Origin of the sequence: Rhodococcus opacus B4 (assembly GCF_000010805.1) — a bacterium.
Taxonomy (GTDB): Bacteria; Actinomycetota; Actinomycetes; order Mycobacteriales; family Mycobacteriaceae; genus Rhodococcus_F; species Rhodococcus_F opacus_C.
Genome location: NC_012522.1, coordinates 4,576,570 through 4,691,912, shown reverse-complemented (window position 1 = coordinate 4,691,912; position 115,343 = coordinate 4,576,570). Strand labels below are relative to the sequence as shown.

Genomic DNA, 115,343 nt, shown 5'->3' with positions numbered 1-115,343 from the left:
GACACCGAACCCTCCGGGGTCGAGATCGTCACATCATCCTGACCAGCGAGAACATACTTCAACGTGGCGAGAACATCCCGATCGTCGGCGCCCGGCGGCAACACCGTGCGGTTCATCAGAGCGGCCATACCTCAACCATAAAACGAAAAAAACGAACACACAACGACGGGCATGCGGACGCTCTCAGCCGAGCCCGTCCAGGAACTCCTCGACCACTTTCCGGTACTGCTCCGGCCGGTCGTCGTGGACGAGGTGCCCGGCCCGCGCGATGCGGACGTATTCGGCGCCGGGATGCCGCTCCGCCATGGTCCGCATCTGACCGTCGGGGGTGATGGTGAACTCCCCCTCGATCAGCAGGGCCGGAACCCTGATCGACGCCCACTGGTCCCAGAAGTGCCTGTCTCCCCACTCCGCCGAGATGTCGCGGAACGTGTCGACGTCCCCATGCAGATACCAGCCGTCGGCGCGCTTCTCGAACGAGTCCAGGAAGTACTGTCCGGCAACCGGACCGAAGAACTCGAACAGATCCTCCCGGGTCGCGAACGGCTGCGGCCAGTTCGAGATCATCGCCGCCCAGTCGTCGGCGGTGCGGCCGCGGAAGTCGGGGGCCATGTCTTCGAGGACGAGCGCCGATACCTTCTCGGGGTGCTCGGCCGCCAGGCACCACGCGTGCAGGGCACCCATCGAATGGCCGATCACCACCCACGGCTCGGTGAAGGGGTCGAGCGCCGCGGACAGGTCGGCGACGAACGCTTCCGTCGTCAACCGCGACGGCGCGGGCCTGCCGTGGCCCGCGGCGTCGAACGTGAAGACGTGGCCGTGCTCGCGCAGCCACGGCAGGTGCCGCCCCCACGTCCGGGCACTGCCCATCAGTCCGTGCAGCAGCAGAATCGGCTGTCCCGTCCCACCCTCGTCGTGCAACGCACTCTCACCCGCCACCACTCCGACGCTAGCGGAGTAACCTCGCCCGCATGGCAGTGGTGAAGATCAACGCAATCGAAATCCCCGAGGGTGCGGGCCCCGAACTCGAGAAGCGCTTCGCGGCGCGCGCGCACGCCGTGGAGAACTCTCCCGGCTTCCTCGGTTTCCAGCTCCTGCGTCCGGTGCAGGGCGAGAACCGCTACTTCGTCGTCACGCAGTGGGAGAGCGAAGAGGCCTTCGCGGCGTGGCGCGACGGTCCGGCCCGGGAGGCCCATGCGGGCGAGCGGAAGAAGCCGGTGGCGTCCGGGGCCTCGCTGCTGGAGTTCGAGGTCGTGCTCGACGTCGCGGCGGCGAACAAGAGCTGAGCGCGGGGCCGGGCGGAAGGATTGACACGACGGCCCGCCGGGTGCAAAAGTTCGCAGGACAATGCGATGGTTCGGCAGGAATCCGGTGCAATCCCGGAGCGGTCGCGCCACTGTAAATCGGAGTAGTCCTTCACGGGAACCACCTCGACAGCCAGATACTGCGGCCATCGCCTGGACCTAGGGGACGCGAAATCCCAGGAGGAACTGTGGCACTCGCCTACGCACCCGGCTCGTCGGTCGACACGACCCGTCTCGCCGTCATCTCTTTCGCGATCGTTCTGTTCGCGATGCTCGCTCTCTACCTCGTGGGATTCGACCAGGGCGCGATCTCGCGCAGTGGCATGTACATGCATGAATTGATGCACGACGGCCGCCACCTCCTGGGTCTGCCATGCCACTGACCGATTCCTTCACGAAACTCCTGATCCGCGGTCTGCTGGCCGGCCTGATCGCAGGCATCCTGGCCGGTGGCGTCGCGTTCGTTCTCGGTGAGTCGCACATCGACGCGGCCATCGCGATCGAGGAGTCGCACAGCGCCGCCGAACCCGAAGGCCACTCGCATGACGCCGCGCAGGCGGACGAGCCTGCCGGGCACTCGCACGACGAGGAAGAGGCCCTGGTCAGCCGCGACGGGCAGCGCTTCGGACTGTTCCTCGCCACGTCCCTCGCGGGGCTGGCACTGGGAGCGATCTTCGCCGTCGTCGCGAATTACGCACGTCGGGTGACGACGCTGTCGGGGCCGTTGCTCGGTCTGACCCTGGCCGCGTTCGGCTGGCTGGCAATCGAGGCGGTGCCGTTCTTCAAGTACCCGGCCAACCCGCCCGCTGTCGGAGACCCCGAGACGATCAACCAGCGCACCTGGCTGTGGCTTGCCGCGGTCGCGCTGGGCCTGCTCGCCGTGGTCGCGTCCGTCTTCGCGGCGAAGGCCGTGGCCGCACAGGAGTTCCTGTCGGTGCGGATCGCCGCGCCGGTTGCCGTGTTCCTCGTGGTGACGACCGTCGGATACCTCGTGCTGCCCACCATCAACGAAGTGGGCGACGACTTCCCCGCAGTGCTGCTGTGGCAGTTCCGACTGTCGTCGCTCGCGACGCAGGCCACGCTGTGGCTGGTTCTCGGACTCGTGTTCGCGTTCCTCACCGAGCGTGCCACCCGGGCCACGGCGCCCGCGGCGGCGAACGCAGCCTGACCTGCACGGGTCAGCGGGACTTGTCCCAACGGGCCGGGTCCGCCTCCAGGGCGGCCCGGTCCCAGCCACCACGCTCGGCGGCCGCGTCGTACGTGCTGTGCAGAAACCTCAGCAGAGCCGCGTCGGGATCCTCCGCGGTGCGGACGGCCTCGTACGGCAGCAGGAATTGCCGGAACTCCGCGCTGTAGAACGCTCCGTCCGGCCCGATCGGGTAGTCGGCGAAACCGTCCGGCTCCGGGTAGGCGTACGCGTAGAACGCACCTTCGACGCCCCCGCCGGGCCAGAATCCGCAGCTGCTCAGCTCGTGTGAGTAGCCCTCGACCATCACCCAGTCTCCGCAGTTCGGTGCTCCCCCGGGGTGAGTCGGCGCGCTTCGACCGGAGAACCGGGTGCAGGCCAGGTCGAGCGCACCCCAGAAGAAGTGCACGGGACTGACCTTCCCGATGAAATGGGCACGGAACTCGTGCAGCACACGGTCCGCCTGCACCAACTGCCGCCAGAACCGGTGCACCGACTCACTGTCGTACGAGCAGTGCTGCGTGTCCTCCGCGAACGGCACAGCCGTCTCCACCTCGTTGGGCCTGGCCAGGATGGTCGTCGTCACACCCAGCTCGGCGAGCGTGTCCATCGTCTCCGCATAGAAATCGGCCACCGACTTCGGTTCGAGGGCCACCGTCCCGGTGCCGCCCGTGCTCGTGCGTATCACCAGCCGATGGTCGACGAAGTTGAATTCGATGTCGAAGCAGTCGGTGCCGTACGGGACGGTCGACGTGGTGAGACCGCGGGGACTCACGTACAGCGGCACCTGCCACCAGTGGTTGATCAACGGTGCGTGGGCCAGCCGGATCTTCCCGACGATCTGCGTCCACATGTGCAGGGTGTCCCTCGTCGACGTCCACTCGTCCACCTTCAACGCAGGCCATGCATCTCCGGATCGTGTCTGCTCGCGCACAGTGCCTCCCTGCCGACGACGTGCCTGTCAATCTGCCCGCCGTCGGGGGTGTTGGCAAGAGGCCGGATCACGCGCCTCGTCGCGGTGGTCTCCGCGCTGCATGGTCCGGCCCCAGCGAACCGCTACGTCGCGCGTACCTGGTCGTCCGCGCTCGCCTGCGCCAAGAGCTGCAGGAACACGTCTTTCGGCTGCGCACCGGACACGGCGATCCGGCGGTTGGCGACGAAGAACGGCACCGCCGACACCTGCAACGCACGAGCGGCGTCGAGGTCGGCGCGGACCGCGTCCGCACCGGCGCCGGACTCGAGTTCGGCGCGGACGGTGTCGGCGTCGAGCCCGGCCCGCGCCGCGATGTCGACGAGCACCGCGCGGTCGTCGATCACGGCGCCCTCGGCGAAGTGAGCGCGGAACAGCGCCTCCACCACGGCATCTCGGTTATCGCTCGCGATGTGGATCAGCCGGTGCGCGTCGAAGGTGTTGGCGGCGATCACCGTGCCGAAGTCGAGACGCAGGCCCTCCTCGGCCGCCGTCTGCGCAACGTGGCCGAACATCTGCCGCACCTGTTCCGGTGCCATTCCCTTACTCTCCACGAGGGCGTCGAGTTCGCTGCGCCGCTGCCCTGCCGGGGTGTCCGGCGACAACTGGTACGACCGCCACACCACGGTGACCCGGTCGCGCCCCTCGAACTCGGCGAGGGCCGACAGGAAGCGGTGCTTGCCGATGTAGCACCAGGGGCAGGCCACATCGGACCAGATCTCGATCTCGATGTCGCCGTCGGCGTTCTGCTGTGTCGTCACAGACCAGTGGAACAGATCGACGCCGGATTGTGTTCCGACCGGGTTCCGCGCGGGAGATTGTCTTGGTTCGCCGTGGTGCATTTACGCCCGCCGAATTCGACCGAACGGTACGGTGAGGGTGTCGACACGGCGGGAGTAACGTCGTATCGATCGTGCCGCTGAACAAGGGGCGCTCGTCGCGATGCCCGGACGGTCGCGACGCCCGGACAGTCGACGGCCGATGGTTGCGGAACCCGAACTCCTCCAGGAGTAGCCATGGTTTACGTCTCTTCACCGAGCAAGTCCGTCGAGTCACTCGCAGTCGTGCTGATCGCCGTCGGAGTCGTCCTGCTCGCACTTCTCACCCTCTACCTGGTCGGCTTCGACCAGGGCGCGATCTCCCGGAGCGGCATGTACCTGCACGAATTGATGCACGACGGTCGCCATCTCCTGGGAGTTCCCTGTCACTAGTTCCATCCCTACGGAGCACGCGATGAACTCTCCAGCAGAATTCGAAGCACAGGCGAACCGGGTCGCCGGGTACGGCCCTCTCCATCACGAAGAGATGGATTCGCCGTACTACCTGTCCAATTCCGCGTTCGACGCGTTGCGGCACGTCCTGCACGACGTCGGCGGACAGCCCGCCCTCCCGGTCGCGTACGAGGAAAAGGTCGAAGAGGACTGGGAGATGAGCACGTACGTCACGTGCGAATGCCTCGGCTGGCGGGGAGTGTGGAATTCGGAGGAGCGCCGCCGCGCCGAGAACGACCTGGGTGCCACGCTCTACTTCGGATTGCCGTACTACGCGCGGTGGATCACGGTGGCCGCCAAGACACTCATCAACAAGGGCCTGATCACGCCGGACGAACTCTCCGCCAAGATCGACGAAGTGCGGGCCCGGACGGCGGGAGGCCGGTCATGACGAAATTCGAGATCGGCGACCGCGTCACCGTCAAGAACGCGACGTCGATGTTCCACACCCGCACGCAGGCGTTCATCCGCGGGCACACCGGCGTCGTCGTCGAACACCGCCCGGAGTGGGTGATCCCCGAGGACGAGGCGTGGGGACGCGTGGACGACGGCCGGACCGAGCCGTTCTACGTCGTCCGCTTCCAGCAGACCGACCTCTGGCCCCGCTACACCGGATTCGAGATCGACACCTTGGAAACCGAGTGCTCCGAGCGCTGGCTCGAGCCGGCAGGAGAGGCCGACACATGACGCATTCGCACGACGATCACGCCCCGATTCAGGCCTCGGAGGAGGTCAGCGAATTCGAGATCCTGGAAACCGCCATCCGGGAACTGTCCATCGACAAGGGCCTGTTCTCCCGCGAGGATCACCGGCGCTTCTCGGAGTGGGCCGAATCGGTAGGGCCGTCGGGTGGTTCGCGATTGGTCGCGAAGGCGTGGGTGGATCCGGAATTCAAGAAGCGCCTGCTGGCCGACGGCACCGAGACCTGCAAGGAGGTGGGGATCGACTGGCGCGATCCCACCGGGTCGGGCACACCGAGCGACTACACGTACTTCTATGTGCTCGAGAACACCCCGAAAGTGCACAACGTGATCGTGTGCACGTTGTGTTCGTGCTATCCGCGGCCCGTTCTCGGGATGTCCCCGGACTGGTACCGCACCCCCAACTATCGTCGTCGGCTGGTGCGCTGGCCTCGCGAGGTGATCGCGGAGTTCGGCCTGCACTTCCCGTCGGACGTCGAAGTGCGCGTGCATGATTCGAATCAGAAATCGCGATTCATGGTGATGCCGATGCGCCCCGAGGGCACCGAGGGGTGGAGCGAGGAACAGCTGGCGGCGATCGTCACCCGCGACACCATGATCGGCGTCGCCGTCCCGCAGGTCGACTGGACGGCGACCACACCACCCTCGGCGAACGGAGGAGCCGCACGATGATGGCGGACAAGGGCTACGACGTCATCCTGAACACGTTGACGCCGGAAACAACTCGCGACGACGTGACGCTCCCCGATCTCGACCGCAAGCCCGACCCGTGGGAGTCGAGCATGCAGGCCACCGCGGAATGCCTGTCCTGGCGTGGCGCCTGGGACAATCTCGACAGGCGCCACACCGAGGACCAGCTGGGCGAAACGATCTACCGTGACTTCCCCGTCCGCTCCCGGTCCGTCGTCGCCACCGCGCATGCGCTGATGGACAAGGGCGTCATCAGCCCGGACGAACTGCAGGCGAAGATGGAGGAAGTGCGCGCACGGTTCAACCGTCGCTAGCCGGCACTCAGGATTCGAGTGCCGCGTCCAACGTGATCTCGACACCGGTGAGCGCCTTGCTCACCGGGCACGACTCCTTCGCGGCCTGAGCGGCCTTGGCGAAGCCGTCGGCGTCGAGCCCGTCCACCTCACCGCGGACCGTCAGCTTGATGCCGGTGAGCTTGAAACCCGGGTTGTCCGGCCCGAGTGAGACGTCAGCCTTCACCTCGAGGCTCTGCGGGGTTCCGCCTGCCTCCGCGATGAGTGCGGACAGCTGCATCGCGTAGCAGGACGAATGCGCCGCCGCGATCAGTTCCTCCGGGCTGGTGGTTCCACCCGCCTCCTCCGCCGCGCGTTTCGGGAACGAGACGTCGAAGGTCGCGACACCGGAACTGGTGAGTTCCACCTGGCCGCTTCCCTGTTCGAGTGATCCGTTCCAAGCGGTCCGTGCGGTACGTGTCGGCATGCCACATCCTCTCGTGGTTTTTCGGTTTACGTGTCGAACCTACTCGTACCCGGCGCACATGCGCAGCGCCCGGGAACGCAGGGCCGCCCGCAGATCGTCCGGCGCCAGTACTTCCGCGTCCTCGCCGAGCGACCACAGCACACCGCTCGCATGGGAGTCGTCGCCGAACACCAGCTCGAGGCGCACCCGGTCGCCGTCGACCGACTGCTCGGACCGGACGGCGTAGGCACGCGCCGCCAGAACGTCGCGGCGCTCCCGCCGGACGAGCACATCGACGACCACCGGTGTTCCCCGTGCCCGGAACTCCGAACGCCGACGCTCCCAGATCGCGGCGAGGTCGATGTCGGCCGGTCGCTGCGCCGGTTCGTCGAGTTCGCGGACGTCCTCGATCCGCTCGAGCCGGTACGTCCGGTCGCGGCCGGCGTCCGTCGCCACCAGATACCACCGTCCCGCCGCGTGGATGAGGCCCTGCGGGTCGATGACACGCCATGCCGGTTCGTTGCCCCGCGACGGATAGAGGATGCTGAGGCGTCTGCCCACGAACACCGCCTGCTGGATCAGCCCGAGGTGGCCGTCGGCCGGTTCCGGATCGGTCAGCCACGACCCCTGGGTGACGAACACCCGCTCCGCCACCTTCGTCGCCGCAGCCCGGTGCGCGTCCGGCATCGCCGCCACCACCTTGCGCATCGCCGACGCGAATGCCGGCGCCATTCCCAGCGATTCCGACGTCACGGCGGCGCCGGCGGCAAGCAGCGCCTTCGCCTCTTCGACCGTCAGGCCCGTGAGGTCGGTGGTGAATCCCGGGAGCAGTTCGAATCCGCCGTCCCGGCCGCGTTCGGCGTAGACCGGGATTCCCGCCGTCGACAATGCGTCGATGTCCCGCAGCACCGTGCGGGGCGATACCTCGAGTTCGCGGGCCAGCGCCGAAGCGGACATGCGCCCGCGGTTGCGGAGCAGGAGGACGAGCGAGAGCAGGCGGTCGGCGCGCATGCGGAAATCTTCGCAGAAATACATGACATGAGGTGTCATGTTTTACGGCGAGAGTTGTCTCATGACAAACACGACAGATCCCCGGCCCCTGTACCGCGAAGCCCTCGGCTGGACCACCCGTCTCATCGACAACGTCCGCCAGGACCAGTTGACGGCATCTACCCCCTGCGCCGACTTCGACGTCCGCACCATGCTCGGCCACCTGGTCGCGACCGTGGAACGCGCCCGAGTGATCGGGGAGGGCGGCGACCCGCGCACCGTTCCGCTCGTCGTCACCGGCATCCCCGACGACAGCTACGCGGCCGCCTACCGGTCGGCGGCCGACCGCATGTGGCCCGTCTGGACCGACGACGGCCGACTCGACGCGACGGTGACCGCGCCGTGGGGCACCGTGCCCGGCCGAGCCGCGATCTGGGGATACATCAACGAGACGCTGGTGCACGGCTGGGATCTCGCGGTCGCCACCGGCCAGCCCTCCGAAACCCGGCCCGAACTCGCCGAGGCCATGCTCGCCGTCGCACAGCGCGCGATCCCGGCGGAACCACGCGGTGGGCACGTGCCGTTCGCGGACGTCGTCGACCCACTCCCCACCGCGGGCCCCACCGAACGTCTCGCCAACTGGTCGGGACGCAAGAGCGCCTGACCCCGCACACACGAACGGGCCGCCGGTGGAAAACCACCGGCGGCCCGTTCGTTCGCCTACTGCGCGACTACTCCGAGTCGGCTGCGCCCGACTTCGCCAAGTCGACCGGAACCTCGTCGGGAACCGTGACCGGCTTCGCCTCGCCGCGGAACGTGAACTTCGCGTCCTCGCCCGCGCCTTCACCGTCCCAGTTGTCGACGTCGACGTACACGATCTGACCGGGTCCGACCTCGCCGAAGAGGATCTTCTCCGACAGCTGATCCTCGATCTCGCGCTGGATGGTGCGACGCAGCGGCCGTGCACCCAGGACCGGATCGAAGCCACGCTTGGCCAGCAGCGCCTTGGCCTTCTCGCTGACCTCCATCGTCATGTCCTTGTTCTTCAAGGCCACCTCGACGCGCGCGACCATCAGGTCCACCATCTGAACGATCTGCTCGGTGGTGAGCTGGTGGAACACGACGATGTCGTCGATGCGGTTGAGGAACTCGGGACGGAAGTGCTTCTTCAGCTCGTCGTGCACCTTGAGCTTCATCCGCTCGTAGTTCGACTCGTCGCCCTTGCCGGACGTGAAGCCGAGACCCACGGCCTTGGAGATGTCCGACGTGCCGAGGTTCGAGGTGAAGATGAGCACCGTGTTCTTGAAGTCCACGGTCCGGCCCTGACCGTCGGTGAGACGGCCGTCCTCGAGCACCTGCAGGAGCGTGTTGTAGATCTCCTGGTGTGCCTTCTCGATCTCGTCGAACAGCACCACGCTGAACGGCTTGCGGCGCACCTTCTCGGTGAGCTGGCCGCCCTCTTCGTAGCCGACGTAGCCGGGAGGGGCACCGAACAGCCGCGACGCCGTGAAGCGGTCGTGGAACTCGCCCATGTCGATCTGGATGAGGGCGTCGTCCTCGCCGAACAAGAAGTTGGCGAGCGACTTGGCCAGCTCGGTCTTACCGACACCGGACGGGCCGGCGAAGATGAACGAACCGGACGGACGCTTCGGGTCCTTCAGGCCGGCGCGGGTACGACGGATGGCCTTGGCGACAGCCTTGACCGCGTCTTCCTGACCGATGATCCGCTTGTGCAGCTCCTCCTCCATGCGGAGCAGACGGGTGGTCTCCTCCTCGGTGAGCTTGAACACGGGGATACCGGTCCAGTTACCCAGGACCTCGGCGATCTGCTCGTCGTCGACCTCGGCGATGACGTCCAGGTCACCGGAACGCCACTGCTTCTCCCGCTCCGCGCGCTGAGCGACGAGGGTCTTCTCCTTGTCGCGCAGGTTCGCGGCCTTCTCGAAGTCCTGCGCGTCGATCGCGGACTCCTTCTCGCGGCGGGCGTCCGCGATCTTGTCGTCGAACTCGCGGAGGTCCGGCGGCGCGGTCATCCGGCGGATGCGCATCCGTGCTCCGGCCTCGTCGATGAGGTCGATGGCCTTGTCCGGCAGGAAGCGGTCGTTGATGTAGCGGTCGGCCAGGGTGGCCGCGGCGACGAGTGCACCGTCCGTGATGGACACGCGGTGGTGCGCCTCGTAACGGTCGCGCAGACCCTTGAGGATCTCGATGGTGTGCTCCACCGTCGGCTCGCCGACCTGCACCGGCTGGAAGCGGCGCTCGAGCGCGGCGTCCTTCTCGATGTACTTGCGGTATTCGTCGAGGGTGGTCGCACCGATGGTCTGCAGCTCACCGCGGGCGAGCTTCGGCTTGAGGATCGAGGCCGCATCGATGGCGCCCTCGGCCGCGCCGGCACCCACCAGGGTGTGCAGCTCGTCGATGAACAGGATGATGTCGCCGCGGGTGTTGATCTCCTTGAGGACCTTCTTCAGGCGCTCTTCGAAGTCACCGCGGTAACGGCTGCCTGCCACGAGCGACCCGAGGTCGAGCGTGTACAGCTGCTTGTCCTTGAGCGTCTCGGGGACCTCGCCGTTGACGATGGCCTGAGCGAGACCTTCGACGACGGCGGTCTTACCGACACCCGGCTCACCGATCAGCACGGGGTTGTTCTTGGTACGGCGCGACAGGACCTGCATGACGCGCTCGATTTCCTTCGAGCGGCCGATGACGGGGTCGAGCTTGCCTTCGAGGGCCGCCTGGGTGAGGTTGCGACCGAACTGGTCGAGCACCAGCGACGTGGACGGGGTGCCCGCCTCGCCACGAGTGCCGCCGGACTCGGCAGGCTCCTTGCCCTGGTAACCGGAAAGCAGCTGGATGACCTGCTGACGGACCCGGTTGAGGTCGGCACCGAGCTTCACCAGAACCTGCGCTGCGACGCCTTCACCCTCGCGGATGAGGCCGAGCAGGATGTGCTCCGTACCGATGTAGTTGTGTCCGAGCTGCAGTGCCTCGCGCAGGCTGAGCTCCAGGACTTTCTTGGCACGCGGGGTGAAGGGGATGTGGCCGGACGGGGCCTGCTGGCCCTGGCCGATGATCTCCTCGACCTGGCTGCGCACTCCTTCGAGGGAGATGCCCAACGACTCCAGCGACTTGGCAGCGACACCTTCGCCCTCGTGAATGAGGCCGAGCAGGATGTGCTCCGTACCGATGTAGTTGTGGTTGAGCATCCTGGCTTCTTCTTGAGCCAGGACAACAACGCGCCGTGCGCGATCGGTGAACCTCTCGAACATCGCTCTCCCTCACACTTTCCGACGTGCAGTCACGAGACCGGGTGTCTCGTCCCTGTTCGCCGCGTTTCGCTCCGGCACTACAAGCAGATCGCCAGCGCCTGCTCCGAGGGCAGAAGCCCCGAACCGACGAAGGTTCCACGACCCCATCTATTACTGTAGTTGGCTGCCGATCGACCTGCTGCCCCTCCACCCCTTTAGGTGGGCGGGCACGCCTGCTTATTCGTATTTAACGCCCCAGGTCCGGCAATCGTTTCCCCTTCCCTGTACGCCTGGAGCGAACAGGTCCGGCGGTGCCCATCCGGGCACCCGGTCGATAGAGGCCGGCGGCCCGCCCCCGAAGGGGCGAGACCTGCGTATCCGGACAGGGTATGTCGACGAGCTGTGAGTTCGCCACCCATTCGTTACCGCCGGCGACGGCGGAGTTACCCAGCGGGTTGCCCGGGCCTCGCCCGGTAACTGGCGGCGCGGCGGATCCCGCGGGGCGCTACCCCGCGACAGGAGCGACGAAACGGCACGGCACCTCGCGCGGATGGTCGGGATCCAGCGCGTTCAGCACGAAACCGGCTGCACGTGCCGAGCCGGCGACGGCGACGTGGTCGGAATAGTCCTGCTCGCACCCGTCCTGGACGACGATGTTGGTGGTGTCCGGCCCCGGCTCGAGGCCGCTCGTGTACGGGACGACCAGTTCGTCGTAGCGGGTGACGATGTTCGTGTACGCGATCCCGGGCACGTAGACCCCGCCCGCGCGCATGCGGTCGATGAACTTCGAACCCTGCAGCATCTCGGGGCACGCCCGGCAGACGGGGAAACCTGCCGCCACCGCGTCATCGACGCCGAGCGAGCGCAGGAACCGGCCGACACTGACCTGGTCGTTTCCGTACGTGCCCTGCCACGGCGGGGCGAGCGACACGATCTTCGCGACCTTGTCCGCACCGCCGAAGAACTTCACGTAGTTGTTCGCCTGCACGGTGCCCTGGGAATGGCCCACCAGGTCGACTCTCGCGGCCCCCGTGCTCGCCAGCACCTGATCGACGAACGCGGCGATCCGAGCAGTGCCGGTGTCGATGGGCGTCATTCCGCCGATCGCATCGAGCGGCCAGGGCAGGTCGGGGAAGTTGCCGTAGGTGAGCGAGAAGACGCAGTAGCCCTCGTTGGCGAGCAGCGGTGCATACACCGCCCAGTTGGTCTGGCGCGAGCCTCCCGTCCCGTGGACGAGGACGACCGGTTCGGGGTGCGCGTCGCTCGGCAGGCAGGACCAGTCGTTCGACCCCGGGGCCGAACCGCCCGGATTTCCCAATTCGAGGGGCACTCCGGCGAGGAACGAATCCGGCACCGGATAGACAGGCGCCGCGGTCGCCACCCCGGCCCACATCACGAATGCCAGGAACAGAATCCCTGAAACGGACACGCAGCGGCGCACAGCTACCCCCCGGACTCCCCGAATATCGGATCAGTGCGGGACGGTAACAGTCCGGGTCACCTCGCGGAGCGAATCAGCAAATTCTGTTCCCAGCCACTTTCAGTTCGCCTTGTTGTAGGCCTCGATAATTTCCGCCGAGATACGTCCGCGCGCAGAAACCTTTTTGTTGTTCTTGCGCGCCCATTCCCGGATAGCGGCGCTCTGTTCCCGATCGACCGCAACCCGGGACTTGGTGACGGCCGGAGCCGCCACTGCTTTGCCGCGCTTGCGCGAGCTCACCTTGCGCGCGTGGGAAACCCACACGTCGAGCTGATCGCGCAATTTCGCCGCATTCTCCGAGGAAAGGTCGATCTCGTACTGAACACCGTCGAGTCCGAACTCGACCGTCTCGTCGGCAGACGCCTCTTGATCGACATCGTCGATCAGGGTGACAGTGACCTTCTTAGCCATGGGATGAAATTCCTCTCGAATGAAGCGACGTCTCATCGTCAACGTGAGCTACGACCCGGAGGTAACCATACCCCTGTTCTTCCGATTCGGAATACGAGGAATGGATCGAATTTATCGGCGCGAATTCACCCCGGGCGAATCAGCGAGAAGAAGGCCGAACAATGGGAAAGAGGATTGTTTCGCGGATTCCCAACCCCGTCAATGCCATGAGCAGACGGTCGATTCCCATTCCGGTACCGGTGGTCGGCGGCATTCCCTGCTCCATTGCGGCGAGGAATTCTTCGTCGAGGGCCATTGCCTCGTCGTCGCCGGCCGACGCGAGGCGCGCCTGATCGACGAACCGCTCACGCTGGATCACCGGATCGACCAATTCCGAATAGCCCGTAGCCAACTCGAATCCACGGATGTAGAGGTCCCACTTCTCGGTCACCCCGGCCTTGCTGCGGTGGTCACGAGTCAGCGGCGACGTCTCGACCGGGAAATCACGGACGAAAGTCGGTTCGAACAACTGGTCGCCGCACTGGTGCTCCCACAGTTCCTCGACCAGCTTCCCGTGCCCGTAACCCTTGTCCTTCGGGACCTCGAGACCCACCTTCTCCGCGAGAGCCAGCAATTCCTCGACCGTGGTATCCGGAGTGACGTCGACACCGATCGCCTGCGACAGCGACGGATACATCTCGAGGGTCTTCCATTCACCGCTCAGGTCGTATTCGGTGCCGTCGGCAAGAGTGACGACCTGCGAACCGAAAGCGGCCTGCGCCACCTCCTGAACGAGTTCGCGGATCATGACGGCCGAATCGTCATATGTGCCGTAAGCCTCGTATGTCTCGAGCATCGCGAATTCCGGCGAGTGCGTCGAGTCGACGCCCTCGTTGCGGAAATTCCGGTTGATCTCGAAAACCTTCTCGATGCCGCCGACGACGCACCGCTTCAGGAACAGTTCGGGGGCGATTCGGAGATAGAGGTCGATGTCGAGCGCATTGGAATGCGTGATGAAGGGACGGGCCGCCGCGCCACCCGCCACCGTCTGCAGCATCGGCGTCTCGACCTCGAGGAACCCGCGACGCTCGAGCGCGTTCCGGAGTTCACGAACGACCGACACCCGCTTGCGCGCATTGTCCCGAGCCTCGGGGCGCACGATCAGATCGGCGTAACGCTGCCGAACACGAGACTCCTCGTTCATCTCCTTGTGCGCAACGGGCAGGGGCCGGAGCGACTTGGACGCGATCTGCCACGAATCGGCCATCACGCTCAGCTCACCGCGACGGGAGCTGATCACCTCACCGTGCACGAACACGAAGTCACCGAGGTCGACGTCGGCCTTCCACGATGCGAGCGCATCCTCACCGACTGCAGCGAGACTGATCATCGCCTGCAGCTGGGTGCCGTCGCCTTCCTGCAGCGTCGCGAAGCACAACTTGCCCGTGTTGCGCACGAAGATCACCCGGCCGACGATGCCGACCTGGTCACCCGTGGCAGTGTCGGGCTCGAGTTCCGGATACTTGGCGCGGATCTCCGCCAGCGAGTGGGTGCGCGCCACCGACACCGGGTACGCCTCGCGTCCCTCCGCGAGAATGCGCTCACGCTTCTCCTGGCGGATCCGAAGCTGCTCGGGGGTGTCGTCGACTGGCTGGGCTGCTACTTCACTCACGGGTCACCAGCCTAATCGACAGCCCCGCGTCCCCCTATTCAGAGGTCAGTGCGCCGAGACGGTGGCAAGCTCCCGTACGCAGTGCTGCGTCGCGATGAGAGAACCCAGCAGTCCCGCCGCTTTGATCGCCTTGTACCCGCCGACGAGGTCGGTCGCCTTGTGCAGGCCCAGCTCCTGCAGGGCCGCGGCGGCCAGGCTCGACGTGTAGCCCTCGGAGCAGACGATGATCCACTCGACGTCGTGATCCACCGCCAGCGCCAGGTGCGCCGAGCTGGTGGGATCGCAGCGCCACTCGAGGACGTTGCGCTCGATGGCGAGCGCGCCGGGCAGCGTCCCCTCGATCGCGCGCTGCGCCTGCGGGCGGATGTCCACGACGATCGCGCCGCGCGCCACTGCCTCGGGCAGCTCGAACGCGTACATCCGGTCGATCTTGGTGCGGGCCTCTTCGAGCATCTGGTCGATGTTCACTTCGAACCGCCCTCGGGGAGATCGGTGAGCTCGGTCCGGGTGCGGCGCAGCGTGCCGTGGTCCGTGACCTCGTAATAGGACATCGCCGACAACGGCGGTGAGTAGGCGTGCACACTCAGCGTCGGCGTCACCACCTCCGCCCCGGGTGCATCCGGCGCCCGCACCACGTCGTGGACCCACCCGAGGGGGAACGAGGCCTGATCGCCGGCGTCGAGGGTGCGGTGACGCAGTCGGTCACCCGCCCAACGGAACTCGGACAACGCGCCGCTGAGAACGGTGAGCGCGCCGAAAGATCCTGCGTGGTCGTGCAATTCGGTGTTCCGGTCGGGAACCCAGCTGATCAGCCAGACGTCGACGTCGTCGTCCGAGTAGAGCCGGGTCGACCAGCGCTCGTCGATGGGCCAGCTCTGCGGGAGCAGGACGTCGTGGCGGCCGTCGAGGACCTCGGAAGCACCCTGATCGGTGATGCGCAGCAGGTCGGCCGGGCGAAGACGGGTGGGTACGGATGCAGAAGAATACGTTGCGAGCACGAGAGAGACTCCCAGAAGTGTGAATTGGTCAAGGCAGCGTTCAGCCTCGACAACACTCCTGAGCACTCGTGCAGAGATTCACGGGGACCATTCTGACATAACTTCCGCGATGAGGGAACCCATCAGTCGAGCGGGCTGCGACGCGCTCCCCGGCGGGCCTGATTCCGCTCGTAGACCAGGCGCAGCCCTTCGAGCGTGAGATCCGGTTCGTGCTCGTCGACGGTTTCCGTCTCGGGCATGATCAGCGGCGCGCGATCGCCGGTCGCGATCACCACCACGTCGGAACCCGAGAAGGCGGGCAGTTCCCTGCGCACCCGGCGGACCAGCCCGTCGACGAGGCCGGCGAAACCGAACACCGCACCCGACTGCATGCATTCGACGGTGTTCTTGCCGACGACGGAGCGGGGCCGCACCAGCTCGACCTTGCGCAGCGCCGCCGACTGCGACGCGAGTGCGTCCGAGGAGATCTCCAGGCCGGGCGCGATGGCGCCGCCGAGGAACTCACCCTTCGCGGACACGACGTCGACGCACGTGGACGTCCCGAAGTCGACCACGATGCACGGCGCGTCGTAGAGGTGATGCGCCGCAAGACTGTTGACGATCCGGTCGGCGCCGACCTCCTTGGGGTTGTCGACGAGCAGCGGAACACCGGTTCGCACCCCGGGTTCCACCAGCACGTGCGGGACGTGCCCCCAGTACCGCGTCAGCATCACGCGGATCTCCCGCAGCACCGACGGCACCGTCGACAGCGCGGACACACCCGTAATCTGATCGGTGTGCGCGCCGAGGAGGCCGCGGAAGATGAGCGCCAGTTCGTCGGCCGTCATCCTCGCGTCGGTGCGCATCCGCCAGTCCTGCACCAACTTCGAATGCTCACCGGTGCCGGTGAACAGTCCGAGAACGATGTTCGTGTTCCGGACGTCGACGGTGAGGAGCACGGGTTACACCAAACTGGATTCGCGCTCGGCGTCGAGCGTCGACAGCATGCGCGGGGTGATCAGGCCGGAGCCCTCCGGCGCGTGCGCCGGGTCGGCACCGAGGTCGACGGGCGTGTTGGCGGCGTCGACGAACACGACACGCGGCTCGTAGTCGCGCACCTCCTGCTCGTTCATGACGCCGTAGGCGATGAGGATGACGAGGTCGCCGGGCTTGACCAGATGCGCTGCCGCACCGTTGATCCCGATGACGCCGCTTCCCCGCTCGCCGGCGATGACATAGGTCTCGAGCCGCGCGCCGTTGTCGATGTCGACGATGCACACCTGCTCGCCTTCGAGGAGGTCGGCGGCATCCATCAGATCCTGGTCGACCGTCACCGAGCCCACGTAGTGGAGATCGGCGTGTGTGACGGTGGCGCGATGGATCTTCGACTTCATCATGGTGCGAAACATGTTCCGGTCCTTACTCTTCTAGCGGGAAAGAAGTTCGTCTGTCGCCGACGCGTCCGACGCCTCGGTATCACGTTCGAGGAAACCGGTGCCGACGGCGACACCGACGTTGTCGATCAAGCGAGTGTTTCCGAGCTTGGCGGCGACGAGCAGCCGGCCGTCGCCTCGTTCCGGGGCGGGCCCGAGGTCGACGCCCCGCACCTCGAGGTAGTCGACCTCCACCTCGGGGGTGGACGCCAGCACCTCGCGCGCGGTGGCGAGGATCGCCTCGGCGCCACCGGCCGCGGCGTGGGCGCCGGCGATGAGTGCCGCAGACAATGTCGTCGCCGCGTTGCGCTGGTCCTCGTCCAGGTAGCGGTTCCGCGAGGACAGCGCGAGACCGTCGTGCTCGCGCACCGTGGGCACCCCGAAGATGCGGACGTCGAAGTTCAGGTCGGTCACCATCTGCCGGATGAGCGTCAGCTGCTGGTAGTCCTTCTCCCCGAAGTACGCGACGTGCGGTGCGGCGATCTGCAGCAGCTTGGCGACGACGGTGAGCATCCCCGCGAAGTGCGTGGGCCTGGACGCGCCCTCCAGTTCCGCGCCCAGCGGTCCGGGATGGATCGTCGTCCGCGGACCGGCCGGGTACATGGTGGCCGCGGTGGGCACGAACGCCAGCTCGACTCCGGCCTCACGCAGCAGTTCGAGATCGGCGTCGAGGGTGCGCGGGTACGCGTCGAGGTCTTCGCCGGCACCGAACTGCAACGGGTTGACGAAGATCGAGACGATCACCACCGCGCCGGTGAGCTTGGCCTGCCGCACCAACTCCAGGTGACCCGTGTGGAGGGCTCCCATCGTGGGCACCAGCGCGACCTGGCGGCCGACGCCGCGCAGCGCCTTCGAGACCCGCGTCAGCACGCTCGGGTCGTGGTGCACGGTCAGTTCGCCGCGCTTGTATCCGCCCTGCAGATCGCTCACGGGGCTCACCTCCGGTCTTCCAGGATGTCCAGCAGTTCAGGTGTGGCGCCGGCGCGCTGCGCCGACCTCAGCGAGAGGGCCCGGTAGCCGGCCGCAATCCGCGGATCGACTTCTTCGAGGACCCGCAGATGCGTGGCCACCGCCTCGGAGTCCCCCCGGGCGACGGGCCCGGTCAGCGCCGCGGGCCCGCGCCGCAGGGCGTTGTCGAGCGCCGCCGACAGCAGCGGCTGGAGCACGCGTTCGGCCAGGCCGTTCGGATCGTCGCCGATCAACTCCTGGCCGAGCAGTTCCTGGCCTTCCAGCGCGACGCGCAGTGCGGCCACGGCGTCGACGACGAGCGTGACCAGGTGATTGCTGCCGTGTGCGAGAGCGGCGTGGTACAGCGGCCGCATGTCCTCGCGGACCCGGACCGGCTCGCCGCCGATCTCGAGAACCAGCGACTGCGCGATCGCGTAGCCGATGTCGTCGGCGGCGGTGATGCCGAAACAGGCGGATGCGAGGCGGACCGTGTCCTCGTCGTGGCCGGTGAACGTCATCGCGGGGTGAATCGCGAGCGGAACGACACCCTGCTCGGCGAGGGGGGCCAGGATCCCGATGCCGTTCGCGCCGGACGTGTGCGCCACGATCGCGCGCCCCGGCACGGCGCCGGTGGAGGCCAGCCCGGCGATCAACGACGGCAGTTCGGCGTCGGGGACCGCGAGAATGAGCAGTTCGGAGCGGGCCGCGACCTCTGCGACCGGCAGAATCTCGGTCTCGGGAAGCCGGGTGCGTGCCCGATGCCGTGACGCGTCGGAGACGGCCGAGCAGGCGACGACCACGTGACCTGCCCGCTCCAACGCGGCACCGATTGCTGTTCCGACCCGGCCTGCGGAGACAATTCCTACCGTCAATCTCGCGGGCGCAGGGCCATTAGTGATCCCGAAAGAGGTCACCTTCGTCCTCTCGTTCGTTCCAGTCCCGCTCGGCGGGTACCAGACGTTCCACGGTGAGGATAGCCCGGCTCGAACGCACCCCGCCATGCGCAGGAAGAGTGATATATGCCTCACACCGTGCGGGTTGATCCCCGGGCGCGCCGGAGCCTATTCGGCCCGCCGACGCCTTCCTCCGGCACTCTGGGACGCCCCCGACGCGGACTGCATGTTGGCCATGATCTCGGCGACGGACAGCCCGTTCGAGTGCGCACCCGAAGTCTCGTCGTCCTCGGCCGCCCGCCTGCGTCCCCGCCGGCCCTCGGGCTCGGGCTCGGCCGCAGTGTCCGGCTCGGGCTCGGGCTCGGCCGCCGTCTCCGGCTCCGGCGCGGCGACAGGTTGGGGCGCGACCTTCGCGACCTTCGCGGGCTCGGCGACCGGCGCGACCTTGGCAACAGGCTCCGGCGTGGGCTCCGGTTCCGGTTCGACCTCGATCTCGGGTTCGGTATGTCCGGCGCCGGCGGGCTCGACGATCGATGTCTCGGCGGTGACCGGATCGTCGTCGGGATTCGCGAAATGCGAGGACTGCGCGGAACCGCTCTGATGCCCGGCGCCGGCGGCGTGCCCGGCACCCGGGATGTACAGGCCCGACGCGGCCGGCTGATAGCTGCTGTACGAGCGTCCTGCGAGTTCCTGCACGCGCGTCGAATCCGCCCGCAGCGCGATCCGTTCGGTCGGCATCGCGCCGTCGAACAGTGCCTCGAGATTCTTGCGGAGCGACGAGAGTTCGGCGCGCAGCGCGGCAAGTTCCTCTGCATCGGCGCGCACTTCGCTGCGCACTCGCTTCTCGACGGTGAGCTCGTATTCGCGCCGTGCCGAGATCTCCCGCTCGAGCTGCAACTCATAGACGGTCTGCAGGTCGCTGACCTTCGCCTTGTCGAGCGCCGACTCGCGCCGGTACTTCGTCATGGCGATGGCACCGACCGTCGCGGCCCAGAGCGCGGCCACCAGGCCCACTCGCAGGAGTTGGACGCTGTCACTGAAGATCAGGAAGAGGGACGCGATCACCGCGAGGGCGAGCAAACCCGCAACGATCATCTGGCTCGCGCTGCGCCTGTTGCGGCGCGCAGACTTGAGGCGACCAGGATTCGTCATGGTGCCAGGGTACTTGGCCGCGAAGGGTGCACCGCGCATTCCATCCGACCTGCGGCGATCCCCCATGTCCTAATGCGCGGGCTCGTCCGAGGGGTCGTCGGGGGTGCGGCAGCAGTGTTCCAGCCACAGCGCCGCGCCGACGAGTGCCAGTGCCGCGACGAGACCGACCCACGCGCCAGGACTGTCCGAGGCCGCGGCGCGCAGCACCGACTGTTGCGGAAGCAGGTACAGCAGGAAGCCTCCCCACACCCCGGCCGTCGCGGCGCCGACGAGTGCGGATGCCTTGGCCAGAGCGGCAACCCGGGCGGCGGTGATCGGGTGCAGTTGGCGCGGCCCGTCGCCCACCTGATGGTTGGTGACCCGGGATCGCACCATGAACGCGAGTACGACCTCGATCAGCGCGACCGGATACAGCGACGCCCCCGCGTACACGGGGATGGGCGGGAACGACCCGTAGAACACGCGCACCAAAATCCAGGTGGCGGCGACGGCGAGCGCGGCGAGGAACAGCAGATCCCAGATGCGGGTGGGTTTCATCGTGCCCGTCGGTTCCGGTTTCATCGCGACCGCCGGTCCAGGGCGAGGCCCGTCCGGTGCACACCGGCCCGCTCTTCGTCGTCCAGCAACGGCAGCAACACGTCCACGCGGGTCGTCGTGCCGTCGACGGGCAACACGGCGTCGGGTTCGACGTCCAGCCACGGAATCAGCACGAAGGCACGTTCGTGTGCTCGCGGATGCGGCAACGTCAGTTCCGGGTCGTCGCTGCGGACGTCGTCGCACGTGACGACGTCGACGTCGAGCGTGCGCGGACCCCACCGTTCGACCCGCACCCGGTCGGCGGCGGCCTCGAGTTCCTGCCCACGCCGCAACCAGCCCCAGCCGTCGAGCGCGGGATCGTCGGCGACGACGACCGCGTTGAGGAAGTCCTGCTGCTCGACGCCGCCCCACGGCGCCGTCGAATACACCGGGGACACCGCAACGACCGCGTCACCCAGACCGTCGAGGACGGACTGCAGATGGGCGAGGCTGTCACCGACGTTCGACCCGATCGACAACACCGCGCGACTCATGGTCTCGACCTGTGCGCCACCACCGCGACGTCCGCGAAGGTCAGCGGGATCGGCGCGGACGGCTTGTGCAACACCACTTCGGCGCTCCGGACGCGGGGGTCGGCCATCACCCCGTCCGCGATCTCGGCCGCCACTGTCTCGATCAGGTCGCGGGAGGGGCCCGCGATGATCGCGGCCGCGCGCTCGGCCAGCCCGCCGTAGTCCAGGGTGTCGGCGAGGTCGTCCGACGCCGCAGCGGGCGCGAGATCCATCCAGACGGTGATGTCGACGTAGAAGTCCTGACCGTCCCGCTTCTCGTGGTCGAAGACACCGTGATTGCCGCGAACCTTCAATCCGCGCAACTCGATTCGATCACTCACGTCCGGCTGCACCCCTCGTCCAGGCCTCGGCGACCGCGATGGCGTCGAGGGAGGCCTGCGCGTCGTGCACGCGCACTCCCCATGCTCCGTGGGTCGCGGCGAGCGCCGACACGACCGCGGTCGCGGTCTCCCGGCCGGCGGGGGGACGGGGTTCGCCGTCGGCATCCGCGAGCAGCGAACCCAGGAACCGCTTGCGGGAGGCGCCGACGAGAACAGGGAATCCCAGCTCGTTGAACTCGGGCAGCGCCTTCAGCAACGCCCAGTTGTGATCGGAGTTCTTCGCGAAACCGAGACCCGGGTCCAGCACCAGCGAACCCGGATCCACCCCGGCCTTCACGGCCAGGTCGACCTGCGTCATCAGTTCGTCCCGGACCTCACGGACCACGTCGTCATAGTGGTCGGCGGCGCCGCGGTGCACGTAGTCGCCTGCCGAACGCCAATGCATCAGGATCCACGGAACTCCGGCGTCCGCGACCACCGAAGCCATCGCCGCATCGGCCCGGCCGCCCGCCACGTCGTTGATGATCGACGCCCCCGCCTCGATCGCGGCCTCCGCGACGGACGCCCGCATCGTGTCGACGCTGACGCAGATGCCCTCGGCGACCAGATCCGCGATGACGGGTGCGACCCGCCCGGCCTCGACGTCGGGATCGACCCGCGCCGCGCCCGGCCGGGTGGACTCGCCGCCGACGTCGACGATGTCGACGCCGAGACGGTTCAACGCGAGACCGCGTTCGAGCGCCGCGTCACGGTCGAGAAAGCGTCCGCCGTCGGAGAAGGAATCGGTGGTGACGTTCAGAATCCCCATCACCACGGTGCGACCCGGTGAGGGCAGCTCGATCACGGTCACTTCCGCAGAATAAGGTCCAGAGCCTCGGAACGTGAGGCCGCGCTGGACTGGAGCAGACCACGCACCGCTGAGGTGGTGGTACTCGCACCAGGCTTGCGGATCCCCCGCATCGCCATGCACAGGTGCTCGGCCTCGATGACCACGATCGCACCGCGCGGGTCGAGCTTGCGCATGACGGCGTCGGCGATCTGACTGGTCAGACGCTCCTGGACCTGCGGGCGCTTGGCATACAGGTCGACCACGCGGGCCAGCTTCGACAGCCCGGTCACCTTGCCGGTCCGGCCCGGGATGTACCCGACGTGCGCAACCCCGTGGAACGACACCAGGTGGTGCTCACACGTGGAGTACAGCGGAATGTCGCGGACGAGGACCAACTCCTGGTGGCCCTCGTCGAACGTCGTGTTCAACACGGTGTCCGGGTCGGTGTACAGCCCCGCGAAGACCTCGCGGTACGACCGCGCCACCCGGGCGGGCGTATCGCGGAGTCCGGGACGATCCGGGTCCTCACCGATCGCGATCAGCAGTTCCCGCACCGCCGCCTCGGCACGCGGCTGATCGAACACCCGGCCTGTCTCGAGCGCCACGGGCTCACTACCGAGATGATTCACCGACAACCGAAACTCCTCCAGTACCGGGACCGATCGTCCCGAAGCCACAGCCTAGTGTCGGGCGGATCAGTTCGATCCGTCCGGTCCTTTCCAGGCCCTCGTCTGCGCGTCGTCGTCCCCGGTGCCCCGCTGATCGTGCGGCGGATTCCACTGGGGCCCCGGAGCCTGGTCAGGTCCCGGACCCTGGTTGGTTCCCGGACCCTGGTTGCCGGGGTACTGCCCCTCGGGGCCCTGGTTGCCCGAATCGCGGGGCGGCCAGCCCGGAGCCGACCATCCCGCGGGGGCGCCGTAGTCGGGACGCGGCTGCGTCATCCCGCCCTGCGGCCGGGCGGGAGCGGGCTGCGAGTAGCCGTTGGCGGGCGCCGGCTGCGGGTACTGCTGCTGCGGCGGGGCCTGCTGCGACTGCTGCTGCGCGAACACCGGTTCGGGCTGCTGGGGCCACGGCTCGCCGCGCTCGGACGCCAGTTCCCGCGGCGTCTTGACCGGCGGCTTGTCGGACGGGGTCCGGTGGCCGAAGTCGTTGAACGCCGTGATCCGGGGGCGCTTCTCGACGCTGTGGAAGATCTTCTCGAGATCCTTGCGGGTGAGGGTCTCCCGCTCGAGCAGTTCGGTCGCCAGGATGTCCAGCACGTCGCGGTACTCGTTGAGAATCGCCCACGCCTCGGTGTGCGCGGCCTCGATGAGGTTGCGGACCTCTTCGTCGATCTCGCGCGCGACCTCGTGGGAGTAGTCGGACTGCTGCCCCATCGACCGGCCCAGGAACGGGTCGCCGCCCTCCTGGCCGTACCGCACGGCACCCAGCCGGGCGCTCATGCCGTACTCGGTGACCATCGACCGGGCGATCTTCGTCGCCATGTCGATGTCGGAGGACGCACCGGTGGTGGGCTCGTGGAACACGAGTTCCTCGGCCGCGCGGCCACCCATCGCCATGACGAGCCGGGCGATCATCTCGGACCGCGTCATCAGGCCCTTGTCGTCCTCGGGCACCGTCATCGCGTGACCGCCGGTGCGGCCGCGGGCGAGGATGGTGACCTTGTAGACCGGCTCGATGTCGGGCATCGCCCACGCGGCGAGCGTGTGCCCGCCCTCGTGGTACGCGGTGATCTTCTTCTCGTGCTCGCTGATGATGCGGCTCTTGCGGCGGGGACCGCCGACGACACGGTCGACGGACTCCTCGAGCGCGGCCTCCGTGATGACGGTGCCGTTCTCGCGGGCGGTGAGCAGCGCGGCCTCGTTGATGACGTTGGCCAGATCGGCACCCGACATTCCGACGGTGCGCTTGGCCAGGCCCTCGAGGTCGGCGTGCTGGTCGATCGGCTTACCCTGCGAGTGCACCTTCAGGATGGCGCGGCGACCGGCGAGGTCGGGGGCGCCGACCGGGATCTGCCGGTCGAAGCGGCCCGGGCGCAGCAGCGCCGGGTCCAGGATGTCGGGTCGGTTGGTGGCGGCGATCAGGATGATGCCGGTGCGGTCACCGAAGCCGTCCATCTCGACCAGCAACTGGTTGAGGGTCTGCTCACGCTCGTCGTGACCGCCACCGAGCCCGGCGCCACGCTGGCGTCCGACGGCGTCGATCTCGTCGACGAAGATGATGCAGGGGCTGTTCTGCTTGGCCTGGTCGAACATGTCGCGCACGCGGGACGCACCCACACCGACGAACATCTCGACGAAGTCCGAACCGGAGATCGTGAAGAAGGGGACACCGGCCTCGCCCGCCACCGCGCGGGCGAGCAGGGTCTTACCGGTTCCGGGGGGACCGTAGAGGAGAACACCCTTGGGAATCTTCGCGCCCAGCGCCTGGTAGCGCGCCGGATTCTGCAGGAAGTCCTTGATCTCGTACAGCTCCTCGACGGCCTCGTCCGCACCCGCGACGTCGGCGAAGGTCGTCTTCGGCATGTCCTTGGACAGCTGCTTGGCCTTCGACTTGCCGAAGCCCATGACGCCGCCGCGTCCGCCGCCCTGCATGCGGCTCATCACGAAGAAGAAGATGCCGAGCAGGATCACCATCGGCAGGACGAACAGCAGGATGGACGTGAGCCAGCTCTCCTGCGTGACCGTGGTGTTGTAGCTCTGCAGGCCCTTGTCGGAGATCTCGTTGAAGATCTGCTCGGACGCCGACGCCGGATACTTGGCGAGGATCTCGGTCTTGCCGTCGGTGGCGTCGTTGCCGTCCTTCAGCCACAGGCGCACCTGCTGCTCCCGGTCGTCGATCTGCGCCTTCTCGACGTTGTTCGCGTCGAGCTGCGCGATCGCCACGGAGGTGTCGACACCCTTGAATCCGCGCGTGTCGTTGCCGAAGTAGCTGAAGGCGTAGATCACCAGCAGGATGCCGGCAACTATCGCCAGGTTTCGAAACACAGTCTTACGGTTCATACAGGTCGGCCGAGATGGCCGGTCCTTTCGAGAGTGCGGGTCTTCCGGGTGCGCCTTCCGGCTGCCAACCGGACAAACCAGGTTACCGCGAAGGCACCCCGGCGACTCCAGGTAGCAGCCAACCGCTGTCGCGAGCGGTCTCTGTTTCGTTCAACGCACACGGCGGCCCATCGGTTCCCTCCGCCTCGATCCGGGTCCGGATGTGCGGGAGTTCACCGCGTGGGCGCGACCCGCGGCCAGCCGCCGCCGACCCGCTCGATGTGGGCGGCCAGTGCCAGGATTCTGGCCTCGCCGCCGGGCGGCGCCGCGATCTGCACGGCCAGCGGGGTGCCGGAATGCGAGTGCGTGCCGACGGGGACACTGGCCGCCGGCCAGCCGACGAGATTCCACAGCGCACTGAGCGGGGCGTACCGCACATTGGCCACGATGTTCGACAACCACGACCGCTCGCTCCACGTCGTCGCGGCGAGCGGCGGCTGCGCGAGCGCGGGGGTGATCACCACGTCGTAGCTCTCGAAGAAGGCGCGGAGCGACTCCTCGAGCCTGTTCACCTGCTCCGGGCGGACGAACCGGCCCAGCGCGCGGCCCAACGCGACGTGCCTGCGGGTCCGCGGCTGCAATCGCCTGGGGTCGAGTCCCTCGGCGTCGGCGGCCGTTCCCGCGGTCCAGCGGGCGAGAACCGGGATCAGGTTGATCGGATACGGCAACGTCGCGGGCTCCACGTCGTGGCCCGATCCGGTCAGTTCCGTCCCCGCGCGCACGGCCGCGTCCCGCCACTGCGGATCGACCGTGGCCAGGAACGTCGGCGACCCCGCCGCCACCGCGATGCGCAGCGGCTCCGAAGGCCCGATCCGCGCGAGTTCGGGACGGTCGGCGATGACGGACAGCATGAGGGCGGCGTCGTCGACGGTCGTGGCGATGGGCCCGTTCTCGGCCATGCCGAACCAGGAGGTGGCGCCGAGTTCGGACGGCACGACTCCCCTGCCCGGTTTGATACCGAACACTCCGCAGTTCGCCGAGGGGATGCGGATCGAACCCAGACCGTCGGTCCCGTGCGCCAGGGGCACCATTCCCGCGGCGACGGCCGCGGCAGCTCCACCGGACGAGCCGCCGCAGGTCCGGGACGGATTCCACGGGTTGCGGGTGATGTGGCCGGGCGCGTCGGTGGTTCCCCACACCGCCAGTTCGGGGAGGGTGGTCAGGCCCACCACCACCGCTCCCGCCGCCCGCAGTCGCGCCACGACCGGATGGTCGGCGGCCCGCGGTTCGGCGCTGGTGGCGCCCGATCCCTCCCGCATCGGCAGTCCGGCCACGGGGATGACGTCCTTGATCGCGACCGGCACTCCCGCCAGCGGAAGAGTGGCCAGATCCGACCTTCGGGACAGGGCGAGCGCGTCGGCTCGGGCCTGGTCGCAGAGGACGGCGGTGAACGCCTGGATCTTCGGTTCACGCTCCGCGATGGCCGCGAGCGAGGCCTCGACCTGCTCCATCGGGCTCGAGACGCCCGAGCGGACCTGCTCGGCGACGACGACGGCTGAGGTGAACGGGGAGTCCCCCATTACCCGAGTATATGGTGCGGCGCAGCAGCGATTTCGAGTATTCGCGCTGGATACGATAGGTCTGCGGGGTTACCATTCGCTTGTCCCTGGATGGGACTCTTCACACCGCTCCAGACAACCTCGATGTGCCCAGAGAACCCGCCCAGTAGAACCCTCGATGTGCAATGACCAGAGGAAACGGGTCGGGCAGAGACGGATCGGCCGCTGGATCGGACTCTGCCGAACGGACCTTCGGAGTTCCGAACTCCGAACACGAGAGCAGCGAAGCGACGGTCGCGGCCGGCCCGTCGACGGTGACCGCTGAGCAAACGCTGTCCGCACGGACGATGACCGCCGAGCAGACCGCCGCGTCCGAACAAACCGCCGCCGCCGAACAAACCGCCGCGGCGGAGCGAACCGCAGCCGCCGACCAGACCGCGGAGGCCGGTCCGACCGTGACCGCCCGGCAGCCGGACACGCTCATCACCATGCCGCCCGGAAATGCGGCGCTCGACGACGTGGAGGTCGGGCAGCAGGTCGACGACTTCGATCTGCTGATGGGGCTGGGCAGCGGCGCGTTCGGCCGCGTGTTCCTCGCACGCCAGCGGTCGATGCAGCGTCTCGTCGCGGTGAAGATCTCCCACGACAAGGGCAACGAGCCGCAGACCCTCGCGCAACTCGACCACGACTACATCGTCCGCGTGTTCGACCAGCGGCTGCTCGAGGATCGTCAACTCCGCCTCCTCTACATGCAGTACCTGCCGGGTGGCACCCTGCTGCGGGTTCTGCGGCGCGTGCGCGTCACCCCCGAACGGGAGCGGACCGGCAGCCTGCTGCTCGACGTCGTCGACGAGGAGATGCGGGAGAAGGGCGAACTCAGGCCCACCGACTCCAGCGTGCGGGACGAGATCGCATCGCTCACCTGGCCCGAGACGATCGCGTGGCTGGGACGGCGACTGGCCGAGGCCCTCGACTACGCAGGCAAACGCGGCGTCCTGCACCGCGACATCAAACCCGCCAACATCCTGCTGACGGCGGAGGGTGTGCCCAAGCTCGCCGATTTCAACATCAGCTTCAGCGACACCGTCACCGGGGCGTCGCCGCTCGCCTACTTCGGCGGGTCCCTGGCCTACATGTCCCCCGAGCAACTCGAGGCGTGTCACCGCGGAATGCCGGGAACGGCGGCGGACCTCGACACCCGCAGCGACATCTTCGCTCTCGGGGTGATGCTGTGGGAGCTGATGTGCGGGCGGCGCCCGTTCCAGGACGAGGACGTCTCCAGCGAGTCGCTCGCCGCACTCGAGGCGATGCTGGACAGCCGCAGCCGCGACGTCGACCCGGAGTTCCTGGACCAGTTGCCCGCCGACTGCCCGCCGTCGCTGCGCCGGGTGCTGCTGACGTGTCTGGCGCCCAAGCCGGCGGACCGGTGGTCGTCCGGCGCCGAACTGGCCCAGCAGTTCGACCTGTGCCTGAACCCGCGGGCCCGTGATCTCGTCGATCCGCCGCCCAACAGTTGGCGGATGCGGTTGCGCCGGTTCGCGCTCCCGATTCTGGTGATCGGTATCGCGGTGCCGAACGCCCTCGCGGGCGCGTACAACTACCACCACAACAAGATGCTGATCATCAGCAATCTGACGCCGGAGGCGCAGCAGTCGTTCGAGGGGATCCAGTTGGTGATCAACTCGATCGCGTTCCCGTTGGGCGCGATCATGCTGCTCTACTGGTGTCGTTACCCGCTGCTGGTTCCACGGGGCCTGCGCAAGGGCCGGACGTACGACCGGCAGACCCTGGCCCGGGCCCGCACCGACACGTTGCTGCTCGGCGACCGCGTGGTGCTCGTGGTGTTCGGTTTGTGGGTGATCGCGGGAATCGCCTACCCGATTTCCCTGCAACTGGCGGCGGGGAACGTGCCGCCGGGCGCGTACGTGCACTTCATCGCGTCACTGATCGTGTGCGGTGCGGTGTCGGTGGCGTACCCGTTCTTCGTAGTGGCGTTCTTCGCGGTGCGCTGCATCTACCCGACCCTGCTACCGCAGGACATCGCGAGCAGCGCCGACGCGCACAAGCTGCGGGGCCTCGACCGCCGCAGCACCCTGTATCTCGCGGTGGCCGCGTCGGTTCCGCTCGCCGGTGTGGCCGGGGTGACGTTCCTGTCGCCCGACGAGATCACGCTGGTGATCATCGCCGTCCGCATTCTGTGCGTCGGCGGCATCTTCGCGTTCGTCGGCGTGTACTGGCTGTTCCGGCAACTGGAGCAGGATCTGCGGGCGCTGGAGCTCGCCGTGTCCCACGAACCCGTCCGCTGAGCGGGCGGGGTTCAGCCGCCGTAGACGGAGGGCTCGAGCGTTCCGATGTACGGCAGGTCGCGGTAGCGCTCGGCGTAGTCGAGGCCGTAGCCGACGACGAATTCGTTGGGGATGTCGAAGCCCACGTTCGCGACGTTGACGTCGACCTTGATGGCGTCGGGCTTGCGCAGCAGGGTGACGACCTCGAGCGAGGCGGGGTTGCGGCTCGACAGGTTGCGCATCAGCCAGGACAGCGTGAGACCGGAGTCGATGATGTCCTCGACGATCAGGACGTGGCGTCCGGCGATGTCCTTGTCGAGGTCCTTGAGGATGCGCACGACACCCGAGGACGACGTGGACGACCCGTAGGAGCTGACGGCCATGAATTCCATCTGGGTGGGGATGGGCAGGGCTCGCGCGAAGTCGGTCATGAAGAAGATGGCGCCCTTGAGGACACCCACCAGGAGCAGATCGCCTTCCGGGGCGCCCTCCGGGTAGCGCTTGGCGATCTCCTCGGCCAGTTCGACGGTACGTCGACGGATCTCGTCCTCGGAGATCAGTACCGATGCGATGTCGCCCTCGTACACGCGATCAAACCCTTCGTCGGTCGTCCAATCCGACGTTCAGCCTGCCACGTCGCCGTCGGACCACCAACCTCGCGTCCGGTGTTCCGCCCCCGACCGCCACCTGTCCCTGCCCCCGCCACCGTGCGACGAGGTCGTCGACGGCCCGCAGCTGGGTGTCCCCGAGACCGCGTGCACCGGCCGCGAGCAGCCAGCTGCGCAGTACCCGCCTGCGGACGGGTGGGGCCGACAGTGCGAGCAGGGCCGCGTCGATTTCGCCGTCCACCACGACTTTTGCTTCGGCGTCGGCGGCCACCGCGTCGAGGACGGCCCCCTCCTCGCGCAGGTGTTCCCCGGTGCGGGCGAGCGCCCCGGCGACGCCGCCGCCGAGGACGTCCTCGAGCAGCGGCAGCACCTCGGTGCGCAGCCGCACCCGGACGAAGTCGGGTGACGAGTTGTGCGGATCCTCGTGCGGGTCGAGGCCCAGTTCCGTGCAGGCCTGCCGGGTCACCGCGCGTCGCACGCCCAGCAGCGGCCTGCCCCACGGGCTGTCGTAGGGGCTCATGCCCCAGATGGATCGACCGCCCGAACCGCGCGACAGCCCGAGCAACACGGTTTCGGCCTGATCGTCGAGGGTGTGCCCCAACAGCACCGGGCGGGTTCCGCGCCCCGCGTCGAGGGCCTCGTAGCGGGCCTGCCGGGCGGCGGCCTCGAGCCCGCCGGATCCGGTCACGTCGACGGGAAGCACCTCGGCGGATGCGCAGCCGAGGGTCCGGGCGCGCGCTGCCGCCCCGTCCGCGACGTCGGCCGAACCCCGCTGCAGCCGGTGATCGACGACCAGGGCCACAGCCGAACGCGCCTCGACTGCCGCCGCCGCGGTCAGGGCCAGTGAATCTGCGCCGCCCGACAGCGCGACCGCGACGTCGCCGTCCGGGGCGTGTGCCGCGATCCAGTGCCGCACCGCGTGACGAACCTCGAGGATCGCCGGCTCCTCGGGAAGCAGCATGACCGCGTCAGCCCAGCACCCGCGACACCCAGGCGTCGGGCCGGTCGATCTCCGCGAGCCGGGGCAGGGTGTCGGGGCCGGTCCACACGACGTTGAACCGGTCCATCCCGACCGTGTCGACGACGGCGTCGACGAACGCCTTGCCGCGCACGTACTGCGCCATCTTGGCGTCCATCCCGAGCAGTGCCCGGATGAGTCGCTGCACCGGGTTGCTCTTGCGGCGACGGCGCTGGTCGAACGCGGCGCGGATCGCGGCCACCGACGGCACGACCGCGGGACCGACCGCGTCCATCACGTGGTCCGCATGCCCCTCGAGGAGGGTGCCGAGCACCAGCAGACGGTCGAGGGCCTCACGCTGCGGCTCGGCCTGGGTCGCGCGCAGGAGTCCGACGATGCCGCCCGGCGCACCCGACTCGTCGGGCTCCGTGCGGCCACGGTCGCGCAGCGCGGAGGACAACCGGCCGACCATGTCGGTGATCGACTCGTCCTCGGCGGATCCGAGGGTCTCCACCGACTCCTGCATGTACCCGGTGAGCCACGGTGACGACGAGAACTGCACCCGGTGCGTCACCTCGTGCAGGCACACCCAGAGCCGGAAGTCGCTGGGCCGCACCCGCAGTGTGCGCTCGACTGACACCACGTTGGGCGCGACGAGCAGCAGGGTTCCGTTGTCGCCGGTGAACGGGTCGTACTGGCCGAGGATCGCCGAGGACAGGTAGGCGAGCATGGCCCCGGCCTGAATGCCCGCCGGCTTGCCGAGCAGCATGCCGGGGGCCGCGTCGCCGCCGGTGAGTTGCGACATCGAGTGCGCGGCCGCGTGGATCCACCCCGCCCGGTCGAGGATCTGGGCGGCGGGCACCGGCAGTCCGTCGGCGAGGCCGGTGACGTCCCGGACGGGCAGTTCCGCGCGCATCGACGCGTCGGCCAGTTCCGCGACCACCGTTTCGGCCGTGTACCGCGACGTGGCGGGCCCGCTGCGTGCCAGCCTCACCCCCGTCCGGGCTGCGAGTTTCCAGTCGACGGCACCGCTGAAGGCGTTTCCTTCGGCGGCCATCACTGGCACCCGCATGTGCGGAGCGCGGCCGCCAGTGCGTCGAGTGCGGGACGGCTGACCTCCGGCGGACGGTCGTTGGACATCAGCGCGAACGTGAGGACGCGCCCGTTCTGGTCCACCACGTAGCCGGCGAGGGCGCTGGCCGTGGACAGGGTGCCGGTCTTCGCACGCACCCATCCGGCGCCGGTGCGGTTCCCCGACGCGTACCGGTCCGACAGGCTGCCCGTGGCACCGGCCACCGGCAGATAGTCGAGCATCGGCCGCAGGGCCGGGTTCCCCTCCCCGGCGGCGGCCGTCAGGACCTGGTCGAGTGTGTGGGGTGCGATGCGGTCGTCGACGGACAGCCCGCTCGCGTCGTGCAGCGTGAGCCCCGACAGGTCGAATCCGGCCCCGGACAAGGTCCGGCCGATGGTCGCGACGGCGCCCGCGAACGATGCTTCCGCGCCGGCATTCATGGCAACCTCCCGCCCGATCGCTTCGGCAAGCACATTGTCCGAGTGTTCCATCATCTGCCGCAACCGGTCGCGCAGCGGCGCGGACTGCACACTCGCGACGGTGGCGGCGCCGGGTGCCGCGACCCCCGACGCGACCGCCGACGGGTCGACGCCGAGTGCACCGGCCAGCGTCCGCCCGGCGTCGAGCGCGGGTGTCGAACTGCGCGGCGACTCGTCCACGAGTGGGTCGGCGCGTCCGCCGTCGATCATGATCGGCTCGGTGGGGGTGATGAATCCGGCGCCGACATCCGTCGGGAACCACCCCTGCGCCATGGTGTCACCCGAGTAGATGCCGGTGTCGACCACGATGCGCGTCACCGCGATGCCCGCGGCCCGGATCTGATCGACGAGTTGCGAGATGTGCGCCGCACCCGGGTAGTAGCCGTTCTCCCCGACCGGCTTCGCGGTGAGAGTGGGATCACCGCCGGCGACGAGGACGATCTCACCGGGAGTCGCGCCCTGCACGACCTTCGTCGTGACGCGGTGGTCGGACGGCAACGACAGCAGCGCCGATCCCGCGGTGAGGACCTTGGTGGTGGACGCCGGCGTCATCGGGGTCTGCGGGTTGACGCTCCACAGCACCTGCCCGGTGACCGCGTCGGCGACCGTTCCGCTGAACTTGCCGAGGTCCGGGTTGGCGGCGGCCGGACCGACCGCGGCCGCGATCCCCTGCGCCGTCGGCACCGGGGCGTCGTCCGGGACCGGCGTGACCTGCGGTGCCGCGATGATCGGCGCCGGTTCGGGGGCGATCGTCAGTTCGCCGCGGCCCGCCGACGCGTTGTGCGCGCTCACCGCGATCACCAGCACGGCGGCCATCGCTAGCACCACGACGACGACCGACGCGAACAGAATTCGCATGTTCCGACGGTGGCGTCCCGCCAACGAGCCCATCTTCTTCTTTCCCTGGCCCGGCAACGCGCCTCCGTCTTCACTGTGATTCGTGGGTGGTCAGACAACCAACCTTATCCTCGACCCGATATCCTCTCCCCGAATCATCATCGACACGACAGCGAGGAATCGGCGTGGAGTTCGACGTCACCATCGAGATCCCCAAGGGTCAGCGAAACAAGTACGAGGTCGACCACGTGACCGGTCGCGTGAAGCTGGACCGCTACCTGTACACCGCGTTCGGCTACCCGGCCGACTACGGCTACATCGAGAACACCCTCGGCGAGGACGGCGACCCGCTGGACGCGCTGGTCCTGCTCCCGGAGTCCGTGTTCCCCGGAGTCATCGTCGAGGCACGTCCCGTCGGCATGTTCAAGATGGTCGACGAGGCCGGCGGCGACGACAAGGTGCTGTGCGTGCCTGCCGGCGATCCGCGCTGGGACCACATCCAGGACATCGGCGACGTCCCGCAGTTCGAACTGGACGCCATCAAGCACTTCTTCGTCCACTACAAGGACCTCGAGCCGGGCAAGCACGTCGAGGCCGCCGACTGGGTCGGGCTCGCCGAGGCGAAGGCCGAGGTCGAGGCGTCCCTGAAGCGTCTGAAGGACAACGGCGGACACTGAGCCGGCGGCGATAATCGGGCACTGAGCCTCCCGACGGTCACGCCAACGGCGTCCAACTCCTGTCTCGGAGCTGGGCGCCGTTGTTGCCTCCAGACGTCGTCATTCCGGGGTGACGATGGCGAAGTTCTTGTCGCCCGGCTCCAGCGCTGCGGCGAGTCGGGCGAGGACTGATCCCTCGCCGCTCACGTCGATGCCTGCCTTCGCGAGATCGTCGGTGGACAGGGATCCGAGGGCGAGCGCAGGCAGCGCCCTCGTCGTCGTCGTGAGAGTTGCGTCGGCGTCGCCTTTCTGTGCGCGGGGGCTGTAGGTCAGCACTCCATTCGCGAGCCGCAGGCGGTAGCGTTCGTCGGTGTCGGTGAGAACGACGTCGATCGACAGCTTCTCGTCCCATGACTTCGGGCCGTGCACCTGGATCGCGATGGCGTCGAACAGCATCGACGGCGTCAATTGGCCGATGACATCGGGGGCCGTGGTCTCCGTCGGGGTACCGAAGTTGCCCTCGCGCAGTTCGGTCGTTCCCGAGAGGTACCAGCTGCGCCAGGTACCGTTCTCGGCCCCGTAGCCGAGCTGTTCGTACGTGTCTGCGAGCAGGGCTCTTGCCTCCGAATGGTCGGGTTGTGCGTAGACGACGTGGTTCACGACCTGTGCGACCCAGCGGAAGTCGCCCGCGCCGAACGAGTCGCGTGCCTTGGCGACGACGGTGTCCGCACCGCCCATGAACTCGACGTATCGCTTCGACTGCTCGATCGGGGTGTGCTCCCACAGGCTGGCTGGATTGCCGTCGAACCAGCCGAGATAGCGCTGGTATACCGCCTTCACGTTGTGGCTGACCGACCCGTAGTAGCCGCGGGCGCTCCACGTGTTCTCGAGCGCGGGTGGTAGCTGCATCTGTTCGGCGATCTCAGGGCCGGTGAAACCCTTGTTCATCAACCGCAGAGTCTGGTCGTGCACATAGGCATACAGATCGCGTTGGCTCGACAGGAACTCGACGACCCGCTCTGCACCCCAGGTCGGCCAGTGGTGCGAGGCGAACACGACCTCGGCGTCGCCGCCGAACAGGTCGATCGTCTCCGTGAGATAGCCGGCCCAGCCGTGGGGGTCGCGCACGACGGCACCGCGCAGGGTCAGCAGATTATGGAAGGTGTGGGTTGCGTCCTCGGCCGCGCACAGCGCCTTGAAATCCGGGAAGTAGATGAGCATCTCCGACGGGGCTTCGGTGTCGGGCGCCATCTGGAAGACCATGCGCACGCCGTCGACGGTTTCCTCGTGACCGGTAGTCGTGACGAGGTCGGTCGGTGCGATGAGGGTGACGGTACCGATCGACACGGTCTGCCCGAGTCCGGCGCCGACCTGGCCCTGCGGCCCGCGCGCAAGAGCCGCCCCGTACATGTAGCCCGCGCGGCGGTTCATCGCGGTGCCCGCATAGACGTTCTCGGAGACCGCGTGCTCGACGAATCCCTCCGGTGCGAAGATCTTCACCTCGCCGGCGTCGACCTCCTCCTGTGACACGAAGCCTCTGACGCCACCGAAGTGGTCCGCATGGGAGTGCGTGTAGATGATGGCCTTCACGGCGCGGTCGCCGCGGTGCTTGCGGTAGAGCTCGAGCGCAGCCCTGCCCGTCTCGGCGGAGAGGAGGGTATCGACCACGATCACGCCCTCGTCCCCCTCGATGAACGAGGTGTTCGACAGGTCCATCCCGCGCACCTGGTAGACGCCGGGCACGACCTCGAACAGACCGGCCACCGCGGCCAGCTGGGATTGACGCCACAGGCTCGGGTTCACGGTCTCGGGGGCATCACCGTCGAGGAATGCGTAGGTGTCGTTGTCCCACAGGACCGTGCCATCGTCGGCCTTCACTGCGTTCGGCTCGCGCCGGGCGACGAGACCTCGGTTCGCGTCGTCGAAGTCCTGGGTGTCGGAGAACGGCAAACGTTCGCGGAGAGCACGATGCTGCTGGACGATGGATTCCGATGCTGGCTTCGGTGCGGGAGGCATGGATATCAGCGTGCCAGGCATCGCCCCTCGACAGGGCTCCAGTCGGTGAACCCGAGCAGTTTCACCCTCTATGGGTGAGAGTCGGCCAGGTCCGTTGACGGCGACTGGACAGTCGAACGTGCCCGGGGATCCGGGGGTGCATGGGTGGGTAGACCAGCGTCAGGACGGCCGCGAGGGTGAAGTAGCTACGGAGAACGCGAAAGCAGAGGTAGGCGGGTATGTACTTGACCGAACCGGGCCGCCAGATCAGGCAGACGATCACGGTCATGATCATCGACATGCCTAGCAACGTGGCAACGATGGGTTGCCAGCGCATCGACGTGAACGTCGTGTGGAAGGCGAATCCGGCGATCGCCGCGTAGATGAGCAGCGGCGCGAGCATGGCACGGCGTGCGGCGTTGACCAGATTGAACGGCAGGACGAAGGTGCCGATCATCGTGCGTCGGTCCAGCAGGACCGCCCGGTTGCGTGCGGCTAGGTGGTAGATGCTGCGGAACCATCGGGTTCGCTGCTCGCGGAGGTGAGCGTAGGACGCCGGCGTTTCGCTGTAGTACACGGCTTTCGGGTCGGCCACGTTGTGGTAGCCGGCGGCCGCGAGGCGCATGCAGATGTCGGTGTCCTCTCCGTTCATCCCCTGCACCATGCCGCCGACTCGGAGAACCTGACGACGACGGTAGATGGCGAACATTCCCGGGATACCCATCACGCCCTGATAGCCGTCGAGGGACACCTGAAAGAAGCCGTGCCGCATGTAGACCTCGATGAGCCGGCATTTGTCGATCCACGTATTCACCTCGGCCGGCATCGGGATTCCTCCGACACAGCCGACCATCGGGTTCGCGAAGTGCCGCATCGCGGTTTCCAGACATCCGGGTCCGATCATGGTGTCGGCGTCGATCCGGACGACGAACTCCTCCCGGATCTGCTCGATCCCCATGTTCAGTGCGATGGCCTTACCCGGTGTCGGGCAGTCGAGCACCTCACCGGTGATGTGTGTGCACGCCGCGATGGCCGCTTCGGCGACCTCGTGCGTCGTGTCGGTCGAGGCATTGTTCACCACGTACAGGTGAATGGCATCCGGGTACGTTTCGGCGCCGGCGTCCACCGAGGCGATGGTGTCGGCGATGCTGTGCGCCTCGTTGTGCGCGGGCACCAAGACTGCCACCGGTGCGGTGAACTCCTGCCGGCGCGACCTCCTCAGAGCACGCACACCCAGCAGGGCGGTCAAGGTCGCCAGGATCTGCTGCATGAGAAAGACACCGGCGCCGATGCCACCGAGGATCGCCCAGTCCTTCAAGACGTCGACGACGTGACCGAAGAGGCGCAGTGCGATGACAGCCCCAGCGCTGGCCAGCACCAGACAACTGGCCAGCGCGAGAAACGCCGAGGGCGGAATTCGTGGGTCGAGTGGAAGCGGACCCTGGGGAGGAAGCTGCGCTTGCCGAATCACGGTGTGCGGGAAAATCGCCAGCGCGAGGAGACCCGAGATCATTTGCGCACCGAACACGGAAATCGAAATGATGCCGACGTGGTGAAGCAACGAGGCAACGCCGTCGATCAGAACACAGAACGTCAGGAACTTGCCCAGCAGCGACAGTCCGAGGTAGAGGCGACGCCAGATGTTCGAGTACGCGTGCAGCGCGTAGGTCAGGAAGAAGACCGCGAGGAACATTCTCAAGGGAAACTGGACGTCACCGCGACCGGAGGACAAGATGACCAGGTCGTTTGGTGCGTCCATCACGTCGGCGTGCGCGAGGATCATTCGCAGGCACATTGCCAGGATCGAGATCCCCACGAATGTGACGAGAAAGCCGTTGGTGCCACTGGCAGGGCGGTCGACGGCGTAATCCGCCGGTGCGCTGTCGACCGACCGAAAGTGGTCGGCGATCGCTGCCGGTTCGTGCACGGGTTCGTGCGGGGGATGTGCGACATCGGTCATCGGGGCGGATCCTGGCGCGGGGGTTCGCTCGGGGCGATGGTGCCGTCGCCGTTGATCGCAAAGCTGTCCTGCGGTGTCACAACCAGCGCGCTCTCGGTTCCGAAGCCGGGCAGCTGAGTTGTTCCGATGTCGCCCATGTACTGGATCATCAGTCCGGGAGCCCCACTGGTGCTCGTGACCGTTTGCACCAGAATGCCGTTGTCGAAGGACGGGATGTCAAGTGCCGACGCGTTCGGCCCGGACGTGATGCGTCCGTCCTGGATTCGCACCAGAGGATTCACGTCCGGGCTCTGCCCTATCAGAATGAACGGCTCGCCCGGACTCGGCTGCCCAGACCAGAGGAAATCAGGATTATATTGTGCCGGAACAAATTTGGTGGTCGTAGGAACGATGGCATTGAGCTGTTGGATCACATCGATACCGTCGGGCCCGGGGGCGTAGACGGCGAATCCGGGTGCCAGTCCACGAGGCAGCGCCGTGAAACCGGCACCGGTCTCGTCGCCGAGTTGAAGGGCGGAGCCCGGCTGCAGTTGGATGGGATAGCTCGTCACGCGGACATCGCAGCCACCGAGGTCGCGGTCACGCTCGACCGACAGGGTCAGGGCGTTCTCGAGCAACGCGTCCTGCGGCGGGAGCGCGATGGTCACCGTGCCCGCCGTGGGATTCAACGGGACGCTTCCGACGAGGTGACCGTTGAGTTCGGCGTTCAGGATCCACGTGAGGTCGGAGGGTGATGCGGGTAGCTGCATCTCGACGCGCACCGACTGCGGCAGGCGTCCGCCCGGAAGGTCGGCGAGTGAATAGCCGATGCGCCACCGCCGGGTCTCGGTGATCTGACCGACGGACATGTCCGCACCCAGAGCCGCGAGTGCCACCTGATCGCCGGTGAGTGGTGTGGCGGCCACCGCTCGAGGATCTCCCCCGACGAAATCGGCTGTGGTCACGGCCTGCCCGGTCAGGTAGCGCGAGATCAGGGAACCGTCGGGTACGGTCACCGCCACGACGGCGGTGCCGTCGATCGTGCCGACGGCGGTGCCGTCGATCGTGCCGACGGCGGTGCCGTCGGCCGTGTCCGCACCTGACTCCGGTGAAGGTGACCAGCCGTCCCGGTCGCTCAACGTGGCATAGGGGCCGACGAGGATCGCGTTGTCGACATCGGCGGCCGGGAGCGTGTCGGCGAATCGAACCTGGTGCCCCTCCCGGGTCAATGCCATCCCCAACTGCGCTGCCGTCGTGCGCCATTGGTCCGCCTGATCGGCCAGAACCACGGTGAGTCGACGGTCCCAGGACACCACGGCGTCCCGGACGGTATGGATCGGCTCTGCGAGTGCGGCCTCCACGACCGTGGCAGGGTCGAGGTGGATCTGCATCCCCGCCGAGTGATCGGTAGTGCACGTCTCGTCGTGGCGGGTGCCGTCGGCGCGGACTTGGATGCGCACCTGACCGTCGTCGGCGATCTGGTCGGGGACCGTGACGTAGGCGTCGATGTCCTTCTCCCCAGTGGGCAATTCCTTCTTGTAGACCTGTTGACCGTCCATGCTCACGCTGAGAAAGACGGTGCTGTTGCCGGGAATCTGGGAGGAGCCGGTCAAATGCAGACGGGTCTCGTCGCGCGTGGAATCGGCCGGAAGGGTCACCAGATAGCTCGTCGACGGGGAATCGTCGGTCAGCCAGACCCCGTCCACGTGTCCGGATCCGGCCAGGGTCTTGGTGAAATGCCGGTCAGCGGGCACGTCGAGGCTCATGTCGTCCGCGTCGTGGGTGAACCATGCCGGCCGCGCGACGAGGAAGGCTAGCAGGATCACCAGCGCGGCCCCCAGGATCAACCAGGCAGAACGCGGGACGGAACGACCATGCTCGCCGGGAAAATAGTCGGTCTTGTCCGACTGTGGCCGTTCCGGCGGCTCCGGCGTGCCGTCGCCGGATGCTGCGTCGTCGTCACTCAAGCGCTCTGCTCCTCGACCGCGGACCTGCGACTTTCATTCCAGAACGACCGGCAGGGTATGCGGGAGGCGTCGATCCGCCCGGAGTAGGCCCGGGCGATCCCGACTTCGGTGGCCAGTAGACCCGAGTCGAGGGTGATCGGCGCCAGACCCAGCCCGAGTAACCGGTCGTTGCGGGCCGCGAGCTGGTTCTCGTCGGCCTCCTGCCGGGGGTTGGCCACCCTGTCGACCTCGGCGCCGATCGTCCTCGCCACCAGCTGCGCGAGGTCGGCGACCCGATGCGTCTCCGTCATCTGATTCATCACCCGGACCTGACCACCGACCTGGAAACCCGACTCGACGGCGAGCCTGATACAGCGGACGGTGTCGCGGATGTTGATGAATGCCCTTGTCTGCCCACCGGTTCCGTGCACGGTGAGCGGATACCCGATCGCCGCCTCCACGATGAAGCGATTCAACACGGTGCCGTAGTCGCCGTCGTAGTCGAAACGGTTGATCAACCGCGGATCACGTTCGGTCTCATCGGTTTGGGTGCCCCAGACGATTCCTTGGTGAAGATCGGTGACGCGGACTCCGTCGTTGTGCGCATAGAATTGAAACAGCAACTGATCCAACGACTTCGACAGGTGATACACACTACCCGGTTGGGTCGGATACAGGATCTCACGACTGTGCATCTCACCGTGCCGATCGGGGTAGCTGACGGTGAGATACCCCTCAGGCAGGTCCACGGGGACGGTCTCGTAGCCGTACACACCCATGGTTCCCAGGTGGACGACATGGATGTCGATGCCGGCCTGGACAACCGCAGCCAGCAGGTTGTGAGTGGCGTTGAGGTTGTTGTCGATCGTGTACCGCTTGTGGGGCGGCGATTTCATCGAATACGGGGCGGACCGCTGTTCGGCGAAGTGCACCACGGCGTCCGGGCGCACGGTAATCAGCAGTTCGGTCATCGCGTCGTAATCGTGGGCCACGTCCAACTCCACGACAGCGATCTCGCGCCCGGACGCCGCCTGCCACGCCTCGATACGCTCGGCGAGGGGTCGAATCGGGGTCAACGACTGCACCCCGAGTTCGTCGTCCGCTCGCCGGCGAACGAAGTTGTCGACGATGGTGACGTCGTGCCCGCTCGCCGACAGGTGGAGCGCACTCGGCCAACCGCAGAACCCGTCACCTCCCAGCACCACTACCCGCATGTGAGCTCCCTCCTCGTTCCCCCCGCCACCTCACGCACCCCGCACCGATTCGTCCGGATGAGCCGGAAACCTCGTGCGCGAAATACTCAGCATTCGCCCCGCTCCGTCGTCTGTGCATCACCCTCGAGGGGTGATAACGATTTTGGGAACTCATTACGTTGTGGCCGTGTCCACCCGTGGCGAGCGCGGCCGTCAAGTCCATCAACATCGGTGACGTACGCCCGAGCACCTGCGAGTGGGTGAGCACGTTGGTGGGATTCGGTACCAGCTCCGATCACTCCTACCCGGGAGGCAGCACGACCTCGCAACGGTCCGGCCCGACCTGATACCGGCCCGCACGATCCTCGCCGGCCTCACCCGACGCGGATGAAGCGGCCGCCGCAGAGATGCCCGATGATGACCGGGACGGACGTATCTCCGATCCGCAGAGGAGGGAGCCGAGCATGATCATCTCTCCGGCGGTCCTCGGTCCCGGCGACATCCAGGGCAGCGACTCACCGGCGTGCCGAACCGTATGAGCGGGTTCGCTCGCCGACTGCGCGCCCTCGTGCCCCGGGAACGAATGACCCGGACGGACGTGATCGCGGGGCTCCCCGGCGCCATCGGCAGCGTTCCGGACGGAATGGCCTCCGGCGTTCTCGCGGGCGTCAGCCCCGTGCACGGCCTGTACGCCAGCATGGCGGGCCGACTGTTCGGCGGACTGTCCACCAGCACAAAGCTGATGATCGTTACCACGACGAGTGCATCGGCGCTGGCAGCCGGATCGGCGTTGACGAGCGTCGCACCGGAGGATCGGCCGTCGGCGCTGGTTCTGCTGACACTCGTCGCCGGGGTTGCAATGATCGGTGCTGCGTTGCTAAGGCTGGGCCGGTACACACGATTCGTGTCGCATTCGGTGATGACCGGATTTCTGATGGGCATCGCCGCCAACATCATCCTCGGACAACTGCCGACGCTGCTCGGGACGGACGCCGAAGGACAGGTCGCACTGGCGAAAGCCGTGGACGCACTCCGCCATCCCGGTGCCATCGACGTACCTTCGCTGGTGCTCGGTCTGACGGCCGTCGTCCTGATGGCCGGTCTGGCCCGAACCCGCCTGCGACTGTTCGCATCGCTGGCGGCCCTGATCGTGCCGACCTTGCTCATGGTCGCCTTCGGGTTGGGGTCGGTCACCCGGGTATCGGACGTCGGGGCGATCCCCACCGGATTCCCGCTGCCACACCTACCGGACCCGACCGTGCTCACCCCCGATCTCATCGGCGGTTCCCTCGCCGTCGCCGTCATCGTCCTCGTCCAGGGCGCGGGCGTCGCGGAGGCCGCTCCCAATCCCGACGGCTCACGCTCGGACGCCAACCGCAATTTCGCCGGCCAGGGCTTCTGCAACGTCGCTGCCGCGATGTTCCGGGGGATGCCGGTCGGAGGGTCGGTGAGCCAGACCGCACTCAACAGCGCAGCCGGGGCCCGCACCCGCTGGGCGGCGATCTGGTCCGGGATCTGGATGCTGGCGATCCTCGTCGTCTTCGCCGGTGTGGTCGGGCAGGTTCCGATGCCGACACTGGCCGCAATTCTGATCATCGCCGCGGTCGGGTCCCTCGATGTGCCACGCGTCATGGCGATCTGGAGCAGCGGATTCACCTCGCGGATCGCGCTCACGACGACGTTCGTCGCCACCCTCCTGCTCCCTGTCACCGCCGCCGTGGGAATCGGCGTCTCGCTGTCCTTGATCTTGCAACTCAACCAGGAGGCGATGGACCTGAAAGTCGTCCGCCTCCGCGTCATGGGCAACCGACTACTGGAGGATCCAGCACCGGAACACCTGTCCGACAACGAGATCGTCATCCTCGATGTCTACGGCAGCCTCTTCTACGCGGGTGCGCGCACGCTCCAGGCCCGACTACCCGACCCCGCAACGGCGCGGTCACCGGTGGTTATCCTCCGCCTTCGGGGACGCACCACCGTCAGCGCCACCTTCCTCACCGTCATCGCCGACTACGCGCGCCGACTCGACGCGGTCGGCGGACGACTGTGTCTCAGCGGCGTGGACCCACGGATCCGCGATCTCTGGACCGACGACCTGCTGGCCGCCCAGGGAATCGCGATCGAATTCTTCACGGCGACCCCGCTCATCGGCGAATCGACCCTCGCGGCCTTTGCCCAGGCGCGGGTGCGGGTGCACCGCGGGGACGGTGCGTGAGGCAGATCAGAGTCTGCGGAGCCGGTGGTGTGTGCCGGTGTACTCGTGATCGAGGCGTTCGATGGCCGCGACCGGGACGACGGTGTCGATGATCTGTCCGGCGTCCCGGCCCACTCGCGGATCTCCTGGATCAAGCTGAACGACGGCAGGGTGCCGGGGTGCCCGACCGCGCCTGCGGCGACGGCGATGAGGCGATCGATCTCGCTCATCTCGCCGAAGTACCGCTGGTGACGAGCAGCTCGGCGCTGCGGGAGAACGAATCGTCGTAACCGCACTGTGCCGTGCCCGGATCCTCGAAGACCGGCCCCGTTCGTGATCTGCCTTTCAGTCCGCTGAGTTTCCCCGCGCCGCGGCCTGGAGTCCGGACTCGCTGCGGAGGGGTACTTCCTTCCACAGCACGGTGAGGACGAAGGCGACGACGGCGAGCATCGACACCGTGAGGAAGACGGATCCGATGGCGTCGGCGAATCCCTGTTTGAACGGCAGGGCCAGCACGTCGTCGAGTCTGCCGATCACCGAACTGTCCGTGAGGACGCCGCTGACGCCTGCGTGGTCGGGGCTGAGCATTCCCTGACCCATGGCGGCCTCGGCGGGGTCGTTGCTCTGCGCGGCGGCGACCACGGCTCGCCGGAAGTCGGAGGTGCCCGCGGCGGCCGTCACTCGCTCGCCGATGGCCGGGGTGAGGCGGGAAAAGAGGATCGACAGGAAGATCGCGACGCCTGCGGTGCCGCCGATCTGCCGGAAGAAGGTGGCCGCTCCGGTCGACACTCCCATGTCCTGTGGGGGCAGGGCGTTCTGAATGGCGAGGGTGAGCGGCTGCATCAGGTTTCCGAGACCGAGTCCCAGGATCAGCATGAACGCCATCACGATGGGCATCGGGGTATCGGCCGCGAGCGTGTGCAGCAGGAACGCGGCGACCGCGATCAAGGCGGTTCCCAGGATCGGGAAGTACCGGTATCGCCCTGTCCGCGAGATCATCTGGCCGCTGACCACCGACCCGGCCATGAGGCCGAGGACCATCGGCAGGATCTGGAACCCGGCGAGGGTGGGGCTCGAGCCCTTCACCACCTGCAGGTACTGGGGCAGGAGGGTGATGCCGCCGAACATGACGGCGCCCACGACGAGGCTGATGACGACGCCGAGCGCGAAGGTGCTGTTGCGGAAGAATCGCATCGGGATGAGCGCGTCGTCTTTCATCGCCAGTTCCACGAGCACGAAGACGAGCACGCCGACGACGCCGATCACGTAGCACACCAACGACTTCGAATCGCCCCATCCCCAGGTGTGCCCTTGTTCGGCGACGATGAGCAACGGCACGACACCCACCGCGAGGGCGATCGCGCCCCACCAGTCGATCCGCCGGCTTCCGCCCGGCCGTCGCGGGAGGTGCAGCACCCGGGAGACGACCGTGAGCGCGACCAGACCCACCGGCACGTTGACCAGGAAAACCCAACGCCAGCCGTCGATTCCGACGATCACGTCCTGCCCGGCGAACAGTCCGCCGAGCACCGGCCCGAGCACGCTGGACGTGCCGAACACGGCCAGGAAGTAGCCCTGGTACTTGGCGCGCTCACGTGGGGAGACGATGTCGCCGATGATGGTGAGCGCCAACGAGAACAGGCCGCCGGCGCCGAGTCCCTGCACCGCGCGGAAGGCCGCGAGCATGTACATCGACGTCGAGAACGTGCACAGGACCGAGCCGATCACGAACACCGTGATGGCGAACATGAAGAACGGCTTGCGGCCGTAGATGTCCGACAGCTTGCCGTAGAGCGGCGTCGCCAGGGTCGCGGTGACGAGGTACGCGGTGGTGGCCCACGCCTGAAGCGAGTAGCCGTCGAGGTCGTCGGCGATGGTGCGGATCGCCGTCGCCACGATCGTCTGGTCGAGCGCGGCGAGAAACATGCCGAGCATCAACCCGCTGAGTACAGCCAGGATCTGCCGGTGGGTATAGGCCACCGGCGTTTCGACCGAATTCGACACTGTGTCCTCGCTGCGCTGGTCGTTTACTTGTAGTCGGCAAGTATGCGAGCGCAGCGAGGATTCGGGCAACTGTTGGACTGGGCTTTACCTGCGGATAGGCCGGGCGGCCGGCGGACTATTCGCCCTTGAACTCGGGTGCGCGCTTCTCGAAGACGGCCGTGATCGCCTCGGTCAGGTCCTGAGACGGCAGGAACGCGGCGTTCCACGCGGCGACGTAGCGCAGGCTGTCGTCGACGGCTGCCGCACGGGAGTGGTCGAGAACGTCCTTGATGCCGTGCACGACCAGCGGCGGGTTGGCCGCGATCTCGCCTGCGGTGGCGTGCGCGGCGGCGAGGACGGCGTCGGTGTCCGCGTAGACACCGTTGACGAGGCCGATCTTCTCCGCGTGACCCGCACCGATGTCCTTGCCGGTGAGTGCGAGTTCTCGCAGATGACCGTCGCCGATGATGGCGGGCAGCCGGGCGAAGCTGCCCATGTCGGCGACGATCGCGACCTTCACCTCACGGATGCTGAACTGGGCGTCGGCGCTGGCGTACCGGATGTCGCACGCGGAGATGAGGTCGACGCCCCCGCCGATGCACCAGCCCTGGATCGCCGCGACCACCGGCTTGCGGCAGTCGGCGACCGCGTTGATGCCGGACTGCATCCGCTTGATCATGTCGTGGAACGCGGTGCGCGGGCCTGCCTGCGCCTTGTCTGCGAGGACGGAACCGAAGCTTCCGCTCATGGCAGGCAGGTCGAGGCCGAAAGAGAAGTTCTTGCCCGAGCCGGCGATCACCACGGCCCGCACGCCCGGATCCGCGTCGAGTTCTCCGAAGATCTCGGGGAGCTCACTCCAGAAATCCGGCCCCATCGCGTTGCCTTTTCCGGGTCCGATGAGCGTCACCTGCGCGACGTGATCCTTGCGCTCGACGGTGAACGCATTCCAGGTCTTCTGTTCGGTCATTACTCGAGAGTAACCTCCGCTCGCCGAGGTCAGGCGAAATACCCTGGAGGTCTCTGCACCGTCTTGCGAACGGACAGCCGCGATGACGCACCGGACGACCCAGTATGGCGACGCCGTGGTCGTCGGCGCCGGAATGGGCGGCCTGCTGGCCGCGGCGGCGCTCGCCCGCACGTTCCGGAGCGTCGTCGTCCTCGACCGCGACGTCCTGCCCGACGCGGCCACGGCGCGCCGGTGTGTGCCGCAGGCCCGGCACGTGCACGCCCTCCTCGCCGGCGGGCAGGCCGCGATGGAGGACCTGCTGCCGGGCCTGGTGCCGGAACTCCTGGCCCTCGGCGCCACTGCGGGCGACGCGCTCGGCGACATCCGGTGGATCGTCGACGGGCACCGGATGGCCCGCGCGACCAGCGGGGTTCCCGGCATCCTCGCGAGCAGGCCGCTGGTCGAGTGGCAGGTGCGCCGGCGGGTCGGAGCCCTGCCGAATGTGCGGATCCTGGACCGTTCCGACGTCACGGGCCTCACCCTGGACGGCGGGAGGGTGACCGGGGTGACCGTGCAGCACCGGGGCGGGCTTCCGCCGGAGGTCGTCGCGGCCGATCTCGTCGTTGATTCGTCGGGCCGCAGTTCGCAGAGCGTCGCCCGGCTCGGCGCGCTGGGGTTCGCGCCGCCGTCCGAGTCGCAGGTGGCCGTCGACGTCAGCTACGCGACGAGGCACTTTCGGCTCGACCCGCCGCACCTGGACGGCGATTCCGGAATCGGGATGGCGCCGGGACCGTCGAGTCCGCGTAGCGGATTCATGGGCGTGCAGGAGAACGGCACGTGGATCGTCACGCTCGCCGGGTACGGCGACGACGTGCCGCCGCTCGATCCAGGCGAATTCCTGAACTTCGTGAAGTCGTTCCCGGCCCCGGACATGTACGACGCGCTGCGCACTGCCGTGCCGGTGGACGACGGAGTGCGCTATAGGATCCCGACGACCGTCCGGAGACACTATTCCGCGGACGACCTGCCGCCGGACTACCTGCCGTTCGCGGACGCCATCTGCGCGTTCAACCCGATCTACGGCCAGGGGATGAGCGTCGCCGCGGTGGAGGCGCAGATCTTGCGGGACTGCCTGCGGTCGGGGCGGACGCATCTCGCCCGCCGGTTCCTCCGGAGGGCGAACCGGTGTATCGATGCGGCGTGGAATCTCACCGTCGACAACGACCTCCGGATCCCGGCCGTGCCGGGACGACGGTCGGTGCGGGTCCGGTCCGTCCATGCGTACGCGTCCCGGATCGATCGGGCGGCATCGGTCGACCCGGCCGTGGGGTCGGCGTTTCTCCGGGTGACGCATCTTCTCGACCGGCCGGCCGCGCTGCTGCGGCCGGCAACGGTGCTGCGGGTTCTGCTCGCCGCCCGCTGACGGATCACTACGGGATTACCTGTATGTTGACGTCACAGATACCTGAAGGATCTGCGCCGCCACGAGAGGAAATCCGTGCTCGACATCGCCTGGAACCCGACGCTGAACACGCTGACCCGCAACGCCTGGCGACTGTCCTTCGGCGGCGGAATCGCGCCGGTCCAGCGCACCCCGTCGACACGCATCCACGAGGCGCCCCATCAGGACCTGTACCGGTTCGACGGTTCCGAGACCGGCGACGACCGGCCCGTCCTGCTCGTGCCGCCGCTCGCCGCGCCCGCGCACTGCTTCGACCTCCGGCCGGGCCAGAGCCTGGCAGCGCACCTGGTCCGGTCGGGCAAGGCCACGTATCTCGTCGACTACGGAACGATGGGCTACGCCGACCGTGGCCTGGGGTTCGAGGACTGGGTGGACGACTTCATCCCGGCCGCCGTCGACCGCGTGTCCCGGCTCCACGACGGTGCACCCGTCGACCTGATCGGCTGGAGCCTCGGCGGAACGATGTCGCTGCTCACCGCCGCGGGCCGGGGCGATCTGCCGATCGGTTCGGTGACGGCGATCGGCACGCCGATCGACTACGAGTCGGTGACCATGATCGCGCCGCTGCGGGCCGTCGGCCGGTTCACCGGCGACCGTCCCCTCACCACCGCCACGGGGGCGATGGGCGGACTGCCCGCGCCACTGGTCCAGGCCAGCTACCGCTTCACCGCACTCCAGCGCGAACTCACCAAGCCCTGGTTCATCGCGCGGAACCTGCACGACACCGAGACCCTCGCCCGCATGGAGTCCATCGACCGGTTCATGGCCGACATGCCCGGCTACCCCGCCCGCTTCTTCCGCCAGGTCTGCACTCAGCTGATCCTCGGGAACGCGCTCGCGACGGGGAGTTTCGAGACCCGGAACGGCGCGATCGCGCTCGCCGATCTCACGGTGCCTGTCCTCGCGGTCGGCGGCACCGAGGACGTCATCGCCCCGATCCCGTCGGTCCGGGCGGCGACGGACGTGCTCACCGGTTCGCCGTCGGTACGGTTCGAGTCCGCGCCGGGCAGCCACCTGGGACTCGTCGCGGGCCCGAAGGCGAAAGACTCCACCTGGGCGCACATCGACAGTTTCCTGGGTGATGTTCAGATCAGCCCGGCCCGGGCGGTTCAGATCAGCCCGGCCCGGGCGGTTCAGATCAGCCCGGCCCGGGCGACTGCACCCGCGAACAGTGCGGTGACCGCGGCTCCCATCGTCGGCTGATCCACTTCCTCGGGGTCGACGGAATGCTCCAGCACGAGTCCCGAGATGAGAGCCATCAGCGAGATGGCGGTGGTGCGGACGTCGAATGTGTCGTCGACTCCCCACTCCCGCGCGCGCTCACCGATCAAGTCGACGAGCCTTCCCCGCAGTTGCCGCCGCTCCCGCAGGTAGGCCTGGGCGATCTGCGGGTCGCGGGCGGCGAGCACACCGAATTCGAGTACCAGCAGCGACCAGCCCGGTTCGCGCACCATCCACGACGCGACGGCCTCGCCGCCTCTGCCCGCGGCATCCGACGGGTTCATGCCGGCGATCTCGGCGAGCACCCGTCCCGCGAGTTCGAGTGACCGGGCCGCGAAGAGTTCCGCGAACAGATCCTGTTTCGACTCGAAGTTCGAGTAGACCGCGCCCTTGGTGAACCCGGCCCGGCGCGCGACCTCAGCGAGCCGGGCCGCGGCGAAGCCACGTTCCGCGAATTCCTCCGCAGCCGCGTCGAGGAGGCGCTGCCGGACGACGTCACGACCGGGACGCGCCGTCGGCGCCCATTCGGTGTGACGACTGTCCGGTTGACGTTCTTCGGTCACGATACCTACGGTATTCAATACCCACGGTATCGACAAGGATCGAGGACGTCCGATGACCACCACCAGCGAACCCACCACCTCGGCTCCCGCGCGCCACGACAGTCCGGTTTCGAAGTACGGCGCGCCCAAGGTGATGGCCGCGCTGGTCTTCGGCGTCCTCCTCCTCCAGCTCGGCTTCATCCTCAGCTACGTGGCCGCGTTCCATCAGCCCACGCCCCGCGACATCGAGATCGGGGTCGTCGCAGCGGCGGGCCTGCCCGCCGGGACGGACCAGCAGGTCGCCGACCGACTCGACGCGATCGACGGCGGACCGCTCCGCGCACGCGTCGTCTCGGACACCGCGGAAGCCCGGCGCCTCCTCCACGACCGCGAGATCCAGGGCGCGTTCGTCGTGAATCCCGTCGGCCCCGACACACTGATCACGGCGAGCGCGGGCGGCAGTTCCATCTCCAGCGCGCTCGAATCGGTCTTCGCGCAGGTGGAGAACAGCCAGGGTCGCCAATTCACGGTTCGCGACGAGATTGCGGTCGGCGCGCACGACAACCGCGGCCTGTCCGGTTTCTACCTGGCGGTCGGGTGGGTGGTCGGCGGCTACCTGCTCGCGGCGGCGATCGGCCTGTTCATCGGCGCCCCGCGGACCCTGCTTCAGGCGTCGGCGCACACGGCCGTGCTGTTCGGTTACGCCGTGCTCTCCGGCGCTCTCGGCGCCCTGATCACGACGCACGTGCTCGGCACGTTCGCGGGTCACTGGTTCCCGCTGTGGCTTCTCGGGACCGGTGTCGTCTTCGGCACGGCGATGTTCACGCTCGGCCTGCGCGCCTCGGTCGGCATCCTGGCGGTGCCGCTCGCAATCGCCGTCTTCGTCATCCTGGGTAACCCCAGCGCGGGCGGGGCGTTCGGTTCGAACGTCATTCCCACCTTCTACGCGTCCATCGGACGGTGGATCACCCCCGGCGCGGGCACCGAGGGAATCCGCAGCATCGTGTACTTCGACGACGTGGGGCTGGGACAGCCCGCACTCGCCCTCGCGCTGTACTCCGCGGTCGGGCTGGGACTGCTGTTCGGGTTCACCGTCCGGCGGCTCCGGAAGCCGGAATCGACTACGCCCCGTTCCGATGTCGTGTCGGAAGGCGCATCTTGATGTCGTTCCAGGGGAATGGACCTACTCTTGGAACATGCCGACGCCCCTGCACCCCCACGCCGCGCATGTCGCCGAGACTCTGATCGCGCGAGGGCACCATGGGGTGATCGTGACCCAGCCCGATTCCACCCACTCCGCGGCCGAGGCGGCGGAGTCTCTCGGGGTCGATGTCGGCGCCATCACCAAGTCGCTGGTGTTCCTCCTCGACGACGACCCGATCCTTCTCCTCGTGTCGGGGGCGCACGAGGTGGATCTCGCGAACACCGGCAAACGACTGCAGGGAAATCTGACGCGGGCGCCCCTCGATATGGTGCGGATCGCGACGGGGCAGCCGATCGGCGGCATCGCCCCGCTGGGCCATCCCACGAACCTTCCGACCTACGTCGACAACGCCCTGTCGGAGTACCCGGAACTGTGGGCGGCCGCCGGTCACCCGGACACCGTCTTCCGCACGTCGTTCTCGGAGTTGGTCCGGATCACCGCGGGCCTGGCGATCGACGTCGACTGAATACCGGGTACTTCCCGCCCTTATAGTTGACGTCAGATCTCGTGAACGAGAGTGACACAGTGCCCACACGGGCCGACCCGGAGAATGATTTGTCCGACAGAGCCGAGAACGCCGATACCGTCGATGGTTCGGACCTCCCCCGCGACCCCGAACTCGCCCCCGGAATCTGTGCGGAGGATTACCGCGCAGCCCTGCGTCGTCACCCGGCGGGCGTCACCATCGTGACCCTCGACTCGGGATCGGGCCCGGTCGGCTTCACCGCCTCCTCGTTTTCGTCCGTCTCGCTGGCCCCGCCGCTGGTGTCGTTCAACATCGCGAACACGTCGTCGAGCATCGACGCGCTCCACTCGGCGGGCTCGCTGGTGATCCACCTGCTCGGGGAGCACCAGCAGCACCTGGCTCAGCGGTTCTCGCGGAGCGCAGACCAGCGGTTCTCCGACGAGTCGCTGTGGGCGCGGCTCGACACCGGCGAGCCGGTTCTCCACGGAACTCCCAGCTGGATGCGGGTCATCGTGGACCAGTTGATTCCGGTCGGCGACCACACGCTCGTGATCGGCCTCGTCACCCGTGTCCACGCCGAGGCCGACGACGATTCCGCGGCGGCGCCCCTGCTGTATCACGAGGGCCGGTACTACCGGCCCACTCCGCTGGGGTCAGCGAACAACGGCAACTGACCCGGTCAGGAAGCCAGCACCCGCTCGCGGCTGGGCAGGTCGAAGCGACGTAGCGCCTCGTCGACCGCTTCGGCGGAGGTGACGAGACCCCGCTCCTCCAGCCACGGGAGGGTGCCGTCGACGAGCTGCTCGAGCACCCTGGGCAGCGACAGCGGGAGCAGGGTCACGCCGTCGGCGACGCCGGCCGCTTGGATGTCTGCGATGAGCCCGGCGAGGCCGGCCGGAGTTCCGATGTACTGCAACGACACCGGTGTCCGGGGTGTGTCCAGCGCACTGTCGAGGAGGGCCAGCTCCTTGCGCGCGGCCCGGGCCTCTCCGGCGATGAGCACCTCGAGGTCCACCAGTACGGTGACGCTGTCGGGGTCGCGGCCGTCCTCGACGACCTCGGCGCGGATCCGCGCGCGCTCCTGCTGCGCCTCACGCAGATCGGCGGCCCGGATCCGGACGACGTTCGGCGGGAACGACGTGAGGTCGAGCTGATCCGTCGTGTCGGCGGTCAGGTCCACCCAGTAGTCGGCGCCGTTGATCGGCCGCGTACCTGCGGCGCCTTCGGCGGCCGGATGGTGACCCGATCCGGTCAGTTCGACGGCGACGCGAAGGGGACGGGAAACGAATGCATTGTCTCGAGACATTGGGGTTCCTCGGGAATGACGTGTGAATGAAACGGAGCTGGAAGACCGGTCAGCTCGAACACATACCCGAGGCGGTTCGGCACAGATCCACATGCCGACGGCACCAGTGAGCAATCATTGTGCTCCCAGCCTGCGATGCCATGCCGTCATACTAGCGCGTCTCGCGAAAAGCGGGTCTCGGGCACCGGATTCCACTGGCCGCTTTCCTTGGCGTAGGCCCAGTTCCGCCGTCCCGCCACCAGGGTGCGCACGGCATCGACCAGCCGGTCCACGTCCTCGGAGCAGCTTCCGAGACCGACGCTCACCCGCACGGCACCGTCGGGCCTGCCGAGGCGACCCAGCAGCGGGTGGGCGCAGAAACGTCCGTCGCGGACTCCGATCCCGTGTTCGGCGGACAGGTAGGCGGCGATCTCCCCGGGCTCGAAACCGTCGATCGTGAACGTCACGATCCCCACCGTGTCGGGGGCGTCCGACCACAGCCGCAGGAACTCCAGGCCGTTGACCGAGCCGAGGCCGTCGAGCAACCGGCCGGTGAGTGCCGCCTCGTGTTCGGCCACCGTGCCGAAGTCCAGTTCGGACAGCGCATCGCACGCGGCGGCGAGGGCCGCGGCGCCGAGCACGTTGGGGGTTCCCGCCTCGTGCCGGGCGGGGGCGGGCGCCCAGTGCGTGGATTCGACGGTCACGTTCCGGACCGCGCCGCCGCCCGCGAGGTAGGGCTCGGCGGCGTCGAGCCAGTCCCGGCGGCCCACGAGCACCCCGGCGCCGAACGGGGCGTACAGCTTGTGCCCGGAGAAGGCGAGGTAGTCGACACCCCACTCCTCGACGTCGATGCGGCGGTGCGGTGCGAGCTGAGCAGCGTCGACGAGAATCCGTGCGCCGCAACGATGCGCCACCTCGGCGAGGGTCGCGATCGGCAGCACCTCACCGGTCACGTTGGACGCACCCGTCACCGCGAGCAGGGCGGTGGGCTTGGAGCACAATTCGGCGACCAGCAGCCGGACGGTCTCGGCCAGCGTGTCTGCCGCCCGGACGACGCGAGAGTCCTTCCACGGCAGCAGGTTCGCGTGGTGCTCGATGTCGAGGACGACGGTGCTACCGGGAACGCAGCCGGCGAGCAGATTCAGCGAGTCGGTCGTGTTGCGGGTGAATACCACCACTTGGTCGTCGCACGCTCCGACGAACCGGGCCACCGAGTCGCGGGCCTTCTCGTAGCACTCGGTCGACACCCGCGAGGCGTAGCCGGCGCCGCGGTGCACGCTGGAGTACGTCGGAAGCAGGGCCCCGATACGGTCCGTCACCTGCGCCAACGCCGGCGCACTGGCCGCGTAGTCGAAGTTCACGTAGGTGCACTCGCCGCCCTGAACGAGCGGAACCCGCAGGTCGGAGCCCGAAACCTGAGCCAGGGGGGCAACACACACGTCAGCGGTCAATACAGCAGTCATCACGACATCCCTCGTAGTCAGGGACTCGTCGCAGGGTCGGTGCCCTCTCGGAGTCCGCGCTTGCCGGGTCCGGTATGAACCTCAGCCTGGTCGTCACCCGGAGCACCCCGCCGCGGTGGAGGGTTGCCGACCAGCTAGCCGGGGCTTGACGCTGGTACTCGTGACCTGTTTCGAAGATTGCAGGATCGGGGCGCGGTTGTCAACTCGAATCCCGGGAGGGTCCCGGGATCGGGCCGCACACTCGCGTCAGTTGGGGGTGACCCCGAGCAGCGGGGCGAGCTGATTCGCAATCGGGTTGAGGTCCAGTCTGTTCGGGTCCTTCTTGGGTTTCGAGTCCCACGGCTGAACGGTGGCGGGGTCGCCGAACACGATCCGGTCGGCACTGCGGACGCCGGTGAGGCTGCCCTGTGGTGCTTCGCAGGACGCGGCGGTGTTCTGAGGGAAGTCCTGCTGAGTGTCGTCGAAGTTCGGGTCATTCCGCTTCATCTCGGCGAGGATCGTCTGGGTGCCCTCGTACCCGACGGTGCACGACGGCGGATTGTTCGTCTCGGCTATCAGGCCCAGGTGCACGGTTCCGTCGTCGGGCGCGATCGTCGACGATGCCTCCGCCACGCCCGGCAGGTACACGAACAGGGTTCGCAGAGCCGTGGCCTGCACGGAGATCGCCTTTGCCGTGGCGGAGAGGCCGGCGAGGTTCGTCGTGCCGCCGGGGCCGACGTCCGAGACCAATTGCCCCAGTTGCTCGCTCGCCGGGTTTCCGTTGTCGATCAGCCGCCGGACATCGGGGTCGCTGCTCCGCAGGCGGTCCGCGAGCGAGTCCAGATCTGCACTGAAATCCTCGATCGCCGAGGGCTGTTCGGACTGCGTGCCCAGCACCGTCCTGCTGTCGCGTATCGGAGCTACGGTTCGGTCGAGTGAATCGGCGCCCGACGTCGACAGCCCGGACAGCGAGCCAGCCAGCGACTGAAGGTCTTCACCCTTTCCGTCGAATGCCGCGCCGAGTTCCGTCACGACTGTGTGGAGTGCGTCGATTGGCACGGACTCAGTCAATCCCCCTGTGCTGGCGAGCAACTCCTCGACGGGCACCGGCGTCGACGCGTCTACCGCGGCAATGCGGGAGCCGTCCGCCAGGAACGGCCCACGATCGACGGAGGGCTGCAGGTCGACGTACTGCTCACCGATCGCCGACCTCTTCGCCACAACGGCTGTCGCGGACGCGGGAATGTGGGGTGCGGTCTTGTCGATTCTCAGTTCGACGACGACGCCGTCCGCCGCGAGGGACATGTTTCCGACCCGTCCGACCGGCACGCCGCGGTAGGTGACCTCGGCATTGGTGAAGATGCCGCCCGACGTTTCCAGTTCGAGGTTCACGATCAACTACCCGGTCCTGATGGACGCGGGTTTGCTGCTCACGTTCTAACTGGCTGTCAGAGGGGTGGCTGCTATAGGCACGGTTGATTGGGCGGCCCGGTAGTCGGTGTGTCCGAGTGCGGCGATGTTGGCGGCGGCGTTATGGTCGGCGTGGCCGGTCCATCCGCACCCGCGCACCGGAAGAGTGCTTGACTGCGCCTGTTCGCGGTGTCGCAGTGCCCGCACTGGTGGCACGTCTTACTGGTATTGCGCGGGTCGATCACCTGCACCGGCACTCCCGCGGCGTGCGCCTTGTAGGTGATCTGGTCGCGCAGTTGCGCGTATGCCCAGGAGTGCAGTTGTTGCGGCTGTCCGCAACGACGGGCGCCGGCGGCTGACATGTCGGACCGAGCCGTGTCAGACGCCCGCGGGTGCGAGGACGATGTCGAAACGCGCTCGTGCCCAGGACCGGTCGCCGAGTTCGCGGCCGTCCGGGGTGGGTGTGCCGGGCGCCTGCTGTGCGAACTCCTTGATCAGTGAGTCCTTGACTCCGAAGACGGAGTCGCCGATCTCGATCTGCGGATCGCCGTCGACGAAGATGTGCGTGACCAGGGTCCGCAGGTTGTCGGCTTTGACCATGAAGTGCAGGTGCGAGGCCCGGACGGGTGAGCGGCCCACGGCCTCGAGCATCTTGCCCACCGGTCCGTCGTGCGGGATGGGGTAGGGCACCGGCGTCAGGCCCCAGAATCGGTACTGCCCTTGGTCGTCGGTGAACAGGTGCGCTCGACCGGCGATCCGTTCGTCGGCGTATTGCACGTCGTAGTATCCGTCTTCGTCGCATTCCCACACCTCGATGCGGGCGCCGGGCACGGGGTTGCCGTCGGTGTCGGTGACGGTGCCTTCGATCCAGCACGGCTGACCGGATGCGCCGCCGGCGATGTCGCCGCCGAGCGGGATCTCGGGGGCGTCGTCGACGAAGAAGGGGCCGAAGACGGTGGCGTCGGTAGCTCCTCTGTGGGCCTGGTTGTTGACGGCGATGGTCTGCATGGAGGCGCCGAGGACGTCGGAGAGCAGGACGAATTCCTGGCGCCTGTCGTCGGTGATGTGCCCGGCGGCGGTGAGGAACTCGATGGCGGTGTTCCATTCGCCTTCGGTCAGGCGCACGTCGCGGATGAACGCGTGCAGGTGCCGGGTCAGCGACTGCATCACCTGCTTCAGCCGCGGATCGGGGGTGCCGTCGAACGAGGCGACGACGGTGGCGACGAGTTCGTCCTCGAGCGCCCGCTGCTGCGGGTTGATCGGGTCGGCGATGTGGGTGGTCATGGTCGGTGTTCCTTTCACAGCACGGGGGTGTCGCCGGAGTGGGCCGCGCGCAGGAGCGCGTCGAGGTCGGTGGCCGTCACCGGCCGGGGGTTCGAGTCGGGGACGAAGGGCAGGATCAACTCGACGGCCTCGGGAACCTGCGTCTCGTCGAATCCGTAGTCCTTCAGGGCGTGGGGGGCGTCGAGGCTCTTCCGCAGCGTGTTCAGTCCCGTGACGGCGGTGTCGGTGCCGAGTGCCGTGGCGATCCGCCGCTCCGCTTCGGGTGCAGCAGGGGCGTTGTAGGCGAGCACGTAGGGCAGGACCGTCGCGTGGGTTTGCGCGTGGGGCAGGTTGTACGCGCCGCCGAGGACGTGGCAGATCTTGTGGTGCAGTCCCGATCCGGCGGAGGCGAATGCGACCGCGGACAGGTACGCGCCGTACAGCGCCTGCTCGCGTCCGCTCAGGTCCTGCGGATCGTCCTTGATCGCGGGCAGTCCGGCCGCGAGGGCACGGATTCCCTCCGCCGCGATGGCCCGGTTGATCGGGTCGGTGCGCGGCGCCCACATCGAGTCGATGCAGTGAGCCATGCCGTTGAGGCCGGAGGCGACCGACAATTCGACCGGGAGCGACAACGTCAGGTGTGCGTCGTAGATCACGGTGCCGGGCAGGACCTTGTCGTCGACACCCGTGGTCTTGCGGGCGGCCTCGGTGATGCCCCAGACGTTGGTGGCCTCGGAGCCGGCGTAGGTGGTGGGCACCGCGACGATCGGCAGCCCGGACGTGAGGGCGACGGCCTTGGCCAGCCCGGTGGTCGAACCGCCGCCGATACACACCAGCAGGTCGATCGAGTTGTCCGTGGCCACCGCCCGAGCCGCCTCTGCGTTGGCGATCGGGACGTGTGGGGCGACATCGTCGTGGAACACGGCCACGTCGATGTGCTGCGTGACCGCCTGGGCAACTGCGGTTTCGGATCGCGAGGCGATGACCATGATCCGCCGGGCGGCGAGCCGGACGACCTCCGCCGCGAGGTTGTCGGCGGCACAACCGGATCCGAACAGCACCCGCTGCCCGAGAGTCACGTGATCGAAATGCAGATTCATGGGGACAGCTCCCTTCATCGGGCCGCGACCGGTGCGCGATCGGTGGTGGTCAGGTGCAACCCGTCGAGAATCGTGTCGAGTGAGGCCCGCAGTGTTGCCACGTCGGGCGCGGTGGCCGCGACGTAGAAGTCCGGGCGCAGGATCACGAAGTCGGCGCCGATCTCGTCGAGCCATCGCGCGTAGGTGCCGTCCACGTCGATCACGTCGCAGTCCGTAACTGCCGATCCGAGCCGGACACAGCGTCCGTCCAGGATTTCCCACAGGCGGCGCTGCTCGTCGGTGAGCACGTCGGCAGCGGATGGGCCGCGGCCGATCACGGTCCAGCCGCGGCCCGCGATGTCGTCGAATCGGCCTCGTCGACCGTTCGCCTCCACGATGCCCTGGACGGACAGCTCCCCGGCGTGTGCGGTGCCGGAAGTCCACAGGCCCGGACCGAGCGAGGCGATATCGGTGTCGACCGGGGTTCCGTCGGACGCGGCGAGCTCGGCGATCATCTGCCGATCTCGCGCGACTGCGTCGTCGGCGTCGGCAATGCAGATGATCTTGCCCAGGCGCATCGAGAAGTCGATGTAGTGATGGACGTGCCCCTTGCGTTCGGTCCCGTAGGAATCGAGCACCTCGTCGCCGGACTTGCACGACAGCACGAGGTCCAGGCGCCATGCCAGGGCCACCGAATCTCGCAAACCCGCGCACATGCCTTCGCCTGCGAACGGCGGCATCAGATGCGCGGCGTCGCCGGCGAGCAGTCCGCGGCCGTTGCGCCAGTTCTCCGCCCACCGCGCCTGGAATCGGTACACCGCCGCACGCTCGAGTTCGGCGTTGGCCGGGGTGACGCCCCACGGCTCGAGCAGTTGCCACGCGGACTGTTCGGAGGCGAGTTCTTCGGGGTTCTCCCCCGGCAGCACCATGTACTCCCAGCGGCGGCGGCCGGGGCCACCCGGGACGATCGTCGTCGGCCGGGCCGGGTCGCACAGCTGCCAGTGCGTCGGGCCGAGGTCCAGGCCGGAGATGTCCGGCATGATCATGTCGAGGATCAGCCAGTCGAAGAAGAATCCGTGGTCGGCGAAGTCCAGGCCGAGTGCCGTACGGACGAAGCTGTTCGCCCCGTCCGCGCCGACGACGTATTTCGCGCGGATCACTCCGGGGGCCGCGTCGCCGTCCGTGCCGGTGACCTGGCCGGTCAGCACGATCCCGTCACCGTTCTGTTCGAGGTCGGTGGCCAGCCAGCCGCGCCGGATCGTCACGCTCGGCAACGTCGCTGCGACGTCACGCAGCCGCTTCTCGAGTTCGGGCTGCGAGAACCAGTACCGCGTGCGCCACCCCGATGCTGCGATGGACTTCCAATCGACCTCGAGGAGGTTTTCGCCCTCCGCGTTACGCCAGTAGTAGAGATCGTCGTGGTACTCGACCGCCGGATCGTCGTCCGAGTCGATACCCAGGATCGCGAGGATACGAGCGATTTCATGGTCGTAGGTGACCGCGCGGGGCTGCTCGTAGGGCGCGGGCCATTTGTCGACGATCGTGACGCGGTGGCCGCGCTGACCGAGCAGTACGGCCAGCAGCGTTCCGACGGGGCCGCAGCCCACCACTGCCACGTCGGCGTCATACGCGAGGTTCGCCTCGGCGCGAGCCGTCTGGGTGTCCGTCATTGCACGTCCTCTTCGCGAGTGAGCTGGGTCATAGGGGTGCCAGTATCGTGACATCATCCTCATTATTGAGCAAGTCCTCATTTATGAATGTCTGCTCATCGACGTGCGTCCCGGCCCGAGTTCACAAGGGGGATCGCGTAGCGTTTCCGATGTGCCCGCACCGTCGAACAGCCCCGCAACGCCCGCCCAGGGCTCGCGCCACCAGCGCCGGCGCGAGAAGACCCGCGCACGACTCCTCGATGCCGCCCGCACTCTCGTGGCCGAGCGCGGCGTCGACGCGGTGGGCCTGTCGGACATCACCGAGGCCGCCGATCTGGGCGCCGGGACGTTCTACAACTACTTCCATTCGCGTGACGAGATCGTCGAGGCCGTGGCCGAGGAATCGATCGAATCACTCGGCGCCAGAATGGATTCGATGACCGCCGGCATGACAGATGCGGCGGACGTGTTCTCCTCGTCGCTGCGCCATCTCGTCCGGCACGCCATCAGCGATCCCCTGTGGGGATGGTTCGTGGTGCGACTCGGTGTAGCCCATCCCAAGCTCATCGCCATCCTCGGCCCCCGGGCCGCACGCGACCTGCGCATGGGCGTCGACAGTGGAAGATTCACGATTCCCGACGTGGACATCGCCACCGCCTGCGTATTCGGCGCCCTGCTGTCGACGCTGCATCACGTCGTGTCCGCGCACACGCAGGACGGTGTCGACGAGGTCTTCGCTCAGACCATGCTGTGCATGGTCGGCGTCCTCCCCGACGAGGCCCGCGACGTCGCCGGCAGGCCACTGCCGCCCCTCCCCGACGTGACGACCTAACGCAAACCACGTCTTCGACGACGGGCGCACGCCACTCGCCGGTCTTGACTGAATTTTCAGTTTGGAATATCTTCGGTAATCACCAGGACGTGATGACCGTCACCTCCGCCCCGAATGTGAGGTCCGAAGTGTCCACGAATCTCGACCCGACGACGCCCCTCGACGACACCGCCCCCTCCCCGCCGGAGGACCGGTTCGGACACATCGAGACGATCGGCGTGGAGTACATCCCCGAATCGGAACGCGATTCGCGACCGCTCAACATGCTTGCGGTGTTCTTCGGCGGCAATCTGGCGTTCTCGGTGATCGTGTTCGGCTGGCTCCCCATCACTTTCGGGCTCAGCTTCGGCAGCGCGGTGGCGGCGAGCGCGATCGGTATCGGGCTCGGCACGCTCCTCATCGCTCCCCTGTCGCTCCTGGGTCCGCGCACCGGCACGAACAACACCGTGTCGAGTGGTGCGCACTTCGGAGTCAGCGGGCGGATGATCGGCTCGGGGCTCACCCTCCTCTTCGCCCTCGCGTACGCGGCGATCGCGGTCTGGACGTCAGGGGACGCACTGGTCGCGGCCTCACACCGCCTGTTCGGCACACCGGTCGACAACGGCATGCTCGCCCTCGGATACGGGATCATCGCCGCCGAGATCGTGGCCGTCGCGCTGTTCGGCCACGGCACGGTAGTCGCGCTCCAGAAGTTCGTGCTGCCCGTCGTCGCCGCACTGCTCCTGCTCGGGGTGTTCGCGTTCGGTGGCCATTTCGACGGTGGAGCGGGCAGCGGCGACTACCTGCTCGGCGGATTCTGGCCCACCTGGATCCTGGCCGTGGTCCTCGCCGTCGGCGGACCGCTGTCGTATGCCCCCACACTGGGCGACTACAGCAGGCGGATCTCCCGGGTGCGATTCAGCGACCGTTCGATCGTCGCGGCCACCATGGCCGGCATCTTCTTCGGGCTGTTCCTGACCGCGGTGTTCGGGTCGTTCACCGCCTCGACGTTCACCACGCTGAGCGACTCCTACGTCGCCGACCTGGTCGCGGAGGCCCCGGGCTGGTACGTGCTGCCTATCGTCCTCGTCGCCCTCGCGGGCGGCCTCGGGCAGGGCGTCCTGAACGTCTACGCCAGCGGACTCGACCTGGAGGCGCTGATTCCCCGGTTGCGACGCGTTCACACGACGCTGATCACGTCGGCGCTCGCCGTGGCACTGCTCTACATCGGCGTCTTCGTCGTCGACGCGGTCGATTCCATCACCGCGATGACGTTGGTGCTCAACGGTTTCGCGGCCCCCTGGGTGGCGATCAACGTCGCCGGCTTCCTGGTGGCGCGGCGCGGGCAGTACGACGCCGTCGATCTCCAGGTCTTCAACCTGGGCCGGAAGGGTGGACGGTACTGGTTCACCGGTGGCTGGAACCTGCGCGCCGTCATTCCCTGGGCGGCCGGGTCCGTATTCGGCATTCTCGCCGTCGACACGTCGCTGTACTCCGGGCCCCTTGCCGACATCGCGCACGGTGTCGATGTCAGTCTTGTCGGATCGTCGGTCATCGCCGTGGCCGGCTACCTCGTCGCGCTGCGACTGTGGCCCGAACGCGTGGCCCCGGCCGAGGCGCCGACACCCTGAGACGGCACGAACCGAAGGAGATTCACGATGAGCGAGCGACGCGATGCGATTCTGAAGGCCAGCGCAACGGCCATCGCCCGACGCGGTATCCGCGGGCTGCGCGTCAACGACGTCGCGGAGGTCGCGGGAGTGTCGCCGGGACTGCTGTACTACCACTTCAAGGATCGCATCGGACTCCTCGAGGCCGCCCTGAACTACATCAACGACCGTGCCCGCGCCTACCGCAGCGAAGGTGAGCGGTCCTCGGACTCCGCCCGCGACCGGCTCACCCGCTCGCTCCTCGGCGAGATCCAGGACCGACCGGAGGTCGTGGAGAACTCGTTGGCCTGGAACGAGTTACGCGCCTCCGCCGTGTACGAGGAGGCGCTGCGGGAACCGCTCGCCCGCACCACCGCGGCGTGGGTTGCGGAGATCGCCGACGCGATCGCACAGGCGCAGGCCGGCGGCGAGATCTCCTCGTCGCTCGACCCTCGGCGCACCGCGGTCACGATGACCGCCCTCGTCGAGGGGCTGTCCGGACGGTGGCTCTGCGAGGAGATCACCACCGAGGACGCCCACTCCCATCTGCTCGGCGCGATCGACGTCGTGATGTCCGAGCCCACTCACCAGTCCGATCCGACCCACCACATTTCCGACACCCCCATCACATCCAGACCGAAGGAATAACGATGACCATTCGCACGATCACCGCGCTGCCCGCCCCCTCCTCCCCCGCACGTTCCACGGCGTCCGCCCGCACTCCGCTGCGGGTCGGGTTGGTGCAGCACCGCTGGCAGGCCGACCCGGACGCACTGCGCACCGGGTTGACCGACGCGATCGGCGAAGCGGCGGCCCTCGGCGCTGCGGTGGTGTTCCTGCCGGAACTCACGCTGTCGAAGTACCCCGCCGACGTCCGCGCGACCGGGACACCCGGGCGCGACGCCGAGGACCTGACGACCGGGCCCACGTACAGTTTCGCTGCCGCCGCCGCGGCCCGGCACCAGGTCTGCGTCCACGCCTCGCTGTACGAGAAGGCCGACGGCCCGGACGGTCTCGGTTTCAACACCGCCATCCTCGTGGCCCCGTCCGGTGAGCTGCTCTCCCGGACCCGCAAGCTGCACATCCCGGTCAGCGCCGGATACTACGAGGACACCTACTTCCGCGGCGGTCCCGCCGACGACGCCTACCCCGTCTACCGGCCGGCCGAACTGGGCGGAGCTGCCCTCGGGCTGCCGACGTGCTGGGACGAATGGTTCCCCGAGGTGTCCCGCATGTACTCGCTCGGCGGCGCGGAAATCCTCGTCTACCCCACCGCGATCGGGTCGGAGCCGAGCTTCCCCGCGTTCGACACCCAGCCGATCTGGCGGCACGTGATCGTCGGAAACGGCATCACCAGTGGCACATTCATGGTGGTCCCGAACCGCTGCGGCAACGAGGGCGGCATCGACTTCTACGGTTCCTCGTTCATCTCCGACCCCTACGGCCGCGTGCTGGTGTCCGCTCCCCGCGACGAGGAGGCGGTCCTGGTCGCCGATCTCGACCTGGATCAGCGCAAGGACTGGCTCGACCTCTTCCCGTTCCTGACCACCCGCAGGCCGGACACGTACACCCGGCTGACGGATCCCGTGGACCACGAGCACCCCTACGGACTCCCGACGACCGTATCGGCCGCGGAGACCCGGTCATGACCTGGCGGATGCCCAGCGAGACCGAACCGCAGGAACGGGTGTGGATGGCGTTCCCGCCCCTCGGTGCGTCGATGACTGCGACAGCGGACGACGCGCACGAGGCGCGGACCGCGTGGACGGCCGTCGCGCACGCGATCGCCGACTTCGAACCGGTCACCATGGTCGTCGATCCGGCGGACCGGGACGTCGCCTGGCAGTACCTCGCCCGCGACATCGACGTGGTCGAGGCTCCCCTCGACGACGCCTGGATGCGCGACATCGGTCCCACGTTCGTCCTCGACGAGGAGGACCGCCTCGGCGCCGTCGACTGGACGTTCAACGGCTGGGGACAACAGGAGTGGGCCACCTGGGAGCACGACCGGTCGATCGGCGCGGCCGTCACCCGGTGGTCCGGGGCCCGGCCGGTCCCGTCGTCGATGGTCAACGAGGGCGGCGGCATTCAGGTGGACGGCCACGGAACCGTGCTCGTCACCGAGACCGTGCAACTCGACCCGCTGCGCAACCCCGACCTGGACGCGGCGGATGTCGAGGCGGAGCTCGCGCGCACGATCGGCGCCGAGCACGTCGTCTGGCTGCCGCGCGGCCTGACGCGGGATTCCGAGAAGTTCGGCACCAAGGGGCACGTCGACATCGTCGCGGCCCTTCCCGCGCCGGGGGTTGTCCTGGTGCACTGCCAGCGCGACCCGTCGCACCCCGACCACGAGGTGACCGCCGAGATCCTGAAGGTGCTGTCGGACAGCCGTGACCGGTCCGGTGCGCCGTGGCGGATCGTCGAGGTGCCCGCGCCGACGGTCCTGCGCGACGAGGAAGGGTGGGTCGACTACAGCTACATCAATCATCTCGTCGTCAACGGCGGGGTCATCGCGTGCGGCTTCAACGACCCGCACGATGCCCTCGCTCGCGACATCCTGTCGAGCGTCTATCCCGGTCGCCGCGTCGTCACCGTCGACGCCCGGCAGATCTTCGCGCGGGGCGGCGGCATCCACTGCATCACCCAGCATCAGCCTCGCGGACGGATCTGACGGGCACCGTCCGCTTCCGCCAGTCGCCTGGCGAGGAAACGCCGGGTGGGTTCGTTCGCCGCCAGTCCGATCGCGGCGCGGTATTCCACGCTCGCCTCCGCCGGCCTGCCCGCTCCGCGCAGCAGGTCGGCGCGGGTGGCGTGCAGGGTGTGCGTTCGCGTCAGCCTCGGCTCCCCGGCGAGCGCGTCCACCTCGGCGAGCCCGGCGTCGGGGCCGTCCCGGAAACTCACTGCGACCGCGCGATTGAGCCGGACCATGGGCGAGTCGCCGTACGCGGCGAGTTCGTCGTATCCGGCGACGACGGCATCCCAGTCGGTGGCCGCCCAGTTCGGCGCCGTCGCGTGGGCGGCGGCGATCGTGGCCTGCGCGCCGTACGGACCGCCTCCCCGGCGCCGGGCCGCCCGCAGGCACACGACACCTTCCGCGATCTTCGCCCCGTCCCACCTCCCGCGGTCCTGGTCCTCGAGGGGAACGAGATCGCCGGCGTCGTCGGTGCGCTGGGACCGCCTGCTGTCGTGGAACAGCATGAGCGCCGTCAGCGCCCACGCCTCGCCCTCGTCCGGCATCAGTTCGCACAGCAACCGGCCGAGCCGCAGCCCCTCCTCGCAGAGTTCGTCCCGGATCGCGGTGTCACCGGACGTGGCCGAATACCCCTCGGTGAACACCAGGTAGATGCAGGCGAGCACCTGCGGGGTGCGCTCGGGGAGCAGATGGTCGGGCGGAACCCGGAAGGGGATGCCTGCTGTCCGGATCTTCGACTTGGCGCGGGTGAGCCGCTGGGACACGGTCGGTTCCGGGGCGAGAAGCATCCGGGCGATCTCCGCGGGCCGCAGTCCGGCCACCAGCCGGAGCGTCAACGCCACCTGCGACTCCGGGGACAGCGCGGGGTGGCAGCACGTGAACATGAGCCGCAACTGGTCGTCACGCACCGGCCACACCTCTGCCACGTCCGGAGGCGGAACGAGCCGCGCCGCGTCGTGCTCCTTGTCGCCGCGCAACGACTCCCGCCGCAACCGGTCCAGCGCCCGGTTGCGGGCGACGGTCGTGATCCAGGCCCCCGGGTTGTTCGGCAGACCCGAATCCGGCCAGCTGCGGATCGCCTCGGCGAACGCCTCCTGCACCGCGTCTTCCGCGAGGGCCAGGTCGCCGACCATCCGCGCCACGGTGGCCAGCGCCCGCCCGGACTCCTCCCGGAAGACGCGGCTCAGTGTGTCGCCGTCCATTACTCGGCGTAGTCGACGATCTGCCGGAGTTCGATGCAGCCCTTCGGCGACACCGGGATCTTCGCCGACAGCGCGATCGCACTCTCCCGGTCGTCGGCGGCGAGCACGTACAGACCGTTCGCGACCTCGGCGGTCTCGGCGAAGGGACCGTCGGTGAGGAGAAGTTCCCCGCCCCGGACGCGGATCGTCGTCGCGGAGTCCGGCGGATACAGGGCTCCGCCGCCACGCACCGCAGCTCCGGCGAGCCGACCGAACTTCTCGTGCTCGGCCATTCCCTCGTCCCACTGGGGTGTGCCCGGCGCCACGGCCGCCGCCACCGGTTCGCGGAGCAGCGCGAGCCAGCAGCCATTCTGATCGGTCACGGGCATCCACTCGAACATCGGCCACAACTCGACGATCGCCTCGGGGATGTGCCGCGCGATCTCCAGCACCTCGTCCAGGTCCGTTCCCACGAGGACGTAGAAACCGCCGACCACCTCCGCGGTCTCCGCGAACGGGCCGTCCGTGATCAGCGCGCGGCCGTCCGCGTTCCGGATGGTCGCCGCCTCCGCGCTCGGATACAGGGCAGCACCCCCGACGATCGCGGAGCCCGCCCTCTCCGTGAACGCCTCGTGGCGCGCAACGGCCACCGCGAACTCCGGACTGTCCGGTGCCCATTCGGTGGCGTTCTTCTCGTCCGCCAGCAATGCCAGGTAGAACATGAGGTCATCCTTCCTCGATTCGAAGGAACTCGGGTGTTCCTTCTGACCAGTCGACGAAGAAGTCGGTAGAACTTCGACCTGTGCGGCGAGAAACCTGCGAACTGGGGGTGAAGAATGGTCGACGAAGGCCTATGCACCACCAACTGTTCACCATCTGGTCACTTGATCGTGAGATAACGAGCCGTACGCACCACCACCGCTCAGAGAAGGAATCCTGGATTGTCTCTCCAGTCACCGACGGATTCGGACCTGTCGCTCCGTATACCCCGGAAATTCCTCCGCCGTCAATTCGCACCGGCGCCGCGCACCCTCGTCGACATCGTGTTCGCGACAGCCGAGGCGAACCCCGAAGCCCCCGCAATCGACGACGGCTCCACATCGCTGACGTACCAGGAATTGCTCGAGGAGATCCAGCAGACCGCGAAGGTCCTGGCCGAATCGGGAGTCGGGGCCGGCGATCGCGTCGGTATCCGCATGCCGTCCGGGTCGTGCTCCCTGTACGTCGCCATCCTGTCGACCCTCGCCGTCGGCGCCGCCTACGTGCCGGTCGACGCGGACGATCCCGAGGAACGCGCCGAACTCGTGTTCGGCGAGGCGCAGGTCCGGTGCGTGGTGACCGGTTCCGGGATCATCGCCGGCACCGCACCGGCCAGGGCCGAATCACCTGCCGCCCGCCCACCGACCGTCGACGACGACGCCTGGATCATCTTCACTTCCGGTTCCACCGGCACCCCCAAGGGTGTCGCGGTGAATCACCGCAACGCAGCCGCGTTCGTGGACGCCGAGGCCCGGATGTTCCTGCAGGAAGACCCGATCCGGCCCGGCGACCGGGTGCTCGCCGGACTGTCCGTGGCGTTCGACGCGTCCTGCGAGGAGATGTGGCTGGCGTGGCGTCACGGCGCCTGCCTCGTTCCCGCACCCCGGTCGCTGGTGCGCAGTGGCATGGATCTCGGACCGTGGCTCGTTGCACGCGACGTCAGCATCGTCTCGACGGTGCCGACCCTGGCGTCGCTGTGGCCCGCCGAGGCCCTCGAGGCCGTGCGCCTGCTGATCTTCGGTGGCGAGGCGTGCCCGCCCGAACTGGCCGAACGCCTCGCGGTCGACGGCCGCGAGGTGTGGAACACGTACGGCCCCACCGAGGCGACCGTCGTGGCCTGTGGCGCCCTGATGGACGGCCGGAGCCCGGTCAGCATCGGTCTCCCGCTGGACGGCTGGGATCTCGCCGTCGTCGATGCAGCGGGCGAACCCGTGCCCGAGGGCGAGGTCGGCGAACTGGTCATCGGCGGTGTCGGCCTGGCCCGGTACCTCGATCCGGTGAAGGACGCCGAGAAGTACGCGCCGATGCCGACGCTCGGCTGGGATCGGGCGTACCGCAGCGGCGACCTGGTGCGCCTCGACCGCCGCGGGCTGCTGTTCCAGGGCCGCGCGGACGACCAGGTGAAGCTCGGCGGCAGGCGAATCGAGCTGGGCGAGGTCGACAACGCGTTGCAGAACCTCCCCGGTGTCGGCGGCGCCGCGGCGGCCGTGCGCCGGACCGGTGCCGGTCACCAGATCCTCGTCGGCTACCTGGCCAGCACCAACCCCGACTTCGACCTCAAGGCCGCGCACACCACACTCACCGGGCAGCTCCCGGCTGCGCTGGTTCCGCGGCTGGTGCTGGTCGACGAACTCCCCACCCGCACGTCGGGCAAGGTCGACCGGAACGCCCTTCCCTGGCCGCCGCCGGGTGTCGACGACGCCGCGGAGAAGCTGGGCCTCGAGGGCACCCCGGCCTGGGTCGCCGAATTGTGGGCGTCGATTCTCGGCGCCGAGATCACCGGGCCCGACAACGACTTCTTCGAACTCGGCGGCGGATCCCTCTCCGCCGCCCAGCTGGTCACGGCGCTGCGTGAACGGTTCCCCGAAGTGACGGTCGCGCAACTCTACGACCATCCGCGGCTCGGTTCACTCGCCGAATACCTCGACGAACTGGCGCCGATCGACGCCGCCGAACCCCGCATCGTCACCCCGACTCCGCGGCGAAGCCAGCTCGCGCAGATCGCGGCCACCGTTCCGCTCACCACGCTCACCGGGTTGCAATGGGTCACATGGCTGGCGATCGCGAACAACGTCCTCTCGTGGTTCACGGCCGTGCCGTGGGCGCCCACGGTGTCGTGGTGGTGGATTCTGCTCGCGTTCTTCGCGTTCATCAGCCCGGTCGGGCGGATGGCGATCTCGGTGCTCGGCGCACGGATTCTGCTGCGCGGACTCGAGCCCGGAACATATCCCCGCGGGGGCAGCGAACACCTGCGACTGTGGGTGGCACTGCGCCTCACCGAGGCCAGCGGCGCCGCGAACCTGTCCGGCGCGCCGTGGATGCTCTACTACGCGCGGGCGCTCGGGGCCACCGTCGGCCGGGGCGTCGACCTGCACACGTTGCCCCCGGTCACGGGCATGCTCGAACTCGGCGACGGCTGCTCGGTGGAACCGGAGGTCGACCTGTCCGGGCACTGGGTCGACGGGGACGTCGTCCACATCGGTGGGATCAAGATCGGTCCCGGTGCGTCGGTGGGTGCGCGATCGACACTGCTGCCGGGTGCCGTCATCGGGCGTAACGCCGAAGTCGAGGCCGGTTCGGCCGTGTTCGGACGCGTCAAGGCCAATCAGCACTGGGCCGGTTCGCCCGCGGTAAAGGTGGGCAAGGCCGTCCACCCGTGGCCCGAGGAGACCCCCCGGCGCGCGTCGTACTGGGTTCCCGCGTTCGGCGCGACGTCGATGCTCATCGCCGGTCTGCCGATCTTCGCGCTCCTCGCCGGGATCTTGGTGATCGGGTGGTGGATCCGCGACGCGGGCACGCTCGGGTCCGCGGCGCTCCAGTCCGCGGTGATCCTTCCCGTCGCGACGCTCGTCAGCCTCGTCGTGTTCGCCGCCCTCACGATCGTGTCCGTCCGGCTGCTGTCGATCGGACTGCACGAGGGGTATCACCCGGTCCGCAGTCGCATCGGCTGGCAGGTGTGGGCCACCGAACGGCTCATGGACTCCGCCCGCACGTTCCTGTTCCCGCTGTACGCGAGCCTGCTGACACCGGGATGGCTGCGGTTGCTCGGCGCCCGGATCGGCAAGAACGTGGAAGCGTCGACCGTCCTCATGCTGCCGAAGTTCACCACCGTGGCGGACGGCGCGTTTCTCGCCGACGACACGATGATCGCGAGTTACGAACTCGGTGGCGGCTGGATGCACATCGAACACGCCAAGGTCGGCAAGCGCGCCTTCCTCGGCAACTCCGGGATGACGGGCCCCGGCCGGCGGGTCCCCAAGAACGGGCTCGTCGCGGTGCTCTCGGCCACGCCGTCGAAGGCGAAATCCGGTTCCTCCTGGCTGGGCAGTCCCCCCGTCCGCCTCCGCCGGGCGCCCGGCGACACCGACGCCTCCCGCACGTTCCGTCCGCCGTTCCGGCTCAAAGTCGCTCGTGCCGTCGTCGAGACGTGCCGGCTCCTTCCCGTGATGGTGACGTTCGGGATCGGGCTCGGCGTGCTGTTCGCGCTGGAGATGATGGCCGACCGCGTCGGTTTCTGGCTCGCCGCGCTGGCCAGCGGGGTCGTGCTCCTCGTCGCGGGTGCGGCCGCCGGACTGATCTCCGTGGTCGCGAAATGGCTGGTGGTGGGTCGGATCGGGAAGATCGAACACCCGCTGTGGAGTTCGTTCGTGTGGCGGAACGAGGTGTCGGACGCGTTCGTGGAGACCGTCGCCGCGCCCTGGTTCGCCCGGGCTGCCACCGGCACCGCCGTGCTGAACGTCTGGTTGCGGGGACTCGGCGCCACCATCGGCAAGGGTGTGTGGTGTGAAACCTATTGGCTCCCCGAGGCCGATCTCGTGACGCTGGGCGACGGGGCAACCGTGGAACGGGGGTGCGTGGTGCAGACTCACCTGTTCCATGATCGGATCATGTCCATGGACACCGTCATCCTCGGAGCCGGAGCCACCCTCGGTCCGCATTGTGTCGCGCTGCCCGCCGCCCGGATCGGCGAAGGCGGCACGGTCGGGCCGGCCTCCCTCGTCATGCGCGGCGACACCGTGCCGCCGTCCACCCGGTGGCAGGGGAACCCGATCGCCCCCTGGCCGGCCACGTGAAGTCGGACAAGGGGATGGACGAGCCGGTCGACCCGTACCTCCCCCAGAACGGCAACCGCGGATACCGGGTGTCCCGGTACGAACTCGACCTCACCTACAAGGTCCACAGCAACCGGCTGACGGGCAAGGCCACGATCACCGCGGTCACGACCGCCGTCCGCTCCCGGTTCGCCCTGGACCTGGCGGCCAATCTGCACGTCACGAAGGTCACGACCAACGGCTCCCGCAACACGAAGTGGCTGCACCGCAACGGCAAGCTGATCGTCACGCCCGCGCAGAGAATCCCCGCGGGCGGTGCCCTCGTGCTCACCGTCCAGTACGGGGGTTCACCGAAACCGATCCGCAGCATGTGGGGTGAGGTCGGGTGGGAGGAATTGTCGGAGGGTGCACTCGTCGCCAGTCAGCCCAACGGGGCGGCCTCCTGGTTCCCGTGCGACGACCATCCGAGTTCGAAGGCCAGTTACCGCATCGCGATCACGACCGATTCGCCGTACTACACCGTCGCCAACGGGGCGCTGGTCAGCAAGCAGACCCGGGCCAGTCAGACGACGTGGGTGTACGAGCAGACCGAGCCGATGCCGAGTTACCTCGCCACCATCCAGATCGGACCGTACGAACGCCGGAGCTTCGCGTCGGGGAGTGTTCCGATGTTCGCCGTCCACCCACCGCGACTGCGGGCGTCGTTCGATGTGGACTTCGGCCGGCAGCCGCAGATGATGGACGTGTTCTCCCGGTTGTTCGGCCCGTACCCGTTCGCCGACTACACGGTGGTCGTGACGGACGACGAGTTGGAGATCCCGCTCGAGGCGCAGGGACTGTCGATCTTCGGAGCCAACCATTGCACCGGCAGGCGCTGGGCCGAACGTCTCGTGGCGCACGAACTCGCCCACCAGTGGTTCGGCAACAGCCTGACGCTCGGCCAGTGGCGGGACATCTGGTTGCACGAAGGCTTCGCCTGTTACGCCGAGTGGATCTGGTCGGAGAATTCCGGCGGACGTACGGCGCACCAACTCGCCCTTCAGGCGCATCAGGGCCTGGCCCGCAAACCGCAGGACCTGGTGATCGCCGATCCGGGACCGCAGTTGATGTTCGACGACCGCGTCTACAAGCGCGGCGCGCTCACACTCCATGCTCTGCGGCGCCGGCTCGGCGACGACAAGTTCTTCGCGTTGCTCCGTGAGTGGACCCTGGCCCACCGCCACTCCACCGTCACGAGCGAACAGTTCACCGACCTGGCCACCCACTACACCGACGAGCCGCTCCGCAGGCTGTGGGATTCCTGGCTCGGCGAGAAGATCCTGCCGCCGATGTGATCTGCCGGCTTGTCCGGGTTCGGGAGGTGCGACCGCCACTTCGCAACCGCGAGCGCAAGGCATCCCGCCGCCGCGACCGCGCCGAAGACGAACATCCGCGGATACGTCACCGCCGGGAACGTCTCGGTAAGGTAGGCCATCACGACGGGCGTTCCGAACCCCAGGTACGTCAGCGAGTAGAAGACCGCGGTCAGTCCGGCGAGGTCGTCCGGGCCCGCGATCCGCTGGATCTCCTGCAGTCCCGACACCATGGCCAAGCCGTATCCGCAGCCGAGCACGACGGCCGCGGCGAGCGCGAGCGGGACGGTCAGCGCGGACGCGGCGACGAACGCGAAACCCATCCCGGCGACGACGACACCGAGCGAGACCACGACGGCGCGCGCATTGCGCGGAGTGTCGATCCTGCGGCCGAGCGCCTGGATGGCGAAACCCGCCCCGAGACCGACCATGCACATGAGCGCGGAGAACGCGAGCGGCAGCCCACCGGTCTTCCGGGACATCAGCGAGGGCAGCACCGCGTAGGCGGCGGCCGCCGTGCCGAACACCCACGGCGCGAGCGGCACGATCACGAACAGGAACCGCTTGTGCGCGGCGGACGGGATCGCGAGGTCGCGGGCGAGCGAGACTCGTTCGGAGACGGGCTGGGCCGCCCGGGTCTCGGGTGCCCGCCAGAGCGCGACGGCAGCGGCGACGGCGATCGCGCTGTGCACGGCGTAGGACAGGACGCTCGGCAGCGGCGCCCACTGCGCGAGAATACCGGCGACACCGGCGCCGAGGCCGAACCCACCGGTGAGGCTCATCGCGGCCCGGCGTGCGCCCGCCCCGTCCGTCGCCACGGGATCCCACGGCGCGGTCGACAACTCCTTCACCCAGCTGCCGCCGACGGCCATGCCGAGGCCGAGCGCGACGCCGCACAGGACGCGGCCGACGATGAGCATCGCCGCGGAGTCGGCGCCGAGGGCCAGGAGCGCGGAGCCGGCGACAGTCAGGAACGGTGCCGGGAGCAGGATCGGCCGTCGTCCCAGCCGGTCGGAGAGCGGTCCGCCGAGGAGCAGCGCGGGCACGATCCCGAGAACGTAGGCGAACAGGAACAGATCGACCGTGACCGGGGAAAACCCGTGATCCGTGCGGTACATCCCGAGGAGCGGGGTGAATTCGTTGCCGCCCCACGCGACCGCGAACATGGTCGCGGCGACCAGCAGCCAGGTGCGCGGCGCCGCGAGGGCCTCCGGCACCTCCATCGGGGATTCGCGGACGACCGTCATCGCGCAACTCCTCTCGGGTTGAGGGCGTGGACCTGGCGCATGTGGACGAGCACCGCGGCGTCGAAGCCGGCGGCGTCGCCCGCCGCGACGAGTTCGGTCAGCTGTTCGTGGTCGGCGATGATCCGGGGCAGCTGTCCCGGATCACGGGCGATCGAATGGGCCGTCATCCGGCGCTGACGCTCGCGAATGCTGGAGTAGAACGTCGCGAGCAACGGGTTCTCGCCCGCCTCGACGATCATCCGATGGAAGTCGGCGTCGGCGGCGCTGAACGCGGCGACGTCGCCGCGCTCGGCGATCTCGCGCTGCTCCGCGAGGTTCTCGCGCAGGCGGGCGACGAGCAGTTCCCGGGTGCGGGGCTGGTCGGCGAGCAGCCGGACGCTGTGCGTCTCGACGAGTTGGCGTGCGTCGACCACGTGTTCCGCCTCGCCGTCCGCGACGGGCACGATCAACGCGCCGCGCTTCGGGTACAGCCGCATCCAGCCCTCGGCCTCGAGCCGGAGGAAGGCCTCGCGCACCGGGGTGCGGCTGAGCCCCATGCGGCCGGCGATCTCGCCCTCGCTGATCAGCTCACCGCCGGGCAGACCGCCCGACAGGATGAGCTCCTTGACCTCGCGATAGGCCTGCTCAGCGGCGGAATACAACATAGACACAAGATGTATTTATACGCCTGAACCGAGTGCGGGTCTATGCCGAGACGGCCACTGTGAGCTCTATCTCCACGGGCGCGCCGGACGGCAGGGCGTACACACCGATCGCGCTGCGCACCGGCAGCGCGTCGGGTCCCAGGCATTCGACCAGCACGTCGGACGCACCGTCGGCCACCGCGGACAGTTGGCGGAAGTCCGGGGCACACGCGACGAATACGCTCATGCGCAGGCACCGGGAGATGGCGGCCGTGCCGCCGACGGCCGCGGCGACGGCCGCGATCGCGTTCCTCGCCGCCAACCCGGCCGCCTCCCGCGCGCGGGGGATGTCCAGGTCCCGTCCGACGACGCCGGTGACGGTCAGTTCGCCGTCGCGGCGCGGTGTCATCCCCGCGCTGTAGGCGATCCCGTCGTGCACGACGGCCGGGATGTAGCGGCCCTGGGGTCGCGGCGCCGCGGCGGCGGATTCCTCCTCAGACACCGAGCGCTATTCCTTCCTGACGAGGGTCGGCGGCGCCGGACAGCAGGCCGCGCGCGGTGTCGACGGAAATGATCTGGGCGCTGCCGCCCGCCGCCCACGGACCCTGCAGCGTGACATCGTGCCCGAGGGCCCGGAGTTCACCGCGCACGTCTTCGGGAACTCGCGACTCGCATCGCAATTCCGCCGGGCGCCCGACCACGTCGGCGTCGCTGCCGGGGAAGACCGTGAAGCGGGGTGCCGCGACGGCCTCCGCGGGGTCGAGTCCGTGATCGAGCAGGTGCGAGATCAGTTGCATGTTCCACTGCACCTGGCCGTCTCCACCCGGCGTGTTGCCGACGTGCAGGAGGTTCCCGGACGTGTCGGTGACGACCCACGCGTTGAGGGTGTGCAGCGGTTTGCGCCGTGGCGCCGCGGCGTTGGGATGTCCCGGGATCAGATAGGCCCCGCGGCCGTATCGGTTGTTCAGCACCACCCCGGTTCCGGGGACGGTCATCTTGGCGCCGAACGTGAAGGCGAGGGAGTGGATGAAACTGACGGCACGGCCGTCTGCGTCCACCGCGACGGTCGAGGTGGTGTCGCCGGCGCTCACGCTGAAGGCACCCGACGGCGCCCGATGGCTGTCCAGCCGGTCTCGCGCCGCACGGATCGCGGCCGGATCGAGCACCGCCCTCCACCCGTCGTTGCCGGCGCCGCACGTCGCGAGCCGGTCTTCGAACGCGAGTCGCGCGGCTCGCGCCATGCGATCGATCGCCGGAGCGGTGAGCCATGGGGAGAAGCCGACGACGCCGTCGTTCAGTGCCGCCTGCTGCAGCACCATCCACCCGGGTGTGGGCAGCGGAGTCTGGTGCACGACCGCACCGGCGTAACGCCCGCTGATCGCGGACTCCGGGTGCACGTCGGCCCCGGCCGCCCACTCGTCCCCGCCGAACGGTGCTCCTCCGGCCCGGAGCGCGTCGACAGCCCGCTCCGCGAACGAGCCGGTGTAGAAGCCGTGCACGTCGCGCGCCAGTTCACGGATGCACCGGGCCAGGTCGCGTTGCGGCAGCAACTCCCCGACCTGCGGCAACCGCCCCTCCGGGAGATACACGCCACGCAGGCCGGGGTCGGCGGCGATCGCCGCCTGCGCTTCTCGCACGTCGTCGCGGGTCTTGGCGGAGCAGGGCAGCCCCTTCTCCGCCGTGCGGGCCGCGGGTGCCCAGAGGTCCGCCAGCGAGCGGGTGGCGCCACCGGCGTGCAATGCGGCGAGGGCGGCGGGCGCCCCGGGAACCGCCACCGCCAGCGCCCCGTCGAGGGGAATCGACCGCAGCCTTCGTTCGGTGTAGAAATCCACGTCGGCGCCGTCGGGACCGAAGCCGCTGCCCCCGACCGTCCACACCGTTCCGTCGGGTTCCCGGACGACGGCGAACGCGTCGCCGCCGATCCCGCACTGGCCCGGCAACGTCAGCCAGGTCATCGCGGCCATGGCCAGTGTCGCGTCGATCGCGTTGCCTCCGTCGGCCAGAACGCGCGCACCGACCGTGCTCGCCGCGGGGTGACTGGACGAGACCATGCCGTCGGTGGAGAGGGTGGAGGGTCGTGGGTTCACTTCATGCACCCCCGCGCGGCCCGCCTGCGCGGAATGGAGCTGGTGTCCTCGGGGTCGATGCCGACGAAGATCTCGCCGTCCCGTTCCTCGACCGGGTACGTCTTGATGGCCACCGTCGCAGGCGGGCACACGGGCTCGCCCGTCTCCAGATCGAATACGCTTCCATGGCAGGAACATCCGATCCCGTCGTCCACGAGTTTCCCGGACGAGAGCAGGCAGTCCAGGTGTGTGCAGTAGTTGGACGTGGCGTAGGCCTTCCCGTTGAGGCGGGCCACGGCGAATTCGTGGTCACCGGCGAAGAAACGGCGCACGATGCCCTCGGAAACCTGTCCGGAGCGCGCAACGCGAGTGAATTCCATGGTCTTCTCCCTCTGTCGACAGGTAGGTCTCAGGCCGAAGGGCTGAGGTAGACGGTCTTTTCGGCTTGGTAGAACTGCATCATCGAGTCGCCCGCCTGTTCCTTGTGAGTCTGCGTGCTCGAGGCCTTGTACCCGCCGAACGGCGCGTTCATGCTCATGCCGGTGGTGGGCTGGTTGATCTTCACCAGCCCCGATTCGGAACGGCCTGCGAACGCGAGCGCCCGATTCACGTCGTTGGTGACGATTCCGGCGCTCAGCCCGAATTCGGTGTCGTTCGCGAGTGCGACGGCCTCGTCGAAGCCGGCGGCCCGCAGGAAGACCAGCAGTGGCCCGAACACCTCTTCCGTGACCACTCGCATGTCCGGGCTGCCACCGGCGAACACGGTCGGGGCGGCGAAGTAGCCACTGTCTTCGTCGAGACTCATTCCACCGCAAACCAGTTCGGCGCCCTCGTCCTTGCCGATCTGCACGTAGTCGACGAATTTGGCGAGTTGCCCCGCGCTCGCAAGTGCACCCATGCCCACCCCCGAGTCCGCGCCCGGGCCGACGGTGATCTCGCCGGCGAGTTCCACCACGCGGTCCAGCAACCGGTCGTGGACGGCGTCCACCGCGATCACCCTGCTGGTGCCCGTGCACGCTTGCCCGGACAACCCGAAGGCGCCCTTGACGATCAGTGCGGCCGCCTTGTCGACGTCGGCGTCGTCGAGGACCACGACGGGGTTCTTCCCGCCCATCTCGAGTTGGCTGCGGCGCGACGGACCGACCGCCGCGTGGATCGCGCGACCCACTGCGGTGGAGCCGGTGAACGTCACGGCATCGACCCGCTCGTCCGCCGCGATTGCGGCGCCGGCGCGACCGGATCCCTGGACCAGCGCGACGACCCCGGCCGGAAGTCCCCCGGCCAGCAGTGCCTCGACGAGGCGCTGTCCCATCAGCGGTGTCAGTTCGGACGGTTTGAACACCACGACATTTCCCGCAGCCAGGGCGGGTCCGAGCTTGCGCGACGGAATGTTGAGCGGAAAGTTCCACGGGGTGATCGCCCCGACGATGCCGACGGGTTCGCGCAGGGTGATGACGAGCCCCTCGCCCGGGGTGGGATACGTGCTGCCGGTGGTGCGAAGTGCCTCGCCGGCGTAGAAGCGCAGGTTCATCGGGGTACGACCGACTTCCATCGTCGCCTCCGCCCGGGTCTTGCCCTCCTCCCGGACGAGTTCCTCGACGAGTTCGCCTGCACGCGCCTCGAGGTGCGCGGCCGCGGCTTCCAGAATTGCCGCGCGGCGTTCCGGGGGCGTCGCGGCCCAGTGCGGCGCCGCCTTGGCCAGCGCGCTCACGGCGGCATCCACATCCGCCGCGGTCGAGTCCGGGAACACCCCGATCACGTCGTCGTGATCGGCGGGGTTGCGTCGCTCGAACGTCGCCCCGGAGGACGACGGGACCCACTGCCCGTCAATGAGATTCAGACCTTCGATCATGACAGCGTCACCAGTTCCTCGTCGTCTTCATCCATCAGGTCGAACAGGTCGAGATCTTCGTCCGCGAGCCGCGACGGATCGATCGAACGGCCGATCAGCTCCCTGGCTGCACTGATCTCTTCGCCGCGGTCGAGTGCGAAGGCGCCGCGTACCACTCCACTGTCCAGGTAGAAAGCGGTGAATTCGCCGCCTTCGGCGCTGCCGCGGAAGATCAGGTCGGTGTAGCTTGCAGTACCGGCGAACTGGAGGTTCTTGCCGAACTGATCCGACCAGAACCAGTGGGCGGGGTCCACGACCCCGACGCGTCCCAGCATCAGATTCGCGGTCGCCGCCCCCTGCTTGCTCGCGTTGTCGAAGTGTTCGACCCGAACGTGTCTGCCTGCCGCGTCGGAGAATCGGGCCGCCACGTCGCCGGCGGCGTACACGTGCGGAATCGACGTCCGTCCCTGTGCATCCACGAGGATTCCGCCGTCGACGGCCAGTCCTGAGGACTGCGCGACCTCGACGTTGGGGACGATCCCGATTCCCACCACCACGACGTCGGCCTGAATCACCTCCCCGCCCGCGAGTGCGATCAGCACGTCTTCCGTCCGGGTCGTCACGCTGTCGACCCGGACGCCGCCGCGGACGGTGACCCCGTTGTCCCGCTGCAATCGTGTGCAGACCTCGCCCATCTCGGGTCCGAGGATCCGGGCGAGAGGCACCGCGTCGGCCTCGAGGACGGTCACTTCTCCCCCGAGAGTTCGTGCGGTGGCGGCAATTTCGAGCCCGACGAATCCCCCGCCGATCAGCACCAGCCCGACGCCGGGGCGAAGCTGGGCGGCGAGCCGTTCGGCGTCGTCGATCGTTCTCAGGTAGTGCACCCGTTCGGGCGCGGGACCGGTCACCGGCATCGTCCGCGGCCTGCCTCCGGTCGCGACGAGGACGGCGTCGGCCGCGATGCTCCGCCCGTCGGACAGTTCGACCGATCCGCCGGTCGCGTCGATGCGCGTCACCGCCGTGCCGGTGAGGAGTTCGACGTTCTGCTTCTCGCGCCAAGCGTCGGGAAGCAGCATCAGGGATTCTCGGTCCTCCTGTCCGGCAAGGAATTCCTTCGACAGAGGTGGGCGCTGATAGGGCGCATACGGTTCTTCGCCGACGAGCAGAATCCTGCCGTCGAATCCTCGGCGCCGCAGCGTGCGCGCGGCGACGGCGGCGGTCTGGCCGGCGCCGACGGTGACGATGGTGTTCAGCGTCATGGTGTCACTCGCTCTCTCAGTCGACTTCGGCGGGCGAGGCCGCGGTCTCGGCGTAGTCGGGGCGGCGGGTGAGATCCACGTAGACGACGTCGTCCTCGACCTTCACCGCGTAGGTCGGCTGGCACAGGTCCTGGTCTTCCTCGTAGCCGGTGTCGAGGTCGAACGCCCACTGATGCCCCGGGCAGATGACGCGACCGTGCAGCAGGGTGCCTTTCGCCAGCGACCGATCCTGATGGACGCACAGGTCACGGAAAGCGTAGATCCGGTCGTCGGCCTGGAACAGCGCGACCGCGGTGTCCCCCACCTCGACGCGAAGCTTCCGGCGGCGGCCGAGCTCACGCACGGTGACCAGCCGGGTCCAGTTCGTCTCCATCGTTCTCTCCTGTCGGGCGGCCTGCGTCCGGAGGGGCCCGGTCCGGGCCCCTCCCTTCGCACGGTCAGGCGGTCGCGAGCTCGAGGTCGGTTGCCACGTACGTGTCGTAGAGACCCTTCGTGTACGAGAAGCGCATCTCGGCTCCCCACTGCACGAGTTGCAGGCAGCGCTGCTGCAACTGCGGCGTGTCCGCGTGGTCGAGCACGATCTGGTACCCGCGCTCACCGTGCACGACGTCGGACGTGATGTGCAGGTCGAAGAACTCGATCTCGTCCTCGGTGAACCCGTACACCTCACGCAGCGGGATGATCTGCTTCTTGTAGATGCTCGGAACCTGCGATTCGAGTCCGACGACGAGCGCCGCGGTGGCGACGACGAAATGCTCGCGCTGCGACACCGCGTAGCACCAGGACTGCAGGCCGCGGGTGATTGCGTTCATGTTCGACGGGTCCTCGACGCGTTCCTTGGTGGTGCCGCACGCCTCGGCGAACTTGATGAGGAGGTCGGTGTGGCGGATGTCTGCCAGCTCCTCCTCGTACATGTTCTGAAGGGTGAAATCTTTTGCATTGGTGAAGGTGTCGGGGGTGTTCGAGTAGATGTTGGCAAGGTAGTCGGCGAAGGGGCCGACGTAGTGGTAGTGGTTCTCCGCCCACCGCGCGAAGTGGTGCTTCTCGAGCTTGCCGTCGGCCCACGCCTTGCTGAACGACGCGTTCTTCGCCTCGCGGCCCTTGATGGCGTTCTCCAGGGCTGTGCGGAATTCGTCGCGGCCTAGAAGTTCGGTCATGATGTGCCTCGTCTTCCTCGAGAATGGGAATGGATGGGGATGCTCCGAGTGGAGTGAATTCGACGGTATCGATTCGCGGTCGGCGCGACCACGTTCGAAATGACTGTGTTCCAACGATTTCGATGTGCACTGTGTCGGCACATCGTGAGCGGTCAGCTGCGCACTACGGTGAGAGCGTCGAATTCGGCCAGCATTGCCGCACCGACCGCCTTGTCCTGCTTGCCGTTTCCGCCGCTGATTCCCACGCCGCCGACGATCTGACCGCCGAAGACGAGGGGAAACCCGCCGACGAACACCGCGAACTTTCCTGGCAGCATGTGGCTGATGCCGAAGGCTTCGTTCCCGGGCAGCGCGGGTCCGTCGGGTGCCTCGTTGAACAGATGCGTGGCCCGCTCGTGGCCGGCCGCGGTGAACGCCTTGGCGATCGCGATGTCGACGCCGGTGAGGCGCGCTCCCGGCAGGCGGTGCAGGGCGAGCACGTTGCCGCCGTCGTCGCAGACGCACAGAGTCTGCTTGACGCCGATCTCCTCGGCCTTCGCGCGTCCCGCGGCGAGCAGTGGGAGCGCGTCGTCGAGGGTGATTCGGTGAACCTGATGCATTGTCTTCTCCGTTGCGTATCGGGAGGAAGTGATGCACCGATTTCTATCACCGGCATCGCCGGGGGAACATGGTCAAACTAGCCGACAGAAGCCACTGAATCAGGGCATAGTGCATAGGCAACGCAGAAGGCCGCTCTGCCATACTGCACTTTCGACGTCACCCGAGGAGGGGTCCGTAGTGGACGACACCACGACACCGAACGCGGAGGACGAGCGACTGTCGCTACGCGGTCTGCTGGAAGAGCCCCTGCTCGCGTCGGCCCGACTGCTGTCGGGCACGGATGCCGTGAGCGGCCCGGTGACGTGGTGCCTGCCCTGGGGTGAGGTGATGAGCCGCCCCGACCCCCTCGCCGAGGTCGCCGTGTACACCCGGCCCGAGACCCTGTCCGCGCACGAACGTGAACTCGAGTCGCTGGTGGCCCGCGGTGCCTGCGTCCTCCTCGTGGACGGGTCGGCTCCCGCGGGCACGATCTGGCCGGCCGGACTCACCGTGGTGGAATTGGGATTTCCCGTCGGGTTCACCGCTCTCAACCGGCTTCTCGCCGAGCGCGCCCTCACGCAGGAAGCGCACGTGATGCGGTACGCACTCACCGTGCATCAGTCGCTCGCGGGGTTGCTGCACCGCGGCGCGGGTCTGCCCATGCTGATTCGCGAGGTCGCCGCCCTGACCTCGGACGTCGCGGTCGCCCTCGACGTCCGGGGGCGCCTCCTCGCGCACGCCGGACTGCCGGACGCCGAGGACGCGGGCACGGTCGCGATGCTCGAAGCACTCGCCGACGCGCTGCCGCGGCTCGAGGAATCGCCACCGGCGCGAATGCACAACGTTCACGTGCTCCGCCTGGAGCATCCGGACGGGCTGTTCGCGCCCACCACGGCAGTCGCCGGGGCCATGCAACTCGCCGGCCGGTACGAGGGCTGGGTCGTGGTGATCGTGCCCGGGGCCAACCCCCGTCGGCACGACATTGCTCAGCACCGAGTGGTCGTCGAACAGGCCGGGACGATCATCGGCACCGAGATGCTCCGGCAGCGGAGCGTGGACGAGGCCGAGGAGCGAGCGCGCGGCGACTTCGTCCAGGCTCTCGTGCACGGCAACTTCGCCAACGACCACGACCTGCGAAGCCGGGCCGCACTGCACGAGATCGATCTGGACCTGCATTACATCGTCTTCGTCGCGCCGGGCCTCGTCGACCGCGCGTCGGGACGGCCCGGCGCGAGCATGGTCCGGCTGGCCCGCTACGCCGCAGGCGTGCTCCCACGTCCGGGCGTCCGTTCGCATGTCACCGTCATCGGCGACGTGCTCGTGGTGGTCCGATCGTTGACGTCCGCCGACGCGCCCGGCGTCGAGTCCGAGATCGGCGAGTACGCGCACGCCATGGCTCTCGATCTCGAAACCCGTTTGGGTCAGAAGATTCCAGTGGCCCATGGACGTCCCGCGGCGGGTGCCCGCGACATCGGGGAAAGCTACCGCGAGGCCCGCATCACCCTGGGCATCGCCCGGCGGCTCGGGCTGTCCGGTTCGGTGGCCTACAACGACCTGCGCGGGTTCAGTGTGCTCGCCCGCGCGACCGACACCGACGAGAGCCGGCGGCTCATCCGCGACGTTCTCGGCCCTCTGCGGGCGTCGAGTTCGCACGCCGACACCGAGGAGTTGCTGTTCGCCTACCTCGAGGAGGGCGGCAACATCAACGCGGCCGCGCGGCGCCTGCGGATCCACCGGAACACGATGATCGCCAAGATCGATCGCACGTCACGGCTCATCGGCATGGACATCCGGGAACCCGAGAACCAGTTCACCCTGTGGCTGGCACTTCGGCTCGACCTGCTGTCGCAGGTGCAGGACACCGTCAACCACGAGATCGTGACCCGATAGAGCTCAGGCGGCTACCGGGTCCTCCCCGGCGAAGGTCCCTGCCAAGCCGGCGACCACGACGAGGGCGGCCACGACGAACAGCAGCCCGTACGGATCGGCAGCCAGGTGCGCCGCCACGCCCACCCAGGCGGCACCCACGGCCGAGCCGCCGAACCTGATCAGGTTGAACAGTCCCAGACCCGTTCCCACGGCCCCCGCGGGTGATCGGGTCGAACCGGCCGCGGCGGGCGTCTGGACCATGCCGATCCCCAGTCCTGCGACGACAAGGACGGTGCCGAGCGCAAACGGATTCCGGATGTCGGCCGACAACGTGATCGCCAGTGCCACTTGGCTACCGATGAGCACCGCGAGACCGGATCGCATCACCACCCGAGCCCCGATCCTGTCGACGAGACGCCCGACAACGGGCGCCACACACGTCATGACAACCGGCAGCACGAAGAGCATCAGCCCGGCCTGTGTGGTCGAACTGCCCGAGCCCGTCAGGTACAGCGGAAGCGCGAGCAACACTCCCCCCAGCGCGAACATCTGTGTGAACGCGGCGAGAGCACTACGCAGGAAACGTGATTCGATGACCAGGTCGATGGGCACGAACGGGTTCTCCGCCCGCCGGCAGTGAATCACGAACGCGGCGATGACGACGACTCCGCCTCCGATGGTCGCAACGCTGACCCAGGCAGGCACCTGCTCCTGCGAGACGGTCGTGAGGCCGAGGATCAGCAGGGCCGCTCCGGCGGTGACGGTGAACGCTCCGATCACGTCGAGCCGCATCTTCTTGCCGGGGTACCTCGGGATGTAGCGGAGGGTTGCGGCGAATCCGATCAGGGCGACCGGCACCAGGGGCACGAAGGCCCACCGCCAGCCCCACCAGTCGCTGACGATTCCGCCCATGGACGGGCCCACCGCCTGACCGATTCCGTTCACCGCCGCCCACGCGCCGACAGCGCTCGCCCGCCGCGCGGGCCCGAACAGCCACGCGATCAGGCCCATGACCGCGGGCGCGAATGCGGCCGCCGCGATCCCGCCGAGCGACCGCCAGATCACGAGCACGGGCAGCGACGGCGCGAGCGCCGCGCCGAGGGAACAGGCCGCGGTTCCCAGCAGGGCGGCGCAGTACACCCGTCTGCGACCGAATCGGTCGCCGATCCACCCGGCCAGCGGCATCGTCGTCGCGAAGGTGAGGAGGAACCCGACGACGACGAAGATGCCGCCACCGAGTCCGGCGTCGAAGTCCGTGAGGATCGCGTTCAGTGGGACGTTGACGATGTTGTTGCTGACCGTGCCGACGAACGTTCCGGCGAGCAGCGCCGCCAGCGCCGGCGTCGTGCCCGGCCCTCGTTCGTCATTCGCGGTTGCACTCCGGGCCTGACCGATCGCCGTCATAGAGTCCACTTTCGTCCGAGAATTTCGCGCTCCAGCGATGCCGGCTACCGCCGGAAACCCCTGTCGCACCCACCCAATACATTAGGTTAGGCAAGCCTAATTATGAACACGGGATTCCGCGGAACGGCCTCGTTCGAGCATTCCTTTACTTACGCGTGACAACAAGCAATCCCGCGGAAAAATGTCGGGCACAATGCCCAAATACGCTGGTTGTCGATGTGCACTCTGGACGTTGACCCTGGAAAACGCCCCGCGCACTATCACTGCACTGTGACTAGTGCCACTAGTCTGTACCTATTTCGAAGGGGCGCACTGTGGATGTAAGTCTCACCGCCGCACATTGGGTGTATCTCGGAGGAATCGTGGTCATCCTCGGGACGATGCTCATGCGGAAGAACATCGTCGTCCCCGCCGTCATCGGCACGTTCCTGACCGCCTTCGTGTTCTCCGACAGCCTCGTCACCGGTCTCGCGTCGATCTTCAACGCGAGCCTCGTCGCCGCCCGCGAGCTGTTCAACATCTTCCTCATCATCTCGTTGGTGACCGCGATGCTCGGCGCACTGCGGCAGATGGGGGCCGACCGGCTGATGGTGGCCCCGTTCCGGCGCGTCATGCGCGGCGGTACCAGTAGCTTCATCGTCCTGGCCGTCGTCACCTACACGATCTCGCTGTTCTTCTGGCCCACCCCGGCGGTGCCGTTGATCGGCGCCGTCCTCATCCCCGTCGCCATTCGCGCCGGCCTTCCGCCGATGGCAGTCGGCATGGCGATCGCCATCTGCGGGCAGGGCATGGCGCTGTCGTCCGATTACATCATCAAGGTGGCGCCGGGCCTGTCGGCGAAGTCGGCAGGCGTCGATCCGGACGTCGTCGCGGACCGCGCCCTGGTGATGTCCCTGATCGTCGGCCTCACCGCGCTCCTCATCGCCTACTTCACGCAGCGCAGGCACATGCGCCGACCCACACCGGAACTGCTCACCGACTGGGAGTCCCGCGCAGAGAGCGACTTCGGCAAGCCCGGCGGCGACGCGAGCGACCCGCGACCGGCCGAGGCCACGACAACCGTCGGTTCCGGCGCAGCCGCGACCGCACCTCCCGCCTCCTCGTCCCCGTCCTCGACGGCGGTCCTCGCCGAACCCGTGACGGCCTCGGCGCGGCAGGTCATCGACGACACGTTCAAGAGCATCCGTGCCGCAAAGACTTTCGCGGTGCTCGTGCCCGTCGCGTATCTGGCGTTCATCGTCTACCTCATGGTCGGCAAGTTCACCGACCTGGTGCCCGATCTCAAGGGCGGCGACGCGGCGGCGATGGTCGGCGGCATCGCCGCGCTCATCCTGTTCGCCGCCGCCGCGACCAACGACAAGAAGGGCTTTCTCGAGACGACGTCCGAGCACCTGATCGACGGCCTCGTCTTCGCCTTCAAGGCGATGGGCATCGTGATCCCGATCGCCGGATTCTTCTTCATCGGCAACGGCGACTTCTCCGCCGCCATCCTCGGACTTCCCGCGGACGCGACCGGTCCGACGTTACTGTTCGACCTGGTGAACGCCGCACAGTCGCACCTGCCCCAGAACGCCTTCGTCACGTCGTTCGGCATTCTCGCCATCGGAATGATCGCGGGCCTCGAGGGCTCCGGCTTCACGGGCCTGCCGCTGACCGGTTCGCTCGCAGGCGCACTCGGACCCGCTGTCGGGATGGACCCCGCAACCCTGGCGGCGATCGGTCAGATGGGGAACATCTGGTCCGGCGGTGGAACGCTCGTCGCATGGTCGTCGTTGATCGCGGTGGCCGGTTTCGCCCGGGTGCCCGTCCTCGAACTCGCCCGGAAGTGTTTCGTGCCGGTGGTGTCCGGCCTGGTGCTGTCCACCGCGCTGTCCGTACTCATTTTCTGAGGGCTCGACGGCCTCGGTGGGGTCAGCCCCCACCGAGGTCACGCGCGCAGTCGATCCGCGTTCTCGAGGATGGCGGCGCGCAGGGCCTGCTCCGGTTCGCTGAGAACGCTCCGCCGGGCCTCCAGCACGAATTCGACGTCGACCGCGGGCCCCCATTCGTCGCGCGAACGCATCCGCACCGGTACCAGCCCCGCGGGCGGAAGGGTTTCCGCGTGGAACACGACCCCGAGTCCCGCGAGGCAGGCGGCCCGCAACCCGTTCAGACTGTCCGTCACGCACGCCACGCGCGCGCCGCGCCCGGATTTCTCCAGGGCGTCCAGCGCCGCTGCCCGGGTGATCGACGGCGGCGGATAGGCCACCAGCGGCACCGGGCCCTCGGCGTCCGGAACGAAGTCCGGTGCCGCGAAGAACGCCAACCGATCGGTCCACACCAGTTCCCCGTGCCGGTCTCCTGGGCGACGCTTCCCGAAGACCATGTCCAGCCGGCCTTCGTGCAGTTGCTGGAACAGCACTTCGCTCAACGCCACCGTGAGTTCGAGATCCACGAGCGGATGGCTGCGCCGGAACTCACCCAGAATCCGGGGAAGTTCGTGCAGAACCAGATCCTCGGACGCCCCGAATCGCACGCGTCCCCGCACCCCGGACTGCGTGAAGTAGCGTTCGGCGTCCGAGTGGCGCTCGAGTATCGACGTCGCGAACCCCACCATCACGGAGCCGTCCGCGGTCAGCTCGACCGAATGCGTATCCCGCAGAAACAGGCGCCGACCGGCAGCGTTCTCCAGCTTTCCGACATGCTGGCTCACCGTCGATTGCCGCAGGTTCAGCCGCCGGGCCGCGGCGGTGAAACTCCTGGTGCGTGCGACAGCCAGGAAGCTCCGCAGGTGAACCGGATCGAACACGACCCATTGTTATCACGGTTCGGCATTACAGTAAACGTCACTATCGTCTTTCGAAATATCCGCGGATTCCTTACGGTCGAACCATGCTGACGAAGATCCCGCTGCTCGGAAGACTCGATCCGTTCATCATCGGCATCCTGATCACCGTCGGGATCGCCAGCCTGGTCCCCGCCGACGGCACCGCCCTGACCGCGTTCACCTGGGCCACGAAGGTGGCCGTCGGAATTCTGTTCTTCCTGTACGGCGCCCGGCTCTCCACGCAGGAGGCCCTGCAGGGCCTGCGCCACTGGCGCCTCCACCTCACCATCCTCGCGGCGACGTTCGTCATCTTCCCGCTCCTCGGAATCGCGGCACGCGTGCTGGTCCCGACGATCCTGACCCAACCGCTGTACCTGGGCCTTCTGTACGTCTGCCTCCTGCCGTCGACGGTCCAGTCGTCAATCGCCTTCGTGTCGATCGCCCGCGGCAACGTGCCCGGGGCGATCGTCAGCGCGTCGTTCTCCAACATCCTCGGCATCTTCGTCACTCCCCTGCTCGTGGCGTTGTTGATGACGAGCGAGGGGGCGGGCTTCGACGCGTCCTCCGCGATCGGAATCCTCGTCATGCTGCTGCTCCCGTTCATCGCCGGCCAGGCCGTGCGACGGTGGATCGGCCCGTGGGTGAAGAAACACGGCGCACCGCTCAAGCTCGTCGACCGGGGGTCGATCCTGCTGGTCGTCTACGTCGCATTCAGCGAGGGAATGAACGAGGGCATCTGGGGCACGCTGTCCGTCGGCCGGCTCCTCGGCCTGCTCGCGGTGTGCGCGGTGCTGCTCGCGATCGTCCTGTCCCTCACCTGGTTCGGGTCGAAGCGACTCGGGTTCGACCGGGCCGATCAGATCACGATCACGTTCTGCGGGTCGAAGAAGAGCCTCGCCACCGGCCTTCCGATGGCCACCGTCCTGTTCGCCAGTCAGCCGATCGGCCTGATCGTGCTGCCGCTCATGCTGTTCCACCAACTCCAGTTGCTGGTGTGTGCGTGGATGGCGGGGCGGTTCGCACGGCGCGCTGCCGTCGACGAGACCGAACTCGCGACCAGTTCGCGATAACCGAATCAGTCGGCCAGCACGGCCTTCAGGAACGTCTTGGTGCGCTCGTGCTTCGGTGCGGTGAAGATCGTGGCCGGGTCGCCCTCTTCCACGATGCGGCCGGCGTCGAACATCATCACCCGGTTCGACACGTCCCGCGCGAACTGCATTTCGTGCGTGACGATCAGCATCGTGATGTCGGTGGTGCGCGCGACGTCCCTGAGTACGTCGAGGACGTCCGCCACCAGTTCCGGATCCAGCGCCGACGTCACCTCGTCGAGCAGCAGGATGTCGGGGTCCATCGCCAGGGCTCGGGCAATCGCGACCCGCTGTTGCTGACCACCGGACAGCTGTGTCGGGTGCGCGGTCTCCTTGTCCGACAAACCGACCGTCTCGAGCAACTCGCGTGCCCGCTTCGCGGCTGTGGCCTTGTCCAGGCCGAGCACGTGGATCGGCGCTTCGGTGATGTTCTCGATCACGTTCATGTTCGGGAACAGGTTGAACTGCTGGAAGACCATGCCGATCCGGCGTCGTATCCGGCGCACGTACTTCTCCGACGCCGGAACGAGTTTGCCGCCCTTCTCCTCGTGTGTCAGAGGCGCTCCGTCCACCCAGATGACGCCGTCGTTCACCTTCTCGAGGGTCATGAGCAGCCGCAGGATCGTCGTCTTCCCCGATCCGCTCGGTCCGATCAGGGTCACGCGGTCGCCGCGCTCGACCCGAAAGTCCAGGTGATCGAGCACGACGTGGTCGCCGAACTGCTTCACGACGTCGTCGAATCGGATCATCGGGGTTGCTGCGCTCGCGTCATCGGGCAAGACGTCTCTCCAATCGCCGTATGAGCAGGGACGTCGGGTAGCTGGCGAGCAGGAAGATCACACCCGCCAGCGTCAACGGTTCGAGGTACTGGAAGTGCCGGGCGCCGAACTGCTGCGCGGCGGTCACCATTTCCACCACCGTGATGGCGAACAGGAACGGGGTGTCCTTGAACATCGACACCGCGTAGTTGCCCAGCGCCGGGACGACGCGACGGATGGCCTGCGGCAGGATGATCGCCCGCCACGTCCGGGCGGGCGCGATGGACAAGGCCCTCGCCGCCTCCCACTGCCCGACGGGCACCGCCTCGATCCCCGCCCGGTACACCTCCGCCATGTACGTCGAATAGTGAATTCCGAGCACTGCCACGCCGATCTGCAGTGGCGAGAGCCCGGTGAACGTGTAGTACACGAACAGCAGTTGCACGACGAGCGGGGTCAACCGGATGAACTCGCTGACCGCACGGACCGGCGCACTCACCCACCGTGGTGCGGCCTGCCGGATCAACGCGATGACCAGCCCGAGAACGACGGAGATCAGGAACCCGAGCACGGTGGCGATCAGGGTGATCTTGAAACCCTCGAGCAGCACGGGCAGAGCCTCGAACGCGCGATCCCAGCTCCAGTGGACGCTCATTGCTTCGCGGCCTCCAATCCCCGGGGATCGGACGGTGCGAGGCTGAAGATCTCACGCAGGGACGGTCCCGTGCCGAGGCGATTCTTGGCGCGCACCTCCAGCGCGTTCATCAGCAGGGTCAGCACGTAACCGATGACGAAGTAGATGACGAGCCCCACACCGAACGCGAAGAGCGTGTTGCCGGTCGTCTGCCGGAGCTGGTCGATCTCGAAGGTCAAGTCCTGCAGAAGGATGTAGCTTGCGAGGGCGGTGCCCTTGAGCAGCTGGATCAACAGATTCGTCAGCGGCGGAATCATCTCGGCCCACGCCTGCGGGAAGACCACCCGCCGCAGCCGTTGCCAGTGACTGAAATCCAGTGCCGTCGCAGCCTCCCACTGCGATTGCGGCACCGAGTTGATCGCACCACGAACCACCTCGGCTCCGTAAGCGCCGTAGTTCAGACCGAGCGCGAGGATCCCGCACAGCACGGGGTCGATGAGGTAACCGAACAGCGGAACGACGTAGAACAACCAGAACAGCTGCACCAACAGCGAAGTGCCCCGGAAGAATTCGATGAACGCGCGGGCCGATCCGCGGATCACGATGTTGTGGGCACGAGCAGCCAACCCGAGAACGAGCGCGAGGACGAATGCCAGGAGCGCGCCTCCCGCCGTCAGTTGGAGCGTGACGACGATGCCTTCCTGGATGCTCGGCCACGCATCCAGCAGCGCGTCGATATTCTCCTTCACAGGCAGACCTCTGCGACGATCAGCCGGCCCCGCCGCAGAGTTTGGCGGTGGTCAGGTTCGGATCGGGCAGTTCCTCTTCGGTGAACCCGAACGGTCCGACGATCGACAGGTACTTCTCCTTGTCGGACGTGATCTTCGCCAACTCGGCGTTGTAGGCGTCGCGCAACTCGGTGTCCTCCTTACGGAAGACCGTTCCGCCGGCACCGACCTGGGGTACCCCGTCGATCACGGCGACGAACGAGTTGGTCACCTCCACCGGCGCCTGCGGATTGTTCTGCGCCAGCCAGTTCAGTGAGATCCCGGTCAGCGCAAAGACATCCGCTCGCCCGTTGGCAACGGCATCCATACCGTCCTGCGGCGACGCCACCTGCATCGCGTCGATCCCGAGTTGCTGCGCGTAGTCCGATTCGATCGCCCCGGTCATCGCGGCCATCCGCACACCGCTCTGCTGCACCGACTGCATGTCGGTGAGATTCGCCGGATTGCCCTTGGGCACCATCAGCGCGGTCGTGTAGTTGAACTCCGGCTCACTGAACGCTGCCTGTTCGCAGCGCTGCGGCAGGATCGACATTCCGGCGCTGACGACGTCGAAGCGGCGGGCCTGCAACCCGGGAATGAGTGCTCCGAAGTCGGTGCTGACGCCCTCGACGTTGTCGATTCCGAGGTTCTTGAAGATTTCCCGGTGCAGGGCCACGGTGGCGCCGGTCAACTGGCCGTCCTGCTCGAAGCTGTACGGCGCTTCGCCGGCGAATCCGACGGTGACCGTTCCGCTGTCCTGCAGTTGCTGGAGGAGCGATCCGCCGCTGGCCGTGTCGGTCTTCGTACACCCCGCGACGGAGCCGGCGGCCACCACCAGGCCCGCGAAGGCGACAGCCGCTCTGACCGCCGGACGTTGTTTCGACATCGTGCTCGTCACCACAGATTCCCCTTCGTCACCTCGGGTGATCCGGAAGGACGCGCACCGCACGGCACGATCCCAACGGATCTGCCCGGGCCACGTTACGCAGGCGAAGGACCTGCCAAAGGGGAACCGGGGGGACGTTACCGCAGCGTTATCAAATTGCTGTGGGTGAATACTGTTCCTGAAATGCCGAAAGCCCCCCAACATGGTTGGGGGGCTTTCGGTAACGGATGTTCGGCGGTGTCCTACTCTCCCACACCCTGTCGGGTGCAGTACCATCGGCGCTGGAGGGCTTAGCTTCCGGGTTCGGAATGGGACCGGGCGTTTCCCCTCCGCTATGGCCGCCGTAACTCTATGAAACTGTCACACACGCTTCGCGTGTGAATCGAGTGAACGCTGAACCCCCCTTTTTTGGGGGGCTTCGCCCACACACGATCCACGAAAAACGTGTGAATCGTGTGTGTTGTTTCAGATACTGCACAGTGGACGCGTAGCTTCTTTGTGGTAAGTCCTCGGCCTATTAGTACCAGTCACCTGCACCAGTTACCTGGCTTCCAGTTCTGGCCTATCAACCCGGTGGTCTGCCGGGGGCCTTACCCCCTCGAGGGGGTGAGAAACCTCATCTTGGAACAGGCTTCCCGCTTAGATGCTTTCAGCGGTTATCCCTTCCGAACGTAGCTAACCAGCGGTGCTCCTGGTGGAACAACTGGCACACCAGAGGTTCGTCCGTCCCGGTCCTCTCGTACTAGGGACAGCCTTCCTCAAGTTTCTAACGCGCGCGGCGGATAGAGACCGAACTGTCTCACGACGTTCTAAACCCAGCTCGCGTGCCGCTTTAATGGGCGAACAGCCCAACCCTTGGGACCTACTCCAGCCCCAGGATGCGACGAGCCGACATCGAGGTGCCAAACCATCCCGTCGATATGGACTCTTGGGGAAGATCAGCCTGTTATCCCCGGGGTACCTTTTATCCGTTGAGCGACACCGCTTCCACTTGCCGGTGCCGGATCACTAGTCCCGACTTTCGTCCCTGCTCGACCTGTCAGTCTCACAGTCAAGCTCCCTTGTGCACTTGCACTCGACACCTGATTGCCAACCAGGCTGAGGGAACCTTTGGGCGCCTCCGTTACATTTTGGGAGGCAACCGCCCCAGTTAAACTACCCACCAGGCACTGTCCCTGAACCAGATCATGGTCCGAGGTTAGAGGTCCAATACGATCAGAGTGGTATTTCAACAACGACTCCACACTCACTGGCGTGAGCGCTTCACAGTCTCCCACCTATCCTACACAAACCGAACCGAACACCAATACCAAGCTGTAGTGAAGGTCCCGGGGTCTTTTCGTCCTGCCGCGCGTAACGAGCATCTTTACTCGTAATGCAATTTCGCCGAGTCTATGGTTGAGACAGCTGAGAAGTCGTTACGCCATTCGTGCAGGTCGGAACTTACCCGACAAGGAATTTCGCTACCTTAGGATGGTTATAGTTACCACCGCCGTTTACTGGGGCTTAAATTCTCAGCTTCGCCACAAGTGGCTAACCGGTCCTCTTAACCTTCCAGCACCGGGCAGGCGTCAGTCCGTATACATCGTCTTACGACTTCGCACGGACCTGTGTTTTTAGTAAACAGTCGCTTCTCACTGGTCTCTGCGGCCCCACCCAGCTCACACTGCAAGAGTGATCACCGGACGAGGCCCCCCTTCTCCCGAAGTTACGGGGGCATTTTGCCGAGTTCCTTAACCATAGTTATCTCGATCGCCTTAGTATTCTCTACCTGACCACCTGTGTCGGTTTGGGGTACGGGCCGTGTGAAAGCTCGCTAGAGGCTTTTCTCGGCAGCATAGGATCACTGAATTCGCCTCATTCGGCTATGCGTCACCTCTCAGGCTGTATGAACGGCGGATTTGCCTACCGTTCGCCCTACAGGCTTACACCAGTATTACCACTGACTGGCTCAGCTACCTTCCTGCGTCACCCCATCGCTTGGCTACTACCAGATCAGGTCCCATGCATCCACATCCAGGGCCCCCGAAGGGACGTAAGGACGCTTCAGGATGGTTAGTATCACTGATTCACCAGGGGCGCGTTCACACGGGTACGGGAATATCAACCCGTTGTCCATCGGCTACGCCTGTCGGCCTCGTCTTAGGTCCCGACTCACCCTGGGCGGATTAACCTGGCCCAGGAACCCTTGGTCATTCGGCGGACGAGTTTCTCACTCGTCTTTCGCTACTCATGCCTGCATTCTCACTCGTGTGGCCTCCACGGCTGGGTCACCCCGCCGCTTCCATGGCCACACGACGCTCCCCTACCCACCCACACCACTGCCCACGACTCCGCAGAATCGAGGGGGTGCATTGTGTGAGTGCCGCAGCTTCGGTGGTGTACTTGAGCCCCGCTACATTGTCGGCGCAGGATCACTTGACCAGTGAGCTATTACGCACTCTTTCAAGGGTGGCTGCTTCTAAGCCAACCTCCTGGTTGTCTTCGCGACCCCACATCCTTTTCCACTTAGTACACGCTTAGGGACCTTAGCTGGCGATCTGGGCTGTTTCCCTCTCGACTACGAACCTTATCGCCCGCAGTCTCACTGCCGCGCTCTCACTCACCGGCATTCGGAGTTTGGCTGATTTCGGTAAGCTTGTGGGCCCCCTAGACCATCCAGTAGCTCTACCTCCGGTGAGAAACACGCGACGCTGCACCTAAATGCATTTCGGGGAGAACCAGCTATCACGGAGTTTGATTGGCCTTTCACCCCTACCCACAGCTCATCCCCTCAGTTTTCAACCTAAGTGGGTTCGGTCCTCCACGACGTCTTACCGTCGCTTCAACCTGGCCATGGGTAGATCACTCCGCTTCGGGTCTAGAACATGCCACTACGAACGCCCTATTCGGACTCGCTTTCGCTACGGCTACCCCACACGGGTTAACCTCGCGACATGCCACTAACTCGCAGGCTCATTCTTCAAAAGGCACGCCATCACCCCCAGCCACAAGTGGCTCGAAGGCTTTGACGGATTGTAAGCGCACGGTTTCAGGTACTATTTCACTCCCCTCCCGGGGTACTTTTCACCTTTCCCTCACGGTACTAGTCCGCTATCGGTCACCAGGGAGTATTCAGGCTTATCGGGTGGTCCCGACAGATTCACACCAGATTTCACGGGCCCGGTGCTACTTGGGTTTCCATCACGACAGTCGTCATGTTTTCGTGTACGGGATTCTCACCCTCTACGACAGGCCGTTCCAGACCACTTCCACTAACACAACGATTTCTTACTGTCGGCCAACACGGCAGCATCGACAAGATGAACCCCACAACCCCACGAATGCAACACCTGCCGGCTATCACACATCCATGGTTTAGCCTCTTCCGCTTTCGCTCGCCACTACTCACGGAATCACTATTGTTTTCTCTTCCTGTGGGTACTGAGATGTTTCACTTCCCCACGTTCCCTCCACACACCCTATATATTCAGGTGCGGGTAACACGACATCACTCGTGCTGGGTTTCCCCATTCGGACATCCTCGGATCTCAGCTCGGTTGACAGCTCCCCGAGGCTTATCGCAGCCTCCTACGTCCTTCATCGGCTCCTGGTGCCAAGGCATCCACCGTACGCTCTTCATTACTTACAACAAAGATGCTCGCGTCCACTGTGCAGTTCTCAAACAACACACCCCGCTCGAACTCCCGCCAGCACCATGCCCACCACCGAAATGGCGCGGTCTGCCTGACATTCGAACCGGATCGTTCTTACCCAAGAGACAAACACTCACGTGTTCTCTCAGGACCCAACAGTGCATCGATATAACTCTTCTCCCACCGGCACTCGGGCCGGCAGCAGTGAAAAGAATGTTTGTCAGTGTTCCACCCATGAGCGTCTGCCGTTCCACATGTGGGAACGAAACAGTCTCTGCCAGAACATCATCCACTGACTGTTCAGTGGTGCACGTCTGGAGAATGCTCCTTAGAAAGGAGGTGATCCAGCCGCACCTTCCGGTACGGCTACCTTGTTACGACTTCGTCCCAATCGCCGATCCCACCTTCGACGGCTCCCTCCCACGAGGGGTTAGGCCACCGGCTTCGGGTGTTACCGACTTTCATGACGTGACGGGCGGTGTGTACAAGGCCCGGGAACGTATTCACCGCAGCGTTGCTGATCTGCGATTACTAGCGACTCCGACTTCACGGGGTCGAGTTGCAGACCCCGATCCGAACTGAGACCGGCTTTAAGGGATTCGCTCCACCTCACGGTATCGCAGCCCTCTGTACCGGCCATTGTAGCATGTGTGAAGCCCTGGACATAAGGGGCATGATGACTTGACGTCGTCCCCACCTTCCTCCGAGTTGACCCCGGCAGTCTCTTACGAGTCCCCACCATTACGTGCTGGCAACATAAGACAAGGGTTGCGCTCGTTGCGGGACTTAACCCAACATCTCACGACACGAGCTGACGACAGCCATGCACCACCTGTATACCGACCACAAGGGGGGCCACATCTCTGCAGCTTTCCGGTATATGTCAAACCCAGGTAAGGTTCTTCGCGTTGCATCGAATTAATCCACATGCTCCGCCGCTTGTGCGGGCCCCCGTCAATTCCTTTGAGTTTTAGCCTTGCGGCCGTACTCCCCAGGCGGGGCGCTTAATGCGTTAGCTACGGCACGGATCCCGTGGAAGGAAACCCACACCTAGCGCCCACCGTTTACGGCGTGGACTACCAGGGTATCTAATCCTGTTCGCTACCCACGCTTTCGCTCCTCAGCGTCAGTTACTGCCCAGAGACCCGCCTTCGCCACCGGTGTTCCTCCTGATATCTGCGCATTTCACCGCTACACCAGGAATTCCAGTCTCCCCTGCAGTACTCAAGTCTGCCCGTATCGCCTGCAAGCTCGAGGTTGAGCCTCGAGTTTTCACAGACGACGCGACAAACCGCCTACGAGCTCTTTACGCCCAGTAATTCCGGACAACGCTTGCACCCTACGTATTACCGCGGCTGCTGGCACGTAGTTGGCCGGTGCTTCTTCTGCAGGTACCGTCACTTTCGCTTCGTCCCTGCTGAAAGAGGTTTACAACCCGAAGGCCGTCATCCCTCACGCGGCGTCGCTGCATCAGGCTTTCGCCCATTGTGCAATATTCCCCACTGCTGCCTCCCGTAGGAGTCTGGGCCGTGTCTCAGTCCCAGTGTGGCCGGTCACCCTCTCAGGTCGGCTACCCGTCGTCGCCTTGGTAGGCCATTACCCCACCAACAAGCTGATAGGCCGCGGGCCCATCCTGCACCAGTAAACCTTTCCACCAACGGCCATGCAGCCGAAGGTCATATCCGGTATTAGACCCAGTTTCCCAGGCTTATCCCGAAGTGCAGGGCAGATCACCCACGTGTTACTCACCCGTTCGCCGCTCGTGTACCCCGAAGGGCCTTACCGCTCGACTTGCATGTGTTAAGCACGCCGCCAGCGTTCGTCCTGAGCCAGGATCAAACTCTCCGTTGAAGACTCTAGAAAGAGGCGAACCTCAATCAGTCATAGACATCGAGTCAAATCACTAGCGATCAAAAACTCAAACTAGCTATCAAACACTGACCCCCCACCGACGGAAGAAGGAGGGAAGCCAGCAAAAATACCCACACCACACGCCAACCAAACCCCAAGAGGCGGTTGAACATTCGTGATGCGGAGTACCAAAAACATTTGGCACTGACATTCATCGACACACTGTTGAGTTCTCAAAGAACACGCGCACACCATCACTTCCGGCTCACTCGCCGGCCGCTCCGGGGCAACCGTTCCATCTTATCCTACCAGCTTCACCGGCGCAAGCCATGATGCTGATCAAGATCAAACCGGGATCGAAGCACCACCATACACGGTGATGAACTTCCGATTTACCAGGCGCCTTCGTCCAACCTCGTGTCCCCCGCCTTCCGGCCGGGGTCGGTGTCCGTGTCGCTCTGACCTGGAATAAGTTACGCGAAGGGAAACACGAACACCAAATCGCCAGGTCAACGCCGCTGAACCGCCGTTTCAGGGCACCCAGTACTTGGCTGCGAGCTCCTCGATCACCAGATCGCCCTCCGATGCTTGTTCCAACGCCGCGAGGTCGGAGTCGATGGAAACCAATCGTGGGTCGTCCCCCTCCGCCTCCTGGACCGGGTGCCCCCCGTCCTCGGCCAGCTGACGCAACAGCTTCTCGCGCACCCGGTCCTTCAGCGAATCGCTCATATCGAAATCATGGTCGTGCGGCGATGGGTTGTCGAGAGTGCAACACGATCACTCCTCGGTCTCGTCCGGCGCCTTCACGTTGTCGCTCTTGCCGAAGACTCGCAGCGCGGTCGGAATGAGGACGATCAGCGCGCCCAGGATCGCGATCAACGAAAAGACCTGCATTGCCATCTGTGAACCGACTCTCTGTTTCGTGCCCGCGGCGACCAGGTGTCAGGCCGGCGCGAGCCAGCTTCCCCAAGATGTGTTCCTGGTGACGGTAAACGCCACAAGGAAAATGAGCACACCCACTGTCACTCGCGGTCCCACCACGAAGATGCGAGCGCTTCGTCCTTGCCAGCGCCGACGTACCCATCCGATCCAGGCGAGAACCATCACCGCGATAAACGGGACGATCAGAACGTTGCCGGCGACAGCCGCGCCGAGATCGAGATTGGTCAGGTCGTGCACCGCCCGCAGCCCTCCGCAGGCCGGGCACCACCACCCGGTCAGCGCGTAGACGGGGCAGAAACCGTACGAACCCGGCTGATGTGGATCCCGGAAGTGGAGAATCGCTGCCGCGACCACGGCGCCGGCCGCGACAGCGGCAGGTGCTCCGAGTGCGCGCAGACCGCTTGTCCGCGTCGCCGGAGTTCCACTCTGCGTGTCCACCCGTCCAGTCTTCCCGATTCTTGCGGTTTCCGGTGGATCGGACCCCGGAGACGACTCTGGCCCTTCCCGACTGATCGGGAAGGGCCAGAGGACCGCTGAGCTGCCTGAGAGAATCGAACTCTCGACCTTTTCATTACGAGTGAAATGCTCTACCGACTGAGCTAAGGCAGCGGTGCCTTTCGGCGGTGGCGAGTCTAGCGCCTCAACCCCGAGTATGCGAAAACGGCTCCCTGAACGCGTCGCCGAGACTGGCCACCATGGCGTCGACAGCCCACTGAGGCTTGACGTTGACAGCGATCGCCTCGCGGCACTCGAGAACGGCTTCGATGCACTTCAGAAGGCCTTCCGGGGTTGTTCGCGACGCGAGGTCGGCGGCCCGATCAGCCATGTCCGGGTGGTTCGCGGCGGCGGTCGACTTCCACGCGACGGCGAGCGCGTCGCGATAGAGACCGGCCAGATCGATCAGTGCGCGGTCGAGTGCGTCGCGACCCGTGCGGGTGGCCCGGGACTTCTGGCGCTTCTCGAGATCCTTCAGCACACCCGCCGAACCGCGCAGGGCTCCGGCCGCACCCTTACCGGTACCGCCCGCACCCAGAGCGGTGCGCAACTCTTCGGTCTCCTGCTCGTCCCGGGCCGCGCTCATCTCCTTCGCCTCCGCGTCGGCGGAACGCACCAGTTCCTCCGCCGCGGCGAACGCGGTGGCGGGTCGCAGCGCCGCGACCGCCAGGTCCAGCGCGTCCTTCCGGCGAACCTTGGCGTTCAGATCCGTCGCGAGACGGCGAGCGCGCCCCACGTGGCCACCGCTGATCGAAGCAGCCAGTTGCGCGGCTTCGGGGTCCAGGCCGTCCCGCTCGCGCAGGACCTTGGCGATGGAGTCGGCGGACGGCGTCACGAGATGGATGTGGCGGCAGCGCGACCGAAGAGTCACGGAAATGTCCTGCGGGTCGACGGACGGCGCACACAGCAGGAACACGGTGCGGTCCGGTGGCTCCTCGACCACTTTCAGGAGCGCGTTGGCCGCGCCCTCGGTGAGCCGGTCCGCGTCCTCGACGACGACGATCTGCCAGCGCCCGGTACTCGGCCGGCGGGCGGCGGTCTGCACGGTGGCGCGCATCTCCTTGACGCTGATGCTCAGGCCCTCGGGGACGACCTGCCGGACGTCGCCGTGGGTGCCGGCCATCGCGGTGGTGCAGGCGTGGCAGACGCCGCAACCGGGTGTGCCTTCGCTCGTGCACTGCAGGGCGGCGGCGAAACACTGCGCGGCCACCGACCTTCCCGATCCGGGCGGGCCGGTGAACAGCCACGAGTGCGTCATCGAGGAGCCCATCTCGCCGACTCCACGACGAGCGGCAGTCGCCGCGGCCGTCAGCTCGGACTCGACGTCCTCCTGGCCCACCAACCGGTCGAATACCGTCACCGCGCCAGCCTAACCGGCACGTGCGACATCCCTGCCGGCCCGAGGTGCCGGCTCACGCCTTCTTGTCCGCGGCCTTCTTCGAGGCGGCCTTCTTGGCCGGTGCCTTCTTGGCGGCGGTCTTCTTCGCAGCCTTCTTGGCGGGCGCCTTCTTGGCCGCGGCCTTCTTCTTGACGGGGCCGCGGGCACGCCGGTCCGCGAGCAGTTCCGAGGCGCGAGCGTCGGTGATGGACTCCACCTCGTCACCCTTGCGGAGGCTGGCGTTGGTTTCACCGTCGGTCACGTACGGGCCGAACCGGCCATCCTTGATCACCATCGGCTTCTCGCTGACCGAGTCGACGCCCAGCTCACGCAGCGGCGGGGTGGCGGCGGCCTGACGTCCGCGGCGTTTGGGCTCCGCGTAGATCTTCAGCGCCTCGTCGAGGGTCACCGTGAACATCTGGTCCTCGGTGGCGAGGGACCGCGAGTCCGTGCCCTTCTTCAGGTACGGGCCGTAGCGGCCGTTCTGCGCGGTGATCTCTTCCTTCGACTCGGGATCGACACCCACCACACGCGGCAGCGACAGCAGCTTGAGGGCGTCGTCGAGCGTCACCGTCGCCAGGTCCATGGACTTGAGCAGCGAGCCCGTCCGCGGCTTCGGGCCGGTGGCCTTCTTCGCCGCCTTCTTCGCGGGCGCCTTCTTGGCGGCAGCGGTCTTCGTCTTGGTCGTCCCGTCGCCCGATTCGTCAGTCACCGGCACCACGGCCGGTTCGGGCTCCGGTTCCGGCTCGGGCAGGATCTCGGTGACGTACGGGCCGAAGCGGCCCTCCTTCGCGACGATCTCGTGCCCGGTCAGCGGGTCGACGCCCAGCTTGCGACCCTCCTGCGGCGTCGAGAACAGCTTCTCCGCGTACTCCGGTGTCAGCTCGTCCGGCGGAAGGTCGTCGGGCAGGTTGGCGCGCTGCGAGATCAGGTCGCCCTCGGGGTCGTCCGGGTTCTGGACCATCCGTTCGAGGTACGGCCCGAACCGACCGACGCGGACGTGCACTTCCCGTCCCTCGGCGTCGTCGAACAGCCTGATCGAGTTGACCTCGCGGGCGTCGATCTCCTCGAGGTTGACGCCGACCATCTTCTTCAGGCCGCCCTCACGGGCCACCGAACCCTCGGCTCCGTGATCGCCGCCGAAGTAGAAACTGCTGAGCCAGTTGCCGCGCTGTTCGCGGCCACCGGCGATCGCGTCGAGGTCGTCTTCCATACCGGCGGTGAAGTCGAAGTCGACCAACCGTCCGAAGTGCATCTCGAGAAGGCCGATGACGGCGAACGCCACCCAGGACGGGACCAGCGCGCTGCCGCGCTTGTAGACGTATCCGCGATCGAGGATGGTCTTGATGATCGACGAATACGTGGACGGGCGGCCGATGCCCAGCTCTTCGAGGGTCTTGATCAGGCTCGCCTCGGTGTAACGAGCAGGCGGGTTGGTGGTGTGGCCGTCGGGATCGAGTTTGGTGGCGGTGACCGCCTGGCCCTCGACGAGCACGGGCAGACGCGACTCGGCGTCGTCGGACTGGCCGCCGGCCTCCTCGTCGACGCTCTCCACGTAGGCCTTCAGGAAGCCCGCGAACGTGATGGTGCGGCCCGACGACGAGAAGGTGCACTCCTCGCCGGTGCCCGCGGTTCCGGTGATCCGCAGGGTCAGCGTCGTGCCCCGCGCGTCGGCCATCTGCGACGCCACGGTGCGCTGCCAGATCAGCTCGTACAGACGGAACTCGTCGGTGTCGAGACGCGAATGCAACTGGCCGGGGGTCTGGAACACATCGCCGGCGGGGCGGATGGCCTCGTGCGCCTCCTGCGCGTTCTTGACCTTGCGTGTGTACTGCCGGGGCGTGTCGTGCACGTATTCGGCCCCGTACAACTCGGTGGCCTGCGCCCGGGCGGCAGCGATCGCCGAGGACGACAGCGTCGTCGAGTCGGTACGCATGTAGGTGATGTAGCCGTTCTCGTACAGCCGCTGCGCGATGCGCATGGTCCGCTCGGACGTGAACCGCAGCTTGCGGCCCGCCTCCTGCTGCAGCGTCGACGTCATGAACGGTGCGTAGGGCTTGCGGGTGTACGGCTTGCTCTCCGCGGAGGAGACGGTGAGATCGACACCGGCGAGGGACTCGGCCAGACGCTGCGCGCGAGCCTCGTCGAGAACCGTGACCGTGCTGGTCTTCAGCTGACCGTCCGAACCGAAGTCGCGACCGGTGGCCACCCGCGAGCCGTCGACGCTCACCAGACGCGCGCCGAAACTGCGGGGGCTGGCGTCGGCGCCGGCGTCCAGGGTGGCCGAGATGTCCCAGTACGACGCCGAGCGGAACGCCATCCGCTCGCGTTCCCGCTGCACGATGACGCGGGTCGCGACGGACTGCACGCGGCCCGCCGACAACCTCGGCATGACCTTCTTCCACAGCACGGGGCTGACCTCGTAGCCGTACAGACGGTCGAGGATGCGTCGGGTCTCCTGCGCGTCCACCAGGTCGTTGTCGAGCTCGCGGGTGTCTTCGGCCGCGGCGCGAATGGCCGGCTCGGTGATCTCGTGGAAGACCATCCGGCGAACCGGGATCTTCGGCTTGAGCGTCTCGAGGAGGTGCCAGGCGATCGCTTCGCCCTCGCGGTCGGGGTCGGTGGCGAGGAAGAGTTCGTCGGCATCCTTGAGCAGGCTCTTCAGCTCCGTGACCTTGGACTTCTTCTCCGGACTGACCACGTAGAGCGGTTCGAAATCCTGGTCGACGTTGACGCCGAGCCGCGCCCACGACTCACCCTTGTACTTGGCCGGGACGTCGGCCGCTCCTCGCGGAAGGTCGCGGATGTGGCCGACCGATGCCTCGACGACATAGTTCTTCCCGAGGTACGGAGCGATCTTGCGGGCCTTGGTCGGCGACTCGACGATCACGAGGCGGCGAGGCTGGCCGGACGCTCCCGCCGCACCCTGTGCACTGCCGTTGTCCCCTTTAGCCACCTGAAGCCCGAGCCTTCCTGAAGTCGATCGCTGCCACTCGACAGTTGTGCAGACAAACCCTTTTATACCCGGTTCGCCTATTACTAGAGTGACATACCCGGAACCCATCCTCGCAGATCAGTACCGTCTACGCGGCTCTACACGTGGGGCCAACCGGTACGGTCGTCCACATTTCCGGGAGCCTCGCCGATGCTCTCGACGAGTCTGCCGAGCCTACGCCGGCCCGAGATCCGGAGCCCCGGACCGGACCCACGGGTGCCGATCAGCGTCGGCGCGATGCCGGCCCGCATCAACGCCTGCGCCAACGGCGCGTGGGTATCCGGGGCGTGCGGATCGAGTCCGAGGACGAACCGTTCGCCCTCCGCTTCGCCCCTGCCCGACGCCAGCGCCCACACCCTCAGCTGACGCCCCGACGGCACCCATCCTGAGGGCACCGCCTTGACCGCTCCCCTCGTCCACTGGTCCGCGAGAGGCCGCAGGTCGACGACTGACGCAGTGCGGACGAGGGGGCTGCCTTCGTCGCTGCGCGTGATCTCGACCTCGAGTCCGGCCTGCGCGATCAGCTCCGCGATCGCCTCCGCCCGCCACTGCGCGTCGACCACGATCGAGATGCGCGCCCGCCCTCCGGACGTGACCACCTGGCCCGTCGCCGCGAGGAGGCCGCACAGATCGGTGACTGCCGGCGGCATCGCCTCCGCGGAGAAGAAGGAGAGCTGGCTCACTGAAGTACCCCCTTTTGCCACGGCACCGTTGCCGTGAAAACGACTCGTCCCCCACCGCCTCAGGCGATGGGGGACGAATCAGACGCGGCCACGAGGACCCCGTCTATCTGATTTACGTGTTCACGAAGGTGAACGGCAGAATCAGACTGCGCGAACGCCGGTTGCCTGGGGACCCTTGGTGCCCTGGCCGACCTCGAACTCCACGCGCTGGTTCTCCTCGAGGGTGCGGAAGCCGCTGCCCTGGATCTCGGAGTAGTGAACGAAGACGTCAGCGGAGCCGTCCTCGGGTGCGATGAAGCCGAAGCCCTTTTCCGCGTTGAACCACTTCACAGTGCCCTGTGCCATGCTTTTCCTTCTCTTTCTAACCACCGGATTCGGCGGACAGCACATACAGTCCGCCGGGCCGGTTCCGACCGCTGTACTTCTAGATTTCCCCCTCAGGAAAAGCAGAGCACCGCGTTCGCAACATCGATCCTGCGAACGTTCACTCTTTCAAGCCTACGAACACAGAAGCTGCGACCAGTTGTAGTCAACCATGAACTCCGGGAACGCAACAGTCGAAATCCTAACAATTCACACAAAAAGTTGATCTTGTAGCGAACAGCCGCGGAACTGCGCATTAGCGACGGCGCCGCGACACCCCGGGCGATCGACCCGAGGGGGCACTCGTTATCATCAAATGCGCAGGTCGTGGCGGTGTGGAAGCTACTCGCCCGTCCCTACGACAGCCCGGAGACTTCAGTGAGCACACCGTTTTCACCACGTGACGACAGTGGAAATGCGGGCGAAACATACGGCCGAACACTGCTGAACCGAGTCCTCGAGGGTGTTCCCCGGGACGAAGACCCGCTCACTTTCGCGGCAGAAATGCCCGCGCGGACTTCCCAGCTGTCGGAATGGCCCGCCTGGGCGCACCCGAGCGTCGTCCGGGCCATGCAGGAGAACGGGATCGCCCGTCCGTGGACCCACCAGGCCGCCGCCGCCGACCTGGCGCATCACGGCACGAACGTCGTGGTGTCCACCGGCACCGCTTCGGGGAAATCCCTCGCGTACCAGCTTCCGGTACTCACCACTCTGGCAACGGATCCGCGAGCGACCGCGCTCTACCTCTCGCCGACCAAGGCGCTGGGAGCCGACCAGCTCCGGGCGGTGACGGCACTCGTCGACTCCGAGATCCTGGACGCCGGGGACGACCTGAGCAGTGCGTGCCCGTGCGTGTTCGACGGCGACACCCCGCTCGAGGTACGGCACTGGGCCCGGGAGAACTCGCGGTGGCTCTTCACGAACCCAGACATGCTGCACATCTCGCTCCTCCGCACTCATCAGCGATGGGCGCACTTCTTCCGCAACCTGACCTACGTGGTGATCGACGAATGCCACTCCTACCGTGGCGTCTTCGGCTCGAATGTCGCGCTCGTGCTGCGGCGGCTCCGGCGCATCGCGGCGCGCTACGGCGCCGACCCCGTCTTCGTCCTCGCGTCCGCCACCACAGCCGACCCCGGGGCCGCGGCGTCGAGACTGATCGGGGCACCCTGCGCAGAGATCGTGGAAGACGGTTCGCCGCACGGTCCCCGGACCGTCGCACTGTGGGAACCCCCGCTCATGCGGGAGGTCACCGGGGAGAACGGAAGCCCCGTCCGGCGGCCCGCCGGGTCCGAGGCCGCGCGCATCATGGCCGATCTGATGGTCGAAGGCGCCCGCACGCTGACCTTCGTGCGCTCCCGCCGGGGCGCCGAACTGACCGCGATGGCGACCAAACGCCTACTCGGGGAAATCGATCCCGACCTCGCGTCGCGCGTCGCGTCGTACCGGGCCGGTTACCTCGCCGAGGACCGGCGCGAACTCGAGACCGCCCTCGCCGACGGCACGCTGCTGGGGGCGGCGACGACGAATGCGCTGGAACTGGGCGTCGACATCGCCGGCCTCGACGCCGTCGTGGTCGCCGGGTTCCCCGGGACGGTGGCGTCGTTCTGGCAGCAGGGCGGACGGTCCGGCCGGCGCGGCGAAGGCTCTCTCGTCGTGCTGGTCGCGCGGGACGACCCGCTCGACACGTACCTCGTCCATCATCCGTCCGCGCTACTCGACAAGCCCGTCGAGGCCACCGTCACCGATCCGAGCAATCCGTACGTCCTCGGCCCGCAGTTGCTCTGCGCAGCAATGGAACTACCACTGTCCGACGCAGAAGCCGAAGCGTTCGGGGCGCTCGACGTGCTCGCGAAGCTGTCGGAGCAGGGCCTGATCCGCCGTCGTGCACACGGCTGGTTCGTCACCGCCGGCACAAATCCTCATGGCGCAGTGGATATCCGGGGTGGAATCGGAACCCAGGTGGCGATTGTGGTGTCCGAATCCGGACGCATGCTCGGCACCGTCGACACCGGCCGCGCTCCGGCCACCGCCCACCCCGGCGCCGTGCACATCCATCAGGGTGAGTCGTACGTCGTCGACGAACTCGACCTCGACCAGGGCCTCGCCCTCGTCCACGCGGAGGATCCCGACTGGACGACGTCGGCCCGCGAGACCACCGAGATCACCGTCACCTCGGTGCTCGAGCAGAAGCAGTTCGGCGACGTCGAGGTCGCGCTCGTCGAGGTCGAGGTGACCCATCAGGTGATCGGGTACCTGCGGCGACTGTCGTCCGGCGAGATCCTCGATGCCGTCGAACTGGACATGCCCAAGCACACCCTTCCCACCCGCGCGGTGATGTACACGGTCACCCCGGAACTTCTGCTGCAGGCGGGTGTTCCGGCGGAACGCGTGCCCGGGGCACTGCACGCCGCGGAGCATGCGGCGATCGGATTGCTGCCCCTCGTCGCGGTGTGCGATCGCGGCGACATCGGCGGCGTCTCGACGGCGTTGCACGCCGACACCGGACTTCCCACCGTGTTCGTCTACGACGGTCACGCCGGCGGCGCCGGATTCGCCGACCGGGGCCACGCCGAACTCACCCGCTGGCTCGGCGCGACCCGCGAAGCGATCCGATCGTGCGAGTGCACGTCCGGGTGCCCGTCCTGCGTGTATTCGCCGAAGTGCGGAAACGGCAACGATCCCCTCGACAAGGACGGGGCGATCCGGGTCCTCGGGGCGGTACTGGACACCCTCGGCTGAGCCGGCGACCGAGCCGCTCAGCGCAGATAAAACCGAACCTTGTCGATCACGTCGCGGAGCAGGTGAATCTCCTCACCGGTCGGCGGCGCGGTGACCGTCAGGTCGTCCGCGACCTTCAATTCCCAGCCGGTCTGCGCCCGCACGTCGTCGACGGTGACCCCCTCGTGCACACTGACCAGCTCCAGTTCGTCGAACGGGCCCTGCCGCGACAGCACGCCGAGGTTCGTGAATACCTTCGTCACCCCTCTGCCCCGGGGCATGATCCCGTCGCCCGCCGCGCGGGCCCGGACCGGACTCGGCGACGTGCAGAAGTCGAGTTCCGCGGGGAAGGCGCTCGGGTCGTGGCGTCGCATGACCACGAAGATCTCGCCGGCGTTGGGCATGATTTCCACGGCACCACCGGCACCGGGCAACCGTACCGTCGGCTTGTCCCAGTCTCCGATGATGCTGGTGTTGAGGCTGCCGTACCTGTCGATCTGGGCCGCGCCGAGAAACCCGACGTCGACGTTGCCGCCCTGCAGCACGTACCCGAACAACGCCGACATCGACACCACCGACTCTGCGCCAGACACGACCACCGAGTCGGCGATGCCCTCGGCCATCGCACCGGGATGTGCGCCGCACACACCCGATTCGTAGATCAGCTCCACATCCGGGTTGCTGGTCCGCTTGGCCAGGTCGACGGCGAGCGTCGGCAGGCCGACACCGGCGAAGACACGCCCCTTGCCTGCGAGTTCGCGGGCGGCGACGGACACGATGACCTCGGTCGCCGAGATCGCTCCGACTCGTGCTGTGGTCATTTTCTGCTCCCGTAGTCGACCGGTTCGGAAAATCGAGGTGCGACGGCGAGGTCGTCCCAGTAGTCGCCGCCGAGTTTGTCCAGGTACTCCTCGTGATTCGCGGTGCCGTGGACCCATTCCTTCAGCCACGCCTGCAGGAGTCCCGAGTCCTTGCTGATCGCGGTCCAGCGCCGATAGAACGCGCAGTCCCGGTCGTAGTAGCCCTGCACGTAGGAGGGGTGCGCCCCGCGCGGACAGACGACGACGGCGTCGACGGCGTGCGAGGGAATCAGCGTGCGGTTGGGGTCGGACCGGACGATCTCGTCGTCGACGATCTCCTCGACGACCACGATCGCCTTCCCCGCGGCGTAGACCGCCTCCTGCTGGACCCCGGAGATACCCCAGATCTGTACATTGCCGTGGCGGTCGGCACGCTGGGCGTGGACGATGGTGACGTCCGGGTTCAGCGGCGGAACGACGTAGACGGTGCCCTCCCCGTAGGGGTCCTCGACCAGCCGAATTCGGGGATTGAGCCGCGGAAGGTCGCTTCCTGCGTAGGACCGCAGCGGAAAGAACGGCAGACCGGCGGCGCCCGCCTGATAGCGGCAGACCATTCCGTAGTGGCTGTACTCCTCGACCTCGAGCGGCACCGGATCGTGACGCTCGATGCGGCGCCGCAACTCGTGCAGGGACCCGGCCGAGCCGCTCGCGAAGAACGAAGCCACGAGCTTGGAGACGCACCCCGCGGCCACGAGTTGATCCGACACGATGTCCGGCGTCATCCGGCACAGCGTGAGGTTCCGGCGCTGCTGCCGGATGATCTCGTGCGCAGCCGCGAACGAGATGAGATGCGAAAACCCTTCGAGACAGACGGTCATGCCGTCTTCGACGTACGTCTCGATGGCTTCCGCCATGCTGACCACTTTGCTCATTGCAATGCCCTTCTCCGGACCGGCCGGACGTCGCTTCGGGACCCTTCCCACCGGATTACCGCCGTCGCGCTCAATAGTGTTGACAGATCTTTTGCTCGAGCTGCAATAGTTCTGTCGTGGAAATTTCTCAGATCACTGCATTTCTCGCGGTCGCCGAGGAGTTGCACTTCGGCCGGGCCGCACAGCGCCTGCACTCGGCTCAGCCCCCGCTGAGCAGAACCATTCGGCAACTGGAGAAGCAGCTCGGGGCAACCCTGTTCGATCGGAACACCCGGAACGTCCGCCTCACCTCTGCCGGCGAGGCACTGCTCGGCCCGGCGCGCGAGATCCTGGACGCCTGCCGGCTGGCGGAGATCGCCGTCGCCGCCGCCGGGCGCGGCCAGGTCGGCCGGGTGCGTATCGGATTCTCCGGAGTCTCGTCCCATCTGCTCATCGGACGGTGGGCGAAACTCGTCCGCCACACTCACCCGGGAATCGAATTCGTCTTGCACAGTTCCGCTTTCGCGAGCGAAGCACTGAACAAGCTCCTCGACGGAACCCTCGACATCGGCCTGGCCCGGTGGATCTTCACCCCGCCGGGCATCGCGTCCCGCGTCATCCTCAACGAGGACTTCGTGGTGGCCGTGCCCGCCGACCACCCGCTCGCGGTCAGCGACGGCGTCCGGATCGCGGAGCTGGCGACCGAGCCCTGGGTGGCACTGCCCGCCGATCCCGGATCGGCGCTGCGGGACTCCCTGCAGAGGGCAGCCCACGATGCCGGTTTCACGCCCCGGATCGTGCAGAGCGCTCCGGACTCGATGGCGTTGATGGCGCTGGTGTCCGCGGAGGTCGGCTGCGCGCTGACCGTCTCTTCCGTCTCCGAGAACGTCAACAACCCGGATGTCGCGTTCCTCCCGCTGGTCGGAGGTCCCAGCCCCCTGCAGTTGCGGATGGCGTGGCGAGCGGACGACGACAGCGCCGCGTTGCGGGAAGTTCTCAGGCTGTCCGAGGAGGCGTTGCCCACCCCGAAGTGAACGGTTCCGGTCAGGTATGGGCTGTCGCACGCGCCTGCCCTGCACTCGGAGTGTCGTCGACCGCGTCGCCCCGCTCGATGTCGAGTTGCAGTTCGTCGGCGTCGGACTGCTCCGCCGTCGACAACCGGCGCGCGTCGAATCCGGTCCGGTTCAGCAACAGCAGCGTGCAGACCAGCGATACGGCGGCGTAGCCGGCAGACACGAAGGCGACACCGACGATGTTGCCGGACGAGTTGAGCATCCACTGCGCCAGCACCGGGGTGCCGCCGCCGACGATCAGCGAACACAGCTGGTAGGCCGCCGACAGGCCGCTGTAGCGAATGTTGGCCGGGAAGGCACGCGCAAGCACACCGGCGATGGCGCCGTAGAACATCGAGTGCGGAATCGTCGCGAGGCACATCATGACCACGGCGATGGCGAAGTTCTCGGTCCGGATCGCGAAGAACATCGCCGGCATCAGGACGAACTCGGGAATCACCATGATGCACATGGCTTTCCGCATATCCATCCGGGACACCAGGACGGCGCCGAACGGCTGCACGACGAACTGCACCACGAGGGCGATCGCGATGGCACCGAGGAACGTGCCGCGGTCGTAGCCGAGTTCGCTGGTGGCCCAGGACAACGCAAAGGTGTTCTTGAAATATGTCACCTGCGCCAGGGGCAGCGCGCCCGCGCCGAGGAGGACGAGGACCCAATGCTTGCGCAGCACCTCGCCGATCGGCAGTGCGACGGTCTTCTTCCGCTTCAGCACGGTCTTCATGGCGTCCGACTCTTCGAGTTTGAGACGTATGACCATGCCGACGATCACCAGGACCGCGGAGATCAGGAACGGGATGCGCCAGCCGTACAGCACGAATTCCGGGGTGGGCATCGCGGAGAGCAGGAAGAACGCCATCGTGGCCAGAAGGTTCCCGGCGGGCGACCCCTGCTGGGCGAAAGCCGAGTACAGAATCCCCTTCCCCTTGGGCGCGTTCTCACTGGCGATCAGGACGGCCCCGCCCCACTCGCCGCCCACGGCCACGCCCTGAACGACGCGAAGGAAGACCAGCGCGACGGGCGCCCACACCCCGATCTGCGCGTAGGAGGGCAGGAGGCCGATCCCGACCGTGGCGGTCCCCATCATCACGAGCGTGATGACCAGGGTGGTCTTCCGGCCGATCTTGTCGCCGAGATGCCCGAAGACGATGCCGCCGATCGGGCGGGCGAGGAACCCGGCCCACAGCGTGACGAACGCGAGCAGGGTGCCCATGCCCGCGGGCAGGGTGTCGGAGAAGAACACCTGACCGAAGACCAGGGCGGACGCGGTGCCGTAGATGTAGAAGTCGTACCACTCGATCGTGGTGCCGATGAACGAGGCGATGCCTGCTCTCCGCGCTTTCGTCTCGGCCTCGGTCCGCTTCGGTGGTGCCGTGGTCATGTAGTGCCCTCTCTCGCCAAGGGGAGTGGTGTGGATGAAAATCAGTTCGCTGCAGTGAGACTCGCATCACAGGATCGATGCCGTCCAATACTTCTCGAGCCCGGGATTATTACGGATCTGGTCATAATCCGGGAAACCTCGCGCACGCTGGAGCGATGGGCATCACCGGCACGGTCCCGCCGTCGACGTCACTCCGCGGGACCCGCCCTCGCCACCGCCCGGGCGTCCCGGACGCCCGGCACGGACAGGAGCACTCGCGCGGTGACCGCGACCTCCACGTCCCAGTCGTCGACCTCACAGGACACGACCTCCGTGCGCATCCGCCCCGCCACCTCCCGCGCCGCGGCGCACGCCGCGTCGGTGCCGCGGTCCAGACCGACGGCCGCGGCGAGGGCAGCCAGATCCGCCGCCGACTGGGCCCGGTGCCGCACCGCCACCGCCGAACCGACGTGCACCAGCATCGCCGTGACCACCACCAGGGCCGCGAGCGCACAACACGCCAGCACCGTCGCGGCGCCGCGGTCGTCGGAGATCCCCGAACTCACCGGCTTCCCCCACTCCACCCGGGCACCGTGGGTTCGAGTACTGCCACCGCCTCCGCGGAGATGTTCACGAGCGGAAGCAGGGGGCTGTGGGCCCGCACGGTCGCGACGACGAACTCCCCCTCGGTCCGGACCGACACCTCGGCGCCGCCCGGGGCCACTCTCTCCGCCGCGGAGATCGCCGACTCGTGATCTCCGCGGGCGGTGAGCCGGGCGGCCTCGCGTGCCGAATCGACACACCGGACGTGCAGCGTCACCGCGGTGATCGCACCGACACACAGCACGACCACCGCGACGATCGACGCGATCGCAATCGCCGCCTCCACCGTGACGCCGCCCGCCTCCGAACGGCGCAGGTTCTCGGCGGACCCCATCACACCGCGGTGTTCAGCGCTTTGTCGATGATGTTCGTCAACGCCGTGACGATGCTGTCGCCGGTGACCACCGAATACAGGACGGCCCCGAACGCCGCGGCCGCGATGGTGCCGATGGCGTACTCGGCGGTCGACATGCCGTCCTCGTCCGTCGCGAGCAGCGCCAGGTGTGCCGTCAGCGCCCGCACTGCCGCCAGAGACCGGATTCCGTGCTTCATGATGTTCCCCCTTCAAAGTGCCCGGCGCAGCGGTTCTGCGCCGGAAGCATCTGCGTGTCAAAGCAACCCGCCGTCCAGCACGCGCGAGGCCAGCCCGACGACGACCGGGATGATCCCGAGACAGATGAATGCCGGCAGGAAGCACAACCCGAGCGGACCGCTGATGAGCACGCCCGCTCGTTCGGCCGATGCCGAAGCCAGGTGCTCGACCTGGGTGCGGGCGTCGGCGGCGAGTTCCGTCATCGAACCGGCAAGGGACGAACCCGATGCCGCCGACCGCCGGGCCATCCGGGCGAGCGATTCGGTGGCCGGGTCCGACGCGGCCGCCTCCCACGCAGTCGCCGCGTCCGCGCCCAGGGCGAGCAGGTCCGCGGCGCGGCGGAGCGATTCCGACAGCGGCGCCGGCGCCGACCGCGCCACGGCCTGCGCCGCGGTCGCGACCGGCAACCCAGCGCGCAGGCACGCGGCGAGCAGGTCGAACGCAGCGGCGGTCGCGAGCGGGTCCTCGCGGCGCGTGGGACCGCCCGTCGTGTCCGCCGCATCGCCCGGTGCGCCGGTGTCGCCGCGCAGTCGCTGCACCGGCGATCTGGGTGCGGGGAAAACCAGCACGGCGCAGGCGAGGAGAAGTACCGCGCCCCACATCATCCCGTCACCCGTCCGGTGATCCGGTCGGTCCACAGCAGTCCCGCGCACACCAGCCCCGCCCCGAGCAGCAGCAGGATCCCGCCCACCCCGCCGCCGAACAGCACCGCCAGCGGGGACGCCCCCATCATCTGACCGAGACCGACACCCAGGAGCGGCAGCCCGGCCAGTACGGTCGCCGTCGCTCTCGCTCCGGCGAGAGACGCCTCGGTTCGCTGCCGGAAGCGACTGCGTCCCAACAGGTCCGCTCGCGCGGCCTCGAGCAGTTCCGCCAGCGCGAGACCGTGCGCGTCGGCCACCGCCCAGATGTCGGCGATCCGCCCCAACTCGGTGCCGACACCGGAGCCTGTGATCCGGAACCCGTCGGCGGCGGATCCCCCGAGCCGCGAGCGCGCCGACGCGGCGCGGAAGGCCGCCGACACGCTGCCTACCGATTCGTCGGCCGCCGTCTGACATGCCGCGGCGGGATGCGCGCCGACCCGAAGTTCCGCCGTCACCACCTCGAGGCCCGCCAGCACGACGCGCAGATCGGCGTCCTTCGCTTTCGCCGACCGACGCCGCAGCAACCTGAACCGTGCTGTCGTACAAACGATCACCGCCGCCAGCACCGCACAGGCCCCGCCCAGTTCGTACACGACCGGAGCGCAGGCGAGCGCCGCCGGAACCGTCCAGGGCAGACGCATCCGCCGCCGGGATCCTCCCCGACCGATCACTGCGAGCAAGCGGGGACGCGACCGTGCGGACGGCACCGCCAGTACCGCGCAGGCAAGCACCACCAGACCTGCGATCACGATTCCTCCCCGGCCGGAGCCGCCGGTTCCCGCCGAGAACACCAGTGGCGGAGCCGGTCCACCGCCGGCCCCTCCCCCGTGTCGTGACTCCAGGCCGGAACGATCGTGACGTGTCCGCGGTCGTCGCGAGTGACGGCACCGATCTGCGTCAGCCGCCTGACCCCGCTCGACGACCGGTGGACGTGCAGGATCACCTGGACGGCCGCGGCCAGCTGACTGTGCAGCGCCGCGCGGTCCATTCCGCCCAGTGCCGCAAGCGCTTCGAGCCGGGCAGGCACCTCCTCGGGCGAGTTGGCATGCACCGTGCCGGCGCCGCCGTCGTGACCCGTGTTGAGCGCCGTCAGCAAGTCGACCACCTCTGCGCCGCGCACCTCGCCCACGACGATCCGGTCGGGTCGCATGCGGAGGGACTGACGGACGAGATCCCGGACGGTCACCTCGCCCACGCCCTCGACGTTGGGCGCCCGCGCCACCAGCCGGACCACGTGCGGGTGCGTCGGCGCCAACTCCGCGGCGTCCTCCACACACACGATCCGTTCGGCCGGATCCACTGCACCCAGCAACGCGGCCAGCAGCGTGGTCTTTCCCGCCCCGGTGCCGCCGGTGACCAGGAAGGCGAGGCGGGCGTGCACGATCTTCACCAGCAGATCGTGGGCCGACCCGGTCACGGCCCCGCCGGCGACGAGCGCGCCGAGCCCCTGGGTGGCCGGGCGCAGCACCCGCAGCGACAGGCAGGTGCCGCCTTGCGCCACCGGAGCGAGGACGGCATGCAGCCGTACGCCGAAAGAGCCGTTCCCGACGTCGCGCAGCCGTCCGTCGACCCACGGCTGAGCGTCGTCGAGGCGGCGGCCGGCAGACAACGCGAGTCGCTGGGCGAGTCGGCGCACCGCCGCCTCGTCCGTGAACCGGACCGCGGCGCGTTCGAGTCCGCGGCCACGGTCCACCCACACCCGGTCCGGGGCCGTGACGAGGACGTCCGCGACACCGGGCTCGGTCAGCAGCGACTCGAGCGGGCCTGCGCCCGTGAGTTCGGTCATGAGCACCCGTAACGCACCGAGCAGGTCGGTGTCGCCGAGCACGCCGCCGGACTCGGCCCGGATGGCCGCGGCGACCGTCGCGGGTGTCGGCTCGCCGGACGTGTGTGCGAGGCGTTCGCGCACCCGGTCGAGAAGGTCGGGGGTGACGAGGGAACTCATGCCGCCCACTCCCGTGTCCGCGGCCTGCTGCCGACGGTGTCGAGGACCGCCTCGGCCGCGGCGCCGAGCGGGGAGCGCCGCCCCGGCCGCAGACCGCCGTGTTCGAGCATTCCGGTGATCGCCCGCTCGGCGCGCATCGACGCGATCAGCGGCAGGTCGAGGACCTCTGCCACGTCGGCGCCGCGAAGCCCGCCGGGTGCCGGGCCGCGGACCACGAGACCCTGATTGGGGTTCCGTTCGGTGATCCAGTGCGACACCTTTCCCGCGGCGATGCAGGCCCGGACGGTCGCGGGCACGACGAGAACCACGAGGTCGGCGAGTTCGACGACGGCCTCCGCGACCGGGCCGGGGAACCGCGACACGTCGCAGACGACCAGGTCGCCGGCATGACGCCCGGCGTCGGTGACGGCGCGGACCGCGGCCGCCGTCGGTCCCGCACCGTGCCCGGTCCTGCTGCAGGCGAGAACCCGCAGGTGCTCGCCGCGGGCGGGCAGCGCGTCCCGGAGCGCGGCCGAAGAGATCCGGCCGCCTTCGATCGACAGACCCGACCACCGCAGTCCGGGCACGTCCTCGATGCCCAGCAGCAGGTCGAGCCCGGATCCCCACGAGTCGGTGTCGAGCAGCAGCGTGGGCTGCGGCCGCGTCGCCGCGGTGAGGGCGGTCGCCGCCGCCAGGGTGGAGGCGCCCGCCCCGCCGCATCCGCCGACCACGGCGACGACGGTTCCGTCCGCTTCGGGGCGCTGGGGTTGCTCGCCGAGAACGGCGACCAGGGCCGACTCGTCGTCGGGCACGGCCAGCACGTGTTCGGCACCGACCGCGGTCGCGATCCGCCACTCGTCGATGCCCGGCGGCCCGTCGCACAGCAGCACGACCCGGCGCCGGCGCGGAAGCCGGTTGCGGCACGCGGCAGCGGCGCGCGCGTCGAGCACGACGATCGGCGCGCTGCCCCAGGAGTGCCTGGCGTCGGCTACCTCCGTCTCGTTCAACGTCCGGTCGGCCGCTGCCGCCACACGCCTGATGCTGTGCAACAGCGCCGCGTCGTCGACCAGAACCAGCACCTCGCCGCCGTCTCGTGCGTCCATGCAGAGAGCGTGCCCGCCGCCGGAGACCGCCGAAAGGGGCCTTTCTCGAACTGTGGACAACTTCGGGGCTGGGGATAAAAATTGGTACTACCGCACCAATTTTTCGGATGCAGAAAGCGGAGGACAGCCGACCGGCGACACACAGAGGACGACCCTCGCCAGGGGGGGAGGAGGCGAGGGTCGTCAGTGTTCAGCCCCGGGGGGTCGGGCTGAACATCGTCCGGATCAAATCCGGACATCAGCAATACTACACCTCCCCAGATCAGTATTTGCAAGTTCAACTGTTCAAATGTTTTACGGTGTCGGAGATACCGGACGCCCCTGTTCCGGGCGGTTGCACGGAACGCGCACCCCGGGGCGAAGTCCGCATATCCTTGGGCATTGTGACCGCGAAGCCACAGAGAAGTGCCAAGACAGGTCGACACACCGAGACGGGTCGGGTTGCCGCATTCTTCGACCTCGACAAGACGATCATCGCGAAATCGAGCACCCTCGCGTTCAGCAGACCGTTCTTCGACCAGGGCCTGATCAATCGACGGTCCGTCCTCAAGAGCAGTTACGCGCAGTTCCTGTTCCTACTGTCGGGCGCGGACCACGATCAGATGGAGCGGATGCGCGCCTACCTCACGAGCATGTGTGCGGGCTGGAACGTGGAGCAGGTGCGGTCCGTCGTCGCCGAGACCCTTCACGACATCGTTGACCCCCTGGTGTTCGCGGAGGCCGCCGACCTCATCGCGGATCACAAGCTACGGGGTCACGACGTCATCGTGGTCTCGGCGTCGGGCGAGGAGGTGGTGACGCCGATCGCCGAAGCACTCGGGGCGACACGCAGCATGGCCACCCGC

At 67.4% G+C, this 115,343-nt stretch carries 107 protein-coding genes, 1 tRNA gene, 3 rRNA genes, 2 pseudogenes and 2 riboswitches (2 of these 115 only partly in view); of the genes and pseudogenes, 30 read left to right on the top strand and 83 right to left on the bottom strand.

From position 1 onward, the window contains the following. On the bottom strand, window positions 1–128 hold the 5' end (the start) of the coding sequence (locus tag ROP_RS21580) for a helix-turn-helix domain-containing protein (protein WP_043825111.1). 331 nt of this gene lie to the left of the window's left edge; 128 of the gene's 459 nt are visible here — the first part of the coding sequence; its start codon is at window positions 126–128; the stop codon falls past the left edge of the window. A gap of 55 nt (window positions 129–183) precedes the next feature. Further along, window positions 184–939, bottom strand: coding sequence for an alpha/beta fold hydrolase (locus tag ROP_RS21575; RefSeq protein ID WP_043825110.1), 756 nt, complete (start codon window positions 937–939; stop codon window positions 184–186). A 32-nt stretch (window positions 940–971) separates the two neighbouring features. Between ROP_RS21575 and ROP_RS21570 the strand changes: the two genes are divergently transcribed. The 3 genes from ROP_RS21570 to ROP_RS21560 all read left to right on the top strand — a co-directional run bounded on the left by ROP_RS21570 (window position 972) and on the right by ROP_RS21560 (window position 2,472). Next, window positions 972–1,286 (top strand): antibiotic biosynthesis monooxygenase family protein, encoded by a 315-nt coding sequence (locus ROP_RS21570; RefSeq protein WP_012691525.1) that lies wholly within the window; start codon window positions 972–974, stop codon window positions 1,284–1,286. Window positions 1,287–1,336: 50 nt separating this feature from the next. After that, window positions 1,337–1,470: riboswitch (cobalamin riboswitch) on the top strand. 22 nt (window positions 1,471–1,492) lie between these two features. Further along, the gene (locus tag ROP_RS21565) at window positions 1,493–1,687 is read left to right on the top strand and encodes a CbtB domain-containing protein (RefSeq protein ID WP_005244930.1); all 195 of its coding nucleotides are present in this window, start codon (window positions 1,493–1,495) and stop codon (window positions 1,685–1,687) included. Further along, a complete protein-coding gene (locus ROP_RS21560) occupies window positions 1,678–2,472 on the top strand; it encodes a CbtA family protein (RefSeq protein ID WP_012691524.1) in 795 nt (264 codons plus the stop codon). Before ROP_RS21565 ends, ROP_RS21560 begins: the two co-directional genes overlap by 10 nt. A 10-nt stretch (window positions 2,473–2,482) precedes the next feature. Here the strand turns inward: ROP_RS21560 and ROP_RS21555 are convergent, their stop codons facing one another. Both ROP_RS21555 and ROP_RS21550 read right to left on the bottom strand, forming a co-directional pair. Continuing rightward, a complete protein-coding gene (locus ROP_RS21555) occupies window positions 2,483–3,424 on the bottom strand; it encodes a DUF5996 family protein (RefSeq protein WP_012691523.1) in 942 nt (313 codons plus the stop codon). A gap of 122 nt (window positions 3,425–3,546) precedes the next feature. After that, window positions 3,547–4,221: a DsbA family oxidoreductase gene (locus tag ROP_RS21550; protein ID WP_043825109.1), complete on the bottom strand. Its 675-nt coding sequence runs from the start codon at window positions 4,219–4,221 to the stop codon at window positions 3,547–3,549. A 255-nt stretch (window positions 4,222–4,476) separates the two neighbouring features. On the opposite strand from ROP_RS21550, the gene ROP_RS21545 reads away from it, so the two are divergent. Genes ROP_RS21545 through ROP_RS21525 form a run of 5 tightly spaced genes read left to right on the top strand, consistent with a single transcriptional unit; the run spans window position 4,477 to window position 6,436 of the window. Beyond that, window positions 4,477–4,671: a CbtB domain-containing protein gene (locus ROP_RS21545; RefSeq protein WP_012691521.1), complete on the top strand. Its 195-nt coding sequence runs from the start codon at window positions 4,477–4,479 to the stop codon at window positions 4,669–4,671. A gap of 22 nt (window positions 4,672–4,693) precedes the next feature. Continuing rightward, window positions 4,694–5,122: an SH3-like domain-containing protein gene (locus tag ROP_RS45110; protein ID WP_012691520.1), complete on the top strand. Its 429-nt coding sequence runs from the start codon at window positions 4,694–4,696 to the stop codon at window positions 5,120–5,122. Beyond that, window positions 5,119–5,418, top strand: coding sequence for an SH3-like domain-containing protein (locus tag ROP_RS45105; protein WP_012691519.1), 300 nt, complete (start codon window positions 5,119–5,121; stop codon window positions 5,416–5,418). The genes ROP_RS45110 and ROP_RS45105 overlap by 4 nt, the downstream gene beginning before the upstream one ends. Continuing rightward, on the top strand, window positions 5,415–6,104 hold the full coding sequence (gene scnC, locus ROP_RS21530) for a thiocyanate hydrolase subunit gamma (protein WP_012691518.1): 690 nt from the start codon (window positions 5,415–5,417) through the stop codon (window positions 6,102–6,104). Before ROP_RS45105 ends, scnC begins: the two co-directional genes overlap by 4 nt. Then, window positions 6,101–6,436 carry an SH3-like domain-containing protein gene (locus ROP_RS21525; protein ID WP_012691517.1) on the top strand — a complete coding sequence of 112 codons (336 nt, stop codon included), beginning with the start codon at window positions 6,101–6,103 and terminating at the stop codon, window positions 6,434–6,436. The genes scnC and ROP_RS21525 overlap by 4 nt, the downstream gene beginning before the upstream one ends. 7 nt (window positions 6,437–6,443) lie before the next feature. Here the strand turns inward: ROP_RS21525 and ROP_RS21520 are convergent, their stop codons facing one another. After that, on the bottom strand, window positions 6,444–6,881 hold the full coding sequence (locus ROP_RS21520; RefSeq protein ID WP_005244949.1) for an OsmC family protein: 438 nt from the start codon (window positions 6,879–6,881) through the stop codon (window positions 6,444–6,446). A gap of 39 nt (window positions 6,882–6,920) precedes the next feature. After that, window positions 6,921–7,871 (bottom strand): helix-turn-helix transcriptional regulator, encoded by a 951-nt coding sequence (locus tag ROP_RS21515; protein WP_012691516.1) that lies wholly within the window; start codon window positions 7,869–7,871, stop codon window positions 6,921–6,923. A 61-nt stretch (window positions 7,872–7,932) separates the two neighbouring features. Here ROP_RS21515 and ROP_RS21510 point away from each other — a divergent pair, with 61 nt between their 5' ends. Beyond that, complete coding sequence (locus ROP_RS21510) at window positions 7,933–8,514, top strand: TIGR03086 family metal-binding protein (RefSeq protein WP_012691515.1); 582 nt, start codon at window positions 7,933–7,935, stop codon at window positions 8,512–8,514. A gap of 67 nt (window positions 8,515–8,581) precedes the next feature. Here the strand turns inward: ROP_RS21510 and ROP_RS21505 are convergent, their stop codons facing one another. From ROP_RS21505 to ROP_RS21420, 18 genes are all read right to left on the bottom strand, one after another. Further along, window positions 8,582–11,119, bottom strand: a complete 2,538-nt coding sequence (locus ROP_RS21505) for an ATP-dependent Clp protease ATP-binding subunit (protein WP_012691514.1) — start codon at window positions 11,117–11,119, stop codon at window positions 8,582–8,584. A 484-nt stretch (window positions 11,120–11,603) separates the two neighbouring features. Next, window positions 11,604–12,539: an esterase/lipase family protein gene (locus tag ROP_RS21500; RefSeq protein WP_012691513.1), complete on the bottom strand. Its 936-nt coding sequence runs from the start codon at window positions 12,537–12,539 to the stop codon at window positions 11,604–11,606. A gap of 99 nt (window positions 12,540–12,638) precedes the next feature. Beyond that, entirely contained in the window at window positions 12,639–12,989 is a 351-nt protein-coding gene (locus ROP_RS21495; RefSeq protein ID WP_012691512.1) for a histone-like nucleoid-structuring protein Lsr2, read from the bottom strand. A gap of 139 nt (window positions 12,990–13,128) precedes the next feature. Then, entirely contained in the window at window positions 13,129–14,640 is a 1,512-nt protein-coding gene (gene lysS / locus ROP_RS21490) for a lysine--tRNA ligase (protein ID WP_012691511.1), read from the bottom strand. Between the two features lie 45 nt (window positions 14,641–14,685). After that, window positions 14,686–15,108 (bottom strand): rhodanese-like domain-containing protein, encoded by a 423-nt coding sequence (locus ROP_RS21485; RefSeq protein WP_012691510.1) that lies wholly within the window; start codon window positions 15,106–15,108, stop codon window positions 14,686–14,688. Next, on the bottom strand, window positions 15,105–15,638 hold the full coding sequence (locus ROP_RS21480) for a cysteine dioxygenase (protein WP_012691509.1): 534 nt from the start codon (window positions 15,636–15,638) through the stop codon (window positions 15,105–15,107). The genes ROP_RS21485 and ROP_RS21480 overlap by 4 nt, the downstream gene beginning before the upstream one ends. A 122-nt stretch (window positions 15,639–15,760) precedes the next feature. Then, window positions 15,761–16,576, bottom strand: coding sequence for a type III pantothenate kinase (locus ROP_RS21475; RefSeq protein ID WP_012691508.1), 816 nt, complete (start codon window positions 16,574–16,576; stop codon window positions 15,761–15,763). Window positions 16,577–16,579: 3 nt separating this feature from the next. Continuing rightward, complete coding sequence (panD, locus tag ROP_RS21470; protein WP_012691507.1) at window positions 16,580–17,026, bottom strand: aspartate 1-decarboxylase; 447 nt, start codon at window positions 17,024–17,026, stop codon at window positions 16,580–16,582. A gap of 18 nt (window positions 17,027–17,044) precedes the next feature. Continuing rightward, the gene (gene panC, locus ROP_RS21465) at window positions 17,045–17,980 is read right to left on the bottom strand and encodes a pantoate--beta-alanine ligase (protein WP_043826736.1); all 936 of its coding nucleotides are present in this window, start codon (window positions 17,978–17,980) and stop codon (window positions 17,045–17,047) included. A 5-nt stretch (window positions 17,981–17,985) separates the two neighbouring features. Next, window positions 17,986–18,912 (bottom strand): Rossmann-like and DUF2520 domain-containing protein, encoded by a 927-nt coding sequence (locus ROP_RS21460; protein WP_012691505.1) that lies wholly within the window; start codon window positions 18,910–18,912, stop codon window positions 17,986–17,988. Between the two features lie 147 nt (window positions 18,913–19,059). Beyond that, the gene (locus ROP_RS21455; RefSeq protein ID WP_012691504.1) at window positions 19,060–20,043 is read right to left on the bottom strand and encodes a DUF6779 domain-containing protein; all 984 of its coding nucleotides are present in this window, start codon (window positions 20,041–20,043) and stop codon (window positions 19,060–19,062) included. Between the two features lie 69 nt (window positions 20,044–20,112). Further along, the gene (locus tag ROP_RS21450) at window positions 20,113–20,580 is read right to left on the bottom strand and encodes a DUF3180 domain-containing protein (RefSeq protein WP_193384891.1); all 468 of its coding nucleotides are present in this window, start codon (window positions 20,578–20,580) and stop codon (window positions 20,113–20,115) included. Window positions 20,581–20,600: 20 nt separating this feature from the next. Beyond that, window positions 20,601–21,113, bottom strand: coding sequence for a 2-amino-4-hydroxy-6-hydroxymethyldihydropteridine diphosphokinase (gene folK / locus ROP_RS21445; protein WP_012691502.1), 513 nt, complete (start codon window positions 21,111–21,113; stop codon window positions 20,601–20,603). Continuing rightward, the gene (gene folB, locus ROP_RS21440) at window positions 21,110–21,472 is read right to left on the bottom strand and encodes a dihydroneopterin aldolase (RefSeq protein ID WP_012691501.1); all 363 of its coding nucleotides are present in this window, start codon (window positions 21,470–21,472) and stop codon (window positions 21,110–21,112) included. Before folB ends, folK begins: the two co-directional genes overlap by 4 nt. Further along, a complete protein-coding gene (gene folP / locus ROP_RS21435) occupies window positions 21,465–22,322 on the bottom strand; it encodes a dihydropteroate synthase (protein WP_012691500.1) in 858 nt (285 codons plus the stop codon). Before folP ends, folB begins: the two co-directional genes overlap by 8 nt. After that, window positions 22,319–22,936, bottom strand: a complete 618-nt coding sequence (gene folE, locus ROP_RS21430) for a GTP cyclohydrolase I FolE (RefSeq protein WP_043826734.1) — start codon at window positions 22,934–22,936, stop codon at window positions 22,319–22,321. Before folE ends, folP begins: the two co-directional genes overlap by 4 nt. A 60-nt stretch (window positions 22,937–22,996) precedes the next feature. Then, window positions 22,997–25,303 (bottom strand): ATP-dependent zinc metalloprotease FtsH, encoded by a 2,307-nt coding sequence (gene ftsH / locus ROP_RS21425; protein WP_012691498.1) that lies wholly within the window; start codon window positions 25,301–25,303, stop codon window positions 22,997–22,999. A 212-nt stretch (window positions 25,304–25,515) separates the two neighbouring features. Continuing rightward, a complete protein-coding gene (locus ROP_RS21420) occupies window positions 25,516–26,862 on the bottom strand; it encodes an amidase (protein ID WP_012691497.1) in 1,347 nt (448 codons plus the stop codon). A 164-nt stretch (window positions 26,863–27,026) separates the two neighbouring features. On the opposite strand from ROP_RS21420, the gene ROP_RS21415 reads away from it, so the two are divergent. Beyond that, window positions 27,027–29,147, top strand: coding sequence for a serine/threonine-protein kinase (locus tag ROP_RS21415; protein ID WP_012691496.1), 2,121 nt, complete (start codon window positions 27,027–27,029; stop codon window positions 29,145–29,147). A gap of 11 nt (window positions 29,148–29,158) precedes the next feature. On the opposite strand, the gene hpt is transcribed toward ROP_RS21415, so the two are convergent. Genes hpt through dacB form a run of 4 tightly spaced genes read right to left on the bottom strand, consistent with a single transcriptional unit; the run spans window position 29,159 to window position 33,134 of the window. Then, entirely contained in the window at window positions 29,159–29,713 is a 555-nt protein-coding gene (hpt, locus tag ROP_RS21410; protein ID WP_005244976.1) for a hypoxanthine phosphoribosyltransferase, read from the bottom strand. 4 nt (window positions 29,714–29,717) lie between these two features. Further along, window positions 29,718–30,695: a tRNA lysidine(34) synthetase TilS gene (gene tilS / locus ROP_RS21405; protein ID WP_012691495.1), complete on the bottom strand. Its 978-nt coding sequence runs from the start codon at window positions 30,693–30,695 to the stop codon at window positions 29,718–29,720. Window positions 30,696–30,702: 7 nt separating this feature from the next. Next, window positions 30,703–31,749 (bottom strand): zinc-dependent metalloprotease, encoded by a 1,047-nt coding sequence (locus ROP_RS21400; protein WP_043826733.1) that lies wholly within the window; start codon window positions 31,747–31,749, stop codon window positions 30,703–30,705. Then, entirely contained in the window at window positions 31,749–33,134 is a 1,386-nt protein-coding gene (gene dacB, locus ROP_RS21395) for a D-alanyl-D-alanine carboxypeptidase/D-alanyl-D-alanine endopeptidase (protein WP_012691493.1), read from the bottom strand. The genes ROP_RS21400 and dacB overlap by 1 nt, the downstream gene beginning before the upstream one ends. A 131-nt stretch (window positions 33,135–33,265) precedes the next feature. Between dacB and ROP_RS21390 the strand changes: the two genes are divergently transcribed. Then, a complete protein-coding gene (locus tag ROP_RS21390; RefSeq protein WP_012691492.1) occupies window positions 33,266–33,757 on the top strand; it encodes an inorganic diphosphatase in 492 nt (163 codons plus the stop codon). Between the two features lie 99 nt (window positions 33,758–33,856). Here ROP_RS21390 and ROP_RS21385 read toward each other — a convergent pair whose 3' ends face one another. From ROP_RS21385 to ROP_RS44260, 5 genes and pseudogenes are all read right to left on the bottom strand, one after another. Next, window positions 33,857–35,752, bottom strand: a complete 1,896-nt coding sequence (locus ROP_RS21385; protein ID WP_012691491.1) for an alkyl/aryl-sulfatase — start codon at window positions 35,750–35,752, stop codon at window positions 33,857–33,859. A gap of 61 nt (window positions 35,753–35,813) precedes the next feature. Continuing rightward, window positions 35,814–37,691, bottom strand: a complete 1,878-nt coding sequence (locus ROP_RS21380) for a glycosyltransferase (RefSeq protein ID WP_012691490.1) — start codon at window positions 37,689–37,691, stop codon at window positions 35,814–35,816. Then, entirely contained in the window at window positions 37,688–39,637 is a 1,950-nt protein-coding gene (locus ROP_RS21375) for a hypothetical protein (protein ID WP_012691489.1), read from the bottom strand. Before ROP_RS21375 ends, ROP_RS21380 begins: the two co-directional genes overlap by 4 nt. After that, window positions 39,634–40,830: an NAD-dependent epimerase/dehydratase family protein gene (locus ROP_RS21370; protein ID WP_012691488.1), complete on the bottom strand. Its 1,197-nt coding sequence runs from the start codon at window positions 40,828–40,830 to the stop codon at window positions 39,634–39,636. Before ROP_RS21370 ends, ROP_RS21375 begins: the two co-directional genes overlap by 4 nt. 172 nt (window positions 40,831–41,002) lie before the next feature. After that, window positions 41,003–41,104: pseudogene (locus ROP_RS44260) on the bottom strand (TIGR00341 family protein); the annotation flags it as partial. A gap of 240 nt (window positions 41,105–41,344) precedes the next feature. Here ROP_RS44260 and ROP_RS21365 point away from each other — a divergent pair. After that, on the top strand, window positions 41,345–43,024 hold the full coding sequence (locus ROP_RS21365; RefSeq protein ID WP_043825102.1) for a SulP family inorganic anion transporter: 1,680 nt from the start codon (window positions 41,345–41,347) through the stop codon (window positions 43,022–43,024). Window positions 43,025–43,348: 324 nt separating this feature from the next. On the opposite strand, the gene ROP_RS21360 is transcribed toward ROP_RS21365, so the two are convergent. Continuing rightward, complete coding sequence (locus ROP_RS21360; protein WP_012691485.1) at window positions 43,349–45,007, bottom strand: MDR family MFS transporter; 1,659 nt, start codon at window positions 45,005–45,007, stop codon at window positions 43,349–43,351. 115 nt (window positions 45,008–45,122) lie between these two features. Continuing rightward, complete coding sequence (locus ROP_RS21355) at window positions 45,123–45,953, bottom strand: crotonase/enoyl-CoA hydratase family protein (RefSeq protein ID WP_012691484.1); 831 nt, start codon at window positions 45,951–45,953, stop codon at window positions 45,123–45,125. An 82-nt stretch (window positions 45,954–46,035) separates the two neighbouring features. Here ROP_RS21355 and ROP_RS21350 point away from each other — a divergent pair, with 82 nt between their 5' ends. Both ROP_RS21350 and ROP_RS21345 read left to right on the top strand, forming a co-directional pair. Beyond that, entirely contained in the window at window positions 46,036–47,355 is a 1,320-nt protein-coding gene (locus ROP_RS21350; RefSeq protein WP_012691483.1) for an NAD(P)-binding protein, read from the top strand. Window positions 47,356–47,430: 75 nt separating this feature from the next. Further along, window positions 47,431–48,597, top strand: coding sequence for an alpha/beta fold hydrolase (locus ROP_RS21345; RefSeq protein ID WP_012691482.1), 1,167 nt, complete (start codon window positions 47,431–47,433; stop codon window positions 48,595–48,597). Here ROP_RS21345 and ROP_RS21340 read toward each other — a convergent pair. After that, window positions 48,528–49,178, bottom strand: coding sequence for a TetR/AcrR family transcriptional regulator (locus ROP_RS21340; protein ID WP_012691481.1), 651 nt, complete (start codon window positions 49,176–49,178; stop codon window positions 48,528–48,530). The genes ROP_RS21345 and ROP_RS21340 overlap by 70 nt on opposite strands. A gap of 52 nt (window positions 49,179–49,230) precedes the next feature. On the opposite strand from ROP_RS21340, the gene ROP_RS21335 reads away from it, so the two are divergent. The 3 genes from ROP_RS21335 to dszD all read left to right on the top strand — a co-directional run bounded on the left by ROP_RS21335 (window position 49,231) and on the right by dszD (window position 51,501). Next, window positions 49,231–50,319, top strand: coding sequence for a membrane protein (locus ROP_RS21335; RefSeq protein ID WP_012691480.1), 1,089 nt, complete (start codon window positions 49,231–49,233; stop codon window positions 50,317–50,319). Window positions 50,320–50,353: 34 nt separating this feature from the next. Continuing rightward, the gene (locus ROP_RS21330; RefSeq protein ID WP_012691479.1) at window positions 50,354–50,827 is read left to right on the top strand and encodes a YbaK/EbsC family protein; all 474 of its coding nucleotides are present in this window, start codon (window positions 50,354–50,356) and stop codon (window positions 50,825–50,827) included. A gap of 89 nt (window positions 50,828–50,916) precedes the next feature. Next, on the top strand, window positions 50,917–51,501 hold the full coding sequence (dszD, locus tag ROP_RS21325; RefSeq protein WP_012691478.1) for an NADH:FMN oxidoreductase DszD: 585 nt from the start codon (window positions 50,917–50,919) through the stop codon (window positions 51,499–51,501). A gap of 5 nt (window positions 51,502–51,506) precedes the next feature. Here the strand turns inward: dszD and ROP_RS21320 are convergent, their stop codons facing one another. From ROP_RS21320 to ROP_RS21295, 8 genes and pseudogenes are all read right to left on the bottom strand, one after another. Further along, window positions 51,507–52,133: a hypothetical protein gene (locus ROP_RS21320; protein ID WP_012691477.1), complete on the bottom strand. Its 627-nt coding sequence runs from the start codon at window positions 52,131–52,133 to the stop codon at window positions 51,507–51,509. A gap of 49 nt (window positions 52,134–52,182) precedes the next feature. Beyond that, window positions 52,183–52,251, bottom strand: coding sequence for a putative leader peptide (locus ROP_RS45295; protein ID WP_369325290.1), 69 nt, complete (start codon window positions 52,249–52,251; stop codon window positions 52,183–52,185). Between the two features lie 28 nt (window positions 52,252–52,279). Beyond that, window positions 52,280–53,575, bottom strand: coding sequence for an aminotransferase class V-fold PLP-dependent enzyme (locus ROP_RS21315; RefSeq protein WP_012691476.1), 1,296 nt, complete (start codon window positions 53,573–53,575; stop codon window positions 52,280–52,282). A 51-nt stretch (window positions 53,576–53,626) separates the two neighbouring features. Next, window positions 53,627–53,741, bottom strand: a riboswitch (SAM riboswitch). A gap of 80 nt (window positions 53,742–53,821) precedes the next feature. Next, a complete protein-coding gene (locus ROP_RS21310) occupies window positions 53,822–54,946 on the bottom strand; it encodes an MCE family protein (RefSeq protein ID WP_012691475.1) in 1,125 nt (374 codons plus the stop codon). Between the two features lie 45 nt (window positions 54,947–54,991). Then, window positions 54,992–55,299: pseudogene (locus tag ROP_RS41390) on the bottom strand (zinc ribbon domain-containing protein); the annotation flags it as partial. A 43-nt stretch (window positions 55,300–55,342) separates the two neighbouring features. Next, entirely contained in the window at window positions 55,343–56,248 is a 906-nt protein-coding gene (locus ROP_RS21305; RefSeq protein ID WP_012691473.1) for a dioxygenase, read from the bottom strand. A 14-nt stretch (window positions 56,249–56,262) separates the two neighbouring features. Next, on the bottom strand, window positions 56,263–57,327 hold the full coding sequence (locus ROP_RS21300; protein ID WP_012691472.1) for a maleylacetate reductase: 1,065 nt from the start codon (window positions 57,325–57,327) through the stop codon (window positions 56,263–56,265). A gap of 14 nt (window positions 57,328–57,341) precedes the next feature. Then, complete coding sequence (locus ROP_RS21295) at window positions 57,342–58,976, bottom strand: bifunctional 3-(3-hydroxy-phenyl)propionate/3-hydroxycinnamic acid hydroxylase (RefSeq protein WP_012691471.1); 1,635 nt, start codon at window positions 58,974–58,976, stop codon at window positions 57,342–57,344. Between the two features lie 151 nt (window positions 58,977–59,127). Between ROP_RS21295 and ROP_RS21290 the strand changes: the two genes are divergently transcribed. The 5 genes from ROP_RS21290 (at window position 59,128) to ROP_RS21270 (ending at window position 64,086) form a co-directional block, all read left to right on the top strand. Continuing rightward, window positions 59,128–59,787, top strand: a complete 660-nt coding sequence (locus ROP_RS21290; RefSeq protein WP_012691470.1) for a TetR/AcrR family transcriptional regulator — start codon at window positions 59,128–59,130, stop codon at window positions 59,785–59,787. Window positions 59,788–59,915: 128 nt separating this feature from the next. Continuing rightward, entirely contained in the window at window positions 59,916–61,397 is a 1,482-nt protein-coding gene (locus ROP_RS21285) for a purine-cytosine permease family protein (protein ID WP_043826730.1), read from the top strand. Window positions 61,398–61,424: 27 nt separating this feature from the next. After that, on the top strand, window positions 61,425–62,063 hold the full coding sequence (locus ROP_RS21280; protein ID WP_012691468.1) for a TetR/AcrR family transcriptional regulator: 639 nt from the start codon (window positions 61,425–61,427) through the stop codon (window positions 62,061–62,063). Between the two features lie 2 nt (window positions 62,064–62,065). Further along, complete coding sequence (locus tag ROP_RS21275; RefSeq protein ID WP_012691467.1) at window positions 62,066–63,064, top strand: nitrilase-related carbon-nitrogen hydrolase; 999 nt, start codon at window positions 62,066–62,068, stop codon at window positions 63,062–63,064. Then, complete coding sequence (locus ROP_RS21270) at window positions 63,061–64,086, top strand: agmatine deiminase family protein (protein ID WP_012691466.1); 1,026 nt, start codon at window positions 63,061–63,063, stop codon at window positions 64,084–64,086. The genes ROP_RS21275 and ROP_RS21270 overlap by 4 nt, the downstream gene beginning before the upstream one ends. Here the strand turns inward: ROP_RS21270 and ROP_RS21265 are convergent. Together ROP_RS21265 and ROP_RS21260 are read right to left on the bottom strand one after the other, a co-directional pair. Further along, on the bottom strand, window positions 64,065–65,309 hold the full coding sequence (locus tag ROP_RS21265; protein WP_012691465.1) for an RNA polymerase sigma factor: 1,245 nt from the start codon (window positions 65,307–65,309) through the stop codon (window positions 64,065–64,067). The genes ROP_RS21270 and ROP_RS21265 overlap by 22 nt on opposite strands. Continuing rightward, window positions 65,309–66,010: a YciI family protein gene (locus ROP_RS21260; protein ID WP_012691464.1), complete on the bottom strand. Its 702-nt coding sequence runs from the start codon at window positions 66,008–66,010 to the stop codon at window positions 65,309–65,311. The genes ROP_RS21265 and ROP_RS21260 overlap by 1 nt, the downstream gene beginning before the upstream one ends. Before the next feature lie 219 nt (window positions 66,011–66,229). Between ROP_RS21260 and ROP_RS21255 the strand changes: the two genes are divergently transcribed. Continuing rightward, window positions 66,230–70,120 (top strand): Pls/PosA family non-ribosomal peptide synthetase, encoded by a 3,891-nt coding sequence (locus ROP_RS21255; protein WP_012691463.1) that lies wholly within the window; start codon window positions 66,230–66,232, stop codon window positions 70,118–70,120. 14 nt (window positions 70,121–70,134) lie between these two features. Further along, complete coding sequence (locus ROP_RS21250) at window positions 70,135–71,433, top strand: M1 family metallopeptidase (protein WP_050785220.1); 1,299 nt, start codon at window positions 70,135–70,137, stop codon at window positions 71,431–71,433. Here the strand turns inward: ROP_RS21250 and ROP_RS21245 are convergent. From ROP_RS21245 to ROP_RS21200, 10 genes are all read right to left on the bottom strand, one after another. Then, window positions 71,364–72,698, bottom strand: coding sequence for an MFS transporter (locus ROP_RS21245; protein WP_012691461.1), 1,335 nt, complete (start codon window positions 72,696–72,698; stop codon window positions 71,364–71,366). The genes ROP_RS21250 and ROP_RS21245 overlap by 70 nt on opposite strands. Beyond that, window positions 72,695–73,342 carry a GntR family transcriptional regulator gene (locus ROP_RS21240; protein ID WP_043825099.1) on the bottom strand — a complete coding sequence of 216 codons (648 nt, stop codon included), beginning with the start codon at window positions 73,340–73,342 and terminating at the stop codon, window positions 72,695–72,697. The genes ROP_RS21245 and ROP_RS21240 overlap by 4 nt, the downstream gene beginning before the upstream one ends. Before the next feature lie 40 nt (window positions 73,343–73,382). Continuing rightward, window positions 73,383–73,823: a RidA family protein gene (locus tag ROP_RS21235; RefSeq protein ID WP_012691459.1), complete on the bottom strand. Its 441-nt coding sequence runs from the start codon at window positions 73,821–73,823 to the stop codon at window positions 73,383–73,385. After that, entirely contained in the window at window positions 73,816–75,408 is a 1,593-nt protein-coding gene (locus tag ROP_RS21230) for a gamma-glutamyltransferase family protein (protein ID WP_012691458.1), read from the bottom strand. The genes ROP_RS21235 and ROP_RS21230 overlap by 8 nt, the downstream gene beginning before the upstream one ends. After that, entirely contained in the window at window positions 75,405–75,767 is a 363-nt protein-coding gene (locus ROP_RS21225; protein ID WP_012691457.1) for a Rieske (2Fe-2S) protein, read from the bottom strand. The genes ROP_RS21230 and ROP_RS21225 overlap by 4 nt, the downstream gene beginning before the upstream one ends. 29 nt (window positions 75,768–75,796) lie before the next feature. Next, a complete protein-coding gene (locus ROP_RS21220) occupies window positions 75,797–77,239 on the bottom strand; it encodes an aldehyde dehydrogenase family protein (protein ID WP_012691456.1) in 1,443 nt (480 codons plus the stop codon). After that, complete coding sequence (locus tag ROP_RS21215; protein ID WP_012691455.1) at window positions 77,236–78,477, bottom strand: NAD(P)/FAD-dependent oxidoreductase; 1,242 nt, start codon at window positions 78,475–78,477, stop codon at window positions 77,236–77,238. Before ROP_RS21215 ends, ROP_RS21220 begins: the two co-directional genes overlap by 4 nt. Before the next feature lie 16 nt (window positions 78,478–78,493). Then, window positions 78,494–78,850: a Rieske (2Fe-2S) protein gene (locus ROP_RS21210; RefSeq protein ID WP_012691454.1), complete on the bottom strand. Its 357-nt coding sequence runs from the start codon at window positions 78,848–78,850 to the stop codon at window positions 78,494–78,496. A gap of 64 nt (window positions 78,851–78,914) precedes the next feature. Continuing rightward, on the bottom strand, window positions 78,915–79,634 hold the full coding sequence (locus tag ROP_RS21205) for a TenA family transcriptional regulator (RefSeq protein ID WP_012691453.1): 720 nt from the start codon (window positions 79,632–79,634) through the stop codon (window positions 78,915–78,917). Window positions 79,635–79,786: 152 nt separating this feature from the next. Beyond that, window positions 79,787–80,233, bottom strand: a complete 447-nt coding sequence (locus ROP_RS21200) for a GlcG/HbpS family heme-binding protein (protein ID WP_012691452.1) — start codon at window positions 80,231–80,233, stop codon at window positions 79,787–79,789. Between the two features lie 178 nt (window positions 80,234–80,411). On the opposite strand from ROP_RS21200, the gene ROP_RS21195 reads away from it, so the two are divergent. Continuing rightward, the gene (locus tag ROP_RS21195; protein WP_012691451.1) at window positions 80,412–82,103 is read left to right on the top strand and encodes a PucR family transcriptional regulator; all 1,692 of its coding nucleotides are present in this window, start codon (window positions 80,412–80,414) and stop codon (window positions 82,101–82,103) included. Between the two features lie 3 nt (window positions 82,104–82,106). Here ROP_RS21195 and ROP_RS21190 read toward each other — a convergent pair whose 3' ends face one another. Beyond that, window positions 82,107–83,486 carry an MFS transporter gene (locus ROP_RS21190; RefSeq protein ID WP_012691450.1) on the bottom strand — a complete coding sequence of 460 codons (1,380 nt, stop codon included), beginning with the start codon at window positions 83,484–83,486 and terminating at the stop codon, window positions 82,107–82,109. A 314-nt stretch (window positions 83,487–83,800) separates the two neighbouring features. Here ROP_RS21190 and ROP_RS21185 point away from each other — a divergent pair, with 314 nt between their 5' ends. Next, entirely contained in the window at window positions 83,801–85,375 is a 1,575-nt protein-coding gene (locus ROP_RS21185) for a hypothetical protein (protein WP_012691449.1), read from the top strand. A gap of 38 nt (window positions 85,376–85,413) precedes the next feature. Here ROP_RS21185 and ROP_RS21180 read toward each other — a convergent pair whose 3' ends face one another. Beyond that, window positions 85,414–86,274: a LysR family transcriptional regulator gene (locus ROP_RS21180; RefSeq protein ID WP_012691448.1), complete on the bottom strand. Its 861-nt coding sequence runs from the start codon at window positions 86,272–86,274 to the stop codon at window positions 85,414–85,416. An 83-nt stretch (window positions 86,275–86,357) separates the two neighbouring features. Here ROP_RS21180 and ROP_RS21175 point away from each other — a divergent pair, with 83 nt between their 5' ends. Beyond that, window positions 86,358–87,362 (top strand): bile acid:sodium symporter family protein, encoded by a 1,005-nt coding sequence (locus ROP_RS21175; protein ID WP_012691447.1) that lies wholly within the window; start codon window positions 86,358–86,360, stop codon window positions 87,360–87,362. 5 nt (window positions 87,363–87,367) lie between these two features. Here ROP_RS21175 and ehuA read toward each other — a convergent pair whose 3' ends face one another. The 15 genes from ehuA to ROP_RS21100 all read right to left on the bottom strand — a co-directional run bounded on the left by ehuA (window position 87,368) and on the right by ROP_RS21100 (window position 102,749). Next, on the bottom strand, window positions 87,368–88,129 hold the full coding sequence (ehuA, locus tag ROP_RS21170; protein ID WP_012691446.1) for an ectoine/hydroxyectoine ABC transporter ATP-binding protein EhuA: 762 nt from the start codon (window positions 88,127–88,129) through the stop codon (window positions 87,368–87,370). Window positions 88,130–88,148: 19 nt separating this feature from the next. Next, complete coding sequence (gene ehuD / locus ROP_RS21165) at window positions 88,149–88,793, bottom strand: ectoine/hydroxyectoine ABC transporter permease subunit EhuD (protein WP_012691445.1); 645 nt, start codon at window positions 88,791–88,793, stop codon at window positions 88,149–88,151. After that, the gene (gene ehuC, locus ROP_RS21160) at window positions 88,790–89,521 is read right to left on the bottom strand and encodes an ectoine/hydroxyectoine ABC transporter permease subunit EhuC (RefSeq protein ID WP_012691444.1); all 732 of its coding nucleotides are present in this window, start codon (window positions 89,519–89,521) and stop codon (window positions 88,790–88,792) included. Before ehuC ends, ehuD begins: the two co-directional genes overlap by 4 nt. 19 nt (window positions 89,522–89,540) lie before the next feature. Beyond that, the gene (gene ehuB, locus ROP_RS21155) at window positions 89,541–90,425 is read right to left on the bottom strand and encodes an ectoine/hydroxyectoine ABC transporter substrate-binding protein EhuB (RefSeq protein WP_043826727.1); all 885 of its coding nucleotides are present in this window, start codon (window positions 90,423–90,425) and stop codon (window positions 89,541–89,543) included. A 229-nt stretch (window positions 90,426–90,654) separates the two neighbouring features. After that, window positions 90,655–90,771, bottom strand: a 5S ribosomal RNA gene (gene rrf / locus ROP_RS21150). Between the two features lie 151 nt (window positions 90,772–90,922). Beyond that, window positions 90,923–94,056: ribosomal RNA gene (locus tag ROP_RS21145) — 23S ribosomal RNA — on the bottom strand. Window positions 94,057–94,392: 336 nt separating this feature from the next. Continuing rightward, a 16S ribosomal RNA gene (locus ROP_RS21140) occupies window positions 94,393–95,911 on the bottom strand. Together the 16S, 23S and 5S rRNA genes form the textbook arrangement of a ribosomal RNA operon. A 531-nt stretch (window positions 95,912–96,442) precedes the next feature. Next, window positions 96,443–96,640: a hypothetical protein gene (locus ROP_RS21135; RefSeq protein ID WP_012691442.1), complete on the bottom strand. Its 198-nt coding sequence runs from the start codon at window positions 96,638–96,640 to the stop codon at window positions 96,443–96,445. 48 nt (window positions 96,641–96,688) lie between these two features. Continuing rightward, window positions 96,689–96,811, bottom strand: coding sequence for a hypothetical protein (locus ROP_RS44855; RefSeq protein WP_005248443.1), 123 nt, complete (start codon window positions 96,809–96,811; stop codon window positions 96,689–96,691). Between the two features lie 42 nt (window positions 96,812–96,853). Beyond that, complete coding sequence (locus ROP_RS21125; RefSeq protein ID WP_012691441.1) at window positions 96,854–97,291, bottom strand: DUF2752 domain-containing protein; 438 nt, start codon at window positions 97,289–97,291, stop codon at window positions 96,854–96,856. A 98-nt stretch (window positions 97,292–97,389) separates the two neighbouring features. After that, window positions 97,390–97,462 (bottom strand) — tRNA-Thr (locus tag ROP_RS21120). A 31-nt stretch (window positions 97,463–97,493) separates the two neighbouring features. Then, window positions 97,494–98,708: a DNA polymerase III subunit delta' gene (locus ROP_RS21115; protein ID WP_012691440.1), complete on the bottom strand. Its 1,215-nt coding sequence runs from the start codon at window positions 98,706–98,708 to the stop codon at window positions 97,494–97,496. 52 nt (window positions 98,709–98,760) lie between these two features. Next, complete coding sequence (gene topA, locus ROP_RS21110; protein ID WP_012691439.1) at window positions 98,761–101,682, bottom strand: type I DNA topoisomerase; 2,922 nt, start codon at window positions 101,680–101,682, stop codon at window positions 98,761–98,763. A gap of 137 nt (window positions 101,683–101,819) precedes the next feature. Then, the gene (locus ROP_RS21105; protein WP_012691438.1) at window positions 101,820–102,404 is read right to left on the bottom strand and encodes a hypothetical protein; all 585 of its coding nucleotides are present in this window, start codon (window positions 102,402–102,404) and stop codon (window positions 101,820–101,822) included. 141 nt (window positions 102,405–102,545) lie between these two features. Beyond that, complete coding sequence (locus ROP_RS21100; RefSeq protein ID WP_005248460.1) at window positions 102,546–102,749, bottom strand: cold-shock protein; 204 nt, start codon at window positions 102,747–102,749, stop codon at window positions 102,546–102,548. A 396-nt stretch (window positions 102,750–103,145) separates the two neighbouring features. Between ROP_RS21100 and ROP_RS21095 the strand changes: the two genes are divergently transcribed. Continuing rightward, complete coding sequence (locus tag ROP_RS21095) at window positions 103,146–105,509, top strand: DEAD/DEAH box helicase (RefSeq protein ID WP_012691437.1); 2,364 nt, start codon at window positions 103,146–103,148, stop codon at window positions 105,507–105,509. A 17-nt stretch (window positions 105,510–105,526) separates the two neighbouring features. Here the strand turns inward: ROP_RS21095 and ROP_RS21090 are convergent, their stop codons facing one another. Together ROP_RS21090 and ROP_RS21085 are read right to left on the bottom strand one after the other, a co-directional pair. Beyond that, window positions 105,527–106,309, bottom strand: a complete 783-nt coding sequence (locus ROP_RS21090) for a 3-oxoadipate--succinyl-CoA transferase subunit B (RefSeq protein ID WP_012691436.1) — start codon at window positions 106,307–106,309, stop codon at window positions 105,527–105,529. Then, window positions 106,306–107,220, bottom strand: a complete 915-nt coding sequence (locus tag ROP_RS21085) for a CoA transferase subunit A (RefSeq protein ID WP_012691435.1) — start codon at window positions 107,218–107,220, stop codon at window positions 106,306–106,308. Before ROP_RS21085 ends, ROP_RS21090 begins: the two co-directional genes overlap by 4 nt. Before the next feature lie 116 nt (window positions 107,221–107,336). Here ROP_RS21085 and ROP_RS21080 point away from each other — a divergent pair, with 116 nt between their 5' ends. After that, complete coding sequence (locus ROP_RS21080; RefSeq protein WP_012691434.1) at window positions 107,337–108,233, top strand: LysR family transcriptional regulator; 897 nt, start codon at window positions 107,337–107,339, stop codon at window positions 108,231–108,233. Between the two features lie 10 nt (window positions 108,234–108,243). On the opposite strand, the gene ROP_RS21075 is transcribed toward ROP_RS21080, so the two are convergent. The 8 genes from ROP_RS21075 to ssd all read right to left on the bottom strand — a co-directional run bounded on the left by ROP_RS21075 (window position 108,244) and on the right by ssd (window position 114,498). Continuing rightward, complete coding sequence (locus ROP_RS21075) at window positions 108,244–109,653, bottom strand: MFS transporter (protein WP_012691433.1); 1,410 nt, start codon at window positions 109,651–109,653, stop codon at window positions 108,244–108,246. 188 nt (window positions 109,654–109,841) lie between these two features. Next, on the bottom strand, window positions 109,842–110,198 hold the full coding sequence (locus ROP_RS21070; protein ID WP_012691432.1) for an Rv3654c family TadE-like protein: 357 nt from the start codon (window positions 110,196–110,198) through the stop codon (window positions 109,842–109,844). Beyond that, window positions 110,195–110,569 (bottom strand): TadE family type IV pilus minor pilin, encoded by a 375-nt coding sequence (locus ROP_RS21065; protein ID WP_043825095.1) that lies wholly within the window; start codon window positions 110,567–110,569, stop codon window positions 110,195–110,197. Before ROP_RS21065 ends, ROP_RS21070 begins: the two co-directional genes overlap by 4 nt. Then, on the bottom strand, window positions 110,569–110,787 hold the full coding sequence (locus tag ROP_RS21060; protein ID WP_012691430.1) for a DUF4244 domain-containing protein: 219 nt from the start codon (window positions 110,785–110,787) through the stop codon (window positions 110,569–110,571). Before ROP_RS21060 ends, ROP_RS21065 begins: the two co-directional genes overlap by 1 nt. 57 nt (window positions 110,788–110,844) lie before the next feature. Next, a complete protein-coding gene (locus ROP_RS21055) occupies window positions 110,845–111,432 on the bottom strand; it encodes a type II secretion system F family protein (RefSeq protein WP_043825093.1) in 588 nt (195 codons plus the stop codon). Continuing rightward, window positions 111,429–112,220, bottom strand: coding sequence for a type II secretion system F family protein (locus ROP_RS21050; protein WP_012691428.1), 792 nt, complete (start codon window positions 112,218–112,220; stop codon window positions 111,429–111,431). The genes ROP_RS21055 and ROP_RS21050 overlap by 4 nt, the downstream gene beginning before the upstream one ends. Then, window positions 112,217–113,416 carry a TadA family conjugal transfer-associated ATPase gene (locus ROP_RS21045; protein ID WP_012691427.1) on the bottom strand — a complete coding sequence of 400 codons (1,200 nt, stop codon included), beginning with the start codon at window positions 113,414–113,416 and terminating at the stop codon, window positions 112,217–112,219. The genes ROP_RS21050 and ROP_RS21045 overlap by 4 nt, the downstream gene beginning before the upstream one ends. After that, window positions 113,413–114,498, bottom strand: coding sequence for a septum site-determining protein Ssd (ssd, locus tag ROP_RS21040; RefSeq protein WP_012691426.1), 1,086 nt, complete (start codon window positions 114,496–114,498; stop codon window positions 113,413–113,415). The genes ROP_RS21045 and ssd overlap by 4 nt, the downstream gene beginning before the upstream one ends. 383 nt (window positions 114,499–114,881) lie before the next feature. On the opposite strand from ssd, the gene ROP_RS21035 reads away from it, so the two are divergent. Further along, window positions 114,882–115,343: the 5' portion of an HAD-IB family hydrolase gene (locus ROP_RS21035; protein WP_012691425.1), read on the top strand. Its footprint extends 375 nt past the window's final position; the window shows 462 of its 837 coding nt (coding positions 1–462); it begins with the start codon at window positions 114,882–114,884; its stop codon lies beyond the right edge, outside the window.

Excerpts from the sequence above, each read along its gene's own strand:
- ROP_RS44855 (WP_005248443.1), bottom strand. The coding sequence starts at position 96,811 with ATGGCAATGCAGGTCTTTTCGTTGATCGCGATCCTGGGCGCGCTGATC.
- ROP_RS21245 (WP_012691461.1), bottom strand. The coding sequence starts at position 72,698 with ATGACGGTCGTCCGCGAATCCCCGATGGAGGTGCCGGAGGCCCTCGCG.
- ROP_RS21560 (WP_012691524.1), top strand. The coding sequence starts at position 1,678 with ATGCCACTGACCGATTCCTTCACGAAACTCCTGATCCGCGGTCTGCTG.
- ROP_RS21380 (WP_012691490.1), bottom strand. The coding sequence starts at position 37,691 with ATGACCGATGTCGCACATCCCCCGCACGAACCCGTGCACGAACCGGCA.
- ROP_RS21545 (WP_012691521.1), top strand. The coding sequence starts at position 4,477 with ATGGTTTACGTCTCTTCACCGAGCAAGTCCGTCGAGTCACTCGCAGTC.
- ehuD (WP_012691445.1), bottom strand. The coding sequence starts at position 88,793 with ATGAGCGTCCACTGGAGCTGGGATCGCGCGTTCGAGGCTCTGCCCGTG.
- ROP_RS21275 (WP_012691467.1), top strand. The coding sequence starts at position 62,066 with ATGACCATTCGCACGATCACCGCGCTGCCCGCCCCCTCCTCCCCCGCA.
- ROP_RS21065 (WP_043825095.1), bottom strand. The coding sequence starts at position 110,569 with ATGGGGTCCGCCGAGAACCTGCGCCGTTCGGAGGCGGGCGGCGTCACG.
- ROP_RS21215 (WP_012691455.1), bottom strand. The coding sequence starts at position 78,477 with ATGACGCTGAACACCATCGTCACCGTCGGCGCCGGCCAGACCGCCGCC.
- ROP_RS21265 (WP_012691465.1), bottom strand. The coding sequence starts at position 65,309 with ATGGACGGCGACACACTGAGCCGCGTCTTCCGGGAGGAGTCCGGGCGG.
- ROP_RS21495 (WP_012691512.1), bottom strand. The coding sequence starts at position 12,989 with ATGGCTAAGAAGGTCACTGTCACCCTGATCGACGATGTCGATCAAGAG.
- ROP_RS21515 (WP_012691516.1), bottom strand. The coding sequence starts at position 7,871 with ATGCGCGCCGACCGCCTGCTCTCGCTCGTCCTCCTGCTCCGCAACCGC.
- ROP_RS21205 (WP_012691453.1), bottom strand. The coding sequence starts at position 79,634 with ATGACCGAACTTCTAGGCCGCGACGAATTCCGCACAGCCCTGGAGAAC.
- ROP_RS21320 (WP_012691477.1), bottom strand. The coding sequence starts at position 52,133 with ATGTCTCGAGACAATGCATTCGTTTCCCGTCCCCTTCGCGTCGCCGTC.
- ROP_RS21525 (WP_012691517.1), top strand. The coding sequence starts at position 6,101 with ATGATGGCGGACAAGGGCTACGACGTCATCCTGAACACGTTGACGCCG.
- ROP_RS21280 (WP_012691468.1), top strand. The coding sequence starts at position 61,425 with ATGAGCGAGCGACGCGATGCGATTCTGAAGGCCAGCGCAACGGCCATC.
- ROP_RS21045 (WP_012691427.1), bottom strand. The coding sequence starts at position 113,416 with ATGAGTTCCCTCGTCACCCCCGACCTTCTCGACCGGGTGCGCGAACGC.
- ROP_RS21135 (WP_012691442.1), bottom strand. The coding sequence starts at position 96,640 with ATGAGCGATTCGCTGAAGGACCGGGTGCGCGAGAAGCTGTTGCGTCAG.
- ROP_RS21200 (WP_012691452.1), bottom strand. The coding sequence starts at position 80,233 with ATGCATCAGGTTCACCGAATCACCCTCGACGACGCGCTCCCACTGCTC.
- ROP_RS45110 (WP_012691520.1), top strand. The coding sequence starts at position 4,694 with ATGAACTCTCCAGCAGAATTCGAAGCACAGGCGAACCGGGTCGCCGGG.
- ROP_RS45105 (WP_012691519.1), top strand. The coding sequence starts at position 5,119 with ATGACGAAATTCGAGATCGGCGACCGCGTCACCGTCAAGAACGCGACG.
- ROP_RS21250 (WP_050785220.1), top strand. The coding sequence starts at position 70,135 with ATGGACGAGCCGGTCGACCCGTACCTCCCCCAGAACGGCAACCGCGGA.
- ROP_RS21055 (WP_043825093.1), bottom strand. The coding sequence starts at position 111,432 with ATGATGTGGGGCGCGGTACTTCTCCTCGCCTGCGCCGTGCTGGTTTTC.
- dacB (WP_012691493.1), bottom strand. The coding sequence starts at position 33,134 with ATGGGCTCGTTGGCGGGACGCCACCGTCGGAACATGCGAATTCTGTTC.
- ROP_RS21175 (WP_012691447.1), top strand. The coding sequence starts at position 86,358 with ATGCTGACGAAGATCCCGCTGCTCGGAAGACTCGATCCGTTCATCATC.
- ehuB (WP_043826727.1), bottom strand. The coding sequence starts at position 90,425 with ATGTCGAAACAACGTCCGGCGGTCAGAGCGGCTGTCGCCTTCGCGGGC.
- ROP_RS21510 (WP_012691515.1), top strand. The coding sequence starts at position 7,933 with ATGACAAACACGACAGATCCCCGGCCCCTGTACCGCGAAGCCCTCGGC.
- ROP_RS21260 (WP_012691464.1), bottom strand. The coding sequence starts at position 66,010 with ATGTTCTACCTGGCATTGCTGGCGGACGAGAAGAACGCCACCGAATGG.
- ROP_RS21210 (WP_012691454.1), bottom strand. The coding sequence starts at position 78,850 with ATGGAGACGAACTGGACCCGGCTGGTCACCGTGCGTGAGCTCGGCCGC.
- ROP_RS21420 (WP_012691497.1), bottom strand. The coding sequence starts at position 26,862 with ATGGGGGACTCCCCGTTCACCTCAGCCGTCGTCGTCGCCGAGCAGGTC.
- ROP_RS21190 (WP_012691450.1), bottom strand. The coding sequence starts at position 83,486 with ATGACGGCGATCGGTCAGGCCCGGAGTGCAACCGCGAATGACGAACGA.
- ROP_RS21370 (WP_012691488.1), bottom strand. The coding sequence starts at position 40,830 with ATGCGGGTAGTGGTGCTGGGAGGTGACGGGTTCTGCGGTTGGCCGAGT.
- ROP_RS21295 (WP_012691471.1), bottom strand. The coding sequence starts at position 58,976 with ATGACGGACACCCAGACGGCTCGCGCCGAGGCGAACCTCGCGTATGAC.
- scnC (WP_012691518.1), top strand. The coding sequence starts at position 5,415 with ATGACGCATTCGCACGACGATCACGCCCCGATTCAGGCCTCGGAGGAG.
- ssd (WP_012691426.1), bottom strand. The coding sequence starts at position 114,498 with ATGGACGCACGAGACGGCGGCGAGGTGCTGGTTCTGGTCGACGACGCG.
- ROP_RS21355 (WP_012691484.1), bottom strand. The coding sequence starts at position 45,953 with ATGACCGAACAGAAGACCTGGAATGCGTTCACCGTCGAGCGCAAGGAT.
- ROP_RS21225 (WP_012691457.1), bottom strand. The coding sequence starts at position 75,767 with ATGGAATTCACTCGCGTTGCGCGCTCCGGACAGGTTTCCGAGGGCATC.
- ROP_RS21415 (WP_012691496.1), top strand. The coding sequence starts at position 27,027 with ATGACCAGAGGAAACGGGTCGGGCAGAGACGGATCGGCCGCTGGATCG.
- ROP_RS21520 (WP_005244949.1), bottom strand. The coding sequence starts at position 6,881 with ATGCCGACACGTACCGCACGGACCGCTTGGAACGGATCACTCGAACAG.
- ROP_RS21570 (WP_012691525.1), top strand. The coding sequence starts at position 972 with ATGGCAGTGGTGAAGATCAACGCAATCGAAATCCCCGAGGGTGCGGGC.
- ehuA (WP_012691446.1), bottom strand. The coding sequence starts at position 88,129 with ATGATCCGATTCGACGACGTCGTGAAGCAGTTCGGCGACCACGTCGTG.
- ROP_RS21455 (WP_012691504.1), bottom strand. The coding sequence starts at position 20,043 with ATGACGAATCCTGGTCGCCTCAAGTCTGCGCGCCGCAACAGGCGCAGC.
- ROP_RS21330 (WP_012691479.1), top strand. The coding sequence starts at position 50,354 with ATGCCGACGCCCCTGCACCCCCACGCCGCGCATGTCGCCGAGACTCTG.
- ROP_RS21100 (WP_005248460.1), bottom strand. The coding sequence starts at position 102,749 with ATGGCACAGGGCACTGTGAAGTGGTTCAACGCGGAAAAGGGCTTCGGC.
- ROP_RS21300 (WP_012691472.1), bottom strand. The coding sequence starts at position 57,327 with ATGAATCTGCATTTCGATCACGTGACTCTCGGGCAGCGGGTGCTGTTC.
- ROP_RS21505 (WP_012691514.1), bottom strand. The coding sequence starts at position 11,119 with ATGTTCGAGAGGTTCACCGATCGCGCACGGCGCGTTGTTGTCCTGGCT.
- ROP_RS21075 (WP_012691433.1), bottom strand. The coding sequence starts at position 109,653 with ATGACCACGGCACCACCGAAGCGGACCGAGGCCGAGACGAAAGCGCGG.
- ROP_RS21385 (WP_012691491.1), bottom strand. The coding sequence starts at position 35,752 with ATGCCTCCCGCACCGAAGCCAGCATCGGAATCCATCGTCCAGCAGCAT.
- ROP_RS21400 (WP_043826733.1), bottom strand. The coding sequence starts at position 31,749 with ATGGCCGCCGAAGGAAACGCCTTCAGCGGTGCCGTCGACTGGAAACTC.
- ROP_RS21450 (WP_193384891.1), bottom strand. The coding sequence starts at position 20,580 with ATGAAACCCACCCGCATCTGGGATCTGCTGTTCCTCGCCGCGCTCGCC.
- tilS (WP_012691495.1), bottom strand. The coding sequence starts at position 30,695 with ATGCTGCTTCCCGAGGAGCCGGCGATCCTCGAGGTTCGTCACGCGGTG.
- folK (WP_012691502.1), bottom strand. The coding sequence starts at position 21,113 with ATGAGTCGCGCGGTGTTGTCGATCGGGTCGAACGTCGGTGACAGCCTC.
- ROP_RS21335 (WP_012691480.1), top strand. The coding sequence starts at position 49,231 with ATGACCACCACCAGCGAACCCACCACCTCGGCTCCCGCGCGCCACGAC.
- panD (WP_012691507.1), bottom strand. The coding sequence starts at position 17,026 with ATGTTTCGCACCATGATGAAGTCGAAGATCCATCGCGCCACCGTCACA.
- ROP_RS21365 (WP_043825102.1), top strand. The coding sequence starts at position 41,345 with ATGAGCGGGTTCGCTCGCCGACTGCGCGCCCTCGTGCCCCGGGAACGA.
- ROP_RS21270 (WP_012691466.1), top strand. The coding sequence starts at position 63,061 with ATGACCTGGCGGATGCCCAGCGAGACCGAACCGCAGGAACGGGTGTGG.
- ftsH (WP_012691498.1), bottom strand. The coding sequence starts at position 25,303 with ATGAACCGTAAGACTGTGTTTCGAAACCTGGCGATAGTTGCCGGCATC.
- ROP_RS21240 (WP_043825099.1), bottom strand. The coding sequence starts at position 73,342 with ATGTTGTATTCCGCCGCTGAGCAGGCCTATCGCGAGGTCAAGGAGCTC.
- ROP_RS21305 (WP_012691473.1), bottom strand. The coding sequence starts at position 56,248 with ATGACCACCCACATCGCCGACCCGATCAACCCGCAGCAGCGGGCGCTC.
- ROP_RS21060 (WP_012691430.1), bottom strand. The coding sequence starts at position 110,787 with ATGAAGCACGGAATCCGGTCTCTGGCGGCAGTGCGGGCGCTGACGGCA.
- ROP_RS21085 (WP_012691435.1), bottom strand. The coding sequence starts at position 107,220 with ATGAGCAAAGTGGTCAGCATGGCGGAAGCCATCGAGACGTACGTCGAA.
- ROP_RS21090 (WP_012691436.1), bottom strand. The coding sequence starts at position 106,309 with ATGACCACAGCACGAGTCGGAGCGATCTCGGCGACCGAGGTCATCGTG.
- ROP_RS21220 (WP_012691456.1), bottom strand. The coding sequence starts at position 77,239 with ATGATCGAAGGTCTGAATCTCATTGACGGGCAGTGGGTCCCGTCGTCC.
- ROP_RS21350 (WP_012691483.1), top strand. The coding sequence starts at position 46,036 with ATGACGCACCGGACGACCCAGTATGGCGACGCCGTGGTCGTCGGCGCC.
- ROP_RS21315 (WP_012691476.1), bottom strand. The coding sequence starts at position 53,575 with ATGACTGCTGTATTGACCGCTGACGTGTGTGTTGCCCCCCTGGCTCAG.